Consider the following 115,343-nt stretch of genomic DNA (forward strand, 5'->3'; position numbering starts at 1 on the left):
GAACGAGGACATAATGGACATGGATATGCTATCATCTCTTGGATATCACCAAGCCTATAACGTGCTTGCTATCATCTTTCGGGATGTCCTCGAGATTTGTTCGGGATAAACATATATAGAAATAGGCTATATCTGCGAATTTGTTGATATAGCCTATTATATTATTGTGGTAGTTGCTGCCAAGTTATTATACAGTATCCATTACCTTCATGACCTGTCTCTGTACCTCCACTTGGACTAGGCATTGCAGAACCACCATCTATCATTACAGGATTAAGAAATACTTTACCACTATAATGATTAGGTTGATTTGTATGAATAATGTTTCCCTCTGTTGAAGATTCTGCAATAGCATCACATCCAGAATAGCCTGAGATAAAGGAAGAACCGCCAGATCCAGAACCAACTATAAACCGGTTAACGCCTCCTCCGCCACCTCCGTAATAACCACTTCCACCTCCGCTTCCCCAAGAATTTCCTCCAGAGAGGGAAACATTACCATTTCCGCCAATTCCAAATGTACCATCTGGACTGGAATTTTCACCTATTCCACCTTTACCACCTGAGGTTTGTGTGGCACCTATAGATACAGTATATGGATCGTGGGAATAATCTGGGTTCGACGAATAGAATCCATTTTGCCCAATTAAGCCACCAGCATATCCTCCATTACTTCCTGTATGAAAATGTTGTGCGCCTCCGCCTCCGGCTGCTACTATAATTCTTGATTTTAAGGATTTAAAGTCGTTCCAATCTCCGTCTATTAGTCGGATATCTGTAGCTCCTCCACCACTAAAAGCATTACAATCAATGCCAGCAGTACCTCCACCATTAAAGGTTTGTTCTCGAATTTCTTCTCCACTTTGACCGACATAAACAAAAACACTTTGATTATAAGGGAAAATAATCTTTCCTGAACAATATCCTCCTTTGCCACCATATACGGTATTTGTGTGACCTGTGGGTCCAATAACACTCATTCCATAATAGCTATTTCCTCCACTAGCTCCCCAGCATTGTATTCTATAACTGGTGCTTATAGGTGCCGTAAAAGTCTGCACACTTCCCGTGTGTTTGTACTACAGTAGCTACCATAAAGAAAATATTTAACAGCAGGAGAGAATATAATAAGAGTGTGTCAATAATCAAGTAGATATTGACACACTATTTATTATAGGCTTGGTGATATCCAACTGATTATTGCATATCCATGATCACGATGTCCTTGTTCTGTTCCACCTCCTGGCCTTGGAAATGTTTTACCGCCATCTATTGTTGTAGCATTGGTTAATCCACCGATGTATCCAGATCCACCACCGCCATGTGTCATGGTAGAGACTCCACCTTCACCAGAGCCATTTCCCCCATACCAACCACCACCCCCACAACCACCACCTTCATAACTATTTCCACCAAATCCAAATCCTCCTTGTATTCCGTCTGGTCCACAGCCTGTTTGAGTTCCTCCTGTATCACCTTTAGTTGTGGACATGGCTGCCTCTCCATTTTCATCCCAATACCAATAATGTGTTGGACTTCCTAATCCAACTTCACCGCCTCCGGATTGAAATTTTGAAAGATTAAAATCTGCCCATCCTCCATTAGAACCTCCACCTCCTGCAACACATATAACAGAAACTTTATTGTCTATAAGTTCTCTTAGTAGGCCTGTTGCTGTAGCTATATGGGTAGCTCCGCCACCACCTGCATTTGAGTCTTCATTTATGCCTCCTCCATTATAAGAGGTCCCGTCATCATAATAATTTTGATCTATACCTTTTCCGCCACAAACTATATATAATATCTGGTCTTTAGATATGTTTCTCCATCCACTTGTGTATCCCCCAGGAGCATTTTCATGGCCGCCCCAGCCACCTCCTTGAGCTCCCCAAACTTCCAGCTTATAATCTCCACTTATAGGCGCTGTAAATTCCTGCACACTTCCCGTGTGTCTGTACTACTAACGTGCTTAAAAAGAAAAGATTCAACAATAGGAGTGGAATAACGAACAAGGAGTGTATCAAAATCTATATGATGATTGATACATTATTTATATATCACACGTTCTTCTGTTGTTAATTATTTTCCACTTTGTAATATTCCCAGTACAAACACACGGGAAGTGTGCAGACTTTTACGGCGCCCTTGAATACCAATTATAAGATAGAATGCTGGGGAGCTAGTGGAGGAACAGGTAGGCCTGCAGCTTATACAAAAGGATATATTGATATATCTGAGAATTTCATACTATATGTTTATGTTGGTGAAAAGGGTAATCATCGTTTATCTAACTACGACCAACCTGTTAGTGGTACATTTAATGGAGGCGGTGGATTTTTATGTCCCTATCCTGATCTTAACAATGCCACAGGAGGCGGTGCAACAGATATTCGACTACAAAGCGGGAATTGGGATGATTTTAGTTCATTGAAATCTAGAATAATGGTTGCTGCTGGAGGAGGAGCTTTTATTAATGGAAGAATTCAAAGTTATGGTGGTACATTATCCAGCCTCGGTGAGGCTGAAAATCATTACCTAGATGGGCTTCATACTACTATATCACAAGGCGCTTCGCAGACATCTGGTTATAAGTTTGGAATAGGTCAAGATGGCGGTCGCGCAGGAGGAGGCGGTGGATATTATGGAGGATGTGCACATGGTAATGAAGGGGGATTGGTTGGCCTACGCGGTTCTGGCGGTTCTTCCTTCATTTCCGGGTATTCGGGTTGTGATGCCATTGCAGAATCTTCAACAGAGGATAACATAATTCATACTGGTCAACCTAACCATTATAGTGGTAAGGTATTTACTAATTCAGTAATGATAGATGGTGGCTCTACAATGCCAAAACCTGGAGGTGGTACAGAAACAGGGCATAGTGGTAATGGTTATTGCATAATCTCTTGGATATCACCAAGTCTATAACACACTTTCTTTTTCAATATCATTCTTCGGGATGCCTTCGGGATTCGTTCAGAACATACATATATAGAAATTGGCTATATCAGCGAATTTGTTGATATAGCCTATTATAATTATGGTAGTTGTTGCCAAGTTATGATTGCATATCCATCTCCACTATGTCCTGTTTCCGTTCCACCGTTTGGGCTTGGGAATGTTTGGTTGCCTGCAATAGTTGCCCCATTTGTTACGTCACCTACATATCCTGAGCCGCCAGTACCTGCACAATTAGAGTTCACCCCCTCTAATTGACTCGCATGACCGCCATATAATCCACCACCTCCACCACCATTTCCTTCGGCACCTGAACCTGCAGCTACACTTTTTGTTTTTCCATCTTGTCCTTGTCCAAATGCATATCCTGAAATTTGTGTTGCGCCTTCTATAGTGGTTCCCCCATCGGAGGTAGCATTTCCACCGCTTTCCCCTCCACCAACACCTGGAGTATTTAGTAATCCTCCTCCGCCACCAGCAACTAAAAGAAGTTCTAATTCGTAAAAGTCTTTGTAGTTTTTCAAGACTCCACGGTCTGTCGTTGCAATATGCGTTGCACCACCACCTCCTCCACCACCAACAATGGTATAAGTATAATCTCCTTGACATCCATTACCTCCTTTACCGCCGCCGTTATATCCACCATTTCCTCCAGTGTTACCTAAAATATCACCACCTTTTGACCCAACACATACATATAACTTATTTGATGTACTTAGACTCTTGTATCCGATAGAATATCCACCTAGTCCGCCATAATTATTCCATCCACCTCCTTGTGCTCCCCAAACTTCCAGCTTATAATCTCCACTTATGGGTGCCGTAAAAGTTTGTACACTTCCCGTGTGTCTGTACCTTTGAAGCTTATCGAAAGAAAATATTGGACAATATAATAAACCAAGAGTGTATCAATCATATAGACTATTGATACACTCTTTTTATTGTCATAGACTTGGTGATATCCACGAGATGATGCAATATCCATTACCCGAGTGTCCCGTTTCTGTTCCACCACTAGGGCTTGGGAATGTTTGGTCGCCGGCTATGGTAGCCCCATTTGTAATCAATGTTGTATTGATATGACCAGAGCCCCCTCCACCTGTACCAGTGAAAGGTGTTCCTCCGCCGCCATACCAGCCGCCACCACCTCCGCCGCCATAATCCATGTATCCTTCTGTGTATTCGATATATGCCCGGCCACCTTGTCCGAAACTTCCACTAATTATAATTACTGGGGAATCACCAACACTCATAACTCCAGAATAAGTTCCACCCGAATTTTGTGTTCCACCTGATGCTCCTTTAATTGTAGAAGTCAGATAAGTAACTTGCTCACCAGAACCTCCGCTCAATCCTCCGCCTACGCCAGCTCTTCCAATATCATTAGCTCCACCGCCACCACCAGCTACAAGCAGAACTTCAGATTGATAACTCTCATAGTTCTTTAATTCCCCACGATCTGACGTTGCAATATGTGTTGCTCCGCCACCACATTGTCCATTTACACCTCCCATACCGCCATTGTAGGCACTATAATAATCACCTTGTCTTCCTACACATACATATAGATTTCCTCCGCCATTATAATTGCCATAAGAATAACCTCCTTTTCCACCTATACCACTGTAATTTCTCATACCTTGTCCTCCCCAAACTTCCAGCTTATAATTTCCCGTTACAGGCGCTATAAAAGTTTGCACACTTCCCGTGTGTTTGTACTCCAGCAGCTACCAAAAAGAAAATATTTAACAGCATTCCTAGAGTAGGGGAGGAGGGCGTGTGCTCTTTTCCGCGAATTTATGCGTTTTATGCTGAAAGACAAAAAATAACATATCAAACTCATATCGTATAATATGAGAAAAAATATCGTTTTCCCCCTTCTCCTGAGAAAAGTGATATAATTGGGATATGAAATATTTCTTTACATCTGAATTAATTGAAATGTTTTGTTTATAGTGACAAACGAATAAATTTTGTTACTCGTTTGTTACCCGTTGCAGCCCCTGTATATCGGCAAAGTAGACCTATAATGGGAATGCCTTTGTTACCTGTTTGTTACTTTCTGAAGGCTTTATCGATACGATTCATCGCATTTTCCTTCTTCTTGTCTATGACCTTTGTGTATGTTTGCGTGGTAGTTATACTCCTGTGTCCCAGTAGTTTAGACACGGTGTAAAGGTCTACTCCTAAACTTAGTTCTAAGGTGGCAAAGGTGTGGCGGGCAACGTGAAATGTAACGATCTTGTTTTTGATGCCTGCCTTTTTGGCCCATCTTTTCACGTTGATGGATAGACTCGTTGATGGCATCTGTGGAAAAACGTAGGAATCTCTCTTCTCCCGATGTTTCGGTAGCCATTCTCTGGCTTCTTCTGAAAGCGGAATGGTGAGCCATCGTTGTGTCTTCTTTATTTTCTTGCGAATAATCCATTTGCGGTTCTCGTATAGTACATTACACCATTTCAGTTCGAGAACGTCACTTTTGCGTAGTCCCGTGAAACAGCTGAACATGAAGGCTTCTTTCAGTTTAGAATAGTCGCAGGGGGTATTGATAAGTTTCTTTAATTCCTTCTTGGTGAGATAGCATCGTGTGCTGTCTGGACGATGGGGCAGTTGCGAAGACTGAAGTTTAAGGATTGGATTTTCCTTGATAAGGCCTTGCCGATGTGCTTCTTTGATGACTGTACGGAAGATGCTGTATTTGAGATAAGCTGTTCCCGATGAAATTTGTCGCTCCTCCTTGATGTTTGGACGCAAATCCTTGGCCGTTTCCAAGTATTGGATGAATTGAAGACAGAAATCCTTGTCGATTTCGCATAGAGGCAGATCCTTGGCTCCAAAGATTTCAAGATGTGGAATAAGAGTGAGAATGGTTTGATACCTGCTCATGTCTCGATGGCCGGCATTGCGATAGCTCTCCGCATATTGCTGAATGAAATCGGATAACTTTACGGGGAGATGAGGCTTTTCGTGAGGTTTCATTGGGACGCCTCCATAAATCTCCATCATGCGTTGAGCCTGAATGTTCAGGGCTTGTCTTAGTACCTGTTGATTGTGTTTCTTACAATTCTCATCGACTTCCGGTACAAGATAGAGTCGCAGAAACTCATATTTCCTGATACCATTGAGGTAGATGTCTAGATATAAACTCTTGTTGTTTTTCTTTAAAGTCTTGTAACGTAGTTTTACAGGCTGCTTGATGATCGCATTGCGATAAGATATATTTCTTATGTAAATCATTTGATTGATTAATTTTAGTCACCCAAAAGTAGAATCTTTTTGATAAATAATAGTCACAAAAAGTATAATGGTTATTAAAAACGGCATTTTCTTGAGTTGTTTCTACTCTCGATAAAGGAAAATATATAATAAATAGGTTGTAACACCACTTTTTGAGGATAGTGTCGTAACAAACGGAATGTAAAGTTGATGTGTTTGAAATATCTCGTAATGTGGTTGCTATGCTTGTTGATTTCCTGAATGGTGGGGTCGAATTGTCCAAAGTTGCCCGCCCGCATGATCTCCTCCATCAGGAATCTACCTTCTTTCTCGTCCGGACTGACAAGGAGATGTTTTTCGTTGAGCCCTAACACTTGATTGACAATCCACGATAATGCACGGGCAAATTTATAATAGCCCAAAGACTTGATTGTGTGAATGGTTTCTTCTCGATCAACTTGCCAGATGCCAGAAACGGACGAATCATTTGAACTCCAGTCGACATTCTTCAGCAGGTAGTAATAATCGATGACCTGTCGAAGTCCAATGCCAGTTGAGAAAAGATGCTTGAAGATATGAAGAAGTTGGAACACAAGACAGAAGTCGGCTGTTGGCACATGGATGCTCCCGGCATCATCCATCAATTCTATCGCATGGTGGCATTCTCGGTCTGCCACCTTATTATAATATAGTTGCAAACGTCGGTTCTCAAAGAATCCCGGTAAATCGGAAGGGGTGAAATGTGCCTCTATGTCAACATCTCCATCATGGAAACCGATATGATAAGAGGTGAGGGAATCGATACGATACCGCTGTCGGAAATAATCGATAAAGAAATTCTTCCTTTTGGCGAGCGGCATATATTCCGGCGTCATCACCCAAATGTCGATATCTCCCGGTGTACGAGCTAAAGGATAAGGATAGTATGCTGCATTCGCCTGTCCTTTCAGAATACAAGTGCGGAAACCGTCAGCCTCGAGTTTTCTACTCACCTCGACAGCTTTCATGTTCATCTTCGTGTTGCGACTTTTGTATCTCATATAAGCACCCATCCATTTCTTAATCTGCAAGAAAGATAATTTGTTGCCCATCCATCCTATCTCTTCGAGAGCCTGATTATCCTCCAGAATCGTGTGTGCATAAATGCCGATAATCGTCTGTTTGAGCGCGAACGTGTAGAGACCATCCCAGTCGATATGGGCGACACATGAAGGTATCTCCTTGGTGGTGTCGAGACAGTAACCTAAGAAAGTGATGTATGCTTTATCGTTTTCCATGTTGTAAGTATTGTAGGGTTGTGTTTGACAAAGATAAAAAAAATAAATAAGACTGCAAAAGAAAAGACATGAAATTGCAATGAGCAATTCATGTCTTTGTCACGTAAATAAAAAGGTTGGCAAGTATTATAGCTATCTTCTGTCGATGATTTTATGTTCTAACACTTCATAGTCAGGACTGTCCAACAGCCAAGCTCGTTCATGTTTTACATTCAGCACCTCGAAATCGTATTGATCCGGTTGGTTAGGAGTTTGTACGAATATCAAAACGATTTACCCATATAGAGTTATCATCCTTATCATGGAACATCTTGGCAAAAGTGAAACAGAAATTATGAGAATTATGTGTATCTGTCTCACCTCTATTCGTTCTATTCGCTCAAGGATCAGACAAAAAGCACGCGGTAAGAACAAGATCTTCAAGAAGAGGATGCTTAGTCTCTTCTGAAGATATCTCTGGTATATACTTTATCCTCTACATCATCCAGACAACTGTCGTAACGGTTGGCGATGATGGCATGAGCCTGTGTCTTGAAAGCCTTGAGGTCGTTCACCACCTTACTACCGAAGAATGTAGTGCCATCTTCAAGAGTTGGTTCGTAGATGATGACCTTGGCACCTTTAGCCTTGATACGTTTCATCACTCCCTGAATGGAACTTTGACGAAAGTTGTCGCTATTACTCTTCATCGTAAGTCGGTAAACACCGATTGTTACAGCCTTCTCCTCCTCAGCTTTATAGTCGTTATCCTCGGAATAGCTATAATACCCAGCCATCTTCAGCACCTGGTCAGCGATGAAATCTTTTCGTGTACGATTGCTTTCTACGATAGCCTGAATCAGATTCTCCGGTACATCGGCATAATTGGCAAGAAGTTGCTTGGTATCTTTCGGTAGACAGTAGCCACCATATCCAAACGAAGGATTATTATAATGTGTACCGATTCTTGGATCCAAACATACGCCATCGATGATAGCCTGAGTGTTGAGGCCCTTCACCTCAGCATAGGTATCCAACTCGTTAAAGTAGCTCACGCGCAGAGCCAAATAGGTGTTGGCAAAAAGTTTTACGGCCTCAGCCTCCTTCGTACCCATAAATAAGGTGTCAATGTCTTCTTTGATGGCACCCTCTTTCAAAAGTTCAGCAAACAAATGTGCCTGATGCTTCAGATATTCAGCATCCGTGATCTTTTGGATAGCCTCTGTAAATACCTTCTCACAGTTTTCCATCTTTGGGTATCCTACGATGATTCTACTAGGGTAGAGGTTATCGTAAAGGGCCTTGCTTTCGCGCAGGAACTCAGGAGCAAAGAGAAGATTCATCTTCTTTATCCCCTTCTGAGCATATTGAACATATAGACTACGTGTATATCCCACAGGGATAGTCGACTTGATCACCATGGTAGCTTCCGGATTAACCTCCAGTACCAAGTCGATGACCTCTTCTACGTGACGTGTATCAAAGTAATTCTTTACCGGATCATAATTGGTTGGTGTCGCAATTACCACGAAGTCGGCATCCTTGTAAGCTTCGCGTCCATCGACAGTAGCCTTCAGGTTGAGATTCTTTTCGGCCAGATACTTCTCGATATAATCATCTTGGATAGGCGACTTATGTTGGTTCAGCATCTCCACCTTCTTAGGAATCACATCTACGGCAGTAACCTGATGATGCTGACTGAGTAATGTGGCAATAGACAGTCCCACATATCCTGTACCTGCCACAGCTATTTTAATATCATTTGTTTTCATCAATGTCTGATTTTTCAAACTCTATGCTTTTAATCTAAATGCAAATATACAATAAAAAATTAGGAAAACAACGATATGTTATCAAAAATGCTGTTGACGGTATAAGCCAGAGCAAAAGACTCAGTTTTTGGGTGCAAAGAACTCCGTGGGCCTACACAGAGGACGGGGCTACAATAAAAAACGAAAATTTCTAAAAAAACATCATATTTTTTTCTTTATTTGATATAAAAATTATATATTTGCTATATAAAACACGAAATATCGGATTAAACATCGCTTTGGATTGAAAAAACACAGCGAAAATTAAAACTTGGCAATCTTACGTTGCCAGACCACATGAAAAAGAACTACTGGATATCAGGGATCTAATATCATGACAATCGATACTAAGGGAAAAAATATATCATTCGTATTCATTTTATATCCATCTTATCACATGATGAGGTGACCCCGAGAAATGGGATAATTGTTGTTGATTTGTTGAGCGATGAGACTATTTCCTGTTCCAAGTGTTCTAGGAAGAATAGTTCGAACTACGAGAAGCCATGCATTTTTAGAGGTTGTAACAAACTTTATTTTAGGTGGATTCTGTTAGATAAATGGAAAAATAGTTTTAATATATGATTCAAGTGATAGAAAAGGCAAAATGCTGTGGTTGCAATGCGTGTGGAGATGCTTGCTCGAAACAAGCAATATCATTTAAGATAGATATAGAGGGCTTTTGGTATCCTGAAGTTGATAAAGATAAATGTATAAACTGCGGGATGTGTGAAAAAGTGTGTCCAATAATTAATATAGAGGAACTAAAGAAAAATGACCTGCCAAGGTCTGAGTGTTATGCAGCAGAACATAAAAACTTAGAAGTTATTTTTGACAGTACATCAGGTGGACTTTTCTCTGCTTTGGCCGATATTATGTATAAAACTGGTGGCTATGTCGGTGGAGCTGTTTTTAATGATGACTTTACTGTTAGACAATACATTTCGAACAATAAGAGTGATTTGCAGCGTTTGAGAAGTTCTAAGTACTTACAAAGTAATTCTGTGGGATTTTATCGACAGGTAAAGCAGCTCTTGGCTTCTGGTGAAAAGGTTCTTGTATGTGGAACTCCTTGTCAGATGGTAGCACTAAGAGCGTTCCTCCATAAGGATTATGAAAATCTCATAATTGCAGATTTTATTTGTCGAGGGATTAATTCGCCCAAGGTGTGGCTAAAATATATAAAGTCGTTTGAAGAACGTTATGGTTCACCTGTAGTGTATGTCAAAGCAAAATCTAAGGAATATGGATGGCGCAATCTAACACAAAAAGTAATACTTGCAGATGGTAGACATATTTATGAGACGAGGGAACAAAGTAATTTTACCAAAGGATATCTACAGACAAATGCTTATTGTCGACCATCGTGCTATGATTGTAAATTTAAAGGATTTCCTCGTATATCTGATATATCAGCTAATGTGAACTTCCACATAACAGCCTGATACTGAGTGTAAAACGAAACCACCGTTTCCAGAGTTATCAGACATTCATCAGACATCCGGGAAATTGAGCCTTTTCCGCTCATTTCTATATAAAATTACCACTTTTTACCCGAATATGCAAGAGCGTTAAGATTTCTTATCCCTTTAGAGTGAAGAAATGTTAATTTGAAGATGGCTGGTTGAGGTGATTGAAAAGGTGTTTGAAGGGAAAATGAGAGAAAATCGAGCAAAATCAGGGCTCGGACTGTTCTGAGAAAATCCGAGAGAAGTTGAAAAGCCTGTTGTTTGATGAGAAAACAAAAATACACAATAAAAAAACATTGTTTAACAAAAACAGAGGAAAAATGACAGAAGCTTGGCTTCTGACTAATGACTTGAAATAATATCTGATTGCACAGGTGGTCGTGAAACGATGCAGTTCGATACTGCCAGTCAGAACGAATAATCAGTTTTTATTATGAAGAAAGTAATGTTAGTTTTTGGTACTCGCCCAGAGGCTATAAAGATGTGTCCTTTGGTAAAAGAGTTCCAGAAACATACAGATGAATTTAAGACCATTGTTTGTGTAACAGGCCAGCATCGTGAAATGCTGGACCAAGTACTCACAATATTTGATGTTAAGCCAGATTACGACTTAAATATTATGAAGCAAGGTCAAGATCTCTATGATGTTACAGCTCGTGTGCTTACAGGTATGCGTGATGTATTTAAAGAATGCAAGCCCGATGTAGTGTTGGTTCATGGCGATACAACCACCAGCACAGCAGCAGCTCTTGCAGCTTTCTATCAGCAGATTCCTGTTGGTCATGTAGAGGCAGGTCTTCGCACACATAACATTTACAGTCCTTGGCCTGAGGAAATGAACCGCCAGATAACAGGTCGTATCGCTACCTATAATTTCTCTCCGACACCACTTTCCGAGAGCAATCTAAAAGAGGAAAAAGCCCAGGGGCAAATCTTTGTAACAGGAAATACAGTTATCGATGCCCTTCACATGGTGGTTGAGAAACTCAAGAACGATATAGCTCTTGCTGACGAGCAGATCAAGGTTCTGAAAGATGCAGGCTATGACGTAAGCCGCCTTGACGGAGGTAAGAAACTCGTACTGATTACCGGTCATCGTCGCGAGAACTTTGGTGAGGGATTTATTTCTATGGTTACTGCAATGAAGGATCTTTCTGAGAAATATCCTGATGTTGATTTTGTTTATCCTATGCATCTAAACCCAAATGTACGTAAACCAATTCACGAAGTGTTTGGAGAGGACTTGACACGTTCAAACTTCTTCTTTATTGAGCCACTTCAGTACCTGGAATTTGTTTATCTTATGGAGAAAAGTACTGTTGTTCTTACAGACTCAGGTGGTATTCAGGAAGAGGCTCCAGGCCTTGGCAAACCCGTTCTTGTCATGCGTGATACTACAGAGCGCCCAGAGGCTTTGAAGAGTGGTACGGTACATCTCGTTGGCACTAATCACGACCTGATTGTTAATGAGGTTAGCACCTTGCTTGACGATGCAGTGGCATACGAGAAGATGAGTAAGGCGGTGAACCCCTACGGCGACGGTAAGGCTTGCTCACGTATTGTACGTGCGCTCAATGGCGAAGCTGTCGACCGTTACGAAGTGAAATAGGTCCTTATTTAATTTAGAGGTTTCCCAGTTTTGATGTGAGGATTATTTACAGTTTTGTTTTTTAATAATATGATATGATGAAATGAATGTTGCTCAATCAGACAACAAACGTGTTGCAAAGAATACGATTCTTCTATATGGACGTATGTTTTTGCTCTTAGCTGTATCTTTGTATACAAGTAGGGTGGTGTTGTCTGCCCTCGGTTTTGAGAATTACGGCATTTATAATGTAGTTGGTGGAATTGTTGCGATGTTTAGTTTCATCAATATGGCATTGGCAAACTCAACCTCTCGTTTTATAACGTTTTCATTAGGGAAAGATGATCTTGATGACTCGAGACAGGTATTCAACGCTTGTTTCATTGTTCACATTATAATAGCACTTGTTATAATCCTATTATCAGAAACGGTTGGACTATGGTTTTTATACAATAAGATGGTTATTCCTGAAAGTCGAATGTATGCGGCTTTATGGGTATATCAATTTTCGGTTATTGCTTGTATCGCTTCAATCCTTTATGCTCCATTTAATGCAACCATAATTGCACATGAAAAAATGAGTGCTTTTGCATTAATATCAATTTTGGATGCATTCTTAAAGCTGCTTATAGCCTATTTAATTTCAGTGTTTAGGGACGATAGGCTAATATTATACGCTTTTCTTTTATTATGTGTTAGTATTACCGATATTATTATTTACTTAATATATTGTAAGCGAAAGTTTCCAGAAGTCAAATTCGAGAGAATAAAAAATAAGAATAATCCTGAAGAAATAATGGGTTTTGCAGGATGGAGTATGATTGGAAATTTGGCTTTTGTTGGATATACCCAGGGATTAAACATTTTGTTAAATTTATTTTTTGGACCTATTGTTAATGCGGCACGAGGAGTTGCTACACAATTACAAAGCGCTGTTATGGGCTTTGTAACAAATTTCCAGATGGCAGTAAACCCTCAGATTACCAAATCATATGCACAAGGAGATTTTAATCGTTTGCATACTTTAGTATATGCAAGTTCAAAATTCTCATTTTTCTTGTTGTATTGTATTATTCTACCATTATCAATAGAATCTAAATCAATACTTTCTATCTGGCTTGTTGATGTGCCGGATTATGCTGTACAATTTACTGTTTTGACTTTATTTGCTCGACTTATAGACACATTATCAAATCCAATAGGAATATCTAATAACGCAACAGGAACTATAAAAACTTATCAGATATTTGAGGGCGGATCACTATTGTTGATAGTTCCTATTGCATATTTGGTACTTAAATTGGGTGGCAATCCTACCTCTGTATTTTGGGTTCAATTGATTATAATGTATGCCGTCCAAATTTTGCGACTATTTCTTGTATGTGGCAAAATTAATATGTCAAAGAAAGAATATTGCAAAAAGGTATTATTAAGAATTATTCCTGTAGCAGTTGTGTCCGCAATAATTCCTCTGATGCTTCATCAACTCTTACCTTCTAGCATTGTATCAAGTATAGTTGTCGTTCTTATCTCAATAGGTTCAGTTCTTTTGTTTTCTTATTTGATTGGACTAGAGTATAACGAGCGTCTAATGCTACAAAAGAAGGCTATTGAAATAAAGAATAGATTAATAAGTCAAGAATAAACAGTGTTTTTTAAATGAGAAAAGTATATATTATAACTCAAAATGATTTGGTTTACTATCCCCCTATGCAGACATTAATTAATTTAATGCTGAAGATGGAGATAGAAGTGACTTTTGTTGGAACATTTTCTGACGAAAAATCAAGGAAAGAATTTGAAAAACTTGGAGTGTCTTTTGAAGATATTACATTGGATGAAACTGGGAATGCATTACAGAAGATAATCCGCAAGAAATACTATACAAAACAAATAAAAGAATTTCTGAATAAATCACGTATAAAAGATGAAGATTTGATTTGGTACGTATATTCTGGTGCAACAGTTTGTAGTTTGTATAAATTATTGAGGAATTATCATTATATTGTCCATTTCTATGAATTTTTCAAATCTATACATAGTTGGCGATATAAACTATTGTACCCATCGTATGACCTTGGTGCTTTCTTGTCAAAAGCTAAAGCAGTCGTTCATTGTGAATACAATAGAGCTCAAATATGCAGGGCGCTGTATGGTTTGAAACAGATGCCGTATGTAATACCTAATAAACCTTATGTTGAGATTGATAAGTTAAATAATATACCTACCGATATAAATGTACAATTAAATGACTTTAAGCAGAATATAGTAGGTAAAAGGCTTATAATATATCAGGGATATTTCAATGCAAAAGAAAGGCGTTTAGAAGAGTTCTGTCAATCCATTAATTTATTGCCAAATGAGTATGTTTTGGTGATCATGGGGAGGGGAAGTTCATATTTCGATGCACTAAAGGAAAGATACGAGTCTAATAGAATAATATTTATACCATTTATTCGCCCTCCATATCATCTTCTTTTTACTCAAAATGCATCTTATGGTATTTTAACATATTATCCACAGCAAAAAACATACCCTGGTGTAATTAATCCTTTGTACTGTGCTCCAAACAAAATATACGAATATGGTATGTTTGGAATACCTATGTTAGGAAATGATATCCCAGGCCTTAAATATCCCTTTAAGGAGTTTAATTGTGGTGAAGTTCTTACGTATCCTATTACACCCCAAAAAATTGCTGATTGTATTATGTTGATGGAAAATGAATATCAAAAATATTCGGAGGGTGCAAAGGCATTAAACGAATCAGTTAATATTGAAAGTGTTATTTCTGAGATACTTAATTCGATATAGGATAATATGTGATATTAATCTTGAATAACATGCTACAATTCTTATTCATAGGCTGGTTGTTATTTTTAATATTTGCCTCGTATGTGTCAAAGAAAAAGTTTGGTTTTATAACCAACCATTATTTCTTGACAAATGTATACTGGGCAATATGTTTGTATATTTCAATCTTTCATAATTATTATGTTCATCCCGTATCTAATGAGATATACTATATTTTCTTTATAGGCAGTTTTTTCTTTAACTTAACTCTTTTTACAACCAAAATCAAAAAGATACCTCAAACATTCGAATGTGTTAGTTATTCTGTAAAAAAAAGAAGACTTCTTGAAATAATTGCTGTGTCAGTTGTAATTCCCATGGCATATACTAACCTTGAGGCAATTATTTCAGGAGGTGAACTATGGAGAATGTACGAGGAGTATTGGATTCAAAAAGAAGAAAATGGATACTTGGAGGAGTTCCTGAAACAAAACATTATAACCCCAGTATCATTCGTTCTAATGGCGACTTGTTTTTTTGTTGACTATAGAGACAGGAAAAAAAATAGTGTAATAATTACGATTTCTATTGCTGTTCTACTTGCACTATTAAATATGTTGATGACAGCTGGCGGGCGTACAGGTCTTATGCAATTTATGTTTTTTATCTTCCTCTCTTATGTGGCTAGCTTTTATGTGGGGAATTCGGATGTGGTCTATAAAATAAGTAGAATAAATATAACAATTATAGCTCTGATTGGTGTTGGTGCTTTTTCTTTAGCGACGATTGGTAGAGGTGACGAGAATGTGTTTGATATTGTTGCTGAAAGAATTTCTTTATTCCCTGCGGTCTTTGAGGCTCATTATAAAACGACGAACGAGTGTCAAGGTTATGCTCTAGGATTGTCAATGTTTGAACAACCAATTTCTTTTATTTTATATCCATTTAAGCTTCTTGGAATGGATGTGAGTTTCGAGCGTATTAGTACAATAGTTGCTCAAGATATATGGACACCTGCAACAGAATGTCTCCATAATGCAGCTGCATCAGCCTACACTTTTTATATGAGAGACTTTGGCGTATTTGGTGTTGTAATTGGTCCATATATTGTCGGAAAGATATATAATTTGTTATGGCGTTTTTGTCGCAATGACAGATTCTTAATAGTTTTCTATTTTAGTGGTGTTTGTGCGACATGTTTTGATTCCACATATCCCTTCGCTCGTTGCTACTTCTTTGCGATGTTATTTGCTTTCTTTGTGCGTAATTTTTTGAAAATTAAATATAATGCAACAAACAAAAGATTTGTCGATAATCATACCAGTTTATAATGTGCAGGATTACATTGAACGCTGTGTGCGTTCATGTGAGGAACAGAACATTGACAGAAGTAGGTATGAGCTGATATGTGTAAATGATGGTTCTAAGGATAATAGTTTGGTGGCCTTAGAAAAATTATCTGATGAATATGATAATATTACCGTAATCAGTCAACCTAATGGTGGACTCTCATCTGCCAGGAATACGGGTATGCGAAATGCCAAGGGGAAATATTATATGTTTGTTGATGCAGATGATTGGATTGCGCCAAATTGTCTATATAGCATTATTGACAAATTATATAAAGAAAAACCTGACGCATTTGCAATATGTGCGGCAAACGTATTTGGCGATAAAATTGTGAGAAGAATGTCTTACAAAAATGAAACCCCTCTTGATGGGCCTTTGTTTTTAGAACATCTTAAATCCCCATGTGCACCATTTTCTATTTGGTCATCTTCATTCTTAAAAGAGAATAATTTATTATTTTATGAAGGTATCCTGCATGAGGATTCTGAGTTCACACCGCGTGCATATTATTTGGCAAATACGATATCTCGTACGAATGAATTAGTTTATTACGTTTACCAGAATCCAAATTCAATAACACGTACAATTAATCCAAAGAAATCTTATGATTTGGTGGAGATTGTGTGTGAGCATCTCTCAGATTTTTGTGAAAAGTCAGTGGCAGCTGAACATCAAATTATCTTCCACAAGATGATATCAATGTATATTAATAATGCTCTAGCGAATATCCTCAAATCAAACAAAGATGAACAACGTCTGTTAAACAAATGCCTATATAATCATAGGCACCTTTTTATACATTTGCGTGAGTCACCTCTTCTGAAGAATAGAATAGAAGGAGTACTGTTTTCGCTATTCACAAAACAATACGTATTTATTTATAAATTAATGAAATCAATTTAAGCAATGAAGCTCTGTTTGATTTATAATTATGCGCAGCACTATCGCACAAGTATATTTCGTTTAATAGACCAAGAATATAAATGTGATTTCTTCTTTGGTGATAGCTATCTAAATGTTAAGAAAATGGATTACTCATTGCTTAATGGTAAAGTAACAGAAATGCCAACTAAGCATATATTTGGCTGGTTATATCGCCCTGGGATACAGAAGTTATTGTGGAAAAGATATGATGCTTTTATTTTGCTGGGAGAATCACGTTCGCTTAGCACTTGGCTCTTTTGCTTAAGAGCAAGATTATTTCACCCACAAAAAAAGGTGTATTTTTGGTCGCATGGGTGGTATGGTAAGGAAACTAAGGTAGAAAGAATTGCAAAAAAGATACTGTTTAAACTACCCAACGGTGGCACTTTCCTTTATGGTAACTATTCCAGAGAGTTGATGATTAAAGAAGGGTTCAATCCTGATAAGCTATATGTAATCCACAATTCTCTGGCATATGATGAACAAGTGGCGATACGAAAACAGTTGACTGCATCTCCGATATATAAGGTACAATTTGGAAATGATAATCCCAATTTGATGTTTGTCGGGCGTCTAACTCATATTAAGAAACTGGATCAAATCCTTCATGCAATGGCAATGCTCAAAGAAAAAGGGCAAAATTATAATATGACGTTTATTGGAGGCGGTGAAACACTGGAAGACCTACAAAAACTAGCTTCAGAATTGGACTTAGAGAACGAAGTCTGGTTCTATGGCCCTTGTTATGATGAAAAGGAATTGAGTGGGTTGATTTATAATGCAGACTTATGCGTTTCGCCAGGTAATGTTGGCTTGACAGCCATGCATACCATGGTGTTTGGAACTCCAGTATTGACTCATGATGATTTTTCTCATCAGATGCCGGAGTTTGAAGCTATACATGAAGGCGAGACAGGCTCTTTCTTTAAGATTAATGACGTTGAATCACTAGCAGAAAGTATTTCCAGATGGTTTGCAGAGAAAAACGATAAACGTGAAGAAGTTCGCAAAGCATGTATGAAGGAGATTGATGAAAACTGGACTCCACAATTCCAGATTGGTGTTATTCAGAGTGTAATCAGGTAATGAGAAGATTATTATTATATGCAATAGGGAAGGTATATAGCCTTTTCTCGAGGTCAATTTCTTTTTTTTCTCAAGTGGAATTCTCGGAAATTAGTAAAAAAGCCAAAATATGGAGAAATTGTAAGGTTTATTATTCGTCAATTGGTGACTATTCTTATATTGGCGGTCATTGCAGGATAATACATGCCCATATTGGAAAATTCTGTTCAATAGCGGGTGATTATTCTCAAATCGGGATGGGTAAGCACTCTCTTGATTATATGTCAACGTCATCCCTTTTTACAGCAAGAATAAATGGGACTGGTAGAAAGTGGACCAGAAAACATGCATTTGAAGAATATGAGGATATTATTATAGGGAATGATGTTTGGATAGGGTCGTCTGTAAAAATTATGCCAGGTGTTCATGTCGGGAATGGGGCTGTTATTGGTGCCGGTGCTATCGTTACTAAAGATGTGCCTGCATATGCCATTGTTGGTGGTGTTCCTGCTAGAGTAATAAAGTATAGATTCTCAGAAGATGTAATAAAAATATTAGAAGAATCTCAATGGTGGTCTTTACCTGACGAGGTGTTGAAAGATAATATCGATTGCTTTCAGAATCCTCTTAATGAAGATCATTTGAGAAGAATTGTTGAAATCTCATATTTACAATCACATGTTTAGAGGTCTAGTGCTACGCCTTTCTTTTTTGAAGGCTTTGATCACGTATAGAAGAGTAGACTTTAGGGGATGGTGTATAGTGTTCTCATTCCCTAGAAGTTCGATAAAAATTGGGGGGGGCACTTCTGTTTTTTCCAGTTTCAGTAGTAATATGCTTGGGTTATACCAACGTTGTATTATTGTTGCTAGATATGGTGGGAAAATAGAAATCGGTGAGAATTGTGGAATCAGTGGAAGCACGATATATGCATGGGATAGCATTAAGATAGGCAACCACACAAGAGTGGGGGCGAATTGTAAAATAATAGACAATGATTTTCATCCTATAGAATTAGAATATAGGCACAAAGGGCTTAATGAACAACATACTCGCAGGGCTCCTATTGTTATAGGTGACGATTGTTTTATTGGAATGAACTCCATTATACTGAAAGGTACAACACTTGGAAATAATGTTATTGTAGGCGCAGGTAGTGTCGTTCATGGAACATTTCCTGATAATTGTATAATAGCCGGCAACCCAGCGAAAATTATAAAAAAACTCAATGAATAAAAAGAAGATATTAGTAGTGTCTGCAGTGTTTCCTCCGGAACCAGTAACGTCTGCTACGCTTAATTATGATTTGACCTTAGCATTGTCAAAGGAGTTTGATGTTACGGTAATTAATCCGCGGCCTTCGAGACCGAAGGGTTTTGATTTTAAAAATACACCTGCGGTAGACACAAACACTTTTCATCAGATTGTCACTGACACGTATGTTCAGCCCAAATCGTCATTTTGGGGAAGGATGCGGGAAAGTATAAGTTTCGGGAATGCTTCTGTAAAATATATAAAGAAACATCATGATGAAATATCTTTCATTTACAATGATGGTTGGCATTTGTTCGGTCTTTATCAAGTTGCTAAAACCTGTGTAAAATATCGTATTCCATACATTGTCCCGATTCAAGATATTTACCCAGAGTCTTTGCTCACCAAACTTCCTAACAGATTAGGAATTCATCGTTTAGTAAAAGCTTTGTTGGGATGGATTGACAGGTATTATATACGGCATGCTGCCGCTGTTAGAACAATTAGTGAAAGCATGGCGGATTACTTGTCCAAAACAAGAGGTGTGTCAAGAGACAAGTTCCTTGTTATTGCCAATTGGCAGAAGGATGAGGATTTTATCGATTGGAAAACAACATATAGAAAAAACGGTAAAACAGTCTTTATGTTTGTTGGCAACAACAATAGACAGGCTAACGTCGAGTTGATGATTCGCTCGTACCATAAAGCAGACTTGCGAAATGCAGAATATAGAATAATGGGTGGTGGAAACGAAAAGTTAGCCTGTCAGAAACTGGTAAAGGAATTGGGACATACTGATATTGTTTTTGGTGATGTTCCTGTTGGTGCCGTGGCAAAAGTGCAAAAAGAAGCGGATGTTATGGTGTTGGCTTTAAAAACAGGTACTGGGACACAAGGAGTACCATCAAAATTAACTGCCTATATGATGTCGGGGAAGCCGGTAATAGCGAGTATGGAATCTGAGGCTGATGCTGCAAAAATGATTATAAAAGCTGAGGCAGGGCTTGTAACCCCCGCTGATGATGAGACTGCTTTGGCAGAATCATTTAGAAAGATGGCACTGCTGAACGTGAATACTTTGTTATCGATGGGCAATAATAGTAGAAAATATGCAGAGATGCATTTATCACGCGAGTCTAATTTACAGTTGTTGACAACAAAAATAAAAGATATAATACGGCAATGACAGAAACACAAATGCACGGCTTTAGGGCAAGACTAGACTATGCTCTAAAGCATAATTATTTCATCAATAAGACATTCCGAAAGTCCATGAGCGCGTTTATGCGAGTGTGGGGATGTTTTGTGCCTATGGATGATAAGATGATTATCTTTAGCGGTCATACACGTAAGTATAATGATAGTCCTCGTGCTATCTATGAATATATGATAGCACACCCAGAGTTTAAAGACTATAAGTTTATATGGGCGTTGGAGGACCCGGAGCATGTGGATGTGCCTGGTCCAGCTATTAAGGTTAAGGCAGATACACCAGAGTACTTCAAATGCACGCTTAAGGCCAAGTATTGGATTACTTGTGTGAATATTGAACGTAGTCTGCATTACAAGAAGAAAAAATGTGTTTATCTGAATACTTGGCATGGAGTAGCGTTCAACTGTATAGGCAATGCTGCTGGTGGAAGAAAGGACTATGACTTTAGTCATATTGATCTCTTCTGCTATGAGAGTGAGTACCAGAAGACGATTTTCAAACGTGACTTTAATGTGAGAGAGGACGCGTTGATACCTTCAGGTCTTCCCCGTAATGACGGTCTATACCATGTGACAAATGATGAGGTCGTTGCTATCAAGAAAAAGTTAGGTTTACCTTTGGATAAGAAAATCTTGATGTATGCCCCTACTTGGCGTGACAGTTACGACAAGGGAGCATCATACGCCATCAAACCGCCAATGGATTTACAGAAGTGGGAGGAGAAGCTTAAAGATAAGTATGTCCTTCTCTTCAGAACTCATGCTTATACTACCAAACTACTAGGAGTAGAATTTGATGATTTCTGCTTGGATTATACTTCCTATCCAGTCATCAACGACTTGTTCAAGGTAGCAGACATTCTTATTTCTGACTATTCTGCTTGCATTGCGGACTACTCTATTCTGGAACGTCCTGTTATCTGCTTTGCGTACGACTACGATGACTATAAGTCAACCCGTGGCTTATATATTGACTTTGCTAAGGAAATGCCCAATGGCATACTTGATACAGAGGACAAAGTGATAGAACACATACTGACAATGGACTATCAGAAAGAGTGTGAGAAAACAAGAGATATGGTGAAAAACAAGTTCACATACCTTGGCGGTCATGCAACTGAAATGTGTGTTAAAAAATGTTTAAATAAAAATACGATATAATGATCAATTTTACAGTTGGCCCAGTACAGTCAAGTAATGCAGTCCGGGCTATAGGTGCAGAGCAAGTGCCTTATTTCAGAACAGCAGAGTTTTCTGACTTGATGCTTGAGAATGAGCAACTGCTAAAGAAGTTTGCAAATGCTACAGAGGATAGTAAGGCTGTCTTTATGACTTGTTCTGGTTCTGGTGGCATGGAAACAGCCATCATGAACTGCTTGACTAAGGATGATAAAGCTCTTGTTATTAATGGCGGTAGTTTTGGTGAGCGTTTTGTAGAACTTCTGACACTCCATGAGATTCCTTTCACGGAGATTAAGTTGGAACATGGCAAAGCATTGAAACTAGAGCACCTTGCCCCTTACGAGGGTAAAGGATATACTGCATTCCTGTTGCAAAAGCACGAGACTTCAACAGGTGTCCATTATGACATCAATCTGGTAAGTGACTTTTGCAAACGCAATGGCTGCTTTATGATAGTTGACACTATCAGTACTTTCCTGTGTGACCCCTTTGATATGGCAGCTCTTGATGCTGGTGTGATGATTACCGGCAGTCAGAAGGCATTGGCTTGTCCTCCGGGCATAGCATTGATGATATTGGCTCCTTCTGCGTTATCACGTATTGAAAAGACCAAATGCTGCTGTCAGTATCTGGATTTAAAGTTGGCATTGAAGAACCAGGAAAGAGGACAGACACCATGGACACCAGCGGTAGGTGTATTGCGCCAGATTAATGTCCGCCTAAAGGAGATTGATGCTATGGGTGGTGCTGAGGCTGAGATTAAGCGCACAGCAGGCTTAGCAAGCTACTTCCGTAATAAACTAAAGGAATATAACCTGCCATTTGAGATTATTAGTGAAAGCCTGAGTAATGCTGTAACACCGCTGCATCCCACTACACAGTCAGCCTACGAGATTTTCCTCAAAATTAAGGATGAGTATGGTATGTGGATTTGCCCGAATGGTGGTGATATGAAAGATACCGTATTCCGTGTTGGACATATTGGATGCTTGACAGAGGTGGACTATGATAAATTGATTGATGCATTCCTTGATTTAAGGGAAAAGAAATTCATATAATGAAGAAGGTTATCACATACGGCACATACGATCTATTCCATCAGGGGCACTATAACCTCTTGAAACGGGCAAAGAATCTGGGTGACTACCTCATTGTGGGCGTCACTACGGATAACTTTGACCTGGAGCGAGGCAAGATGAATACCTGCAACAATGTGATGGAGCGTATTGAGGCGGTAAAAGCCACAGGTCTTGCAGACCAGATTGTTATTGAGGAATACCGTGGACAGAAAATTGATGACATCCAGAAATATGGTGTTGACATATTCGCTATAGGTTCAGATTGGGAAGGGTATTTTGATTATTTGAATGAGTTCTGCAAGGTGGTCTATCTGCCCAGAACAGAAGGAATATCCTCAACCCAATTACGCAAAGAGCGCCCTACCGTCAATATAGGTGTTATTGGTACGGGTAGCATTGCTTCGCGTTTTGTTCCTGAATCAGACAATGTGAATAGTGCTATTATTACAGCTGCATACAATCCAAATTTGACAGAGAATACAGCCTTTTGCGAACAGTTCAAGGTGCCTGTTACTGCTCATAGTTTGGATGAGTTGTATAAAAACTGTAATGCGGTATATATTGCATCTCCTCATTACACTCACTACGAGTATGCCAAATCTTCGTTGATGGCCGGTAAACATGTCCTATGTGAAACCCCCTTTGTGTTTTCTAAAGATCAGGCAGAAGAGTTGTACCAGATTGCAGAAGAGAAGAGCCTGGTGTTAATGGTGGCATTAAAGACGGCTTATACGCCTGCATTTGGTCATTTGTTCTCTCTATTGAAATCGCGTGTTATTGGCGATATTGTTGAGGTGAATGCATCTGTCACCACGTTGACAGATGAGAAATCAGAGAAACTTGACAGTACAAGGATAGGTGGAAGTATGAGTGAAAATGCATGTTTCCCGCTTCTTCCGATTTTTAAGTTCTTGGGAACAGATTTCCGTAATATCAACTTCTATAGTAAAATGAAGAATAATGTGGATATGTTCACCAAGGCTGTCTTCCGTTATGACCATGCCGTTGCATCTTTCCAAGTTGGGCTTGGTGTGAAAACGGAAGGTTCGATGACAATAGCTGGTACGAGGGGGTACGTCTATGTTCCAGCCCCCTGGTGGAAAACAGATTATTTTGAGGTTAGATATGAAGACCAGAATCAGAATAAGAAGTATTTCTATCCTTTTGTTGGGGAAGGCCTTCGTTATGAAATAAAGGACTTCGTTGCCTCTATTTTGTCCAACGGTTCATGTTTCAGCAAAGTGTCCAAAAATGAGAATGTGAAGATGGCGGAAGTACAAGAAATGTACATAAAAGGAAATAATTTGTTTAAAATCTGATGAAGAAACTTCTTTTTACGGGGGCCTCTGGATTCTTGGGGTACAATATACGCCCCATATTGGAAAGATCGTATGATGTGCACACTATCGGATTGACTGATGATGATGACATCAAGATAAATATTGCTAAAGAGGTACCACCTATTAATACCCACTATGATGTGGTATTGCATGCAGCGGGAAAGGCTCACGTAGTTCCTAAGACAGAGGCAGAGAAACAGGTGTTCTTTGATGTAAACTATCAGGGAACGGTGAATTTGTGTTCTGCACTTGAAATGGCTGGAAAACCTAAGTGTTTGGTCTTTATCAGCACAGTGGCGGTATATGGATGTGAGTTTGGAGAAATGATAGATGAGTCGCACCCCTTGAATGGAGATTCGCCATACGCCAAGAGTAAAATTATGGCAGAGGAGTATCTGACACAGTGGTGTTTAGACCATCAGGTAAGATTGGCTATTCTCCGTCCCTCTCTTCTTGCCGGAAAGAATGCCCCTGGCAATCTGGGCGCGATGGTGAACGGTATCAAGAAAGGATTTTATATGAATATTGCCGGCGGCAAAGTTAGAAAGAGTGTGTTGATGGCAGAAGACATAGCCCGCTTGCTTCCTTTGTTGGAAGAAAAGGGTGGTATCTATAATGTCTGTGATACCAGACAACCTACTTTTGGTGAGATTTCCATGTCGGTAGCCAAGCAGTTGGGGAAGCGAAGGCCTATCAATATTCCGTATTGGATGGCGTGGTGTATGGCCAAGGTAGGTGATTTGCTTGGTAACAAAGCTCCTATCAACACCTATAAGTTGGAGAAGATGACCAAGAGTCTTACTTTCTCTAATGAAAAGGCTCGCAGGGGTCTAGGTTGGGAGCCGTTGGATGTGCTGACAAACTACAAGATTTAGTGAGGAACCATTATATGAAAGAGAAGGACATATTTTTCAATCTTATCAAGTTGGGTATAGGACATAATGCGGAACCCATTCTTGATGAGGTGGATTGGACCACAATAGAAGCTCTTGCGGCAAAGCATGGGCTTTCAGCCATTATACTTGATGGCATCAATTGTTTATCTGAAATTGCCAGACCTCCAAAAGAGGTGTTGTTACAATGGATAGGGTGCACCCTTCAAAGCTATGAATATCGATATACATCATATCAGAAAGCCATAGCAGAATTGGCTGGCTGGTATAACGCCCGCGAGTATAAAATGATGGTGTTGAAAGGGTATGCCTGTAGTATTGACTGGCCTAAGCCTGAGCACCGGCCTTGTGGAGATATAGATATCTGGCTGTTTGGAAAACAGAAGGAAGCTGATGCATTATTGGTAAAGGATAAAGGCGTTATTGTAGATACGTCTCATCACCACCATACTGTATTTGACTGGGGTGGTTTTATGGTGGAGAACCATTTTGACTTTATTAATGTGCATCATCATAAATCTAATGCAGCATTTGAATCTTTATTGAAAGAGCAAGGTCAAGATGATTCCTATTATGTTGAGGTGGAAGGTGAGAAGGTATATCTGCCATCACCCAACCTGCACGCACTTTTCTTGCTTAAACATGCTTGTATAGAGTTTGCTGCATCAGGGTTAAACTTGAGGCAGTTGCTAGATTGGGCATTCTTTGTAAAGGCGCATGGCCGCAAAGTTGAATGGGCATGGTTGGAAAATATCCTAGAACAATTTGGTATGAAACGTCTTTATAATGTTTTTAATGCCATCTGTGTAGGTGATTTGGGCTTTGATGTATCTTTGTTTCCTGAAGTACAATTCGATCCAGATTTGAAAGATAAGGTGCTAAAAGAAATATTATCCCCAGCCATTGCTAATGATAAACCGAGAAAACTGTTTCCAAGGATTATTTGGAAATGGCATCGCTGGAGGGCTAACGAATGGAAGCATAAGTTGGTATATAAAGAGAGTATGTGGAGTGCCTTCTGGAGTGGCGTGTGGGGACATTTGTTGAAACCGAAATCAATATGAGTGAGATAGAAGAACGTTTAAAAGAATTTATGGAGCAGGAAGTAAAATCGTGCACAATGGATTTTGGAGGCATTACACCACTATACGTTTACAGGATGTGGGGAGGAGCAGTGACAGTCAATTATTATATGGCAACGGGTCTTAAAGAGTTGTAATCTATGATTTATGAATGTATAAAAGATTTAATATATGTGGAGAACGTATTTAATTATAGTGATTGTTTTATTTGCAGCAGAGCTGATTTATTTCCGCATTGCTGATAAATATAATATCATCGACAAACCTAATGAGAGGTCGAGCCATTCGAGTATTGTACTTCGTGGCGGTGGCATCATATTCATGATGGTGTTGTGGATATGGACTGCATTCTATGGATTCACTTATCCGTGGTTTGTTTTGGCGGTAACAGTAATAGCTGGTATTAGCTTTATTGATGATATTCGGTCACTTTCTGATAAGGTTCGATTAGTAGGGCAGTTCGCTGCTATGCTATTGATGTTCTATCAGTTGGGTATGCTACATTGGAACATGTGGTGGGTGGTTTTACTTGCACTTATTGTATGTGTAGGCGCATCTAATATCATCAACTTTATGGATGGAATAAATGGAATTACTGGTGCTTATGCTTTTGCATCATTGATACCATTGTATCTGTTGAACGAACACATGAATTTTGTTGATTCATCGTTAATTATTGCAGTTGGATTAGCTGATTTGGTATTTTGTTTATTCAATTTCCGTCCAAAAGGTAAGGCTAAATGCTTTGCAGGTGATGTGGGATCTATAGGAATTGCTTATATCCTTCTGTTCTTGATAGGTGCATTGATTATGAAGACAAAAGATGTAACATATTTGATTTTCTTGCTTGTATATGGAGTAGATGGTTGTTTAACAATATGTCATCGCATCATATTGCATGAGAATTTAGGAATGGCACATCGTAAGCATGCGTATCAGATTATGGCTAATGAATTGAAAATAGGGCATATGAAGATCTCATTGCTGTATATGGGGATGCAATTGGTCGTTAGTTTGGGCTTTATTTATTGTTGCCCTAATACGGTGTTGGCACATTGGATATATTTGATATGTGCTGCATTGCTTTTGGCTTTGGGGTATGTGATGTTTATGAAGAAATATTATCACTTGCATGAGGAATATTTGAAAGAAATTAGGAAAAATGAATGATGTGCGCATATCGCTCAATTCTTCTACAAAGGTATCTTTATAAGATAGTTTTTACAATATTTAAACCTTATCCGAGAATTGTTAAAAGAAAAAGTGCCCACCTTTTTGCTCTATCTAGAACATCTGGGAAGCATGATGCCCTGGAAAACATGGAAAACACCTCCTCAAAAAGGTCGACTTTTTGAATGAAGTTAACTTCATCGGCTTACGAAGTTAACTTCGTAAGCTTACGTGAATAGGTATGTTGCCTTGTGTAGTTAACTGAAAAAGCCGATTTTTCAGTATTTTTCGAGGATAAAACAAGATGTAGAATTGCAACCTATTGATAACTAGGTGGTTACGTTTTGCTCATATTTTTAATATTCGTAATCACTACATCATTAATTCTGAATTCGCAAATTATGAGCATCTTTTGTCGATTGTAGATTAAGAAATAAAAAATAATTTTAACGTTTGAGGTGCTTCTGTTATGAACCGTGCATTTCTACAGAAAAAATTCTGTAAAAGTATTGAAGCGCTGATACAAAATTAATTGATCTTTGGGAGACTTCGGTCTCCCTTTTTTAATTTATTGTGTTGTTGATTGAAAGTTCAATATTTTGTATATCATCTATTAAATTCTTTTGTGCTTTCAAGTGTAGATTATATAGTAGAATTCTTATCTCCAAATGCGTTTTTATCTTGAAAAAAGCTTAGGATCCTGCAAACTTATTTGGTTGTATTAAAATATTCGAAAAAAATAACATAAAATAGTTGGAACTTAAGAAAATAATATATAGATTTGCCATATAGCATTACTTATCATTCGATTTAAACATTTAATTACTTAAAACACATGGGACTGAATCACTTAATATGCTGGTACTTTAAGAAAAACTCTTTGCCATATTGGTGTATTTTATTGCTCGATATGTCAATTGTTATGGCATCGGGAATTATCATGTTTTATCTTTTCCGACATGGTATGCAAACGGCTACACATTTTTGGGAACTTGTGCATTCTATGTTTATCTATACGATACTTGCAATGATTGGATTTAGACGTTTCCATACTTATTCTGGTATCTTTAGGTATTCTTCGTTTGTTGATTTGAAGAGAGTCGGGTATGCCAACTTGATGAATCTGGTAATTGCTCTTGTGCTTCATTATCCGTTATATAGGTTGCCAACGAGTTTTTTTTCTAATCTGAATGGTCGTGAAATTATTGGATTGTATTTCATTGCTACTGTAGCGATGTGGGCTGTACGTGTGCTGGTAAAAGAACTTTACGATCTGGCCTTCCAAGATGAAAAAACCATGCGGGCATTGATATATGGCGTGTTGGATGGTGGTGTGATGCTGGCTAAATCGATAAGAACAGAGAAGCCTAAGAGGTTTGATTTGAAAGGATTTATCTCGAATCAAGAGACTTTGATTCATCATAATCTAATGGGGGTAAGAGTGTTTGATGCAGATGACTCTTTGAAAAAGGTGATAGAACAATTGGGGATAGAGGCTTTGCTGGTAGCGCCACAAAGGAATCAACAATTTCGTAAGGATGAAAAACTGCAGAATTTCTTTATCGATGCTGGTGTGAAGATCTTTATGATCGATGAGGCTAAGGAATGGGTAGCTGGGTCGATGACACAGGGACAAGCACTACAAGAGGTGAGTGTCGAGGATTTATTGCCTAGGAGTGAAATAAAAGTAGATATGGAGAGTGTTGCTCGTGAACTTACGGGGAAGCGCATTATGATAACGGGTGCTGCCGGCTCGATAGGTTCGGAGATTGTTCGTCAGGTGGCACTCTTTAAACCGGCTGGCATGATGTTGATTGATCAGGCTGAAACACCGGAACATGATGTGAGATTGATGATGGAAAAACAGTTTCCGGAAATCCCTGCAAAAACTGTGGTGACATCGATTACGAAAATGGATAGGATGGACCGGATTTTCCAAGACTTCCGCCCAGACTACGTATTTCATGCAGCTGCATATAAGCATGTGCCAATGATGGAAGATAACCCTTGTGAGGCTGTGCAAAATAATGTTTTAGGTACGAAAGTCATTGCAGATCTGAGTGTGAAATATGGTGTCAAGAAGTTTGTGATGGTGAGTACGGATAAGGCCGTGAATCCAACGAATGTGATGGGATGTTCGAAACGTATCTGTGAGATTTATGTGCAGAGTTTGAACAAGGAAATTCGTGATAATGGCAAGGATGGTGTCCTGACGCAGTTTGTTACCACTCGTTTTGGTAATGTGTTGGGAAGTAATGGTTCGGTAATTCCGCTGTTCAGGGAACAACTGAAACGAGGTGAACCACTTACTGTAACACATCCTGATATCATTCGTTTCTTTATGTTGATACCGGAGGCATGTAAGTTGGTACTAGAAGCAGGAACGAAGGGTAATGGTGGCGAAATCTTTGTCTTTGACATGGGAAAACCTGTAAGAATTGCAGATTTGGCAGAGCGCATGATAAAACTGAGTGGCGCAACGGATGTAGAGATAAAGTATACTGGTTTGCGTCCTGGTGAAAAGTTGTATGAGGAAGTACTCAATGAGTTAGAAGGTACGAAACCTAGTTTTCATGAAAAGATTCGCATTGCTTCGGTTCGCGAATATGATTACCAAGAGGTGAATCGAGAAATCCAGCAGTTGATAGATGTAAGTTGGCAGTTTGATGATATGGAAACTGTCAAGATCATGAAACGGATAGTACCAGAATTTAAGAGTAATAATTCTGTGTATGATGTATTGGATAAATGAAGGAAGCCTTGCGAAGAGCAAGGCTTTTTTCTTTATGTTTATGTGTGGTTTTATTTTTTTTTGTATCTTTGCCGGTAAATAATTTGTAAAATGGAAAATACGAATATATTACCATTACTATTTGAACCAAATCTACATGAGACCGTTTGGGGCGGTGATAAACTATGCCAATGGAAAGGCCTTGATGCACATAGTCTGCCGGTAGGAGAGTCTTGGGAGGTTTCGGCCGTTCCTTCAAGTATCAATATTATAACTAATGGACCGTTTGCTGGTCGCGATCTTGTTTCACTTATAGAGGAATATCCTATAGAGATTCTCGGTGCCTCTGTAGCCGAAAAATACAATAATAAGTTGCCATTATTGGTGAAGTTTATTGATGCTCATAGAGATTTATCTATTCAGGTGCACCCTAATGATGAAATGGCGAAAAGAGTGCATGGCAAATTTGGTAAAAGTGAGATGTGGTATGTGATAGACGCAGAACCTGGAGCTTATCTGTATGCCGGATTTAGTCATGAAATTAATCAGGACGAATATCGAAGGAGAATTGCTGACGGAACCATTACAGAGGTGTTGGCAAAGCATGAGGTGAAAGCCGGTGATGTGTTCTATTTGCCAGCGGGCAGGGTGCATGCCATCTGTAGTGGCATCCTATTGGCTGAGGTACAGCAGAGTAGTGACCTTACCTATCGTATCTTTGATTATAATCGTCCTGGTATGGATGGTAAACCTCGGGAATTGCATACTGATCTAGCAGCAGAGGCTTTGGATTTTCATGTAGAGGATGATTATCGTACTCGTTATGTGGAGGTTGATAATCGTGCAAACTCGGTATTGTCGACACCTTACTTTAGTGTACGGGTTGTTGACACAGAAGAACCTTTCCATCGAGATTTGATAAAATATGATAGCTTTATTATTTCGATGTGTCTGAAGGGTAGTTGTAAAATTCGTATACGGAGTAATGGTCAAGAGGTGGAATTAAAAGAAGGCTATAGCTGCCTGATACCTGCAGTTATAGCCGACTATGATATTCTTCCTGTTGGGAATTGTAAACTTCTAGATGCATATATCGATAACAAACAGCGCGATCTTGGTAGTGCTATCAGTAGATTTTTGCATCTTTCGAAGAAATGATTTGTGATACAATTGGTTGGGGTGCCTTAAGGGTATCCCCCCAAGCGGTATCTATTTCCATGTTGCTGTTATCGGCATCTTTTATTACAATACCTCTATATAGGGTGGTATGGTCTGTTTCTAAAGGTAGGTCTGAGAATGTACATGTACTAACGACCTCTCCTTCTTTATCTTTGAACTCTAACTTTATGTTGGCATGAGTGATATTCCCATCTGTTGTTGGAAGGAAAAAGTTTAAAAAGATATTCATTTCCTTGTGTTTGTCAGGAGTTAAAGGAATATCACGAGTTATTGTTTCTGGGGATATACCGATATTGTTAATCATGTCGAAACTTTTACATACTCCATCCGCAGTAAGGGTAATTGTTGTGACATCGTCAGGAATAGGGCATGTGTTGATGATGTTGAATCGTGCAATACAGTGTTTTAAGGTACATGTCCTAGTATTATTTTTTACTGATTTGATCCTCACGTTAGCACTATAGCTATACGCTTCCTGTACCTTTCCACTAGTATAATTGATGACCTCATCGTTATTTGTTACAGGAACACTGTCTTTGGTAGCAAAGATTACTAGACGGTAATTGCCAGGATTACAATTAATAGAAAGTTTTCCAAAAACTGAATCTTTAGTTGTTTCCCTTCCGGAGTATGCGATCTTGTTGTCGGAAGTGACTAAGGCCCAAAAGATGTTTTTGATTCCGACATCCTGTGCCGTGGCGTTAGCTCTTGTTGCAAAGTCAATGAATTTGTTATCCAACTTGCATTTAACTGTAAGATTTACTAATTTCTCGTTTTTTGTTTGTTCTAGATCTTCGGGATCTAGGTTTTCGCAAGACGCAAAAAAACTCAGTACTAATGATGCCATTAGTACTGTGAATAAAATTTTTCTCATATTATATTCCTTTCGTTAAAGTTCGAACGGTGTTTCGAAGTCTTTGAGCAAAGGATGTTTTGTGTCTTTTTCGCTTAATATGGCTTCTTTCACTGGGATCTTCCAGTCAATACCAAGACTTTCGTCGGTAATGGAAATTCCACCATCTGCTTCTGGGTGATAGAAATTATCACATTTATACTGGAATACTGCGGTTTCGCTTAGAACTGCAAAACCATGTGCAAATCCTTTCGGGATAAAGAACTGACGATGATTGTCTTCTGTAAGTTCTACTGCTACATGTTGTCCGTAGGTCTTACTGCCTTTTCGTATGTCGACGGCTACGTCGAGTACACGACCGCGAACACATCTTACTAATTTAGACTGGGTGAAAGGTGGACGCTGGAAGTGCAGACCGCGCATTACACCATAGCTTGATTTACTTTCATTGTCTTGTACGAATTCGATGTTACCAACCTTTTCCTCGAATTCTCTTTTTGACCAACTTTCAAAGAAGTAACCACGTTCGTCCTTAAAGAGACGAGGCTCTATAATCAATACTCCATCGATGTTGGTTTTTATTATTTCCATTATTTAATTTATTTTAATTGAGTGCAAAGATATAAAAAAACAGTTGAAGAAATTAGTTCTTTAACCGATTTAACGTGATTTAAATGAAGCTTATGTGATTTCTTTGTTGATATTGTCCTATATAAAAAAAATAATGTATATTTGCAACTTAAAACTAATATAGCTGATTCTATGAAACAATGGTTCCCGATGCGAGTAACTTATTCTCGGCAGATGAATGTGAAGGCGTATCTCGACGAGCATGATATACGTTCGTTTGTACCTATGCAGTATACAAATTATGTAGAGAATAAGCGTGTAAAGCGTAAACTGGTGCCGGCCGTGAATAATCTGATCTTTATCTTTAGTGATCAGAAGACGATAACAAGACTGAAACAGCAAACGGTAGAATGTGAACCATTGCGCTATATGATACAACGCTCTGTTGTTTCGGATAAACCTGATACGATAATGACGGTGCCTACGCGACAAATGGAGAATTTCATCCATGCTACGGAGGTGAATATGGATGAGGTGGTGTATCTTTCTGCTGATGACTTAAAAGGTAAGGTTAATGCGCATGTTACTATTACAAGTGGTCCTTTCGAGGGCGTGGAAGGGGTTGTGCGTCGCGTGAAGGGCAACAAGCATGTTGTTGTCGAACTGGAAGGGTTCGGTGGATATGTTATCAATTTTATTCCGAATGCTTTTATTTTGAAGAAGTAATAAACTTATGTCCTGATTGTAGGATGATACCTTGATAATCTGATGTTATACGTTGACCATTTATATTGTACATTGGGCGTTGCGGATCGAGTCGACTGCCATTCTTTGTCGATGGGAAGTTGATAATTCCTGTAGATTTATTTTCAAGATAATCGAAAGTGATATTACCATCCGATTCCTTAATATTATATATAGGCTTGTCTATTATCGTGCCATTGATATCGATAGATAGAATGAAATCAAGTTGTGTGATGCCTGGATAAGGGTCACCTGCCAAATCTGTCCAATAATCCGTGTTGGTGATATAGTCTGGATTCGTTTGGGCCTTTTCGTCATCAACGAGATACGAGGATGTAATCTTACCATCGGCAGGAAGTAAGGTGACGTCAGGGAATCCTTTATTATTGTTGATACCGGAACTCATGTAGATAGTTCCATCATAAGCTATGCGGTAAACGAGAAGACCATGTCCTGGCATCTTGCTATACCAACCTTCTTGTTGGATATTCTGGAGTATGGCATATTTATTGGTGTTGCTACTTGGAATTTTATATGATTCTGTATGTTGTAAGGTAATCGTGGATGCCTGTTCTGGGATGGAAATCATCTTATCCCATCCAAGTGCTTCTGTTTCCCAAGGAGTAAGTGGGGTAGGACAGTAGCCTTCGCCAGTATATTCCCCACCATCCATCAAATCCCAATACTCCATGGATTGGTCGTTATAGTTTTTGTAGTCGGAGAAATCGATAGTTGGATAAATATCAGGGAGTCCCATCGTATGGCAGAATTCATGACAGAATAGTCCGATGCCATTGAACATAATATATTTATCGGTAGGTCGCCCATTGAGTTCATTGTTGATGCCAAATCGATTCACGATGACGCCTTGATCTTTCGTTGTGATTTTAGAAGAACCTAGGGTTCCGGATTTTGGCCATAGATAGTCACTACCAGCGCGGTTACTTTCTGAATAACCTGCATATATGATATATACGAGGTCGACATTCCCATCACTATCAGAGTCGTAATCTTTGAAGTTGACAGAGGGATCAACGAGTTCTACAGCTTCTTTTATCATCTGTGTATAGTGGGAATCAGAACCGGCACTGTTGCTGCCATAGTAGTCATAATTTTTACTTACTGTTACAGGACCAACGATATCAAAGATGGGTGTAAATTTGCCCTTGGAGATGTCTTTGAAATATTGGGCTACAGACCCATAGTTGTCATATTCGTTGTAAGTATTGTTATAATAATTGTAGGCATAGGCAGGATGTGGGCCATTGTCATTTATGTGGTTCAGGTAGATATTGAAATCATTCTTAGGGTCATTGCTCTTGAAATGCAAATCTTTAAAATTCACGAGTATCACTAGAGCGTGAGGTGAACCGGTGTGTGGAAAATAAGAAGGAGTGGTGCTGCCTACGCTTACACGTGTGGTAGGATTTTGTTCTACGATAGCTTGTGAGCCTAAGCAATGTACCATTGAATTTTTGGGATAACCGAAAGATGTTATCGTCAGTTGGTTGTTGCGAATGATACCTTGAAATACTCTTCCTGAAAAATCGGTGAACCAGTTGCATGATTCATTGCCATGCATCACAAGGGTGATTAGGTTTCCATCTGGTCCGATTACGGTGAATGGCGTAGAATTGGCCTTGACTGCATACAGATGTATGGGCAGAAGGATGAAGACAAATGATATAATGTAGTTTCTCAAGTTCATATTGATTATAAATGTGGTAATTGTTTCATGTTTTTATAAATACATGACAAAGATAATGGAAAAAATAAAAGATTGCAAATTTTAAGGCATAAAAAAAGGCGACCAAATCTTGGCGCGCCTAATGAAAGGAGGAGTGGTACCTCTTGGAGTTGAACCAAGGACACATGGATTTTCAGTCCATTGCTCTACCACCTGAGCTAAGGTACCGTCTTTTACTCGTTTGCGGGTGCAAAGGTATGAAAAGTTTTCGATATACCAAAATTTTTTCTTCACTTTTTTTGTTTTTATGTCAGAATCATTACAGTATATCCCTTTTATAGGAGTAAGAAGTCACAAAGTGATTCATCGTTTCATACGATATTGTTGTGGAGTAATGCCGATATTTTTTTTGAATATACGGTTGAAATACGAGTTGTCGATATATCCCAGTGTCTCAGCAATGAATTTTATCGGTTGATTGGTGGTGACTAAGAGTAGTTCCGCTTTTTCAATTTTCTTGCGTGTGATATATACATTAGGTGTAGTACCCATATATTGTTTGAAGAGGCGGATGAAGTGATCTTTCGACATACAGGCTCGTTGGGCCAAGGCATCGATTTCTATGGCTTGGTCGAGATGACGTCGGATGTATCGCAGAGTATTGGCAATGCGATCGTCTTGGATGTCAACCTGTTGATGAGCATATTTGAAAAAGTGTGACATAAGAATATAGATGATGCCACGTGCTTCTATATTGTCACACATACAGCAACGACTGTTGAGTTGGAGATTGTTGACCAAAGTTTGATAATTGTTGTAGCTCTTTGGGTTGGATTCGGGAAGTTTAAGGAAAGGATAGATCGTGCAGAGACGTTTCATGAATTCTTCATCGGATGCTTGTGATTCAATTTCTACGGGAAAGGTGAAATCCTCGATGAAACTTTCTTCGTTGTCATTGTTTTCATAGATATGCAGATAGTAGTGGCAAAAATGACATGTACAAGTATAACTGTGTCGTGTGTAGGCGGGAATAAAATATAGATGTCCTGGTGTGAGAGTATAATTTTGGTTTCCGATATCGATGGAAGCGCAGCCTTCTGTAACGAGGAATAGTCGTGCAAATGGGCTTCGTACGTTTTTCCAGTTCCAGTCGGCATTATGACAGGCATAGCCTACATTTAATGTAAGTAGATGTAATTGGTCTATTGAGTAATTCATTTGCTTTATGGTTAATTATCAGATTATTTTCATTTGTACAAAATTAATGAAAATAGTGCTATCTTATGTCGATAAAGTACTTTTTTCTCGTTACAAATTCTTTATGATTTGTTACATTATCGATATTCTTCTATTATTTTTCGATATCGTCATATAGTTTCTTTGGATGACAGAAATATATTTGCAGTCGAATTACTTAATAATTATATTATGAAAATCAGTTAACCATGAAGAAAGTTTTTGTGTTTTTATCTGTTGCTCTCCTGTTGGCATGTGAGAGCAAGGAAGACATCGAACTGTATCCAAAGGTTATCAACACGTATGATGCGAGTAAATCAGTATCGCTTACGTCTATTGATCCACCTTATGGCGGTATCAATACACCGTTTATCGTGAATGGTAACTTCGGTGACAGTTTGAGCCAAATGAAAGTGTATTTCGGAAAGAAACCTGCAGTACTGGTGCGGACTAATGGTAGTTCGATACTGGGATTGGTACCTAAGTTAAATGCAGGAAAGCAGCAGATTTCCGTTGTATGCGGTAAGGACAGTGTAGTGGGGGAGAATGTCTTGTTTAAGTATGAACAGACAAAATCGCTCAAGACATTGGCAGGTTCCTTTGGTGATGAGAAGAATCAAGATGGAGATTTAAATTCTGCCCGATTCAAAGAGGTATCGAATATTGCTACCGTAAAGGGTAACAATTCAGACAATGTTATTGCCGTGGAGTCATGGTGGAATTCTCGTGTAAGTTTGGTGTCACCGGAAGATAATCAGGTAGTTACGCTTTCTACATCACATTGCTTTGGAACACCGGCTGTCGATAATACGCGAGAGAAATTCTATCTCGTTCAACATTGGGCGGATGACCGTACAATCTATTCTTACTCTCGTAAGGAAAACTATGCGGAGAAGAATACCAACATCACGATTTCGAAGAATGATATGCCTGGACAAATCTGGTCGGGTGCTTTCCGAGAGAATGACAATGATCACCTATATTATCTAGATACGAATTGTAACTTTTGTGAGGTAGATCTGCCGAATTTGACATATCGTATGATCAAGTTGGAAGGAGATAAACCTTTTGATTTCCGCGACCGTTGTCAGATGATTTATAGTAAATTCCACCATTGCTTCTTTGCCTCTTTTTATCAGATGGCCGGTATTTACAAAATCTATGAAAACCAGGATGGAACTTGGCATATAGAGAAATATGCAGGATTCAATGGTAATGGTTCTAATACGGGACATAGACTGAAGGATGCCCAATTTATAGAACCTTATGGTATGACAGTAACTTCTGACGGAGATATCTATGTGGTGAACCGTGCAGGTAGTTTTATCAACAAGATTTCTGGTGATCAGGTAGAAATTGTGGCAGGATCCCCAGGACAAAGTGGTCAGGTAAATTCCGATACCGAACCACTGGATGCTCGTTTTAATTCGCCTCAGGATATTGCAGTCGATAGTGAAGATAACTTCTATATTGCTGGCGGATGGGATAGAACAATCAGAAAACTTAGTATAGAATAGCATAAACCTAAAAAATAAAATGAAACATACAATAATTATCATTTTAGTGGCTCTGCTATGCCCTTTCCTTGGAGTGCATGCTCAGAATGAACTGGATGCTTCGGGATTGGTGATGACGGAACAGGGTGAAGAAATCATCGGTGCTACGGTGAGTGTAAAGGAGGTTCCGGGCAAGGGCGTAATCACGGATATGGACGGACGGTTCAAGTTGACCGGTATAAAACCGGGACAGACAATCGTGGTGTCGTATATCGGATATAAAAAGTATGAACAGAAACTAAATAAGAGTGATGCTCGTATGCGTATTGTACTCCATGAGGCTGTGGACAATATGGATGAGGTCGTCGTTGTCGGACAGGGTACCCAGCGTAAGATTTCTGTGACAGGTGCTATCACGAATGTGGAAGCTAAAGAACTTCACGTGCCTGCTACATCAGTATCTAATATGTTGGGTTCTCGTGTTCCTGGTATTATCTCTGTGACGAGAAGTGGTGAACCGGGTAAGGACTATTCACAATTCTGGATTCGTGGTATCAGTACTTTTGGTGCTAACTCAAGTGCGCTGGTGTTGATTGACGGTATAGAAGGTGACTTAAATAAACTTGATCCAGAGGATATTGAGAGTTTTTCTATTCTAAAAGATGCATCGGCAACAGCCGTCTATGGTACTCGTGGTGCTAATGGCGTAGTACTGGTAACGACACGTAGAGGTAAGGCTGGTAAATTACGCATTGATGGTAAGATTAACGTGAACTATTCGTACTCTCCACGAATGCCAGAATATGTGAATGCCTATGAATATGCTTCGTTAGCCAATGAGGCTGCAGTTTCACGTGGGCTTGACCCAATCTTCAATAATGTAGATATGGCCCTCTTCAAGAATGGTATGGATCCAGATTTACATCCTAATGTAGATTGGCATGATGTGATTTTGCGTAACCATACATGGTATCAGCAAGCTCACTTCAGTGCATCTGGTGGTGGTCAGGTGGCTCGTTATTATCTAAGTTTGGGTATGCTCAATAAGGATGGTATCTTCAAGCAGGATTCCAAACTTCAAGACCAAGATTCTAATGTTAAGTTCCGTCAGTATAACTTCCGTGCTAATGTGGATGTAAACCTAACACGTACTTCTACATTGACCTTAGGATTGGAAACGACGATACAGGATCGTAACTATCCGGGATATGGTGATAGTTCTGATGCTTTGTGGCAAGCTTGTTCTACGTTGACTCCTATCACGGTACCATTGGTCTATTCATCGGGGGAATATCCTGCTTATGGAGCTGACAACAATAAGATCAGTCCATATGTTTTGTTGAATATGACTGGTTATCGCCAATATTATGGTAACAACACTAAATTGAATTTGGCCTATAATAAGGACTTGAGTTGTATTACGAAGGGTTTGTCGGCTACATTGCTTTTCAACTTTGATTCTAACTCATCTCTTTCTGAAAGTCGTAGTAAATGGCCTGCTCTTTATTACACTACAAAGCGTAAACGTGATGGAGAACTTGATCTCATCAAGGTGCGTGATTATCAGAGTCAACAATATGCGAATGACAGATTTGTGGATCGCAAGTACTATTTCGAAGCTCATTTAAATTATGACCGTATCTTCAATAAAGATCATCGTGTTGGTGGTTTGGTACACTATTATCTCTCTGATTACAAATCATCTGGTAATACAACATTGCTTACGGCTATTCCAAAACGATATATTGGTTTATCAAGTAGGTTGACCTATTCTTATAAAGATACCTATTTCGTAGAAGGTAACTTAGGTTATACTGGGTCAGAAGCTTTTGAAAAAGGTCATAAGTTTGGATTGTTCCCAGCCGTTTCCGGGGGATGGATCCCTACACAATATAAGGCTGTACGCCAGTTGTTGCCTTGGATGAGTTATCTGAAGTTCCGTTTGTCGTATGGTGAGGTAGGTAATGATCAGATTTCGGGTAGTCGATTCCCTTATCTTTCTCTGATGGGTTCAGGAAGTTCTGGTCCTTGGAATTCTGGTTCTGGTATTACCGAGACACAGGTAGGTTCGAACAATCTAAGATGGGAGAAGGCCGTAAAGCAGAATCTCGGTATTGATATGAAACTATTTGGTGAACATATCGACCTGTCCGTAGATTTCTATAAGGATGTCCGTTCTGGTATTTATCAGCAGCGAGCAAGTATTCCTGCCGAAATGGGTCTAGCATCCATGCCATATGCTAATGTCGGAAAGATGAAGAGTTGGGGTGTGGATGGGCATATCTCTTACTTCCAACCTTTGGGTAAGGATGCAGGACTTACATTACGTGCTAACTTGACACAATCGAAGAATAAAGTATTGGAGTTTGAGGAGTCGATAAAGAGTTATCCATATCAGTATACAACGGGTTATACATGGGGTATACAGCGTGGACTTGTCGCACTCGGACTTTTCAAGGATGAGGATGAAATCAGAAATTCTCCTCGACAGACCTTTGCTAGTGATGTGTTGCCTGGTGATATTAAATACAAGGATGTGAATGGTGACGGTGTAGTAAACTGGGATGACCAGATACCATTGAAATATAGTAATGTGCCGGAGATACAATATGGTTTCGCTACAGAGGTGTATTGGAAGAACTGGACATTGAGTGTACTCTTTGGTGGTGTTTCTCATGTACAGTATTATGCCGGTGGCTCCGGTTATGTACCATTTGAAAATAAAGAGACTGGTAATATCCTGAAGATAGTAGCCGACCAGAACAACCGTTGGACATCAGCAGCTTTCTCTGGTGACCCTTCTACAGAAAGAGCTGATGCTAAGTTCCCTCGTCTCTCATATGGTTCTAATGCTAATTCACAGGTATATTCTACATTCTGGTTGCGCAATGGTGCATATCTCCGACTGAAGAATGTACAACTTACTTACAATCTAGACAAGTCTTTAGTGAAAAAACTCTATATGACGAATGCTTCTATCAGTCTGATCGGTGAAAACCTGGCTCTCTGGGATCATGGTGACAAGATCTTCGATCCTTCACAGGCCAGTGGTAATGGTGCTGCTTACCCATTGCAGCGTGTGTTCACTTTACAGATTAACGTATCATTCTAATCAAGAAAAATGATGATGAAATTATCTTTAGCCAAGTTTGGCAAGCTGGCGCTGCCTATGATTGCTGGCGCTGCTATATTTTCACTCAGTTCGTGTGGAGAGTCGTTCCTTGATATTGATAGCTATATTAATGACCAGGTGACTATCGACTCCGTCTTTACCTCCAAGACCCGCGTACTGCAATATATCAATGGTGCAGCTTCGTTTCTGCCCGATGAATCAAAAATCATTTCAGGAGGTTCTTATTCACCAAGTGGTTTGGCGGCTGATGAGGCTATTGTGCCTTGGGCTGATTGGAATCACCGTGGTTCCTATCTGATGATAGATGAGGTATCTGTAAACGATGTAAAGGGCTATGACATTTGGGAAAATATGTTCAAGGGTATCCGTAAGGCAAATATTTTGATACAGCGCATACCTGAATGTACAGAACTTACAGACCTTGAGCAGCGCGACTATATGGGACGTGCTTATTTTCTCAGGGCTTATTTCTATTATAGTTTGATGCGCCTTTATGGACCGGTGCCTATCTTGCCAGATACACCTTTTGCCAGTGATACACAGGCAGATGTAGCTTCGTATGAACGGTCGAGTTATGACGATTGTGTGGAGTATGTCTGCAAGAATTTCGAGAAGGCAGCCGAACTGTTGCCTGTACAGCGCGAAAAGGCATTCCTTTATTTGCCGACTCGTGGCGCAGCTCTTTCGTTTGCAGCACGATTAAGACTATACGATGCTTCTCCATTGTTTAATGGTAATACCTATTATGCAGATTGGAAACGCACTGATGGTACGCCATTTATAGCACAGACCGAGGACAATACGAAATGGGGAAAGGCTGCTGCTCTCTATAAGCGTATCATCGATATGGGACGTTATCAGTTGAATACTGTAGAGAAGATTCAAACCACTTCTCGTGTGGCTGGTACTTTGCCATTACCATCAACAGTATCGAACAAACCATTTCCGAATGGTGCTGGGGATATCGACCCATATAAGAGTTATAAGTCAATCTTTGATGGAAGTATCGAACCAGAACATAATAAGGAGTTGATATACTTCTGTCCACGAAGTGATGCTGATGACTGGACATTCTATCCAAACCCATTAGGCGGTATCAATGGTTATTCTGTTACGATAGATATGGTAGATTCTTATCGTATGGCTGATGGTCGACAGTATAGTGAAGCTACGGATGAAGAGAAATCGTGGAAAGCTGTAGGTGAAGGTAAGACTTTCTCGGAAGATTACGTGTTGGCTCCGGAGCGTGCGCATAGAGATGACAACCGTGAACCGAGATATTATGCGAGCATCGGTTTCAACTACTGTGTATGGCCTTGTACATCTTATACAGGTACAGAAGCGAAGAAAAACTTTGTGGCAACCTATTATAAAGATGGTAACAGTCAGCCTACAGGTACGGTAAAGGTAGACTATAACCGACTGGGATATACTTGTAAGAAGTATGTCAATCAGGAAGATATTATGAACTGGCAAGGTTCACGTAAGGCAAAAACATATCCAATGATGAGATATGCAGAAATCTTGTTAGGATATGTGGAGGCCATGAATGAGATGAAATCGCCTTATACCGACGAGGAAAACCATGTTACCGTGAGCCGTGATGTAGAACAGATGGTGTATTATTTTAATATGATACGTTATCGTGCAGGTCTTCCGGGTATCACTACTGCTGACGCTTCTGACTATGAAAAAATGAAGAGGTTGATAAAACAGGAATGGAAGGTGGAATTTGCTTTCGAGGATCATCGCTATTATGACCTGCGTAGATGGAAAGATGCTCCAGAGGCAATGAACAAACCTGTTATGGGACTTGATGTAAGTGCCAAGTCTGCTGAACGTCAGCGATTCTATACCGTACGTGTATGGAATACAGAGAAAACCATGAAACGCTTGTTTAAGAACAAAATGTATTTCTATCCAATTCCTAAAGTAATTCTGCAGCGTAATGCTCGTTTGTGCCAGAATCCAGGTTGGACTGATTAAAGAATAATAGTATGAAGATGAAAAAAATACTTTCAATATCTCTTGCGGCAGTAGCTGGTCTAATGATGGCCAGTTGCTCCGATGAGGCTCCGATGGATACCGATTTGTATCCTCAGACTGTATATATTGTGGGAGCACACAACCGTATCATAGATGCAAACTTAGATCTAAGATATCCTGTAGATACCGTGAATTTATCGGTCTCAGTGAGTGGTAACCGTATTCTCGACAGAGATGTTAAGGTGACATTGGCAGAATGTCCTGAAGCAATTCAATATTATAATGAACGTGAGGTCTCTGCTCAGGCTCGACAATTCCGTCATCTTGGTGATACGGTGTATAGCATTCCTTCTAATGAGGTTATGGTACAGGCAGGTGAGGTGTACCACACATTCCCAATTTACGTAAATCCACAGTCGCTGAAGTGTGATTCTTTGTATATGTTGGCTTTTAAGATTGCCGGGACATCAGAGTTTAAGGCAACAAAGACAGATACTGTCGCACTTGTGAATCTGCATCTTAGCAATCCATATTCCGGACAATATTACATGAATGGTGTCATCAAGGCCGTTGATAATCCGAATGATTCTCTAGTGTATGTGATGCCTAGAAAACTTGTTGCTACAGATGATGGACAGACAGTACGTATGTTCCATTATAATAATGAATGGCAAGAAGGAGCGATGAATGATTATCGTCCGACAAGTACTTTTAAGATTACAGTGAATCCTGATCAGACGTTGAAACTGACATCGTGGGATAAATTTGACTTACAAGATGGCGGTGGTAAATATTATCCTGAGATGAAAGCTTATGCTCTTTGGTATACCTATCGTGAAAGAGGAAAACTTTGGAAGACTGTAGGATTCCTATATAAAGAACGTAAGAATAATACCCAACAGCATGAAATCAATGATTGGATGGAGGATATGAGAGCAAGTGGCTGGCAATAAAGGTTATCGTGTTATTATTAGTTTACAGGAGAGAGGGGCACATCACATTGATGTGCCCCCTGTTATTTTTATATGTGGTGATTTATATATAATCCAGTAAACATGTGCTGTTTACAAAGGAAGGACAATGACGGTGTCATCGACAACCTTAAAGTGAATATCTTCACTCTTGAAAGGCATGCCATAGATTCTTTCCGGGTCATTCTGGTATTGAGGCCTAGGATCCTCGGCGAGAACCTCTTTCAAACTCTCGATGTCAGTATCGGTAAAGGCATGCTGCTGTCGCAAAGTTTCTTCGATGTCATTGCTCAGTTCCACCTTTAATTTGTTCCATTGCCTCTGGTCGACAAATCCACTTCGGGCCTCCTGATGGCTATCGGCATAAGTGATGTATGGTTTGATGTCGAATATCGGAGTGTCATCCATGAGGTCGGCTCCGGAAACATAAATGCGGGGAGCATCCTTGGCATCATAGTCGATATGGTGGATACGGACACTGGAAAGACCCAGACTGTTGGGCCGGAATGGAGAACGACTGGCAAAAACACCTACCTTCTCGTTGCCACCGAGACGTGGTGGACGTACAAGAAGACTGTTGGCTGCATGCTTGTTGGCAGAAAACTGCCAGATAAGCCAAAGGTAATCGAATCCCTCGATGCCACGAATTGCATCAGAATTTCGATAAGTAGGTTCCAATGTAATATATCCCATGAGATTTTCGGCAATTCCTGATTGCTTCGGGATACCAAACTTTGATTTTAGAGGGGAATGAAAAGTCGCTATCTGTTCGATATTCATATTCAAGTTTTCTATTCTTATATCAACCTATAGTTTCTTTATTTTATCTGCTATAATTTCCGCAATCTTCTTTGCTCCTTCTGATGTAGGATGTACTCCGTCGTCCTGTACCAATTGGGAATCTGTAAACAAAGTATGTAAATCCAGATACTGGCATTTGTTCTTTTGGGCAAGTTTCCGGATGATAGGCATCTGTTCTTTTGAAATGATATTGTCATTGAGTCCCCAACTCGGTTTGAACACAGGAATAGCACTACAAAGAATGATCTTCGGATGATGAGGAAGATGCTTGATTTCGTTAATCAATTGTTGATAGTCATTCTTGAAGTCTGCCTTGTGTACCCAGTTGTGAGACTTTGTGTCGTTAGTGCCCAATTTGATGATGACAATATCAGGATTGAAGGCCTTTGCATCGTCATAGATACTTTCGCGCATATAAGGTAAGTCACCCTTGTTCATGAGTGTACGAGCGCTGATACCAAAATTTTTGACTTGGTAATCGTTGCCGAGAATATGTTGAAGATGAGCAGGGTATCCCTCAAGAGCAGGTAACTCGATACCCATACCTTCGGTGATGCTATTTCCGATGCAAGCCACTTTCACAGCATCAAGTTTTGGAGAAGGATGCGCATTGAGCCATGCATCTAAATCATTGAGTAATTGGTTGTGGAAAGGAAAAGAGTTCAGAAAACCAAAGCCGTGGTCACCGAAAGGATATATCAACAGAGAACAATCGTTGCCAACTTTGCGCATGGCTGTGTAGTAGGCGACAGCATTCTCTACCGGACGTACGACATGGTCATCGCTTGCCAGCAAGATGATGGCAGGTGGAGTCTGGTGAACACGTACTTGCTTCTCATTGGAATAAGTATCTTTAAGCGAATCGCTTGGTTGTTCGCCGAGCAAAAACTGGCGAGACCAGAAGTGGGTTCCTTCCTGCATGGTGATAACAGGATAAAATAATATGGAGAAGTTGGGACGATGTGCGTAATCGGCATGAGTAGATATGGTAGAAGCTAAATGGCCTCCAGCAGAAAATCCCATGATCCCTATATCCTCGGGATTGATATGCCAAGCGAGAGCAGAGTCGCGAACCGTTTTCATCGCATTCATCGCATCACCGATAGGAATGTTACGGTCGCCATGCGGCATACGATATTTTACAACAAAATAACTGATTCCTCGTTCGTTGAACCATGGCGCCCATTGATGCCCTTCATGGTCGCCAGCCCACATAGAATAGCCTCCTCCAGGACAATCGACGACGGCTCTCCCTGTGGGATTAGAGGCTAAATAACAATAGAGAATGGCTCCACTGTCTTCCGAGAGGTAAATCGCTTTAGGCTTTGCTTCTCCGTATGTCGAGAGAGCGATAAAAGCCAAAGATAGAGAAAAGAAACTTCGCAAAATGTTCTTCATTGTGTCTTGATTTTTATGTAGTTTGCGCAAATATACAACTTTTTTATAATAAAAAGAGGTATGTTTGAGATTTTTTTATTACCTTTGCCTATTATGAAAGAGTTTTTTAAATACATGCTTGCAACGATGGCCGGAATTTTCTGTTTCGGAATCGTTATGGGATTACTCGGGTTGATATCAATCGTGGGTATGATCTCGTCTGCTAATACTAAGACTGTCATCGGTGACAATTCGGTGATGGTTATTAACCTACAAGGTACAATCTCAGAACAAGGACAAGATAATTTCCTAAGTGAATTGACAGGAAATCAGATTAATCAGATGGGACTTAATGTGCTGAGGTCGGCCATTAAAAAAGCTAAGTCAGAACCTAAAATCAAGGGTATCTATCTGCAAGCTGGTGTACTGAGTACAGACTATGCGACATTGCAGGAATTGAGAGGAGACCTTGAAGATTTTAAGAAGTCGGGTAAATTTATCATCGCTTATGGTGACCAATATACACAGGGTGCTTATTATCTGGCTTCTGTGGCTAATCGACTGTATATTAATCCGGAAGGACGATTAGACTGGCATGGTATAGCTTCGCAGTTGGAATTCTATAAAGGACTTTATGAAAAACTTGGTGTGAAGTTCCAAGTGTTCAAGGTTGGTAAGTTTAAGAGCTATACCGAAACTTATGTAGAAGACAAAATGAGCGATGCCAATCGTGAACAGATCAACAAATATATCAATGGTATTTGGGATACGTTGGTAAGTGATGTCTCAAAGAGTAGAAATATCAAAGAGGCAGATCTTAGAAAATATGCCGACCAGATAACAATGCTTCAGGGCACGGATGTACTGAAGAAAGAAAAACTGGTTGATGGCACTTTGTATTATGATCAGATTCGTTCTTTGGTCAAGAAAACTATGGGACTGAGTGATGATGATGTAATATCACAGGTAAGCCCTGAGGAAGTGAATGATGCCGTATTAGAAAAAGAGAACGGAGACGAAATCGCAGTATATTATTGTGAAGGTGATATCGTGCAGATGAGTTCTGATTATGACTTCGGAGGTAACAACGAAATCTTCGCTCCGGATGTAATTAAGGATTTGGATGCCCTTGCCAACGATGATGACGTGAAAGCTGTAGTGTTGCGAATCAATTCCGGTGGCGGTGATGCTTATGCCAGTGAGCAACTTTGGCATGCTGTGAGCCAGCTTAATAAGAAGAAACCTGTTGTCGTCTCTATGGGTGGCATGGCCGCATCGGGTGCTTACTATATGAGTATGGGCGCTCGATGGTTGGTAGCAGAGCCAACTACCTTGACGGGTTCTATTGGCATCTTTGCTTGTATACCTGATGTGACAAATCTGTTGGGCGATAAGTTAGGTATCAAGTTTGATGAGGCAAAGACCAATGAAAATGCCGGATTCTCGATGAGCGGAGGTATGATACCTATGGCAAGGCCATATTCAGCAGTTGAGGCTCAGGCCCTGCAGGGATATGTAGAAAGAGGATATAAACTCTTTACTTCGAGAGTGGCACAAGGCAGAAAGATGCCTATCGCAGAGGTAGAGAAAAATGCGCAGGGTAGAGTATGGCTCGGAAAAGACGCTATTGGCATAAAATTGGTTGACCAACTAGGCTCTTTGGATGATGCTATCGCGTGTGCAGCAAAATATAGTAATATCAAGACATATTATGTGACAGAGCAGCCTAGAGTACCAGACTTCATGGCTCAACTGCTTAAAAATCTATCCGGCAGTCATGGTACATACCTTGATGAACAATTACGTCTGACGCTAGGTAGCTATTATGAGCCATTCATGAAATTGAGGAATATCAATAAGCGAGAGGCTCTTCAGGCTAGAATCCCTTTTGAAATAAAGGCATACTAATTTATATGGTGAAACAAAGAGTAGAAGGAGACTTTATAAAAATCAATGAATGGCTACGACCGTTGAGTTGGCTTTACGGGGTAGTAGTGAGAATACGAAACTGGTGCTTTGATGTAGGAATATTGAAAAGCAAGAGTTTCGCTATCCCTGTGATATCCGTTGGTAATATTACCGTAGGAGGATCGGGAAAGACTCCACACGTAGAGTATCTCATCCGATTGCTTCAAGACCGTGTAAGGGTGGCAGTTCTTTCGCGTGGATATAAACGAAAATCGCATGGCTATGTTTTGGCTCAGGAAAATACCAGTATGCCTAAAATTGGTGATGAGCCATTTCAGATGCATAGTAAGTTTCCGAATGTTTATGTTGCTGTATGCAAAAAACGATGTGAGGGAATAATGCGCCTGCAGGAAGATGAAGAAACAAAGGATGTGCAGGTCATATTACTAGATGATGCCTTTCAACATCGATATGTCAAGCCAGGAGTAAATATCCTTCTTGTGGATTATCATCGGTTGATCATCTATGATGAATTGCTTCCGGCAGGACGACTGAGAGAACCTTTGTCGGGTAAGAATCGTGCGGATATCGTCATCGTTACCAAGTGTCCGAAAGACTTGAAACCTATGGAATTCCGCGTGCTTACCAAGGCCATGAGTCTATATCCTTATCAGCATCTCTATTTTACGACATTAGAGTATGATGGTGTTGAGGCCATGTATGGAGAAAAAGAGAAGTATCCTTTGGATTTCTTGCGTGGCAAACAGATACTGCTTCTTACCGGTATTGCTTCCCCAGAACAAATCATGGTAGATTTGCAGAGCTATAGCTCAAGTATTATCCCTATGATATTTGCGGATCACCATAACTATAAAAGTTGTGACATCGATGCGATAAAAGAGCGTCTTGAGCAACTTGGTGACTCTTGTATCATCCTTACGACAGAAAAGGATGCAGCCCGATTGAGAAGTATCGAGGAGCTACCTCAGAAGTTGAAAGATAATTTGTATATCCTGCCAATACGTGTGAAATTCCTTTTAAATCAAGAACAGAGATTTAACAATAGGATAATTCAATATATACGCAAAAATCAAAAAATATCGTTATAGTTTAACGAAAATGACGATATCTCATTAGAATGAATAACAATATAAAGGTAGCTTGAAATAAAGTATCTTTCCCTTCTCGACATATGCGAAGTTTAATGAACCTTTAATTGTTAAATTTTCAATTGAAGAAGGCGCTCATAATTCGCGGATTCAGAATTGATGACGGGGTAATTATGAATATTAAAAATATGAGCAATATGTAACTGTTTGATTATCAGGTTGTTAATTTTAACAACCTGATATAATCTCAGAATATACAGGAAATATAAGCTTATACAGTTAACTACGTAAGCCGATGAAGTTAACTTCATTCGAAAATTCAACTTGTTGAGGGATGTTTCTTATACTTTTAAGAGCTTTAGAGTCTCCCGGTATGTTCTAGATGAAACCAAATTTGGTACACTTTTTGTTTTAACATTTTCGTGAGCAAAGTTTAAACTTTATAAAAATATTCCCATCGGTATGCTTTCGGGATCCGTTCGGGAAAATACATTTATTTGTTGAATTTATGATAATGATGTTATTAACATTTTTTTGAATACCTTTTTAGTTATATTAAAATAAAAACAATACTTTTGCCAATAACATTGATGACTGGCACAATTTGGATTACTGAATTGTTACTCCATGGCAATCAAAACAACATAAATAATAATGAATCATACTAATATTAAATAGCTGAATACTATGTACGAAAGAATTCTAGAAACAGCATCTTGGCTTAAAGAAAGAATGACAACAAAGCCGGAAACAGCAATTATCCTGGGTACAGGTCTCGGACAATTGGCCTCAGAGATAACAGATAGTTATGAATTCTCATACCAAGATATACCAAATTTCCCAGTGTCTACCGTAGAAGGACATGCCGGAAAACTGATTTTCGGTAAGTTGGGTGGAAAAGATATTATGGCAATGGAAGGTAGATTCCATTACTATGAGGGCTATAATATGAAAGAGGTGACATTCCCAGAGCGTGTCATGTACGAACTCGGCATAAAAACTCTCTTCGTAAGTAATGCTTCTGGTGGTATGAATCCTCAGTTTCATATCGGTGACTTGATGATCATTGATGACCATATCAACTTCTTCCCGGAGCATCCTTTGCGTGGTAAGAATTTCCCTACAGGACCGAGATTCCCTGATATGCACGAAGCGTATGATAAAGGACTGCGTGATTTGGCTGATCAGATAGCTGAAGAAAAAGGTATTAAGGTTCAGCATGGCGTCTATGTCGGTGTACAGGGACCTACATTTGAAACTCCGGCAGAGTATATAATGTACAGAACTTTTGGTGGTGATGCCGTTGGTATGAGTACTGTCCCTGAGGTTATCGTGGCTCGCCATTGCGGAATCAAAGTGTTTGGTATCTCTGTGATTACCGATCTTGGCGGATTTGATGTACCTGTAGAGGTAAGCCATGAAGAAGTGCAGGAAGCTGCCAATGCCGCACAACCACGTATGACAGAAATATTCAGAGAAATAATAAAGCGATCATAAATTCATGGAAATTAAGGAATTAGGTGAATTCGGACTTATCGACCGAATGACTAGTGATATTGAAATCAAAAATGAGTCAACACTGAAAGGTGTTGGCGATGATTGTGCGGTACTGCATTATCCTGATAAGGAGGTCTTGGTGACGAGTGATATGCTAATGGAAGGTGTACACTTTGATTTGACCTATATCGATATGCAGCACTTAGGTTATAAGTCGGCTATAGTGAATCTTTCGGATATTTTCGCTATGGGTGGAATACCTAAACAACTCATCGTGAATCTTGCTATCGGTAAGCGCTTCAAGGTAGAAGATATTGATAATTTCTATGCTGGTATGCGACTTGCTTGTAATAAGTGGAATGTTGACATCGTTGGTGGTGACACAACTTCTTCATATACAGGATTAGCTATCAGTATCACAGCTATTGGTGAGGCCAAGAAGGAAGATATCATCTATCGTAATGGTGCTCACGAGACCGATCTGATCTGTGTCACGGGTGATCTGGGCGCTGCTTATATGGGCTTGCAACTTCTGGAGCGTGAGAAACGCATTTATTATTCACAGATTGAAGATATGAATAAGAAAATCCGTGATGCTAAAGCTGCAGGAGATGAGAAACGTGTACAGGCTCTTCAGAAGGATGCCGAGAAACTAAAAGATTTCCAGCCAGACTTTGCAGGAAAGGAATATCTGTTGCAGAGACAGTTGCAGCCTGAAGCTCAGGGGAATATCATACAGAAACTCCGTGAGGCAGGAATACGTCCTACAGCGATGATGGATATCAGTGACGGATTGAGTAGTGAACTACACCATATCTGCAAACAAAGTAAATGTGGTTGCAGAATCTATGAGAATCAGTTGCCTATCGACTATCAGACAGCGGTGATGGCTGAAGAATTGAATATGAATGTTACTACTTGTGCATTGAACGGTGGTGATGATTATGAACTGCTGTTTACGGTTCCTATCGGTGATCATGCCAAGATTTCAGAGATGCAGGGAGTAAAGCAGATCGGGTATATTACCAAGGAAAGTCTGGGAATGATGCTGATCACTCGCGACAACCAAGAATTTGATTTGCCTGCGCAAGGTTGGAATCCATTGAAATAGAAATGTAGAAATATAAATCCGCATCTTTAAAGAATGCGGATTTTTTTTATTCATATTTTATCCGAGAAAAGGGCAATTACAACGAATAATTTTTGTACCTTTGCAGCGTTTTCAGATATATTGACTAAAAATTCGCTTACAAATAGTTATGAAAGAGGTAGTAGACCTTAACAATTCAGAGAGTATATTGAGACGTAAACTGGACTTGCTTTTACGCACAGGGCAGATCCTTATGGAGAGTTCGGCTGATACATCGCGTATCAAACGCAATATGGAGCGAACGGCAGCTTATCTGGGATTGCCAGATGCAAATCTCCATATCAAAATCGATTATAATATGCTCTATGTGAATCTGAGTGATGAAAATCATTCGTTCTCTAAAATGCAGCGTTGTGACAAGCATGGTATTAACTTCACGGCCATCTCTGCAGTTTCAAAGTTGACTTGGAAGGCTATCCAAGAAGATTATTCTTTGGACGATTTTGAAAGAGAATTGGAACATATAGAAACCACACCTCGTGTTTATAATGATTGGATGGTGGCTATCAGTGCCGGATTCGCCTGTGGCGGTTTCTGTATTCAGTTCGGTTGTGACTGGCCCGCATTCTTTTATGCGTCAATAGCGGCAATCTTAGGTAATCGTTTCCGTATGTTCTTGAACCATCATGGAAGTAATATCTATTTTAATATCGCTGTAGCCGCTTTCATTTCTACACTCTTGGCTTGGGCATCTGCCTATATCTCTACTCCTGCTGTGATGGCAGTGTTGCCAGAATGGTTGCGCCCAATATTATTCTCTGTGACACCTTGGCATCCATTGATGGCTTGTGCTCTATTTATCGTTCCAGGAGTGCCATTGATCAACTTTGTTAGTGATATGCTCGATAACCATATAGAAACGGGATTGGTGAGAGCTACTAATACCTTACTTATGGTTCTGGCTATGAGTTTTGGTATAGCCTTGGCTATCAAGGTCTGTGGTATCGATAACTTCGTGAAAGATCTGAGTATGATTCCACACCATACCTTTGGGGAATATGCTTTGGCAGCAGCGGTTTCGGCAATGGGATTTGCTACGATCTTTAATACGCCAAAGCGCTTGATGCCTTGGGTTGCTGTCGGTGGTATCATCGCAGTATGCTCTCGTAACTTTATAAACTTAGGTGCAAGTAATGGCAATGTAGGCCTGGACTTTGGACCTGTTGTAGGAACATTGTGCGGTAGTGCATTGATTTCTATTATTAATATTAAGGTGGTACACATGCTCCATACCCCTCATCAGGTAATTTCTATTCCAGCAGTAATTCCAATGGTTCCAGGAGTATTGATGTATCGTGCTCTGTATGGTGTCATTGAGATGCAAGGTGTTGTTGGAGAAGTTACCGCGTTCACTCATTTCGCAATTAATGGTAGTTTGCTGATTATCATGATTGCTGTTGGTGTAGATATCCCTAATATATTCTTTAGAAAATGGATAGCACCACATCGTAAACAAAAGTTGAAGCAGATGATAGAAGAACGTAAAGCAAGAGGTAAGTTTATTGATTTGGAAGAAATCTAATAAAAACAGCCTTTGAAGATTTAAATATATACTGCCATATTTGTCACATCATGACAAATATGGCAGTTCTTTTGTCAGCGTATGGTATTTGGCACAGTTTTCGTTATTACAATAATGGATATATAATCCAAATAACATTTCGTCTAAACAAATAAAATATAAGTATTATGACAATTAAACCATTAGCAGACAGAGTGCTGGTACAGCCAGCAGCAGCTGAAGAAAAAGTAGGTGGAATCATTATTCCTGATACAGCTAAGGAAAAACCACAGCGTGGTAAAGTTGTAGCAGTTGGTCAGGGCACAAAGGATGACGCAATGATTTTGAAAGCAGGCGACGAAGTCCTTTATGGTAAATATGCAGGTACTGAAATTGAAAACAACGGTGAGAAGTTTCTGATGATGCGTCAGAGTGATGTTCTCGCAGTCGTTGAAGATTAATTTTATTCCAATTTGTTAATAATATAAGAATTCATTAGAAATACAATTATGGCTAAAGATATTAAATATGATGTAGATGCTCGCGACCTCATGAAGAGAGGCGTTGATCAGTTGGCTAACGCAGTAAAGGTGACACTTGGTCCTAAGGGTCGTAATGTCGTTATCGAGAAGAAGTTCGGTGCTCCTCAGATCACAAAGGACGGTGTAACTGTTGCTAAGGAAGTTGAACTTGAGGATAAGTTCGAGAATACTGGCGCACAGTTGGTAAAGAGTGTTGCAAGTAAGACTGGTGACGACGCTGGTGATGGTACAACAACAGCTACTATCCTTACTCAGGCTATCGTAACAGAAGGTCTGAAGAACGTAACAGCAGGTGCAAATCCAATGGATTTGAAGCGTGGTATCGATAAGGCTGTTAGTGCTGTAGTAGACTATATCAAGAACAATGCTGAGCAAGTTGGCGACAACTATGATAAGATAGAGCAGGTTGCTACAGTTTCTGCAAACAATGATCCAGAAATTGGTAAATTGTTGGCTGATGCAATGCGCAAGGTTTCTAAGGATGGTGTAATTACTATCGAGGAGAGCAAGAGCCGCGATACACATATTGATGTCGTAGAGGGTATGCAGTTCGATCGTGGCTACTTGTCTGGCTATTTCGTAACAGATGCAGAGAAGATGGAGTGCGTTATGGACAATCCATACATCTTGCTTTACGATAAGAAGATCAGCAACCTGAAAGAATTCTTGCCAATCCTACAACCTGCAGCAGAAAGTGGCCGCCCATTGATGGTTATCGCTGAGGATGTAGATTCTGAGGCTCTTACCACATTGGTAGTTAACCGTCTGCGTGGTGGTTTGAAGATCTGTGCAGTAAAGGCTCCTGGTTTCGGCGATCGTCGTAAGGCAATGCTCGAAGATATCGCTGTATTGACAGGTGGTGTCGTTATCAGTGAGGAGAAAGGTTTGAAGTTGGAGCAGGCTACACTTGAGATGTTAGGATCTGCAGAGAAAGTAACTGTAAGCAAGGATAATACAACTATCGTAAACGGTGCTGGTGAGAAAGCTAATATCGCTGACCGTGTTGCTCAGATTAAGAATGAGATCGCAAATACAACAAGTTCTTACGATAAAGAGAAACTTCAGGAGCGTCTTGCAAAACTTTCTGGTGGTGTTGCAGTACTTTATGTTGGTGCAAACTCAGAAGTTGAGATGAAGGAGAAGAAGGACCGTGTAGATGATGCACTTTGTGCAACACGTGCAGCTATCGAGGAAGGTGTTGTTGTAGGTGGCGGTACCACTTATATCCGCGCACTCGCAGGTTTGAAAGACTTGAAGGGTGATAATGCTGATGAGCAGACTGGTATCGAGATCGTTAAACGTGCAATTACAGCTCCTCTTCGTCAGATTGTTTCTAATGCAGGTGGCGAGGGTAGTGTCGTTGTAAATAAAGTAGCAGAAGGCGAGGGTGATTACGGTTACAATGCTCGTAAGGAAATCTATGAGGACCTTCGCAAGGCTGGTATCGTAGACCCTGCTAAGGTTGAGCGTGTAGCATTGGAAAATGCAGCCTCTGTAGCTGGTATGATTTTGACTACAGAATGTGTCATGATAAACAAACCAGAAGCAGCTCCTGCAGTTCCTGCAGCACCAGCTCCAGGTATGATGTAATTCATGAAAATGAAATAGAATTACGTTTGTAATCAATTAATAATGAAGAAGGATGGATCTTATGGGTCCATCCTTTTTTGTTGAAAAATACATGCCAAAATGTAAAATTTAGATAAAATGTTTTGAAGTTATTTTGAAAATATATATATTTGCAAAAGGACATAAGAAAAGTATCAGTTTAAAACTGAGAAAGATATTTTTTTGATTTGTTTTAGTAGATTAGTTTTTAAGTAGTTTGTTTTTGAAAATCGGTTGTCGAGATGACACCCGATTTTTTGTTTTTACGGATAATATTGTATTTTTCTAAAAATTTTCTTTTCTCCAAATATTTTAGTAACTTTGTCGGCATGAAACAGAAATTGAATATCGACTGGATAAAGGCATTGATCTTTTTTATTGTATGTGGTGGTCTATATTATATTATGGATCATTTATTACATCTTGCGCATCCTTCTCTAATGACATTGGGTGTTTTACTACTTTTGTTTGTTGGTGATCATTTTGCCGCAGAAATAGATTATCGTCGTAGTCTTAAGAAGCGTAAGGAAGATAAAGAATAAAAAAACTGAATCTGTGAAAAAACTTATAGATCTATATACTGATTGGGCAGGAGAGACTCCTGCTCATGTGGAGAAATTGGCAGGACAAGGTAGCAACCGCGAATATTATAGAATGACGGATAATAATGGTCATGCTGTAATCGGCGTTATCGGTACATCTCGTGATGAAGATCATGCTTTCGTCTATTTGGATAAACACTTTCTGAAGCGTCAGTTGCCAGTGCCACAGGTGTTGGCTGTTAGTGAAGATGAACTTCGCTATATTCAGACCGATCTGGGAAATATGTCATTGTTTGATGCTATAAAAGGCGGTCGTGATGCTGGTGGTCGATATAATCAAGCCGAGAAAGCACTGTTGGTGAAGACAATTCGTGAATTGCCGAACTTGCAGATTCGTGGAGCACGCGAATTGGATTGGAGTAATTGTTATCCACAACCGGAATTCGATATTAATAGTGTGCTCTTCGATTTGAATTATTTCAAATACTGTTTCTTGAAGCCGACTGAGTTAGACTTTCATGAGTTGAAACTCGAAGCTAACTTTAGACTCTTTGCAAAGGATCTGACTTCAGAAGCTATGGATTCATTCCTATATCGTGATTTTCAAGCTCGTAACATTATGCTAGATGCTAAAGGAAATCCATACTTCATTGATTTCCAGGGCGGCAGAAAAGGTCCGTTCTATTACGATCTTGCTTCATTCTTGTGGCAGGCTTCTGCACATTATTCCTTTAAGTTGCGCCGTGAGTTGATATGGGAATACTATGATTCCTTGAAGAATTATACAGAGGTGCCTTCAGTTAGACATTTTGCTCGTCGCCTAGCGTTGTTTGTACTCTTCAGAACCCTTCAGGTACTTGGTGCCTATGGATTCCGTGGATATTTTGAGCGTAAGAAGCATTTTATCGACTCTATACCGCCAGCTATACAGAACTTACGAGATATCTTGGATCTTGATCCGAAGATATTCCCATATCCATATATGATGGATATGCTTCGTAGATTGACAGAATTGCCACAATTCGCAAAAATCGAAGAGACAGCACGTAATCGTGCTGATGGATATAAAATAGCAGAGAAAGATATCTATACTGCGCATCCGCAAGATGGTCCAGCTACTTTCTCTAAATATGATGGTAAAGGTCCTTTGGTTGTACATGTGTATAGTTTCTCGTATCGAAAAGGTATTCCTGAAGACCCATCAGGAAATGGAGGGGGGTATGTCTTTGACTGTCGTAGCACGCATAATCCTGGTAGATACGAACCTTATAAGAAAATTACAGGTCTTGACGAACCTGTTATCCGATTCCTTGAAGATGATGGCGAGATCTTGGATTTCCTCAAACCTGTATATCAACTTGCCGATCATCATGTGCGTCGATATATGCAGAGAGGATTTACGAGTTTGATGTTCTGCTTCGGATGTACAGGAGGACAGCACCGTTCTGTATATAGTGCTCAGCATTTGGCAGAACATATTCATGACAAATTCGGTATAGAGGTAGAGATCACACATCGTGAGCAGGGAATACATACCGTATTGCCTGCAAAAAAGGCGAAGGAAAATGCAGGATGATTTGGTAGGGTCGAAAAAAATGATTACCTTTGCAGCACGATGAAACAGGCTATGATATTTGCAGCCGGGTTGGGTACCCGATTAAAGCCACTTACCGACCACATGCCGAAGGCATTGGTAAGTGTAGGGGGAGAACCGCTGCTCAAAAGGGTAATCTTTCGATTGAAAGATGCTGGCATCGAGAGAATCGTTATCAATGTACATCATTTTTCAGAAATGATTCTTGATTATCTTAAGGAAAATCATAATTTTGATATGGATATCCGAATCAGTGATGAGAGCAGTATGCTTCTCGAAACTGGTGGTGGCATCAAAAAGGCTGCTCCTCTGTTTGACAAGGAACAGCCTGTTTTAATTCATAACTGTGACATATTAAGTAATGTGGACTTAGCTCAATTCTATGACTTCCATGGAACGGCTGCAGCAACACTGCTCGTCAGTGAACGGAAAACTAAACGCTATTTAGTCTTTGACAAAGATATGAAGCTTGTTGGTTGGACCAATATCGAGACTGGAGATGTGAAAAGTCCATATACTGAGGTGAAAGAAGAACTTGCCAAGGGAGTAGAAATGGTAGGCGCTCATCTTTCGACACCTAATTATCAACTATATGCCTTTTCGGGTATACATTCTTTCTCGCCGAAACTCTTTCCGTTGATGGAGAGCTATCCTAAAAAATTCCCAATCATGGATTTCTATTTGCAAAACTGTGGTAAAGTAGAAATCAAAGGATATTTGAAAAAGGATTTGAAGTTGATGGATGTGGGTAAGCAAGAAACACTTGCAGAGGCAGAAAAATTCTTATCAGAACTATAATATAACACCTAAATTATAAAAAAGACAAATGCAACAGAAGATTATTATCCTCGATTTCGGATCACAGACGACACAGTTGATAGGTCGTCGTGTGAGAGAGCTTGACACCTTCTGCGAGATTTTGCCTTATAACAAATTTCCTCAGAACGACCCTTCTATTATTGGTGTCATCCTGAGCGGAAGTCCTTATTCAGTACATGATAAGGAGGCTTTCAAGGTAGACTTGAGCCAGTTTGTGGGCAAATATCCTGTTCTCGGCATCTGCTATGGTGCCCAGTTTATATCTTACGCTAATGGCGGAAAGGTAGAGCAGACAGGAACTCGTGAGTATGGACGCGCTAACTTGCAACAGTTTGATGTCGAGAATCCTCTTTTCAAAGGATTTGAACCCAATTCTCAGGTTTGGATGAGTCATGGAGATACTATTACTGCTATTCCTGAGGACTGCCGCGTTATTGCTTCTACTGCCGATGTGAAATTTGCTGCTTATGCCAGCACAAAGAATCCATTGTGGGCAGTACAGTTCCATCCTGAAGTATTCCATACATCAGATGGTAAGAAGTTGCTTAAGAATTTTGTCGTAGATATCTGTGGAAGTCGTCAGGAATGGAGCCCTGCATCGTTCGTGGAATCTACTGTGAAGGAAATTCGTGAACAGGTAGGTAACGATCGTGTAATCCTTGGATTGTCAGGTGGCGTAGACTCTTCTGTATGTGCAACCCTTTTGAATAAAGCTATTGGAAAGAACCTTACCTGTATCTTCGTAGATCATGGTATGCTTCGCAAGAATGAGTTCAATAAAGTGATGGAAGCATACAAGGGACTTGGCTTGAATGTTATTGGCGTTGATGCCAGTGAAAAATTCTTTAAGGACCTAGAAGGAGTTACCGATCCAGAAAAGAAACGTAAGATTATCGGTCGCGATTTCGTAGAAGTTTTCAATGCTGAGGCCAAAAAGATTACCGATGCCAAATGGTTAGCTCAGGGTACGATCTATCCAGACCGTATCGAGAGTTTGAGTATTACAGGTATGGTTATAAAGAGCCATCATAATGTAGGAGGCCTTCCAAAAGATATGCATCTCCAACTCTGTGAGCCATTGAAGTGGTTGTTCAAGGATGAAGTGCGTCGTGTCGGTTATCAGTTGGAAATGCCAGAACGACTGATCAAGCGCCATCCATTCCCAGGTCCAGGTCTTGCCGTAAGAATATTGGGGGACATTACTCGTGAGAAAGTTCGTATCCTTCAGGATGCCGATGACATCTATATTGAGGAGATGCACAATTACACAATGCCTGATGGTACATCTCTATACGATCACATCTGGCAAGCCGGAACAGTGTTGTTGTCAACAATTCGTTCTGTCGGAGTAATGGGCGACGAGCGTACCTATGAACATCCTGTAGCTTTGCGTGCAGTGACCAGTACAGACGCCATGACTGCCGACTGGGCACATCTTCCTTATGATTTTATGGCTAAGGTAAGTAATGAAATCATCAATAAGGTGAAAGGCGTTAATCGCGTTTGCTATGATATCTCTTCAAAACCACCTTCGACAATCGAGTGGGAATAAAAAATAAAGAAACTGGAACATTCTTGTTCCAGTTTCTCTTTTTTAATGCAGTTAACGATATCTTTTTACGTCGTTATTACGTAAAATAACGTAGCGCAATACATTATTTGTTCTGTTCTTTTAGTAGATCACGAATCTCAGTAAGTAACTTCTCTTCTTTAGAAGGCTCTGGAGGAGTAGGCGTAGCAGGTTTCTCTGCCTTTTTGCGAGCAATCTTATTGATACCTTTGATGAGCATGAAAACACAAAAGGCAACAATGAAGAAATCGAAAAGGCACTGGATAAAGTTTCCGTAATTGATGGTAGCCTCCTGGATTTTCAACCCATCAGTGATTTGCTCCGCAGGCAATGTTAATTTTAGGTCTGTGAAGTTGACACCACCAATCAACCATCCGATAGGAGGCATGATGATGTCATCAACGATAGAAGTAACGATCTTTCCGAAGGCAGCACCGATGATGACACCGACAGCCATATCGACGGCATTTCCCTTAACAGCGAATTCTTTAAACTCTTGAATTAATTTTCCCATAATTTTTAGATTTAGAATATGTTTAAAATACATTTTGCTATATCGACTTGTCAGTCTTTATACAATCACTGTGAATGAAGCGCTATAGAGTGCCTAAAGGTAGATTTTTAAATAATTTAATACACCTTTTGGATGCAAATATAGAAATATTTTTGTATCTTTGCGCTTGAAAAAACGAAAATGTGCTGATATAGCGTTATCTTTAGAATGTTTTGACATATTTTTAGAAAGGCGCAGAAGGCAGAAAGATTAAAGACTAGGTAATTATTTAACCCTTTAAATAAAAATTTTAGAAAAATGGTAAATGTAGCTATTAACGGTTTCGGCCGTATTGGTCGTCTGGCTTTCCGTCAGATGTTTGAAGCTGAAGGTTATGAGGTTGTTGCTATCAACGACTTGACAAGCCCTAAGATGTTGGCTCACCTTTTGAAGTACGATACTGCTCAGGGTGGTTTCGCTGGTAAGTACGGTGAGGGTAAGCACACTGTAGAGGCAACAGAGAATTCTATCATCGTTGATGGTAAGGAGATTAAGATCTCTGCAGAGAAGGACGCTGCTAACTGCCCATGGGCTGCTAACAAGGTAGACGTTGTTCTTGAGTGCACAGGTTTCTATACATCTAAGGAGAAGGCTTCAGCTCACCTTAAGGCTGGTGCTAAGAAGGTAGTTATCTCTGCTCCTGCAGGTAACGATCTTCCTACAATCGTTTACAACACAAACCACAAGACTTTGACAGCTGACGATAAGATCATCTCTGCTGCTTCTTGTACAACAAACTGCTTGGCTCCTATGGCTGCAGCTTTGAACGCATATGCTCCTATCGAGAGCGGTATCATGTCTACAATCCACGCTTATACAGGTGACCAGATGATTCTTGACGGTCCTCAGCGTAAGGGTGACCTCCGTCGTTCACGTGCAGGTGCTTGCAACATCGTTCCTAACACAACAGGTGCTGCTAAGGCTATCGGTCTTGTAATTCCTGAGTTGAACGGTAAGTTGATCGGTTCTGCACAGCGCGTTCCAACTCCAACAGGTTCTACTACTATCCTTATCGCTGTTGTTAAGGGCAAGGACGTAACTGTTGAGGGTATCAACGCTGCAATGAAGGCTGCTCAGACTGAGAGCTTCGGTTACAACGAGGATCTTATCGTTTCTTCTGATATCGTTGGTATGCGTTTCGGTTCACTCTTCGACGCTACTCAGACTATGGTATCTAAGATCGATGATGATACATACCAGGTTCAGGTTGTTTCTTGGTACGACAATGAGAACTCTTATACTTCTCAGATGGTTCGTACTATCAAGTACTTCGCTGAGTTGGCTTAATAGAATTTACTTATCCAAGTATAATTCAGCCGCACGGTTTTTCCGTGCGGCTTTTTTTATTATCATGTAAAGTAAGCTTACTATCTTTTTCACCCTTTTCTTGCAAAAGTGGTATTTTTTGATTATTTTTGTGGTCGATGAATAAAATGATTACGATATTAGGACCTACTGCCTCTGGCAAAACAGATTTGGCTGCCCATCTTGCAGCAAGGATTCATGCTGAAATCATCAGTGCCGATTCTCGTCAAGTATATCGTGGGATGGATATTGGTACAGGCAAAGATCTTGCTGATTATACAGTGGAAGGTGAGCAGATACCTTATCATCTGATAGATATCTGTGAGCCAGGTACCAAGTACAATCTCTTTCAATATCAGAAAGATTTCCTGAAAGCATATGAAGATATTGTTGATAGGGGAGTGATGCCAATTCTTTGTGGGGGTACAGGACTATATATTGAATCAGTTCTTGGGGGATATCATCTATCACCAGTTCCTCAGAATCAAGCATTACGTGATAGCCTTGCAGAGAAAACACTCGAAGAACTTACCGAAATGCTTCGACAACTTAAGTCAAAGACTGGTAGCAATATGCACAATAAGACAGATGTGGACAGTTGCCAGCGAGCTATACGTGCAATAGAGATAGAAACCTATAATCTCGAGCATCCTACTCCCGAAAGAGAATTCCCTAAGATAGATAGTCTCATCATCGGTGTTGATATCGAGCGTGATGCACGTAGAGCAAAGATATCAGAGCGATTGAAAAAGCGACTGGATGGAGGAATGGTAGATGAAATCAAAGGACTACTCGATAGAGGAATACCTGCAGATAATCTGATCTATTATGGATTGGAATATAAATATGTGACGGAGTATATCATTGGCAAAACCACCTATAAAGAAATGTACCGTAAATTGGAAATAGCGATCCACCAGTTTGCCAAGCGACAAATGACCTGGTTTAGAGGAATGGAGAGAAGAGGATACAAGATACATTGGATAGATGCTCTTCTGCCAATGGAAACTAAAGTTGATGAGATCATGAAACTCATAGAAAATCAGAATAATACATGTTTAGACTATGATAAACGAGAATAAATGGGGCATCTTGTATTGTCCGAAGAATGGTTTTGGAAGTAGGAAATACTGGGAGAAAATCCAGAAGTGTCTGTGTGAATTTGAAATAGACTTCGACTTTGTACAGAGCGAAAACTCGGGAAGCGTAGAGCGACTCGTAAACATGTTAATCAGCAATGGATACAAAACCATTGTTATTGTTGGTGGTGACTCGGCTTTAAATGATGCGGTGAACTGTCTGATGAATGTGGAGAAAGATTTACGAGATCAGATAACACTTGGTGTGATACCTCATGGTATCATGAATGATTTTTCTCATTTCTGGGGATTTGAAGAAGATGATTTTGTCAAGACGATAGGTTGGCTTAAGAAACATCGTGTTCGGAAAATCGACTTAGGATGTATCCGTTATACGAATAAACACGGTGATCGTTGTCATCGTTATTTTCTGAATTGTATCAATATAGGTTTGATAGCCTCTATTATGAACCTTCGTCGTAAGACCCGTCATTTCTTTGGTTCCCGTACAATATCTTTCCTGATTTCATTCTTTTTGATGATCTTCCAGAGAATGGATTATAAGATGAAGCTGAAAATCAATAGTGAGAATATAGAGCGTAAGGTGATGACACTTTGCATTGGCAATTCTACAGGTTACGGTCAGACCCCTAATGCAGTTCCTTATAACGGCATGCTAGATATATCACTTGTTAAGAATACTCAGATAACCCAGTTGTTTGAAGGATTCTATCTTTTTGTGAAAGGAAAGATACTAAACCATCGTAGTGTATTGCCTTATCGCACCCAAGAGGTAGAAATAGAAAATATAGACCATGCCCTTGTTGGAATAGATGGACGTTTGATGAAGACACCAGTAGGAAAGTTCCGAGTAAATGTAGAACAGGAAGTATTAAACTTCTTGATTCCAGAATAAAAAAATAACGATCGGATGGGGGGAATAACCTTTATCCGATATTTGAAATTCTACGTAATTCCTCGTCATTGATGATTTTAATTTTTCTACCATCAATGGCGATTATTTTTTCATTAGCAAAAGCAGATAAAGTTCTGATAGCATTACTTGTGGTCATATTTGATAGGCTTGCCATATCTTCTCTGCTCAAGTATATGCTTAGCGTATAACCATCTTCTTCTATACCATAGCTATCTTTCAAGAAAAGTAATGCTTCTGCCAGTCGACCGCGGATATGTTTTTGAGTAAGATTTACCGTACGATCATCAGAAATACCCAACTCACGCGATAGCATATAAATAAAATACTTGTTAATCATGAAATTCTGAGACATTAACTGCACAAGTATTTCAATAGGGAAGGACGCTATATAGCAAACCTCAAAGGCCGTAGCAGCCGTTTTATATTTTTCCTGAGCAAAGAAAGCTCGGTAGCCGAAGAACTGGCCGTCACGTATGACGCGTACAATTTGGTTACGTCCAATGCCATCTTTGAAGATTTTCACTTTACCATGAATCAAATATAAAGCAAGGTTTGGTGATTCGAAATCCCGATAGATATAATCATTTTTCTTATATCTGCGAATCGTAATATTGCGCAAAAGAAGATTGTATTGTTCATCAGTAAGATCTCCCCACTGCTGTACAATTTGCTGTGCGATTTGATTTTTAGTGTAATCTAATTTTGCTGCCATATCCTAAATTCTATCCTTAACCTTATATTGAGTTCTTATTGCTAGAATGATATTTCATCATCCTCTACACTTGCAAAATTACATATTTTTGTTGAAATCGACATTTTTTTTGGCGAATTTTATATTATAAAATAAAAAAAATAAAATTTTCGCATAAATGTATTGACTTTCATTTTGTCGTGCAAGAAAAAATCCCTACCTTTGAAGTCATAAAACTAAGAATTGAGAAATCGCATTAAGAAATACAGAGACTCATTCTGAAATCGACAAAACATTTAAACCTTAATACACATCTATGAGTTATTTAAAATTCGAACATGCTCTGATGACCAATTTACAAGAGTCATTACCGAAAGAGTTGCTACGCACCAACCGTTCGGGAGCTTATTCGTGCTCTACGATTGTAGACTGTAACACGCGAAAATATCATGGTTTGCTCGTCGTTCCAGTTCCCGAACTTGATGATGATAATCATGTGCTTTTATCCTCGTTGGATTGTACAGTTGTTCAGCATGGCGCTGAGTTCAATCTGGGCTTGCATAAGTATCAGAGCAATCACTTTAGTCCTAACGGTCACAAATATATTCGAGAATTTGACTGTGACCGTGTTCCGACAACTTTATATCGTGTAGGAGGTGTAATCCTTAAAAAAGAAGTTGTCTTTCAGCATTACGAAGATCGAATACTGATTCGATATACCCTTGTTGATTGCCATTCTGCAACGACATTGAGGTTCCGTCCGTTCCTGGCTTTTAGAAGTGTGCGCCAATTTACGCATGAGAATGGAGCTGCCAGTCGCGATTATACTACCGTGGACAATGGCATCAAGACTTGTATGTATGCCGGTTATCCTGATCTATATATGCAGTTTTCCAAGAAAAACGAGTTCCATTTCGTGCCCGATTGGTATCGTGGCGTAGAATATCCGAAGGAGCAGGAGAGAGGATATGCTTCTAATGAAGATCTTTATGTTCCAGGATATTTTGAATTCCCTATCCGTAAGGGAGAGACTGTCGTGTTTGCAGCATCCATCAGTGAGATAGATACACGAAAACTGAAGACATTGTTTGATAAAGAAGTTGATGCCCGTACGCCCCGCAACAATTTCTTTCATTGTCTGATTAATGCAGCACACCAGTTTCATATTCATGAAAAGAACGATGATCGATATATTCTTGCAGGCTATCCATGGTTCAAGTGTCGCGCCCGTGACACCTTTATCTCCCTTCCAGGTCTCACCCTTTCTATCGAGGAAGATGATTACTTTGAATTAGTGATGAAGACGGCAGAGCGGGCTATCCGAGAGTTTATAGAAGGAAAGGAAAATACGACAAAGATTGCCGAGATGGATCAGCCTGACGTCTTGTTATGGGCTATTTGGGCCATGCAGCAGTATTCTCGTAAAAAAGGCAAAGAGTACACCTTGAAGAAATACGGTGAACTCATGAAGCGTATGATGCTTTTCATAGAGAATAACCAGCATCCTAATGTTCAAGTCAAAGATAATGGACTGCTCTGGATTGATGGAAAAGACAAAGCCATGACATGGATGAACTCCACGGTCAATGGCAAACCTGTAGTCCCTCGCACTGGATATGTTGTAGAAATCAATGCGTTATGGTATAATGCTCTGATGTATTGTGCCACATTAGCAGAAGAGGACAAAAATGAACAGGATGCAGAACATCTTCGCAATTTCGCAGATAAGGTAAAGCATAGTTTTGTCGACACTTTCTTGAATGAGTATGGTTATCTCTATGACTATGTCGGAGGAAATATGATGGATTGGAGTGTACGTCCGAATATGATTTTTGCTGCAGCATTTGATTACTCCCCACTAGATCAAAATCAGAAAAAGAAAGTGCTGGATATCTGTACACGCGAACTACTTACACCTAAAGGTTTGCGAAGCCTTTCTCCAAAGAGTGGTGGATATAATCCAGTATATGTTGGCCCACAGTTGCAACGCGATTACGCATATCATCAAGGTACCGCATGGCCATGGCTTGCAGGTTTTTATATGGAAGCCAGTTTAAAACTTTACAAGCGCACCCGTTTGAGCTTCATAGAGCGTATGATGGTAGGTTATGAGGACGAGATGAACAGCCACTGCCTTGGCACCATAAGTGAACTCTTTGATGGCAATCCACCGTTTACCGGTCGTGGTGCCATATCATTTGCCATGAACGTGGCCGAAATATTACGAGCACTTGAACTACTAGAGAAATATCAATATTAATAAGGAGGGGCCGAAATGAAAGTATTAATGTTTGGTTGGGAGTATCCTCCTCATGTATATGGTGGACTCGCCACAGCGAATTTTGGAATATCAGAAGGTCTCCATGCCCAGGGTGACATAGAGACGATACTCTGTTTGCCACATCCTTTTGGAGATGAAGATCATACCTTCGCCCATATTGTGGCTATGAACTGCGTGCCTATAGCATGGCGTGATGTTGATTACAATTACGTGCAGCAGCGCATTGGCAATGTCATGGATCCTAATCTCTACTATCGTCTGCGTGAACATATTTATGCCGATTTCAACTATATGCACGTAAACGATTTGGGATGTATGGAGTTTGCAGGAGGATATCCTTCTAACCTCAACGAAGAAATCAACAACTATAGCATTATCGCCGGTGTGGTTGCGCGCTCTTATGATTTTGATATCATCCATGCCCATGACTGGCTTACCTATCCCGCAGGTATCCATGCCAAGGAGGTCAGTGGCAAACCACTGTGTATCCATGTGCATGCAACAGATTATGATCGTAGTCGTGGCCATGTAAATCCTACAGTTTATGGTATTGAGAAAGATGGTATGGATCATGCCGATTGTATCATGTGTGTGAGTGAGCTTACCCGTCAGACCGTCATTAATCAATATCATCAGGATCCACGGAAGGTGTTTACCGTGCATAATGCCGTATATCCATTAAAACCAGAGATTGCAGCACTTCTTCGTCCTGACCATAAAGGCAAGGAGAAGATAGTTACCTTCCTAGGGCGTCTTACGATGCAGAAAGGTCCGGAATATTTTGTAGAAGCAGCCAATATGGTGCTGCATCGTACCCGACATGTGCGTTTTTGTATGGCCGGTTCTGGAGATATGATGGATGCGATGATACAGTTAGCGGCAGAGCGTGGTATTGCCGATCGCTTCCATTTCCCAGGATTTATGCGAGGTAACCAAGTGTATGAATGTCTGAAGGCCAGTGATGTATATGTCATGCCGTCAGTGAGCGAACCTTTCGGTATCTCTCCTCTTGAAGCTATGCAGTGTGGAACTCCTACCATCATCTCAAAACAGAGTGGATGTGCCGAGATTTTGAATAATTGTATCAAAGTAGATTACTGGGATATACATGCTCTTGCAGATGCTATCTATTCGATATGTCATAATGAGAGTCTGTTCAACTATCTTTCAGAAGAAGGAAAGAAAGAAGTCGACCAGATAACTTGGGAAAAGGTAGGAGCTTGGATACGTGAGCTCTACCTACGCACTCTACGGTGGAAATAAACACCCACGATGATATATCAATAAATTTAAATTATAAAGTTCAAAGATTAAAGTATGAAAACGATTTGTTTATATTTCGAGATACATCAAATAACCCATTTGAAGCGTTATCGCTTCTTCGATATTGGTACCGATCACTATTACTATGATGATTTTGAGAACGAACGTAGCATCAGTGATATTTCGGAGCGAAGTTATATGCCGGCCCTTAACACCATGCTTGATATGATTAAGCAGAATAAGGGGATGTTCAAGGTTGCTTTTTCGCTCTCAGGTGTAGGTATAGAGCAACTTGAACTGCATGCTCCTCAAGTGATCGATAAATTACAGGAACTTAATGAGACAGGTTGCGTAGAATTCCTTGCGGAGCCTTATTCTCATGGCTTATCTTCACTCGCCAATGAGGAAACCTTCCGAATGGATGTGAAGAAGCAGATGGAAAAGATCAAGGAGTATTTCGGTAAAGAACCAACAGTACTTCGCAACTCCTCACTGATCTATAGTGATGATATTGGCATGCAGGCCAGTGAAATGGGATTCAAGGGTATGCTCACAGAAGGTGCCAAGCATGTGCTGGGATGGAAATCTCCGCATTATGTATATCATTGTGCTCAGGCTCCAAAACTTAAGTTATTGCTGAGAGATGTCAATTTGAGTGATGATATTTCTCTTCGTTTCAATAACAGCGAATGGGAAGGCTATCCACTTTTTGCTGACACATATATCAATGAAATTGCGTCGCTGCCAGAAGAAGAACAGGTGATAAATATCTTTATGGAACTTACGGCTCTTGGTATTGCACAGCCTTTATCTAGTAACATACTGGAATTCCTGCGTGCGTTGCCAGCATGTGCTAAGGCTAAAGGTATTACTTTCTCAACCCCTTCAGAGATCTTTATGAAGATGAAGAGTGTCAGCGAACTTAACGTGCCTGATACACTCAGTTGGGTAGATGAAGAGCGTGATGTCTCCACTTGGCTTGGTAATCCGATGCAGCGCGAAGCCTTCAATAAGTTGTATAGTGTTGCCGATCGTGTACGTATAGCGAATGACCCACGTATCAATATGGATTGGGACTATTTGCAGGCTAGCAACAACTTCCGATTTATGACGACTAAACCGAGTAATGTAGGACTTGAACGCGGTATCTATAGTAGTGCTTTCGATGCATTCACGAATTATATGAATATCTTGGGTGACTTTATCACCCGTGTCAACAACCTATATTCCGATGACATCGATAATGATCAGTTGGAAAGTCTTCTTACGACGATCAAAAATCAGGGTGATGAAATCGAGATGAAGGATAAGGAGATAGCCCGATTACAGGCGAAGATCGAAAAAATGGAAGGCGAAGAGTCTGCAAAAGAGGAAGTTATAGAAAAGAAGAAAACATCTAAAGTTACAAAAGCTAAAAAGAAGGTGAAGAAATAAATTGTGCTCGTTTACAATGTTAAAAAAGTAAATAAAGATAAAAAATACTTGCAACATAATGAGTTAGCGCTTATATTTGCAATATATTTTTAGTATTTCGCATTTATTTTAGCGAAATAATTTCGAGGTTGGAACATCCTGTTTCAACCTCTTTTTATGATACAAGTTTTTAGTTTCTAACTATTGATACTTTAAAAAAAATTGTACCTTTGCACCCATGAGTCAGTATATAGGAGAAATTATTTCAATAGGAGTTGCTTTTTCGTGGACGATTACAGCTTTATTGAGTGAATATGCGAGTAAGAAATTAGGGAGTATTACTTTTAATTTCTATCGTATGGTGTTTTCATTAGCATTCTCATTAGTTTTGTTTTTAGTAGTCCTTGGTAGTCCTTTTCCTGTATCTGGATCAATAAAAGCATATTCTTGGATGTTGCTGTCAGGGGTTGTCGGATTTGTGATATGTGATTATTGTCTGATGAAATGCTATACGATTATAGGTTCTCGTTTCGGTCAACTCTTTATGACATTTGCCCCATTGTCAGCAGCTTTGACAGCTTGGATACTTTTAGGGCAGTCACTAAGTATCATGTCGATAATTGCCATGATCGTTACACTCTTTGGTATTATGCTTAGTATTTTAGGTCGTGGAGAGAAACATCTACTCACCTTAAAGTTACCGGCTAATGGGGTCTTCTATGCTTCTGTTGCAGCTATCTGTCAAGGAATAGGACTGGTGATCAGTAAGATAGGACTGGATTACTATCAAGAGTCAATGCCTAAAACCGTTTTAGAGAATGCAGGATGGATACTTCCTTTCTGTGCCAATTTCTATCGTTGTATAGCTGGTCTTATAGGTTTTGGGGTCTTTGTATTATTTAATCACAATATGCAAGCTCTCCGTGAAGGAATAACCCATCCTAAGATTACCATGTCAATGGTTTCCGCCACAATATTTGGTCCTTTTGTAGGTGTCGCATTTTCATTAATGGCTGTTCAATACACAGCTGCGGGTATAGCAAGTACACTGATGGCTCTTACTCCAATAATCATACTTGTTCCTGCACATTTCTGGTTAGGACAGAAAGTAACCTATAAAGGGTTATTGGGAGCTATTGTTTCTGTGCTTGGTGTTGCTTTGTTTTTCATGGCATAATAAGGGGAAGTTGCAGTTGTCAGTTGAATTCGCCAAAGTTTAATGAGTCTTAAATTCCTTAATTTTCATTCTAAACATAGTGCTCATAATTTGCGAATTCAGAATTAATGATGTAGTGATTATGAATATTAAAGATATGAGCGAGATGTAATCTTCTGTCTATCAATGAATTGCGGTTTCGTGTTTTGCTCTATCCACGAAAAATACTGGATTTGTTCCCTTTTTCAGTTAACTGCGTAAGGCTACATACCTATTCGTGTAACTTTACGAAGTTAACTTCGTAAGCCGATGAAGTTAACTTCATTCGCAAAAGCAGTCTTCTAACATGGATTTTTCATGCTTTTTTAGGGCGTTGATGCTTTATGTATGATCTAGATGGAACAGAACAGAGGAAACTTTTTCCTTTAACATTAGAGTGTGCAAGGCTTAAATATACTAAATTTTAGCATGAGCTATAACATTACTAATGTCAACCTTGTCAGTTGAAATCCTTGATATGAATCCCTGATAAATAATCGTTATATTGTCATATTTGCGTGCAGAGGTGATATTTTCTGTATGTTCTATTTTTTTAGGAACAAAAAGGCACATGAAATATTTGGAACTTTTATGATTATGTTGTAAATTTGCTGGAAATAATCTTGAATGTAATATGGAATCGGTTGTCAAAAATGCAAATCCATGGATTGCGGTAAAATGCTTCTCTCTGAAAATCTACGAGATACGGGATTTTTTGATGAAAAAAGGACTAAACGTATTCCTTCCGGAACAATATGTAGAGGTAGAAGATGTAAATTCGCATCATGTTAAACAGGTGTTGAAACCAGTTACGCATAACTTGATCTTTGTGGAGGAACCGATTCATCTGAAAGAGTTTGCTACAGATCTTACTAAGTGTCCTTATAAGATGAGTGTTGTTCGACCATATCCCACTGCTGACACTTATGCTAGAATATCTGCTCGCGAGATGAAGGAATTTGAGGAAATGTGTAATCCTGAGCTTACAATGAAATATTTTCTAAGTGAGGATGAGGCTAAACTAAAATCCGGCGGAACGGTACAAGTAACGCATGGCCCTTTGAAGGGTATGAGTGGAAGACTTGTCAGGAAGTCGAAGAAATATTTCCTTCTGAAAGATATGCCAGGCATTAGTGTGATGATTAAGGTGAGTAGATGGTGTTGTAAACCAATAGAACAGAATAATATAGAAAATAATAACTAACATTTCTCTGATCATAAAAAAAATAGGATAAGGTAAAAAGCAAAAGCGGGCGTCTCTCACGAGTCGTCCGCTTTCTGATTGCCCTCGCTTCTCACGTCTAGAGCAAGTGGCATACATATATATATGCTAAGTTAAGAATTTCTTCTCTTAGAATTCACTGGTGAAGTGGAATTTGATATGTTCAAAATCTTGCTGCGCCATACTCAGTACATAGCTGCTGTCGGCAAGGAATACATCTCGTCCTTCGGTATCGACAGCCATATATTGATATTTACGCTTCTTAAAGTTTTCCAGTTCAACCTCATCGTCTGCCTCTATCCAACATGCTTTGTAGAGATGAACAGGTTCCCAACGACATTTGGCATTATATTCGTGCTCGAGGCGATATTGGATGACTTCGAACTGTAACTGTCCTACAGTACCGATAATCTTTCGGTTGTTGAATGTATTGGTAAACAACTGTGCGACACCTTCGTTCATCAACTGATCGACACCCTTTTGGAATTGTTTTGATTTCATAGGGTCGTCGTTCTCAATATACTTAAAGAGGAGTGGTGAGAAACTTGGTAGTCCACGGAAGTGTAGGTCTTCGCCTTCTGTAAGTGTATCGCCAATTTTGAATACACCGGCATTATCTGGTAAACCTACGATGTCGCCTGGCCATGCTTCATCGACAGTACTCTTGCGCTGCGCCATGAATTGGGTAGGGGATGAAAAGCGCATGGTCTTGCCATTACGTACATGCAGGTAAGGTTGATTGCGCTGGAATTTTCCACTACATACTTTGCAGAAAGCTATACATGAGCGGTGGTTAGGGTCGATGTTTGCTGTGATCTTGAAGATAAAACCAGTAAATTTTGGTTCTGCAGGCTCAACCATTCTTTCCTCTGCCTTGGTAGGTTTTGGACTAGGAGCTATCTCAACGAAACAGTTGAGCAACTCTTGTACACCGAAGTTGTTCAAAGCACTTCCAAAGAATACAGGTGCAACCTCGGCACTACGATATGTGTTGACGTCAAATTCTGGATAAACACCGTCTACAAGTTCCAAATCGTCTCTCAGTCTAGCTGCTTCCTGTTCACCAACATGAGCCTCAAGGTCTTTGCTCTGAATATCAACAGCAACCTTTTCGGTTACACGCTGCTTGTTTGGTGTGAACAAGTTAAGCTGTTGCTCGTAGATATTGTATACGCCCTTGAACTTCATTCCTTGTCCGATAGGCCAAGAAAGAGGACGTACATGTATTTGAAGTTCTTGTTCTAACTCATCGAGCAAGTCGAAAGGATCACGACCTTCACGGTCCATCTTATTGATGAAAATGATAACCGGAGTGTTGCGCATACGACAAACCTCCATCAATTTACGAGTTTGAGCCTCAACACCTTTGGCTCCGTCAACAACAATGATAGCGCTATCAACAGCGGTAAGTGTACGGTAGGTGTCTTCTGCGAAATCCTGGTGACCAGGGGTATCGAGGATGTTTACCTTATACGGCTCACCTTCCTGGCCTTCCGGCAGGTAGTCGAATTCCATAACAGAGGTACTTACAGAAATACCACGCTGTTTCTCAATATCCATCCAGTCGGATGTTGCGGTTTTGCGAATCTTGTTGTTCTTTACAGCACCAGCTACCTGAATCTGACCACCGAAAAGCAAGAACTTTTCAGTCAATGTGGTTTTACCGGCATCCGGGTGGGAGATGATCGCAAACGTTCTTCTTCTTTCTATCTCGTTCATAGAACTTAAAACTTTAATCCTTGTTGATTTATAATAATAAGGAATACCTATTGAATATATGAATGGGTTATATCAGAGTAATCCTTTCATGCATTCTTTCAAAGAATCCGTCCAATATGGTATCTTGATGCCGAAGGTTTCTTTTATCTTCGTCTTGTCAAGTACGCTATATGAAGGGCGCTTTACAGGACTTGGGAATTCGTCACTGTGGCATGGTTCGATATCGCATTGGGTGTTGCCCGCAATTTCAGCAATTTTTTTTGTAAAGTCGTACCAACTGCATACTCCTTCGTTGCTGAAATGGTAGATTCCTGTATTTCCTTTGTATTTCCCGTTTTCGATGATATCGAAAATCACGTTAGCTAAGTCTTTGGCATAGGTAGGGGTTCCACATTGGTCGAAGACTACCTTAAGCTGTGGCTTTGTTGCGGTAAGGTTGAGCATAGTTTTTACGAAATTGTGCCCAAACTCACTGTAGAGCCATGCTGTGCGAATGATGATATGTTCTACTCCTGTCGCAGCGATTTTCTGTTCACCATGTAGTTTTGCTAAACCGTATACACCAGTTGGGGTGCCTTTCTGATCTTCGCGACATGGGGTGTTGTAAGGATCACCACCAAATACATAATCTGTAGAAATATGTATGAGTAAGCCATCAACTTCTTTCATCGCACGGGCAAGATTCTCAGGTGCTGTAGCATTCAATGTTTCTACGATATCGCCTGCAGTTTCGGCTTTGTCGACATTTGTCCAAGCAGCACAATTTATGATGCATTTGATGTCATTAGCTTTTACCATTGCTCGGATTGCCTCAATATCTGTGATGTCGAGATGTGTGTAGCCATCGCATACATCAGTGAAGATGTAGTGGTTAGTACTTTGCTTGCTAACAATCTGTATCTCGTTGCCGAGTTGTCCGTTAGCACCTGTTACTAAAATATTCATATCGTTTGTATATCTATTAATCGTTGTCTCCGAAATCCAAACCTTCTGTGTTGTCTTTGATATAATAATCGCTGAGCATCCCGATGAAGGTTGTTATTTCCTTCATGGCATTGGTGGTTTCTGGAGTGATTTCCTTCTTCTGTAGTCTGAGCATCATCATTCCGTATAGTGCATTCAGACAAGTTTCTATTTCACTTTCGTTTTCCGTATTGCTATTTAGCAAACTCAGTTGCTCATTATCTGCGGTTCCGTCCTCCATAGCTTGACGGGCCATATCTTCGGCACGTTTGTTCTTGCTGCGAAGTTCTACAATAAAAGGTAATACCTTATAATATTCACCATTGTAGAAAGGAAATTTATCAGATTGAAGAAGACGATTGTGGAGATCTACCAAATCCTGAACAAGAATCTTATTGATATTCAGATGACCTCCTTCGCGCTTTCCTTCTTCATTCATCATGCGGATAAGGTTGCCAAACCAGTCAGCTTCCTGTTCGCGCTGTTCTTCTGTATAGTTAGTGAATTGTGAAATATATCCGCGACGGATAACAGGTAATGAACATCCCATAGCACGGATGATGTCCTCTATCTGCCACATATAAAGCAGGTATTCTGCTATTGATTTTTTACGTAATTCTTGTGCAATGAACATGTCTAATACTCTGGAATAAGATAAATGTTGAAAAGTGTACCCATCAAGGCTATTAAAGAGAAGATGACAACCACACTGCCTATGATACGATTGATGATGATCACGCCTGTTTCGTCAAACTTGTTGCGAATGGTATCGATAAGCCATGTCAGTCCATACCACCATAATAGTGCTCCGAAAAGAATGCTTACATAGCCGAGCGCCATAAGCCAAGGATGGTCTGTGATGACGAATGCAAACTGTGCATAAAGGGCCATGAATAGGAGTATGATCAGTGGGTTGCTTGCTGTTATCAGGAATCCTGTGATACCGTTATGGGCAAGACTACCGCGATTCTGCTGTCCTTTATCCTTCGCATTCTTTAGTGGGTTGTTGAAGAAACTATACAGCCCAAAAGCCATCAGCATGATACCACCGGCCAACTGTATGTAGAATTTGTATGCGGGATTGTTGATAAAGTCGAGAATGAAACTGATACCAATTCCTGTTATCAGTGCATATATAAAGTCGCTGATAGCAGCTCCTACGCCTGTAACGAAGCCATACCATCTGCCTTTGCGCTGTGTACGATGAACACAGAGTATACCAACTGGACCCATCGGAGCAGAGGCGCAAATGCCTATGATAATGCCCTTGAAGATGATTTCCAGAATGTTAATCTGAAAAGGGAATAATGTATTCATATCAGCGTGCAAAGGTAAGAAAAAAAAAGCAGATTGCCAAGGCAATCTGCTTAAATATGTGATTTTTAAATATTTCGTTTGTAGATTATAGTTCCCAACCTACAGCACTGGCTCCTAAAACAGCTGCTGATGAGCCGTCAAGGGTGCTGACAAGGAATTTCGCTTTGCCTCTGAAAATCGGAAGAACATGGTCGTTGTAAGCTTTCTCTATTGGCTTCATCAGTAAGTCGCCTGCCTTGGTAAGACCACCGAAGAAGACAAAAGCTTCTGGACTGCAGAATGCTGCAAAGTCTGCACATGCCTCACCTAACATTTTTCCTGTGAATTCATATACTCGGTTGGCGAGGGCATCACCTTTACTTGCTGCGATACTTACATCGAGTGATGTGATTTCTTCTGGCTTCATTGAGCGCAATAAACTGTCTTCTTCGCTCTTCTCCAAGAATTCTCTTGCTGTACGAGCTACACCTGTTGCTGAACAATATGCTTCGAGACAACCTGTACGGCCACATCCGCATTTGCGTCCTTCTTCGCCGCGTACCATTGTCACGTGACCTAACTCACCTGCGAATCCGTCTACTCCGTAAACCATCTGGCCGTTGATAACGATACCAGAGCCGACACCTGTACCTAGGGTGATGTCGATGAAATTCTTCATGCCTCGAGCTGCGCCATAAGTCATTTCGCCAAGAGCTGCAGCGTTGGCATCATTGGTAAGTGCTACTGGGATGTTGTTAAGACGCTTGCTGAAAAGATCTGCCAATGGAACGACACCATTATGTGCCCATGTCAAGTTTGGAGCAAATTCTATGGTTCCTGTATAGTGGTTTCCATTAGGTGCACCAATACCCATGGCTTTGATCTGGTCGAGACCACCAACTGTATCAATAATAGGAAGTAAAGCTGTGATGCTTGCATCTACGTATTCTTCTACTGTGTTGTAACCTTGTGTTTTGATGGCTGTGGTTGCTTTGATGTCACCACGACTATCTACAATTCCGAATACAGAATTAGTACCGCCCAGGTCTAAGCCTATTACGTACGGTTTCAGATTGTTTTCTACCATGTTCTTCTTTATTTTTTTCTATTAACTATGTCTATGTCTTTATGATAAAACTGTGGGGACAAAGATACAAAAAAAATGTCAAATCGTTATTGCTGACTGCTTTTTTTTGTGTATTGGGTATCTTTTTCTAATCAGAACTCAAGTCGGATATCACTTGGCGGTATACTGTATACATTCTTGTACGAGAGATGTATCCGATTAATCGCATGTCGACATCAACAACAGGTAATTGCGCTGCATCTGTCTTTTCGAATTTCTGCATTACGTCGGTCATCGGCTCGTTCTCTAGAAGTGTGGATGATGGCGTGCGCATGAGTTGCTTTACCGTGAACTTCTGATATAGTTCCGTGCGGAAAATGATATGTCTAATGCGTGTGATATCGATGACTCCTAACAGATGGTGACCTTCGTCAAGTACAGGCAGGAAGTTGTTGTTGCTTCTGCTGATCTCACTTACCAGTTGCTGCATAAGCATATCTGGTCCTACAGGATGATAGTCTTTCTCTATGATGTCTTTCATAGACATCAAGGTGAGAGCTGCTCGGTCGGTATGGTGTGTGAGTAATTTGCCTTCTCGTGCAAGTCGAAGGGCATAGATACTGTTGTGCTCAAAGATATTTGTTGTCAGATAACTGGAGATACATACGATCATCAATGGCATGAATAAAGCGTATCCGCCCGTAAGTTCTGCAATAAGGAAGATTCCTGTAAGTGGTGCGTGCATAACACCTGTCATGACGCCGGCCATTCCTAGAAGTGTAAAATTCTGTTCGGGTATATAAACTCCTATTTCGTATTCGTTCCAAAAACGAGAGAAAAAGAATCCTCCAAAACCTCCGATGAAAAGTGATGGGGCGAACGTTCCACCACAACCGCCACTTCCGTTGGTCGCTGAGGTTGCAAATGTCTTTGTCAGTAATACTAAACCGATATATACAATGAGTAGGTTCTCTTTGCCTGCAAAAATGGAGCCGTTCATCACTTGACTCCAGTCTGCTATTGTCTTACCGGTGAGCAATGTGTTGAGAGTGCTATATCCTTCTCCGTAAAGTGATGGGAAGAAGAAAATCAAACCGCTAAGGATGAGACCGCCACAAATGAGTTTGATGTATCTGTGGTTGGATAGTTTTGCAAACATTCCTTCGCAGATGCTCATGGAACGCATGAAGTAGAGACTGGAAAAACCGCAGAATATGCCAAGTAAAATGCAGGCTGGGGTTCTTCCAATGTTCCACGCACTATATAATGTAAAGTCGAAAAGTGAGTTATCGCCTGAGAAAATATAAGAGAATACCGTGGCTGTTACGCAACTGATAAGAATCGGAAGAAGTGAGGCCATGGTAAGGTCGACCATAAGAATTTCCAGTGTGAAGACGAGTCCTGCAATTGGAGCTTTGAAGATGCCGGCAATGGCGGCTGAGGCTCCACAGCCAACGAGGACCATCAGTTTCTTATTGTCAAGGTGGAATAATTGTCCTAGGTTACTGCCAATGGCACTTCCTGTGAGCACAATAGGAGCCTCGGCTCCAACACTTCCTCCGAAGCCGATGGTGATACTGGATGCTATGACGGATGACCAACAATTATGTCCTTTTAGTTTTGATCTCTTTGTCGCTAGGGCATACAGAACCCTTGTGATACCATGTGAAATGTTATCGCGTACAATATATTTTATGAAGAGTGATGTCAGGTATATACCTATGATAGGGAAGATCAGATAAAGCCAGTTGGATCGACTTGTCTCAAATCCCGTGGTAAGTAGTATTTGTATTTGATGGATGATAGTATGTAGTACCCATGCTGCTACCGATGCAAAGAAACCAATGAGTAATGACAACAATAGCATCATCTGTCGGTCGGAAAGGTATCCTTTCAACCTGACTGTGATACTGTGTCGCTTCTTAGGATTATCTATGTTGATTTCTGACATCTTTTTTTTAATGTTTAGCAATGAAACTGATCAATATCGTGATTGCCATTGAGGAAATCACGTGCTTCCATTCTCTTCTTTCCAGAAATTTGTACGGTTTCCAATTGCAGCCATTCATCAGCGCAAGCAATCTGAAGATTCTTACCTTCGATGCGAATGCTTCCTGGTTCAGATGTTGTTGCTGCACCGGTTTTGCTTGTACGGAATATCTTTAATGTTTTATGATTTGATAATTCTGTCCATGCTCCAGGATATGGACTTAATCCACGTATGAAATCATATACTTGTTTTGCTTTCTGATTCCAATTGATTTGACAGGTCTCCTTGAAGATCTTTGGTGCTGTATGGAGATCGTCAATTTCCGGTTGTGGCATGGAGTCTACCTTTCCGTCACCTTGCAATACAAGGTCTATGGTTTCTATGGCAATTTCTGCACCAAGATTCATCAGACCATCATATACGTATTCCACATCAGCATCGTCTGGAATTGGGAAATGTTTTTGTAGAATGATGCGACCAGTGTCAATATCATGATCAAGGAAAAATGTTGTAACGCCAGTTTCTGTTTCTCCGTTAATTACAGCCCAGTTGATTGGAGCTGCACCACGATATTGTGGAAGTAATGCGGCGTGTACGTTGAAGGTACCAAATCGAGGCATACCCCATACGACTTCGGGAAGCATTCGGAATGCAACGACAACCTGAAGGTCTGCTTTATAGCTGGCCAGTTGTTCGATGAAGGCAGGATCTTTCATCTTTACCGGTTGAAGGACAGGAAGATTGTGTGCAAGAGCATACTGCTTAACCTGAGAAGGTTGAAGTTGGTCTTGATGTCGTCCTACTGGTTTATCGGGTTGGGTTACTACAGCTACTACATTGTAGCCGCCCTCAATCAGTCGCTGGAGTGTACCAACGGCAAATTCAGGTGTACCCATAAATATGATTCTTAAATCTTTCTTTTCCATAATCATTGCAAAAGTAATAAAAAGATTTGGAAATCCATAAAAAATGTGTAATTTTGCCGAAAATATTTTTATTGGATATGAAACAAGAAGAAGATATTAAAAATGCAGTAGAATGTATGCGTAAAGGAGGCGTAATCCTTTATCCTACAGATACTGTTTGGGGTATTGGATGTGATGCAACGAATGCTGAGGCTGTAGCTAAAGTTTATGCTATTAAGCATCGCGACGATCATAAAGCTTTGATTTGTTTGGTTGACGATCAGAATCGTCTTGCAAGATATTTTAGAAATGTTCCAGAAGTGGCTTGGCAGTTGTTTGATAGTATTGCTGAGGGGGGTAAACCTACTACTGTCATTCTTGATGACGCTGTTAATCTTGCGCCAAATCTAATTGGGGATGACGGAAGTCAGGCTATGCGTATCACCCAGGAACCTTTTAGTAAGGAACTTTGTTATCGTTTCCAGAAACCTATTGTTAGTACGAGTGCGAATATTAGTGGTAATCCTGCTGCTGCTAACTATGGCGATATAGACCCGCAATTACTTGAAGCTGTTGATTATGTTTGTTGGAGTCGTCGTCAGGAGCATAAGCCACATACTCCAAGTAGTATTGTGAAACTTGATAAGTCTGGTCACATAACGATTATTAGAAAGTGAGATTATCTATATCAATATAAAATTGAAGAGCACTGATTTTTAGTTCAGTGCTCTTTTCATATTAAATTACTCTCTTAGATTTGTTTTCCTTCTGCAAGTTCTAGAAGGTATTTTCCATAATTGTTCTTTAACATCGGTTGCGCGAGGGCCTTCAGTTGTTCTGAATTTATCCAACCTTTTTTGAATGCAATCTCTTCAAGACATGCTACTTTTAGTCCCTGTCGTTTTTCGATAACCTCTATGAAGGTGGATGCCTCGCTGAGACTATCGTGTGTTCCAGTGTCGAGCCATGCGAATCCGCGTTGTAGAGTGCGGACCATCAGATTTTTCTGAGCCAAATATTCTTGGTTTACTGATGTTATTTCAAGCTCTCCGCGAGCACTTGGCTTAATCTGTTTGGCTATTTCGACAACGCTGTTAGGGTAGAAGTATAGTCCGACAACGGCATAGTTGCTCTTTGGCTTCGTAGGCTTTTCTTCAATGCTCAGGCAATTACCTTCTTTGTCAAATTCTGCCACACCGTAGCGTTCAGGGTCGTTTACGTAATATCCAAAGACACTGGCCTTCCCCTCGTTGCATGCTTTTACACTCTCTTTTAGTAGACCGGTAAATCCGGCACCATAGAAAATATTGTCACCTAGTACTAAACAGACATCATCGTTACCGATGAATCTTTCTCCGATAATGAAGGCTTGTGCTAATCCGTCAGGAGATGGTTGCTCAGCATATTCAAAGTTTACCCCTAAGTCTTTGCCATCGCCAAGAAGACGACGGAATCCTGGTAAGTCATCTGGTGTTGAGATGATTAATATGTCGCGAATACCAGCAAGCATCAATACCGAGATAGGGTAATATATCATCGGTTTGTCGAAAATAGGAATCAACTGCTTACTAATTCCTTTGGTAATGGGGTAGAGGCGTGTGCCAGACCCTCCAGCTAATACGATACCTTTCATAATTAATATGCGTGTTTGTCTGGGATAATAATACTCTTTGCTGTTAAAATGATAATTCTAATATCTAGCCATGGAGTCCAATTCTCAATATACCAAATATCTCTTTTGATACGTTCCTCCATCTGCCATACTTCCTTGGTTTCTCCACGACAACCTGTTACCTGAGCCCATCCTGTGATACCAGGTTTGCAGAAGTGTCTTACCATGTATTTGTCAATGAGCTGACTATATGTCGTGGTGTGATAGATCATGTGTGGTCGTGGACCGACAATACTCATGTCGCCTAATAGTACATTAATGAATTGGGGAAATTCATCAATGTTGGTTTTACGCATGAAATCACCGAAAGAGAATTTTCGTGGGTCGTTCTTTGTTGCCTGTTTTTTATCTGCGTCTGAACTGATATGCATGGAGCGGAATTTCATCATGTTGAAATTGGCGCCGTTAAGACCTGTTCGCTCTTGAAAAAAGAATATCGGTCCTGCACTCTGTAAATGAATCATGAATGAAATGATAGGAACGAATGGAGTAATGACGGCAATAGCTAAAAGACTGAGGAGGATATCGAAAGATCGTTTGATGAAACGATTCCCCATGCTCTGTAATGGTTCTATGTGATTGGTAAATAAATCCATTTCGCCTACACGCTCAGGGGTGAGATTGAGTTTGTAGCTACCGAATAAACGTGGTACATAATAGAAATGGATGATATTTTTGTCACAGAACCTCATTAATGTTACGATTTCGTCTGTGTAATCGTGTGAAAGAGATACGAACATTTCATCACAATTCGGAAGGATGATGGTATCTTTTGTTGCGTTATTATTGGAAATCGCATTGCCTGATTTCGCAGTATAATCCATATAGTGACGTACTCTTTCTATTAGGTCGTGACGAGTGCCGAGATGCTTGAATCCTGCGGGGGCTCCTTTTAATTCCTTGTTGCTAAAATATCCTGCTACGCGATAACCTATGGAGGGATCGCTTATCATATAGTTATAAAGTTCAAGGATGGCAGGGTCACAACCTACAAAAAGTACACGACGTGTGTTTCGTCCTAAGGCACGATAATGTTTTAGTACGTCTTTCTCTACATATCTAGAGCACATGATCGCAAAGAAATAGATGCAAAAGAATATGATGGAGAATGCCAAAAATGATTCTGACGGACATAAGAACTGTAGAAATGTAAATGTCAGAATCAGTTGCGTAATAGAAAGTTTTAGAACTCTGTGTAGAACCTGATCAAATTGAATTTGACGGAAGTGGATGATGGTACAAAAGAAATATTGGGCAATTCCGAATGCCATATTTGCTGCGAGTACAGATATTTTTGTGGCTGCAGTAAAGTAATATGGTGTAATACTAGGAATATAATTGATAAATATTCCCAATAATGTATTGAGGATAATCCAATCACTTAGCATTACAGAAGTGCGTATAATATTTGTTCCACTTGTTGCTTGTCTCATGGTTGTAAGTTATAATGATGTAAACTTAGTTTGAGTTTTAAACTTTGCAAAAGTACAAATTTTAATTGATAGGAAAGTGCTTTTTCTGAAAAAACATTCCACAACTTTTGTTTTTTTCATGAATTTAAGCTACCTTTGTACAATCAAAATAGTGTTTAATTTATAATAAAATAAGATTTTTTTTTACGATGGGAATACTAAATAAACTCTTCGGAAAGAAGGGAGAAGAAAAGAAAATTGGTGGTATGGAAGATTATATGACCTTGGTAAGGGTCTATTTTCAAGCTGCGTTGGCGGAGAAGATGGGTATCACCAATTTGGCTATGGTTCCTGATCTTCGAATCTTTAAGGTAACTTTCAAGATTCCTACTCAAAATAATAAGTTAGGCGTTGGAGAGAAAGCTGCTGTTAAAAAGATGATGAAAAATATGTATAAAGTTGATGACGCTTGGTTCAAAGAAATTGATGCAAGTATTCGCAAAAACTGTCATAAAATACAGGATGTGAATACTTATCTTATTCAATTTCAGGGTTTGACTCAAGAGTTGATGATGCTTATTGGTAATCTGATGAAGTTCAAACTTCGTCTGCCTAGTATTTTCAAGAAAGCTCTGTATGGTCTTACCCAACAGCAGGTAGAAGATATATTCAATAAAAATGATTGGAAAGATCCATCTGTTGTAAAGAGCATTATGAGTGTCCGTCAGTTGGATCATCGTTTGGGATTCAGTCATAAATGGATTACAGACTTTGTGTTCCAGGTAGTAATGCTTGCTAAAAAGGAACCTAAGCCTAGTGAAGAGCAGGTAGAAGCTGCAAAGGCAAAAATGAAATAGTTAAAGAAAAACTTGAAGCAAAATTTGCATAATTCAATAATTTGGATTATCTTTGCGACAAATTATAATCAAAATGAACGCAACTGAGAAGACTATAAATACTTTTACGACCCGTGTAAGGCAGATGATTCTCCGTTTCAATGAAATAAAGACGGAAAATAGCGAGCTGTATGCTATGGTCGATGAGCGCGATCAGAAAATAAAAGAACTGGAAGCGAAGTTGACCCAGGCGAATGCTGATTATGAGAGCCTCAAGATGGCCAAGATGCTTGAAGTGACCGATGGTGATTTGGAGGGAGCTAAAAAGAAAGTGGCCAAGCTCATTAGAGACGTGAATAAATGTATCACGCTAATTAATGATAAATAATTCGAGATGGCAGAACAAGAGAAATTACATATCAAATTGAACGTTTACGATACAGAGCTTTCTGTAAATGTACCTCGATCAGAAGAGGAATATTATCGTAAGTCGGCCAAGTTGATTACTGATATTGTGAATTCCTACTCTCAGATCTTTAAAGGCAAGAAGAGTGATAAGGAAATCCTATATATGGCGCTTATAGATATTGCCTTACGTTATGAGAAAAACGAAGGCAAGAACGATACTGCGCCATATAATGATATTCTCCATAAGCTTACCTCGGAGATTGAAGAGGCGCTGAAGTAGAATATCTAACACCTAATAATTATAAAAGTATGGTTATAATAATAATAACGGCTGTTGTGGCACTGCTTTTGGGCGGTGGCATCGGCTATGCTATTTTCCGTTATGTATTAACAGGAAAATATAATGAGATGTTGGCCCTTGCAAAGAAGGATGCTGATGTCATCAAAGAGAAAAAACTACTCGAAGTTAAAGAAAAATTCCTCAATAAGAAGAGTGAATTGGAGAATGAGGTGCGTCAGCGCAATCAGAAGATTCAGCAAGGTGAGAATCGATTGAAACAGCGTGAGATTTCCTTGAATCAGCGTCAAGAGGAACTTGGACGTCGTAAGATGGAAGTTGACCAAAGTCAGCAGCGTATTGATAATGAGAAAAAATTGTTGGCTGTAAAACAGACTGAACTTGAGAAAATGCAGAAGCAGGAACAAGCCAAACTTGAAGAACTTTCAGGTTTGAGCGCTGAAGAAGCTAAGACTCGTTTGGTTGAAAGTTTGAGAGATCAAGCCAAGCTCGATGCTGCTAGCTATGTGAATGAAATCATGGATGAGGCTAAGTTGAATGCAAATCAGCAGGCAAAGAAGATTGTCATCCAGACCATTCAGCGTGTTGCAACAGAAACGGCGATTGAAAATTCTGTAAGTGTATTCCATATTGACAATGATGAAGTGAAGGGACGAATTATTGGTCGTGAGGGTCGAAATATTCGTGCTCTGGAGGCTGCTACAGGTGTTGAGATTGTCGTAGATGATACTCCTGATGCTGTTGTCATTTCTGCTTTTGATCCAATTCGTCGTGAGATTTGTCGTTTGGCTTTGCACCAGTTGGTAGCTGATGGACGAATTCATCCTGCCCGTATTGAGGAAGTTGTTACAAAGGTGAAGAAGCAGTTGGAGAATGAAATTATTGAGACTGGTAAGCGTACTGCTATCGATCTTGGTATTCATGGTTTACATCCAGAGCTTATTCGCATTGTAGGAAAGATGAAATATCGTTCTTCTTATGGTCAGAATCTTTTGCAGCATGCTCGTGAGACAGCCAATCTTTGTGCTGTGATGGCAAGTGAGTTAGGGCTGAATCCAAAGAAAGCTAAGCGTGCTGGTCTGCTTCATGATATTGGTAAGGTGCCAGATGAGGAGAGTGAATTGCCACATGCTCTGTATGGTGCTAAGATTGCAGAGAAGTTTAAGGAGAAACCAGATATTGTAAATGCAATTGCAGCCCATCATGATGAAGTAGAGATGACGAGTCTTCTTGCGCCAATCGTTCAGGTATGTGATGCTATTTCTGGTGCTCGCCCAGGTGCTCGTCGTGAGATTGTTGAAGCTTATATCAAGCGTTTGAACGATCTTGAGGCTATTGCTATGAGCTATCCTGGTGTAACAAAGACTTATGCAATTCAGGCTGGTCGTGAACTTCGTGTTATCGTTGGAGCTGATAAGATGAACGATGATGAGAGCATTAAGTTGAGTGATGAGATTGCTACAAAGATTCAGAATGAGATGACATATCCTGGTCAGGTGAAGATTACAGTTATCCGAGAAACTCGTTCTGTAGCTTATGCTAAGTAAATATTTTAGTGGATACAATAAAAAGCCTTTCCAAATTTGATGGGAAGGCTTTTGTTGTTTTATATTTTATTGATATCTACATAGCCGTGCATCACGGCGTAGATGGTGAGAGCGCTTACACTTTTTATTCCCAGTTTCTCCTGAATATTTTTACGATGTGATATGACTGTGGTGAGTGAAATGTTGAGTTGATCAGCGATTTCCTTATTGATTTTTCCTTGTGCAACTAGTGACAGTACCTCAATCTCGCGGTCAGAAAGTATCTTACCTTTTAGGGCTTTAGGCAAATCTGGGAGGTTCTTCCCATGTGGGTGTCCATATTGTTCCAAAGCTAATAGGGCTTTTACAAGATGATCTTCAGGCATATTTACGCAGAGACATTTAAACTCTGATAAATGAGTGGTAGGGTCGTTTGACGTGGTGAGGACAATTGTCTTGCGAGCAATATCGTGGAAGAAACTACGCGATTCTACCACGACATTCATGGCTGCGAAATAGTGGAAATAGTTTTCTATGCCAGCCACTTTCAGTTCTTCTACTGACGCAAAGGAATCTACCGTCATGATGGGCAGGATATTCTGTAGCATTCCCTTCAGGCCAATTACGGCAAACGTATTAGGGTCGATAATAGCTATTTTAGGTCTTCCCCCCTTCATCATTTTATGATTCATATTTTCCATAAATCTATTCAGAGAATTTATTATAAGAATGGAGAAAGTAAGTTTGCCCACCAGCCGATATGTCGCTGAGTAGGTGTTCTCCATTTCCGCCACGACTCCTCTGTAAGTAAGAAGCTATCTTTTTTATCTTTTTCGAAGAGGTCGGTTAACTGCTGGGTAGTATAAGGGTCTATGATTACAGCATTTTCCTCATAATCCCATCTCAAAGAGCGAGAATTCAAATTTGCCGATCCTACAGTACAGAACTTATCATCTACCATGATGATCTTTGTGTGATGGAATCCTGGAGTATACATCCATACAGAGCATCCTGCCTGCATTAGATTATGGGCATTAAAGAAGCCACAGTCAGGTGTTAAAGGAATATCACTCTTGGTAGAAAGCATGATTTCTACCTTTACGCCACGTTTTACAGCCTTTTTCAATGCCTTTTTAAGTTTCCTACTCAACGTGAAATAAGGGTTTATCAGTTTGATACTCTTTTTAGCATCATTGATGGCATTCACATAAAAGGTACGGATAATATCATTCGAAGTGTGTGGCTCTCGATTGATGATTCCCACCATCTTCTTGTATCTTGTTGGCGTATTGTCAGCCTTTAGCCCTTTGAAGTATTTGGCAGGGAATTCACCATAAAAATATTTTGGACCACGGATATCCTTGTTTGTCACTTTTTTCCACATTCTGATGAAGATACGCTGTAGCGTGTTCACCTCATCTCCCTCGATGCGACAATGCATATCATTCCAGGTACCTATAGCTTTCTTACCTTTGATATAATAGTCTGCCACATTCATGCCTCCTGTGTAAGCTATCTTTCCGTCGATTACAACAATCTTGCGATGATCACGATTAAAGATATCATCAAACCAAGGAAACTCTACAGGGTTGAACTCATAGATCTCGATACCTTTAGCCCTGATAGCCTTGAGATCCTTCTTTCGCATTGGTCTGTTATTCGACGAATTGCCGAAACCGTCAAAGAGTAGTCTTACCTCCACGCCCTCTTTCACTTTAGGTTCTAGATGCTTGATGAGTTCGTGATTGATAGAATCGTTACGGAAGTTAAAATACTCCATGTGGATGCTGCTATGCGCCTGGTCGATGGCCTTGAACAGATCTGCGAATTTCTGTTGACCATCCATGAGAAGTGTCACCGAATTGTTGTGCGAAAAGCTCACGCCCTTGCTGCGCAATTGGTTTACGATTAGTGAGTCACTCGTTTGTGCATTCACTAATGAACAGATAAGCAATCCGCAACCTAATAAAATATATTTAGTTTTCACAATAACTTATTCTCGATATTATCCCATACTAATCCCGAAGCAATTACATTGCCGATGCTGCATAACTATCTACAATACCTAGGAGCCGTCTTTCTTTATCTGTAACTAGAACAGAATGAATCTTATGCTGATGCATGATACGTTGAATTTCCGACAACTTTGTCTTTGCCGATACCATCTTAGGCTCTCGTGTCATAATGTCGCTTACACTGTGATTAAAGAACTCTGCCTGCCATTTTTCCATAGCTCTACGAATATCTCCATCAGTGATTAGTCCCATTACTTTATGATTATCATCCAGAGAGACACCCAAACCAAGCTTGCCTTTGCTCACGTGTATGATAGCTTTTCCTAAACTCATATCGCTTGGGATGATAGGTAAATCTTCTGTACGCATCACATCTTCAGCTGTTGTGAGCAAGCGTTTGCCGAGTTCTCCTCCTGGATGGAACTGAGCGAAGTCGCGAGGCTTAAAGTTGCGTATTGTCATCAGAGCGATGGCCAAAGCATCACCCATAGCTAATGCCGCAGTAGTACTACTTGTTGGAGCCAGATTCAGAGGACAAGCCTCTTTTTCTACATGTACTAAAATGTGTGCATTGCTATATTTTGCCAATAGAGATTCACTATTGCCCGTCATAGAGATGATAGGTACATTCATATGGAGTACCATAGGGATAAATCTTAGTAACTCATCCGTCTGACCACTGTTTGACAGAGCCAGTACCACATCATCAGATGTCATTACACCTAGGTCGCCATGATATACATCCAATGGGTTGATAAAGAAAGCTGGAGTACCTGTAGAGGCTAGGGTAGCAGCAATCTTTGCTCCCACATTACCACTCTTACCAACACCAGTCACAATGATCTTACCATGACAGTGGAACATCATATCTACAGCCTTCTCGAAATTCCTATCCATCTGTGGAATCAGATCGAGGATGGCCTGAGCTTCGTCGCGCAGAGCCTGCTGACCATACTCAATAGTAGTTTTCAATCTATCTTCTATGTTATTGTTTGCCATTTGCTTAGTCTATTAATTTCTTTACCAGTCCTTCAAGTTTATCTAATTCCAGCATGTTGGCAGCATCACTTTTGCCATTATCAGGATCTGGGTGAACCTCAAAGAAATAGCCAGTAGCGCCAAAAGCCTTAGCGGCCATCGCCATACTAGGTACGAATTTTCTGTCGCCAACGGTTTTGCCATCGCCAGCACTAGGACGCTGCACACTATGTGTACAATCCATGAGTACCGTAGGGACAATTTCCAGCATGTCAGGGATATTACGGAAATCGACTACTAGATTATTATATCCAAATGAGTTGCCACGCTCTGTGAGCCATACTTCAGCGGCACCACTTTCCTGTGCTTTCTGTACAGGATATCTCATGTCTCTTCCACTTAGGAACTGCGCTTTCTTGATATTTACGATAGCTCCTGTTTTGGCCGCAGCAACAAGTAAATCCGTCTGCCGGCAGAGGAATGCTGGTATCTGTAGCACATCGCACACCTGTCCAGCCTCTTTAGCTTGCCAACTTTCGTGGATATCAGTAATGATGCGTAGTGCATATTTTTCTTTGATATCGCTGAGCATTTGTAGTCCCTTCTCAAGGCCAGGACCGCGGAATGAATGTAAAGATGTACGGTTGGCCTTATCGAAAGACGCTTTAAAGATGATATTAGTACCCAGATGCTTGTTGATTCCAACAAGTCGCTGAGCTACTGTGTCGAGCAGTTCCGCCGATTCTATCACGCACGGTCCTGCGATAATTACTGGTTTCATATTTTGCAAAGATATAAAAAAATACTTGTTCCGCCAAATCTATTGGTCATTGGAGGAGTTCTTTGTTATTTTCGATATGTCAGGAGATGCCTGTTTGATTGTTATTTCGCGCTGAGGGAATGGAATCTCAATACCATTCTTATTGAACACATTATATATACATTCCATGACTTCTGCATCAGCAATTGCCTGATTGAGCACGTTTACCCAAACAAGGATGCGTAGGGTGATGCAACTATCATCGAAACTCTTCAGTAACACCTTTACCCCCTTCGTATGGTTGATACTTTTGAGTTTGCTCACATTTTCGATGATAATTTTTTTCACATTCTCAATGTTAGTTCCATAGGCCACACCAACTTCTAGGATATCCAGCTCATAGCCATGGTTCTTGGTCATGTTACGATAGTTCTTTGTGAAGAGTTGTGAGTTTTGGAATGCCATTACCGAGCCATCCAATGCTTCAAGCATTGTTGATGTATAAGTGATACTGCTCACGCGTCCACGTACTCCATCACATACAATGTAGTCGCCTATCTTGATACGTCCTGCCATTAGCGAGATGCCATAATAGATGTTTTCGAGGATATCCTTCATGGCAAAACCGATACCTGTTGATAGACCACCTGAGATGACAACAAACCATGTGTAAGACACGTTACAGATAGCTACGCTAATGAGGAGCCATGTACCCCAAGTGAGTACTTGTAGTACATTCTTTGTCATAGTGTACCTACTGTCGCTTGTTGTCGGATCTATCATTTCAAAATGCAACTTCATAAATGCATCTGCCGTGTGGTTGATGTATCTGAAAATATAGAATAGCACCACTACTGTGAGCAAGTTCCAGAGATTAAATGAAATCTGTTTGAAGTTTACGTATTTGTGATCGAGAATTCCCCATACAGCATCGCTCAGGTTGAATACCTCTGCAGCCCAATAGATAGAAAGTACGATAGTGCCCAGTGCGGCTATAGGCAACAGAAGATGTAATAGCAGATTGAAGAACCATTTATGTCGAATGTCTTTTTCTTCTAGTTTATGACGAGAAGCAAATGCCATAAGCCATCCTCTGAAGAAAGTGATTGTGAGGATACATGTGAGTTGCATCACCCACCAGATAACGATGATTACACTAAAGAAAGTCCATCCCATCCATCCTGATAAGGTAGAACCGATGATGACGATGAGCGATACCCACGTATAATACATATCCGTTTTAGGCACATTTTTTTTCTGTCGGCAAATTACGCTCCATTGCCATAATGAGCAGAGTAGTAGGATAGGAGGGAAAATAAGATTGATAAGTGTGTTTGGAATCAGTACGATTCTAAATACGATGACAATGAATCCTATCACGAGTAGCGGACTGTAGATTCGGAATGCACTCATGATTTGTTTTGCCTTTACACGGAGCAACAGCGAGAGTAGAATCATTCCCAGCAACCAAGTGTATTGTACGAGCAGACCGCACGCCATGATTATGAAATTCTGTTGTACGGTAGCGCGGATTATTCCTAGAATAATGGCAAATGTAATCACCGTCATTGCCATGATGATGCATCGGCGGCGTATCATAAATTCTTCCTTGATATGTGAAAATCTCTCGCTTTTCAGAATTCGCGTAAGAATTACCTTGATGACTACAATGTTCAGAATGATAGACACCAGTGCATAAAATATGATGATTGTAAATAGCATGAAGATGATTCTCACATCCCATTGCGACACCATGTGTCCAACACTTCCTATCGGTTTATATTTGGTCGTTACATCTTCGCTGGTTTGTTTCCATTGTCTTCCCAACGAAGCCAACGTCTGCAAATAGTTACCGTCGGCGTTTGAAAATATACTGTTTTGGATGTCTGCATATCTGCGCACAGCATAATCGTTGAGATATTTTAAACGTTTTTCCGTGAGTTCATAATAATGTTGATAGTCCATTAATTGCTGTCCGTTTTCGGCCAGCGTTCTCCTGATATTGATAGCAAGTGCAAGACAACAAGCCCTATCGGTTTTCGTCTTTTCCGACATATAATCTACCTGCATTGTGCGCAGATTTTCGATGAGAGAATCGAGGCGTCCCACCTCAATCCTGTTTTTTCGCAGAATCTTTTGGAAAGGAATGGTCTTTTTCTTAAACTTGCGATAAGCCTCTGTAGCTTGATGGCAAGCATAAGTCAACTCAAACACATATCCACTCTTTTGTGAATACAGCATCATCGTATTCTGGTCGGCCTGATTCATCACTTCGATCAGTTCCTTTACCATCTGTTGATTATACTGTTTGATGTTTTTGCTTCGTTTTTCTAAGTCGATATGATAGTTTGACAGTTCGTTGCGAAGCACGAATAAAGTGGTGTCGAGATTGCCCTCTTTCAGCACTGCATGGCTTGGAAGAGCTAAGGCAATGACCATTAGAAATAGTAAAAAGATTCTTTTCTTCATAATCTGCACATTATAGTGTGCAAAGATACTTAATTTTTATGGCAGATAGTGCTCTTTAAAGCAGAAATTTAGTTATTTTTGCAGCGACTAAGCAAAAATGATGTATAATAATATGGAAATTCTAATAGCTGATAGTGGAAGCACCAAGACCGATTGGGCATTAGTTTCTCATGATGGTACCTATCGCCTTGCTCATACTCAAGGTATCAATCCTATTCACCAGTCGCGTGAAGAGATAGAACATATCTTGCGTGATGAACTCTGTCCTCAATTTAGTTTTGAGCAACTTTCTGGTGTATATTTTTATGGTAGTGGATGTGCCCCTACTCAACAGCCTTTGGTGTGCGAAGTTCTTGCTACAGTATTTCCAGAAGCTTCTACCATCAAGGCATATGGAGATTTGCTCGGTGCCGCTCGTGCCGTATGTAATAATCATGAAGGTATAGCTTGTATTCTGGGTACAGGAGCTAATAGTTGTCTTTATGATGGAACCACGATAGTAAAGAATACTCCACCGCTTGGTTATATTCTTGGTGATGAGGGAAGTGGTGCTGTACTGGGGCGGAACTTTCTCAATGCAATCTTTAAGGGATTTCTTTCAGAATCGTTGCGTGATGAATATCTCGTTTGGTCAAATCTTACTTATGGTGACATTATCCAGAAAGTTTATCGACAGCCAATGGGTAACCGCTTTCTGGCTTCAATAGCTCCATTTATAGCCGAACATCTTGATGATGCCCAACTTCAGCAACTTGTAGCTAATAACTTCCGTGATTTCTTCGACCGCAATCTTGTGCAATATTCAGGCACACAGAAGGTGGGATTTGTTGGCAGTATCGCTTATCATTTTGCCAATATTCTTCGTTCTGTAGCCAAAGAGAAAGGTTATGAGATTACGGTCATCGAACGTTCTCCTATTTTGCGACTCGTCCGTTATCATAGTCGGATTGATTTTGGTATATCAGAGTAACCTTCCGATTTACGTCACTTCTAAAGGTTGTATGTGTGCAAACTCGTTGCCTGAGCAGTTGGAAGGTAATTGATGCCCCACCAGCACATCTGCAACAGTATGAAACAGAAAATGAGCAGCAAACATGCCCATTTAGGATTTCCAGATTTACCGATGCGCAAGTGTATATACATGAGATAGCCCAGCCATGTGGTAGCTGCCCATGTCTCCTTAGGATCCCAGTTCCAATAGTGTCCCCAAGCCTCTTTTGCCCAAAGTGCTCCCATCAGCATTCCAAGTGTCATTAATGCCAGTCCTGCGTTTACCAGATTGTCGGTAATATAGAGTTGTCTTAGAGTGGGGCTTTTGCGTAACATTAGTACTATAGCTATTGCCGTTGCAACTCCCAGCATGGTATAGGCGACTATATAAGCTGCTATGTGTGGCGCAAACCATCGACTTTGTAGTGCAGGCATCAGATGTTCTTGTTGCAGTGTCTCCATACTAAAAGTAGCTATGCCAAATCCAACAATGGCTATAGTTGGCAGCCAATGCTGCCACGTTTCTCCTTTCATGTTGAAGAGCATCAGCAGTGCGCCCGCCATCAGCAGAAAAAAGCCCACATATACGGCCGAAAGCCAAGGGTCGCTTATCGCCTCGAAGACACTTAGAAATTTTCCATTGCCAATAGTCTCGTAACTATACTGATACAGTAGCCAGCCATCCACCTTACATGGATGGTTCACCTCGATAGCTTCTTGTCGATCAGGATTATTCTCAGAAGTAATCGTCAGGTGTGAACGATATTGCCGTGGTGTATGTTCCGGCAGATATTCCTCTAATTCAAATCTGTTTAATTTTATACCGAAAGGCATCATCATCACCCGATTACTGTCATCTAAGGCCTGCCATGTGGTCTGTCCCTCAGCGCAGTATATTTTTACCCGCTTTATATAATTTTGACCTATAAAGGCGCTTGTTAGCACGAGTAACAATCCGAGATGACTCAGCGTTGCACCCATTTTCTTCCATCTCCAATGCTTAAATTGCTTCACAAGAGTCTCGGTAATAATCAAGCCCATCCATAGATATGCAACCACGAACAACCATCCGCAGTTCATATTTGTTAGACCCTTTATGAGGGTCATCAGCGTTGCCGCCGTTATAGCTAGTACTGCTGTACTATATTTTTTCCGCATAGGATCCGGTATTATATAACATTGGTATGTTGATGAAATTAACTACGTATGCAGATTTATTTTCTGATAGTTACTTGTATTCTGTCTTTTTTCAATTGTCGTTGTGCTTCTCTTACATCAAATTCTACTTTTGTTTTCGTAAAATCAGGCACATTATAAGCCTTAAAGAGCTTATGATAATATTCCCATGGATTTTTCTGAGGAAGCAAGAAGGGTTTGGTGGCATGCCCTTTGTCATCGATGCTCGAGAAATATAGTTTGGTGTATACCCCATCGCCTCGTTTGCTAGAGAAGACAAACCATCGGCTGTTACTATTCCAGTTGTGATAACTTTCAGAACATCGGCTGTTCACGGTTATAAGTGGCCAACTCTGTCGCGTCTTGAGATTCATGATCCAAAGATCTGCATCAGGTTGCACGATGGAGAAATTACTTCTGCTGCATTTTGTGAACATCAACCATTTACCATCGTAGGACGGGCGTGCATGGAGATAACTGGAATTCGTTTTCTGACCATTCAGCAGAGTGTCCACTTTGGATCCAAAAGTTCCGGTCTTTGCGTTGAAAGGAATGGCGACCAGACTGCATTTCACTTTCAGATATTCAGTAGGGACATCACAGGCTTTCGATGTACTGTAATACATTGTTTTTCCGTCTGCCGAGAAAGCTGGGAATATTTCAAGCCAGTCAGGTGTCTGTAGTTTATCGTCGAGAATAAGTTCTCCAGTTTTTGTGTCAAATAATATGATATTTCCGAAATTGTGGAATACCTCTATAGGTTGATGCCTGCCTACAAAGAAACTCTGTCGTACATCATTGGTAGAGTAGGCGATATATCTTCCTTCTGGATGCCAGTAAGCATAACTGCCAGCCGCTTTTGTAGAGTCAGTCTTGGTGTTGTACCATTTTTGTACGCCATCAATCTGTACAAGTGTACCACCATGTTCACTTCGCATCTGACTGGTGAACATTTTCGGGTCCGTATGATTGGGTGTGTGGCAGTTGATGCAATTTCCCGGTACAGCTTTCTCTTCAAGAATAGCGGTCTCGTCGAAATTGTGTATGTTTCGCTGGTAGATACCTATTTCTCCACCGACCTCATAACCAGGCGGAATTAGACGATAGGTCACTCCATAATCATCGAGTCGGTAAGGACTTACATGTAAAAAGAAATCCTTATATTGAGTCCATTTCCCATTTCTTTCTACACATACCGTCACGCGGATGCTGCTTCCGGCATTAAGTTGTGTAAGTTGATGCCACTCATCAATATCGAAATCAGCATAGTCACCATTCGAATGAATCTCGCCTCCTTTTTCCCCTTTCAGTACGACATCCACAGCGTCTGTTCTGCCCACGATGTTGAAGTTGAGTGGCGCAATATCTACAGGAATCGTGACGTCCGTGTAGTCTGGAAAAATGACAGGCAGACGGTTTACTGTTGTAACATTCTCTGGCAAGTTGGTACAAGCCGTGAACCCATAGAATGCTAGTAATACGAAAAAGAAATATATATATCGTTTCATACTATTATACTTAATTGTTCTTACTCATCATTTGCCTTACGTAAATGCCATAGCGCGATGACGAATCCATGCCTTGACTTTGAATGAATCTTATGGCATCCTGATATCCCATCGGCATCGACATATATCCTCCGTAACTCTCTACAAATCGCATATAGTTCATGAAGCCATCGTAATCACCTTTTAGTAACATCCCACCCATGAAGTAATCCAGTGCCAATTTGTTGTCGGTATGGTCGGCAAACAATTGCCCGAACATCTTTTCTATCTCTGGATAACTATATAGATAGTCTTTCTTGAAGTGGAATTTTCGCATCTGTCCCCACACGGGATGATTAGCAATCATCGTCTCATGGTTCAGATAGTCCTCAGCCTCTTGTGCCCATGAACGATAGAATAGCGACTGTTTCAATAAGTCGATATGTTTTTGAGCTATTAGATAACGACCATTGACAATATAACATTCTGTGATTCTCTGTTCGAGTCTACCACTCTTCCGAGCATTAAGGATAGACTCCTGTAAGTCGGAAAAGTATCGCAAGGCTGAATTGACCATACCAAGACGGAAGAAAGTCTCGGCCGAAATCATGTTGGAGAAATTATCGCGTACAGGAGGCATAATCATCGCATCGGTGCCCGACTGGTAAAAGTCGAACATGCGGTCTGCTAATTGTCGGGTCATACCTAAAGCCAGATTAATACTCTCACTGCTGAAGGCACAATGAGGTTGATAGTTTTCGGCTCTTGAGATGATCTCTTCCCATTTCTCTTGTCGTACTAGCATATCGTCTTTAAGTAGTTCATAATTGTCTTTATCGAATCCTGTGAAAATGGCAAGGAGAAGTATGATGAATGCCCCCAACATCGATGTTGCGTGTACGATTCTACTATTCAGCCTGTTGGTATATTGTGAAAATACGATGACGAGAAATGCAACGATGGCAACTAAATATAAGAGTAAAGGAGCGAGCGTCTCGTCTCTGTAGTAGTTGATCCCGAAGTGTACACGCTGCAAAGGCCATTGACGTAATATCGTGATATATGCTCCTAGCTGTATACCTATTATATATAAACAATACAACCATGACCATCTGCTGCGACTCTTGAAACATCGTATGGCAACGTATATCCACACCAAGGCACCCATAGCCCAGAATAATAGGGGAATGAGTATCAAGTCAGCAAGAATATGAAGGTGGCGGAAATAATATGCTGCATAGAGAATTATGATAAGGGCGACAAAGAATGAGAACAAGACGTTTTGATTACCTAAGGCCCATATCGAAAGAAGGGAAGGTAGGAAACTCAAGATTAGAAGACGTTTGTCACTCAGTAAGAATACAGCATGCTGGAGCGATAGAAGAAGTAAACCAATGATAAGACTTCCAAGCCATGAGTAATAAAAAAATTGTACGAGAAATTCAGATATGTAGTCAGCCAATCCGCCTGCAATAGCTATTCTGCTATATAAATAATCAGAGGAAAAAAGAAACAACTGATTTTGCTCATGATAATTTAAATATTCAGGATGGCATATATCCCAAAAGAGAAATACGAATGCTAAAAATAATACCCTGATGAGTATTCCCCTATGTTTAACAAAGAGAGTTTTCATTGGTAGGTTTCTATATTAAGTTAATTTGAGTGCAAAGATACACTTTTATCTTGTAATAACGGCGAAAAGTTAAAAAATATATTAGTTATATTCTAAAGTTCTTACAAAGAATTGTAGGAATATAAAATAAAATAAAGATTCTAACGTTTCTATATAGATAGACTTGTAGAAACTATATAAATAATAAGAATGGCAAAAATAAAATTGATTGAGAAAATCGGCTATGCAATGGGTGATGCAGCCGCAGGTGGCATCACATGGAAAATCATGTCGATAGCATTTCCTCTGTTTTTCACCAATGTTTTCGGCTTGACCGTTGCTGATGCTGCTGCATTGATGCTTGTGGCTCGTATGTTTGATGTTGTTACCGATCCTCTGATGGGTAGTCTGGCCGACCGTACACAATCTAAATGGGGAACCTATCGTCCTTGGTTGATATTTGGTGCAATACCTTTCGGACTGGTCTTTGCTTTATTGCTTTATACTCCTGATTTTGGTCCTGTAGGCAAACGAGTATATGCCTATACTCTATATCTGTTGATGATGGCAATTTATACTGCAGTAAATGTACCTTACGGTTCGTTGCTTGGTGTGATGACCGATGATGATAATGAGAAAAATCAGTTTTCTTCATTCCGTATGGTAGGAGCCTATGCCATGGGTTTTGCCACTCTTCTCTCATTTCCTTATCTGCAGAAGATGGTAGGAGGTACAGAAGCTCATCAGTATGCTGTGCTTGGTGCTGGATTCGGTGTTGTTGCCGCAGCGATGACTTTGGGCTGTGGTCTTCTTACGAAAGAACGAATGAAACCGGTTCGTGCAGAAAAATTTAGTTTGAAACCGTTTGATGACCTGTTTAAAAATAAACCATGGATTTATCTTACATTGATAGGTATCTGTACAAACTTCTTTAATGGTTTCCGCTATGCCGTAGCAGGTTATCTGCTCACGTACTGTCTTGGTGGTGATATCACAATTAACGGACTGATCATCAACTATACCGTGTTTATGACATTCGGAGAAGTAACTTGTATGATTTTTGGAGGCCTTTCACCTAAGTTTACCCAGTGGATGGGTTCTAAGAAAAAAGCCTTTACCGTGGCAGCTGTTATCTGTGCTGTGTTCTCTGTCGGCTTCTTTTTTATTCCAATGGACCCAGTTTATATCTGGGTGATGATTTGTGTTGTCGTATTGACATCAATAGGTGTAGGTCTGTATTCCCCACTTCTCTGGTCTATGTATGCAGACGTAGCCGATTATGCAACCGAGAAGAACGGAATATCATCAACAGGACTGATATTTTCTTCAGGAACAATGGCACAGAAGTTTGGTACAGCTATTTCAGGTTCATTGGTAGCCTTGTTACTTGGTCTTGCAGGTTTCGTTTCCGGTACTGATCCTGTGACAGGTCAAACCGTAGTAAATATTACAAATTACGGAGCTGTAAAAGACATGATTTGGGCATTGTTCTCGTTGTTTCCAGCGCTTATTGTCGTGATTATGCTTCTATTGCTGTATAAATATCCTATCAAGAAATAAAAGAAAAATAATATCAAATATCTCTTGATGAAGAAGAGATATTCTAGATAATAAGAAGAATAGAGCGCATCGACTTGCGCTCTATTCTTTTTGTTGTAAACTATATTTTTTTACCTCCTCTACACTTTTTCAAGAATTTCTATTCGCGTTAACAAAATAATTTGTAACTTTGCAGTCGCTTGCGATGGATTAGCTACCCATTGTATTTACGAGCAAATTATTTAAAATAACGTTATAAAAATTTTATGAATTTCACTTTGTTAATTACCGTTTTGTTAACGGCTGTAACCTTGGTGTTGGCGGCTTACGTCATAGCTAAGCTTATCGGTCCACGTTCTTACAATCCGGTTAAGGGTGAACCTTTTGAGTGTGGTATCCCGACCAGAGGGTCTTCATGGTTACCCAGCCATATTGGTTACTATCTCTTCGCCATCCTTTTCCTGATGTTCGATATTGAGACCGTTTTCCTATACCCATGGGCAGTCGTAGTAAAGCAGTTTGGATCAATGGCCCTTGTTAGCATTGGTTTCTTCCTGTTGGTATTAGTATTTGGCCTTGCTTATGCTTGGCGGAAAGGAGCATTGGAATGGAAGTAAAGAAAAGAGCCTCTATCAAGAGTATTCCTTATGAAGAGTTTAAGGACAATAGCTCCCTTGAAGAAATTGCTCAGCAATTGAACGAGGGCGGTGCAAATGTAATTCTTGGCTCTCTCGATGCTGCAATCAACTGGGGACGTTCTAACTCTCCTTGGTCACTTACTTTTGGTACCTCTTGCTGTGGTATTGAATTCATGGCCGTAGGTTGTGCTCGTTACGATTTTTCTCGATTTGGTTTTGAGGTAACCCGTAACTCTCCACGTCAGGCCGACCTTATTATGTGTGCTGGTACAATTACAAATAAAATGGCTCCTGTATTTAAGCGTTTGTACGATGAAATGGCAGAGCCTAAGTATGTTGTTGCTGTAGGTGGTTGTACTATCAGTGGTGGTCCTTTTAAGAAGAGCTATAATGTAGTTCGTGGTATTGACGAGTTGGTACCTGTTGATGTCTTTATCCCAGGTTGCCCTCCACGTCCAGAAGCAATCCTTTATGGTATGATGCAGTTGCAGCGTAAGATAAAGGTAGAGAAATTCTTCGGTGGTGCTAATCATAAGATGAGCAAAGAAGAAAAGGAACTCTCAATGAGTAAGGGTGGCCTTCACGGATTGAGTAATGAGAATCTTAGCGATAATCAGAAACTCGGTCATAAGGAACCTATCATCGTAACAAATGTTCCTGAAGATTTTGATCCACAGAAAGGTCTAACTGATTAATGAGGTAATAAGAATATGAAACTTAATAATATTGAACTCACTTTCGATAACTTTGCTGATGAAATGGCGAAGTTGAAGAACGAGAAACATTTCGACTACCTTGTTACCATTATTGGTGAAGACTTTGGTGAGGAAGGTCTCGGATGTATCTACATTCTTGAAAATACAGAGAGCCATGAGCGTTGCTCTACAAAGGTGATTGCTAAGCAGATAGGGGAGGAATATGTTATCCCTTCTGTGTTAAAACTTTGGAATGCAGCCAACCTTCTTGAGCGTGAGGTGTTCGATTTCCTTGGTATCAAGTTCTTGGGTCATCCAGATATGCGTCGCCTATTCTTGCGCAACGATTTCGTTGGATATCCTTTGCGTAAGGATTTCGATATGAGTCCTGAGAATAATAAATTCCCAGAAACCGATGAACCAGAAAGCGATTTCACATCAGAGTGGAATCTCGATGCGCATGGTAATCTTGTAGAAACCAAGCATCGTCTCTTTGAGGAAGACGAATTTGTTGTAAACCTCGGTCCAAACCATCCATCTACTCACGGTGTGCTCCGTTTGCAGACGGTTCTAGATGGTGAGACTATCAAGCATGTTTATCCACACTTAGGATATATCCATCGCGGTATGGAGAAGATGATGGAGAGTATGACATATCCACAGACTCTGGCTCTTACCGATCGTTTGAACTATCTTTGCGCTATGCATCATCGTCATGCACTCGTTGGTGTCATCGAAGAAGCTATGGGCATTGAACTTTCAGAACGTATCAAGTATATCCGTACAATTATGGATGAGCTCCAGCGTATCGACAACCACTTGTTGTTCCTTGGTACAGCTGCTCAGGATATGGGTGCACTTACAGCATTCCTCTATTGTATGCGTGATCGTGAGCACGTGCTCAACGTGATGGAGGAAACAACGGGTGGCCGCTTGATTCAGAACTATTATAGAATAGGTGGCGTTCAGGATGATATCGATCCTAACTTCGTAGAAAATACGAAGAAGCTCTGTAAGTACCTTCGCCCAATGGTTCAGGAATACCTCGATGTATTCGGTGATAATGTGATTACACACAACCGTTTCGAAGGGGTTGGTCCTATGGGTCTTGAGGATTGTATCAATTATGCTGTTACTGGTCCTGCAGGTCGTGCAGCTGGTTGGCACAACGATGTTCGTAAGAATCATCCATACGACTTATATGATAAGGTAGAGTGGAAGGAGATCACCCTTACAGGTGCAGACTCAATGGATCGTTATATGGTTCATATCCACGAAATCTATCAGAGTCTTGATATTATCGAACAACTTATCGATAATATTCCAGAGGGAGAATATTATATCAAGCAGAAACCTATCATCAAGGTTCCAGAAGGTCAGTGGTTCTTCTCTGTAGAAGGTGGCGCAGGCGAATTTGGTGTATATCTGGATAGTAGAGGCGACAAGAGCCCATATCGTTTGAAGATGCGTCCAATGGGACTTACCCTTACCGGTGCATTCGATAAGATGCTTAAGGGTCAGAAGATTGCCGACTTGGTAACAACAGGTGCTACCATTGACTTCGTAATCCCTGACTTAGATAGATAATACTAAAATTAATAAAGAATAATAGAAAATAAAGATATGTTTGATTTTAGTATCGTTACAAAATGGTTCGACGCATTACTTACACAGACATTAGGTCTGAGTTCGTTCTGGTCGATTTTAATAGAGTGCGTAGTAGTTGGCGTGCTGATTCTTACAGCTTATGCCCTGATTGCTATTGCCCTGATTTTCATGGAGCGTAAAGTCTGCGCCTATTTCCAGTGCCGTCTTGGCCCTATGCGTGTCGGTCCTTGGGGTATCTTTCAGGTGTTCGCAGACGTTGTCAAGATGTTGATCAAGGAGATATTTACAGTTGATAAGGCTGATAAATTACTCTATTGTATCGCTCCGTTCCTTGTAATTGTTGCTTCAGTAGGTACCTTCTCATTCCTTCCATGGAACAAAGGTGCCCATATACTCGACTTCAACGTAGGTGTATTCATGATCACCGCAATTTCTTCGATTGGTGTTCTTGGCGTATTCCTCGCAGGTTGGGGTAGTAACAATAAGTATTCTGTAATTTCTGCTATGCGTGGTGCCGTGATGATGATTTCTTATGAGATGTCTCTCGGATTATGCCTCATTTCTTCGGTAGTTGTTACAGGAACCATGCAGGTAAGTGGAATAGTAGAAGCACAGAACAGTGCATGGCTTATCTTCCAGAATCCTTTCGTATGGATTGCTTTCCTTATCTTCCTAATCTCAGGTAATGCAGAGGCCAACCGTGGTCCTTTCGACTTGGCAGAGGCAGAGAGTGAGTTGACAGCAGGTTATCATACAGAGTATTCAGGTATGGGCTTCGGTTTCTACTATTTGGCAGAGTATCTGAATCTCTTCGTAATCTCAGGAATTGCAGCAACTGTATTCTTGGGAGGATGGATGCCTCTTCATATCAGTGGTCTAGACTCATTCAACAATGTTATGGATCTTATTCCAGGTGTTGTATGGTTCTTCGGCAAAGCCTTCTTTGTAGTTTGGTTACTGATGTGGGTGAAGTGGACATATCCACGTCTCCGTATCGACCAGATTTTGAAGTTGGAGTGGAAGTATCTCATGCCACTCATGCTGCTCGTGCTGGTACTTATTACCACTTTCGAGGCATTGGTATAATCGATAAAGGAATTAAGAAATAAAAATGGAAAATAAAGATAAATCATATTTTCAAGGTATTGCCGATGGTATGAAAACTCTTGCCACAGGATTGAAGATTACTCTCAAGGAGTACTTCACGCCAAAGAGTACCGAGCAATATCCAGAGAATCGAAAGACTACGCTCCACGTGAGCAAGCGCCATCGTGGTCGTCTCGTGTTTAAGCGCGTGACAGAGCAGGATCTAGCTGATTCAAAGATTCAGGCTCGTGGCCTTCAACTTGGCGATTACAAGTGTACAGCTTGTACCATGTGCGAGAAGTCTTGTCCTAATGATACCATTAAGATTACATCTCACATGGAAGAGAATCCAGAGACCGGTCGTAAGAAGAAAGTACTCGATGATTATCAGTATGATCTGGGCGACTGCATGTTCTGTCAGCTTTGTGTAAATGCATGTAATTTTGATGCTATCGAATTTACTAACGATTTTGAGAATGCAGTTTTCGATCGTAGTAAGTTAGTGCTTCATCTTGATAAGGAAGTTTATAAAGGCGGAAGTCTTCCTAACCTCATCGATGGTGGCGCTCCATTAGAGATCGGTAAGTTTAACACTAAAACCAAGTAAATAGATTATGGCAAATTTAGTAATGTTTTGCATCCTGGCTGTAGTCATTCTTGGTTCAGCCTTCATGTGTGTAATGACCAAGAGCATTATGCGTGCAGCTACATTCTTGCTGTTTGTGCTCTTCGGTGTGGCAGGAATTTACTTCCTACTCGACTACACCTTCCTTGGTGCTGCGCAAATCTCTGTTTATGCAGGTGGTATCACAATGATGTATATCTTTGCTATTCAGTTGGTTAGTAAGCGCACCCTTCAGAATTTAGTAGAACGTTTCCGTGGCAGCCGTGTTTGTCAGGGACTTTTGATTTCTGTTGTTGGTTTGGTTACCGTAGCCGTTGTACTTATCAAGAATCAGTTTATTAATCAAGCTCTTACCGTAGCCGATGTCGAGGTTCCAATGAACCAGATTGGTGCAGCACTTGTAGGTAGCGAGAAGTACGGATATGTACTCCCATTCGAGTTCATCTCACTCTTCCTTCTTGCATGTATTGTTGGAGCTATAATGATTGCAAGAAAGGAGGATAAGAAATGATTCCAGTTAGCGCATTTCTCGTATTGAGCACACTGTTGTTCTTCTTAGGAGTATTTGGTTTCGTTACCCGTCGTAACTTGGTAGCAATGCTTATCTCCGTAGAATTGGTTTTGAATGCAGCCGATATGAATTTCGCTGTTTTCAATCGCATTCTATTCCCAGGTCAGATGGAGGGAATGTTCTTCACACTCTTCTCTATTGGCATCAGTGCTGCCGAAACAGCCGTAGCTCTTGCTATTATTATTAATGTTTACCGCAACTACCACAGTGATCAGGTGAACAGTATTGAAAACATGAAATTCTAAAAACAATGGAATATAGTTATTCATTTTTAATACTACTTCTGCCGTTCCTGAGCTTTTTAGTTTTAGGTCTTTGCGGTATGAAGATGAAGGAGAAAGTTGCCTTCGGCATCGGTACTACAGTACTGGGTGTGCTTTGGTGTCTTTCCCTCTACACAGCCTATGAGTATTTCTTTGCAGTAGGAAGAGATGCAGCAGGTTTGTATCCTACTGTTACTGCATTTAATCTTACATGGCTCGACTTTGGTAAGGCTCCTTTGTTCGGTACCGAACTTATTTTCAACATCGGTTTCCGTCTTACCCCTATCAGCGTGATGATGCTTGTTGTTATCACGACAGTCAGCTTCATGGTACACATCTATTCATTAGGTTATATGGCAGAACGCGATGAAGAGTATCGTGTCGAAGGTTACGAGAAGGGCTTTCAGCGCTTCTATGCATTCCTTTCACTCTTCACCATGTCAATGCTCGGCCTCGTTGTTGCCACCAACATTTTCCAGATGTACCTTTTCTGGGAGCTTGTAGGTGTCTGCTCATATTTGCTTATTGGATTCTATTATCCAAAGCATGCAGCAGTTCATGCTTCAAAGAAAGCATTTATCGTAACACGTTTTGCCGACTTGTTCTTCCTTATTGGTATCTTGTTCTATAGCTATTACGTAGGAACATTTAATTTCGATTTGAATGCCGACCCTACTATCGCCAACCGTTTGCCAATGGCTGTAAATATTCTTCCAGTAGCACTCTTCCTGATGTTTATTGGTGGTGCTGGTAAGTCAGCCATGTTCCCATTGCATATTTGGTTGCCAGATGCTATGGAAGGTCCAACCCCAGTGTCAGCACTTATCCATGCTGCAACCATGGTTGTTGCAGGTGTGTTCCAGGTAGCTTCTTTGATGCCTATATGGTTGAAGTATGCACCTAACACATTACACTATGTTGCCTACATAGCAGCATTCACAGCATTCTATGCAGCAGCTGTAGCATGTACCCAGCGCGATATCAAGCGAGGTCTAGCATTCTCTACCATTTCTCAGATCGCCTATATGCTTGTAGCATTAGGTGTATGTAGTGCAGTAGAAGGCGAGGGTAGTGTAGGATATATGGCAAGTATGTTCCATTTGTTCACACACGCCATGTTCAAGGCTCTCTTGTTCCTCTGCTCTGGTGCGATCATTGTCATCATCGGCAGCAACTTCAAGGATTATATGGGTGGCCTTCACAAATATATGCCAATCACCAACTGGTGCTTCTTCTTTGCATGCCTTTGTATTTCAGGAATTCCCCCATTCTCAGGATTCTTCTCAAAGGATGAAATTGTAGCAGCCTGCTTCCATTTCAGTCCATTCCTTGGTTGGTTTATGACCTTGGTATCAGGTATGACAGCATTCTATATGTTCCGTCTTTACTATGTGATTTTCTGGGGCAAGTCTTACTATGAGGCAGATCCAGAGAATCGTCGCAAGCCACAGGAAGTTCCTGCTATCATGTGGGGTCCATTAGTATTCCTTTGCATTGTAGGTTGTCTTTGCGGTCTTATCCCATTTGGTCATTTCGTATCTCTTGACGGACATGCCGAGGATATTGCCATCCAGACATTTGCTATTTGGACTTGGCCTTCAGTAGCATGGGTTTCTATCGTAGTAGCAATCATCGGTATCGGTCTGGCAACATGGATGTACAAGAGTGGTGAGAACCCTGTTCCAGATATGCTTAAGCGTCGCATGCCGAAACTTCATGAAGCAGCTCTTCAGCGCTTCTATATTGATGACGCATGGCAGTTCTTCACTCATAAGATTGTCTTTGGATTGTTCTCTAAGCCAATCGCATGGTTCGACCGTCGAGTTATTGATGGCACATTCAACTTCCTCGCTTGGGGAACACAGACAGCCGGCGAAACTATTCGCCCATGGCAGAGTGGTGATGTACGTCAATATGCAGCATGGTTTATCACCGGAACCGTAGCACTTACATTGGTATTACTTTGCATCCTTTAATTTTGAAGAAATAAGAAAATGAGTATATTAACATTATTCGTAATAATTCCGCTCCTGATGCTGTTAGGTCTATGGTTCGCAAAGAACGATAATCAGGTACGCGGCGTAATGGTAGTAGGAGCCAGTGCCATCCTCGGTCTGGCTATCTGGCTTACCGTTGCTTTTGTTCAGATGCGTAATGCAGGCAATACCGATTTGATGCTGTTCACTTACAGCGTGCCTTGGTTTGCTCCACTCAACATCTGTTATAGTGTTGGTGTCGATGGCATTTCTGTGGTAATGATTCTGCTTTCTGCTGTTATCGTTTTCACAGGAACCTTCGCCAGTTGGCAGTTGGAACCGATGAAGAAAGAATATTTCCTTTGGTTCGTACTTTTGAGTATTGGTGTATTTGGATTCTTCATTTCCACCGATATGTTCACTATGTTCATGTTCTACGAGGTAGCCTTGATTCCAATGTATTTGTTGATTGGTGTATGGGGTACTGGTGCTAAGGAATATTCAGCAATGAAACTTACCTTGATGTTGATGGGTGGTTCTGCCCTTCTGATCATCGGTATTCTTGCCATCTATTATTTCAGTGGTGCAACCACAATGGAAGTAAACGAGATTGCAGCATTGCACAATATCCCTGTTCATATCCAGAAGATCTTCTTCCCATTCATCTTCATTGGTTTCGGCGTTCTTGGAGCTTTGTTCCCATTCCATACATGGTCTCCTGACGGTCATGCCTCAGCCCCTACAGCAGTATCAATGTTGCATGCCGGTGTATTGATGAAACTTGGAGGTTACGGTTGTTTCCGCATTGCCATGTATCTATTGCCAGATGCAGCTCAGCAGTTGTCATGGGTCTTCCTGATTCTTACAACCTGCTCTGTAGTATATGGTGCGCTCTCAGCATGTGTACAGACCGACTTGAAGTACATCAATGCCTATTCATCAGTATCTCACTGTGGTATGGTACTTTTTGCACTTCTCATGCTTACACGTACCGCCATTACAGGAGCTGTTCTTCAGATGCTTTCTCATGGTTTGATGACAGCATTGTTCTTCGCATGTATCGGTATGATTTATCACCGTGCCGGCACTCGTGATGTTCGTTATCTTGGTGGTTTGATGAAGATCATTCCATTCCTCTCAGTATCTTATGTTGTTGCGGGTTTGGCTAACCTCGGTTTGCCAGGTTTCTCGGGATTCGTAGCTGAGATGACCATCTTCGTAGGATCATTCGAGAATGGAGACACTTTCCATCGCGTCTGCACGATTATAGCATGTACATCAATTGTAGTAACAGCTGTTTATATCCTTCGTGTTGTAGGTAAGATCCTCTATCAGAAGGTTCCTAATCCAGAGTTCTACAAACTTCATGATGCTACATGGGATGAGCGATTGGCTATTGGTGGTCTGATTTTCTGTGTAGCAGGTCTGGGTATGTTCCCACTCTTCTTCCAGAACATCATTTCAGAAGCCGTAGCTCCATTGATTGGACATATTTTGAATGCAGCCCCAATAGCTGCTCTGTAATGAAACATTTAAGAATATAAGAAAATGAATATAGATTATAGTCAGTTTTTAAATATGATACCAGAGGTGACCCTTACAGCCCTCTTGGTTATCGTCTTCATTGCAGACTTCTGTACAGCTCGTAAGCCAGGTGATGAGCCACGTAAATGGTTCAACCCATTGGTCTGCATCCTGATGACCGCTCATCTGTTGTTCAACATGAGTACAACAGAGACAGCCACCGCCTTTAGCGGTATGTATTATACCAATGCTACAGTAGGTGTCATCAAGACCATTCTTGCTTTCGGAACATTAATTGTTCTTATTCAGAGTCGAGAGTGGATGAATCGTCTAGACACCACCTTCAAGGAAGGCGAGTTCTATATGCTAGTAGTTTCTACTTTGTTAGGTATGAATATGATGGTAAGTGCTAACCACTTCCTATTGTTCTTCCTTGGTCTTGAAATGGCATCAGTGCCAATGGCATGTCTTGTAGGTCTTGACAAGTACCGCCATCAGAGTGCCGAAGCAGCAGCTAAGTTTATTCTTACCGCCACATTCTCAAGTGGTGTAATGCTTTTCGGTATCAGTTTCATCTATGGTGCTACAGGTACATTATATTTCGACGATATCGTATCTAAGATTTCAGCCACACCGATGATCATCATGGGTATGGTATTCTTCTTCAGTGGATTAGGTTTCAAGATTTCCCTTGTACCATTCCATTTCTGGACAGCCGATACTTATCAGGGTGCTCCGACCACCGTTACAGGTTATCTGAGTGTCGTATCTAAGGGTGCAGCAGCATTTGCTCTTGCAGCCATCCTGATGAAAGTTTTCGCACCAGTCGTTATGTATTGGCAGAATCTACTCTTCATCGTTGTTGTATTGTCTATTACCGTAGCCAACCTGTTTGCCATCCGTCAGAGCGATTTGAAGCGCTTCATGGCATTCAGTTCTATTTCACAGGCCGGTTATATCGTATTGTCAATTGTAGGCAACAACAGCATGAGTGTTACCGCGTTGAGCTTCTACGTATTGATCTATGTAGTAGCCAATATGGCAGTATTCACCGTGATTAGCAGTATCGAAGAGCACAACAATGGTGTTGTCGATATGGAAAGTTATAACGGACTGTATACAACTAATCCTAAGTTGGCATTCCTGATGACTCTTGCATTGTTCTCACTGGGTGGTATTCCACCATTTGCCGGAATGTTCAGTAAGTTCTTTGTATTCATGGCAGCAGTTAAAGGAATGAGCGTTGATACACAGATTGGAGCAATGGCTTACGGTGTTGTATTCATTGCATTGATAAATACGGTTATCTCACTTTATTACTATCTGTTGATAGTTAAAGCTATGTATATCAAGCACAACGACAAACCATTGCCTACATTCACCAGTGCAGTAAGCACCAAGTTGGCGTTAGCCATTTGTACATTAGGTGTTGTAGCATTCGGTCTTTGCAGTTTCGTTTACGGTTGGATTAACGCAGCTGCAGCCTAATCTTTAGGATAAGATATCTTAAAATAAAAGGGTATATAGTATAAAAAGCTATATACCCTTATTTTTTTATATTAAGTAAATACTTGTATTACGATTCAGATAGAACTATTAATAGTTCTCAGCTTTAATTTCAAAATAGCTCTTAGGGTGATTACAAGTAGGACAAACCTCCGGAGCAACTTTTCCGATAACGATATGACCACAGTTACGGCATATCCATATTCTGTCATCATCGCGTGAGAAAACGATCCCCTTCTCAATATTATCCAATAACTTCTTATACCTCTCCTCATGATGCTTCTCTATGGCAGCAACCAGTCGGAATCTATCAGCAATCTCAGTAAATCCCTCCTCTTCAGCCTCCTCAGCCATTCGGGCATACATATCAGTCCATTCGTAGTTTTCGCCCATAGCAGCATCTTTCAGATTACTGATGGTATCTTTCACAGCACCCCCTTCGAGATATTTAAACCACAGTTTAGCATGCTCCTTTTCATTGGCAGCCGTTTCCTCAAAGATTGCAGCGATTTGCTCATAGCCATCCTTCTTCGCCTTACTGGCAAAGTAAGTATACTTGTTGCGAGCCATACTTTCACCGGCAAAAGCCTCTTGTAGATTCTTTTCTGTTTTTGTACCTTTTAAGTCTTTCATATCTTTTGTTTTTTAGGATGAATAAATAAATGATGTTATCACACGATGCAACAAAACCCATATCGGTTAAGTCTTAGGCTACAAATATACTATTTAGTTTGAAAGAAACAAATAATAAGTTATTAATTATGAGTAAATTATCGAATTATTTTCTAGAGCACCAATCCATCCGACCTCAATGATATTAAAGTGAATACTTTTGAAACATAAAAAAAGAAAAACTCAGAAATTATTGTTAACTTTGTTGCCGAAAACATCAACCGACAAGATATTAATCTAATAACCCAATAAAAATGAAGAAACTGATATTATCATTTATGCTGTTGGCGATGACCATTGCCGACTATGCCCAGGCACCGGGAACTATGCCTTTTGCTATGCCCCAGACCAATCCAGATTTTAAAGATGTAAATTATGCTGGTGATACGCTCGAAGCACATTGCCTTGACATATACCTACCTAAAGAAGGTAAGGCTCCATATAAAGTAATTGTTGCTATCTATGGTAGTGCATGGTTTGCCAACAATATGAAACCCTTTGCTTATATGAGTTTGGGTAAAGCACTTACCGATGCAGGCTATGCCGTGGTAAGTATCAACCACCGTTCCAGTGCCGACGCAAAATATCCGGCACAAATCAATGACGTTAAAGCTGCTATCCGCTTCATCCGTGCTCATGCTAAAGCGTACCAGTTAGATACATCTTTCATCGGTATCACAGGATTCTCTTCAGGTGGTCATCTGTCTTCTATGGCCGGTGTTACCAACAATCTACCGAAAAAAGACATTCATGGTGTGTCTATAGATATTGAAGGTAAAGTAGGCGACTGTCTAAACGAGAGCAGTAGGGTAGATGCCGTCGTTGATTGGTTTGGACCGGTAGATATGGCCCACATGAATAAATGTACCACTACCAACGACGATAAATCTCCGGAGGCAGCACTGATAGGAGGCGATCCACGCAAGATGAGCGAGATGGTATCTCTTATCAGTCCTATTGATTATGTGGCTGAAGCACCGGATTGTCCACGCTTCCTCGTCATCCATGGCGATTCAGACACCGTAGTACCTCATTGTCAGAGCGAGAATTTTGCGGCAGTCTTAAAGAAAGCAGGGAAGTTAGTAGATTTCATTACAGTTCCAAAAGGTCAGCATGGTCCAATAACCTTTAATGAGAACACCTTAAAGAAAATGGTAGAATTCTTTAAGGCTGAGGAGAAAAAGTAATCTCCCCAGTCCTAAATGACGTCTTTAAGAAAAGGTTTTGATGATTATAAACTGTCAAGGTTGACCGGTATTTGACGTGCCGTCACTTTGACAGTTTTTCTTTCCCATTTTTTAGCTTTAGCTTCAGAAGTCGGTGATAGCTTTCCCGTGAGATATTGTTCCATGATGAGCGAAGCCATAGGAGCACTTAAGTCAGCACCGAAGCCACCGTTTTCCACGTATACACTTACGGCAATTTTCGGATCCTGCATTGGAGCAAATCCGATGAATACAGAGTGATCGTCACCACGATTTTCGGCCGTTCCCGTCTTACCACAAATTTTATAGTGAGGAGTATTGATGCTTGCAGCCGTTCCGCCTGTTATACAGGCACGCATTCCTTCGATGACGATATCATAAGCCTCCTGAGAAGGACGACTGTACCTCTTCTCTGTATATTTTTCAGCCAGATGGTGAGTTTTGGTCGCAGCGTGGATATGTGGAGTGATGTACCAGCCACGGTTAGCAATGATAGCCGCTAGATTACAGAGTTGCAGAGGCGTACAACGTATCTCGCCCTGTCCCATTCCAACCCACATGATCGTGGTTCCGTTCCATCTACCCTTTGTCGTCTTCTCCAGATAAGCAGCGTCAGGCACTCTTCCGCCAATTTCCCCCGGGATATCCACTCCCAGAGGATGGCCCAGTCCCATACTATACATATAAGCAGCCCATTTGTTGATGGCATCAATTTTAGTAGGATATTTTTTACGATCATCCATCATCTTGCTGAAAGCCTTGCAGAAATAAGAGTTGCACGACTGTCCGATGGCCTGAACCAGTTTAAGAGGAGAACGATGCTCGTGACATCCAATGTGTATATTCTTCTGCCAGAACCCCTTATGACAACTAAAGCTCGTATCCCTGCCCAGTTCCCGTTCCGTAATCATAGTGAGAGCCTGCGCTGTTTTGAATGTAGAGCCAGGAGAATAATCCTTAGAAATCGCACGATTGATGTTATCGACGATACGTTCATGTGAAACCAAGCACAGGATACGTCCCGTCGAAGGTTCTATGGCGATGATACTTCCTTGCTTATTGTTTAGTAGGCGAGTAGCCAATGATTGTAATTTCTCGTTGATGGTGAGCGGTCCATCCGTAGGCAACTGCTGTGCCCCCGCATTGATGGCAGACATCATCATCCATGCCACCATCATAGATTTTAATATTCGCATTTATCCTTTAATTCTAATATCTATTTTCCGATTACGTTGTATAGAAAGCCTATTTCTCCAATACCTGTTTCAGGAACTTCGGAGTATATCCCTTTGTACTCTTAGCGACCTCTTCCGGAGTACCGGTTGTCAGAATCGTACCACCGTTTCTGCCACCTTCCGGTCCGACGTCGATGATATAGTCAGCCAGTTTGATGACATCCAGATTATGCTCGATGATAATCACCGTGTTACCCCTGTCGACAAGTTTCTGAAGAACATCCATCAGAATTCTGATATCTTCGAAATGCAATCCCGTGGTAGGCTCATCGAGGATATAAAGCGTCTTACCCGTATCCTTCTTGGCCAATTCCGTAGCCAGTTTCACACGCTGACTCTCACCACCGGATAGCGTCGTAGAACTCTGTCCAAGCTTCAGATATCCCAGTCCCACGTCCTGCAAAGCCTTGATCTTCGGCAAAATCTGTGGCACATTCTCGAAGAATTCCACCGCCATGTTCACCGTCATATCGAGAACATCAGCAATACTCTTTCCCTTGAATCTAACCTCCAGCGTCTCCCTGTTGTACCTCTTGCCATGGCACACCTCACAAGGCACCATCACATCAGGCAAGAAATTCATCTCGATGGTCTTATATCCATTTCCGCCACAAGCCTCGCATCGTCCACCTTTTACATTAAAAGAGAAACGTCCAGGTTTATATCCGCGAATCTTCGCTTCCGGAAGTCCAACGAATAGCGTTCTAATATCACTGAACACCCCTGTATATGTAGCAGGATTACTACGTGGTGTACGTCCAATAGGACTCTGGTCTACATTTACGATCTTGTCGATATTGTCAATGCCCTCAATCTTGTCGAATGGCATAGGCTTCTTTACAGCGCGATAGAAATGATGTGAGAGGATAGGTTGCAAAGTCTCGTTGATGAGTGTAGACTTTCCGGAACCAGACACACCCGTCACCACGATGAGATCACCTAAAGGAAACTCCACGTCTATATTCTTCAGGTTATTGCCCCGACAACCATAGAGCTTGATACTCTTCCCGTTGCCCTTTCGGCGTTCCGCAGGGATTGTTATCTTCTGTTCACCATTCAGATACTGAGCAGTAATAGTATGTCCCTTCAGCATCTCCTGAGGTGTACCCTGGAACACCACTTCACCGCCCTTTCTTCCAGCTTTAGGACCAATGTCAACGATCCAGTCAGCGGCACGCATCATATCCTCATCATGTTCCACCACGATTACCGTGTTTCCCAAGTCTCTCAACTCCTTCAACGACCTGATGAGTCTTTCGTTATCGCGCTGATGCAATCCGATACTAGGTTCATCGAGAATATAGAGAACATTCACCAGTTGACTACCAATCTGAGTAGCCAAACGAATGCGCTGACTCTCACCACCAGACAATGTTGCACTCTGACGGTTGAGTGACAAATAATCAAGTCCCACATCGAGCAAGAAGTTTACTCGCGAAATCAATTCTTTGATTACCTCATGAGCAATCTTTTTCTGCTTTGTTTCCAGATGTTCTTCAGCGTGTTCCAACCATTCTTTCAAGTCAGCGATGTCGAGGTTAGCCACCTCCGAGATATTCTTATCCCAGATCTTGTAAGCCAGCGATTCCCTTTTCAGTCGCATACCCTTACATTTCGGGCATTCCACCTGAGCCATGAACTGGTCAGCCCATTTCTTACCCTTAGAACTATCATCACTCTCCATGACATCCTTCAGATACTTCACGATACCCTCGAACGACATGAAATAATCACTTGACGTATGAACCTTCTCCTTTGGGATTTTGATTCTCTCCAGTGAACCATACAGAATTTCCTGCATCGCATCCTCCGAAATCTCCTCGACAGGAGTCTTTAGCGTATTATCATATTTGTTGAGGATAGCCTCTATTTGCCAGAAGATCATCTGGTTCTTATATTTACCCAATGGCACGATAGCACCATCGTGGATATTCATCTTTTTATCAGGGATAACCTTATTCAAGTCAATCTCATAGATCGTACCCAGTCCCTTACAATGTGGGCACGCACCTTCCGGAGAGTTGAAAGAGAACATATTAGGAGCAGGGTCCTTGTAAGCCAGTCCCGTTACAGGGTCCATCAGACGTTTACTATAATTTCTGATTTCTCCCGAATCCTTATCGAGGATCATGATCATACCATCCCCCTGGCGCATAGCAGTCTCCACACTTTTGCGCAGACGTTCATCGTCTTGTTCTCTTACGGCGAGTTTATCGATGACAACCTCAATATTATGATTCTTATAACGATCCACCTTCATTCCCCGCACGATTTCCTGAATCTCACCGTCCACACGCATATAGAGATACCCCTTGCGTCGCATACTCTCGAAGAGTTCACGATAATGACCCTTTCGCTGTCGTACCACCGGCGACAAGATAAAGATACGTTTACCCTCATAATCATGTAGAATCATATCGATCACCTGCTCCTCGGT

97 protein-coding genes, 1 tRNA gene and 1 pseudogene (1 of these 99 running past the window's edge) are annotated in these 115,343 nt (G+C 40.5%); 62 read left to right on the plus strand and 37 right to left on the minus strand.

Translation table 11 applies throughout. From position 1 onward, the window contains the following. Nucleotides 1-161 precede the first annotated feature (161 nt). Nucleotides 162-1,061, minus strand: a complete 900-nt coding sequence (locus K333_RS0109840) for a glycine rich domain-containing protein (protein WP_027452645.1) — start codon at nucleotides 1,059-1,061, stop codon at nucleotides 162-164. A gap of 110 nt (nucleotides 1,062-1,171) precedes the next feature. After that, nucleotides 1,172-1,939 carry a glycine-rich protein gene (locus K333_RS12750; protein WP_051230954.1) on the minus strand — a complete coding sequence of 256 codons (768 nt, stop codon included), beginning with the start codon at nucleotides 1,937-1,939 and terminating at the stop codon, nucleotides 1,172-1,174. Nucleotides 1,940-2,124: 185 nt separating this feature from the next. On the opposite strand from K333_RS12750, the gene K333_RS0109850 reads away from it, so the two are divergent. After that, nucleotides 2,125-2,925 carry a glycine rich domain-containing protein gene (locus K333_RS0109850; RefSeq protein ID WP_027452646.1) on the plus strand — a complete coding sequence of 267 codons (801 nt, stop codon included), beginning with the start codon at nucleotides 2,125-2,127 and terminating at the stop codon, nucleotides 2,923-2,925. Nucleotides 2,926-3,035: 110 nt separating this feature from the next. Here the strand turns inward: K333_RS0109850 and K333_RS13000 are convergent, their stop codons facing one another. From K333_RS13000 to K333_RS0109885, 6 genes are all read right to left on the minus strand, one after another. Further along, entirely contained in the window at nucleotides 3,036-3,836 is an 801-nt protein-coding gene (locus K333_RS13000; protein WP_081657254.1) for a glycine rich domain-containing protein, read from the minus strand. A gap of 63 nt (nucleotides 3,837-3,899) precedes the next feature. Then, on the minus strand, nucleotides 3,900-4,655 hold the full coding sequence (locus tag K333_RS12420; protein ID WP_051230956.1) for a glycine-rich protein: 756 nt from the start codon (nucleotides 4,653-4,655) through the stop codon (nucleotides 3,900-3,902). A gap of 355 nt (nucleotides 4,656-5,010) precedes the next feature. Beyond that, complete coding sequence (locus tag K333_RS12425) at nucleotides 5,011-6,192, minus strand: site-specific integrase (protein WP_024990025.1); 1,182 nt, start codon at nucleotides 6,190-6,192, stop codon at nucleotides 5,011-5,013. Between the two features lie 74 nt (nucleotides 6,193-6,266). Beyond that, nucleotides 6,267-7,448, minus strand: coding sequence for a nucleotidyltransferase family protein (locus tag K333_RS0109875; RefSeq protein ID WP_024990024.1), 1,182 nt, complete (start codon nucleotides 7,446-7,448; stop codon nucleotides 6,267-6,269). 132 nt (nucleotides 7,449-7,580) lie between these two features. Then, nucleotides 7,581-7,715, minus strand: coding sequence for a hypothetical protein (locus tag K333_RS13585; RefSeq protein WP_262498695.1), 135 nt, complete (start codon nucleotides 7,713-7,715; stop codon nucleotides 7,581-7,583). Between the two features lie 167 nt (nucleotides 7,716-7,882). Further along, nucleotides 7,883-9,199: a nucleotide sugar dehydrogenase gene (locus tag K333_RS0109885; protein WP_024990023.1), complete on the minus strand. Its 1,317-nt coding sequence runs from the start codon at nucleotides 9,197-9,199 to the stop codon at nucleotides 7,883-7,885. Nucleotides 9,200-9,819: 620 nt separating this feature from the next. Here K333_RS0109885 and K333_RS12430 point away from each other — a divergent pair. The 19 genes and pseudogenes from K333_RS12430 to K333_RS12450 form a co-directional block, all read left to right on the plus strand. Next, a pseudogene (locus K333_RS12430) lies at nucleotides 9,820-10,653 on the plus strand (Coenzyme F420 hydrogenase/dehydrogenase, beta subunit C-terminal domain); the annotation flags it as partial. A gap of 487 nt (nucleotides 10,654-11,140) precedes the next feature. Further along, nucleotides 11,141-12,316 (plus strand): non-hydrolyzing UDP-N-acetylglucosamine 2-epimerase, encoded by a 1,176-nt coding sequence (gene wecB, locus K333_RS12435; RefSeq protein ID WP_024990021.1) that lies wholly within the window; start codon nucleotides 11,141-11,143, stop codon nucleotides 12,314-12,316. Nucleotides 12,317-12,398: 82 nt separating this feature from the next. Further along, nucleotides 12,399-13,940: an MATE family efflux transporter gene (locus tag K333_RS0109905; protein ID WP_024990020.1), complete on the plus strand. Its 1,542-nt coding sequence runs from the start codon at nucleotides 12,399-12,401 to the stop codon at nucleotides 13,938-13,940. Nucleotides 13,941-13,954: 14 nt separating this feature from the next. Next, complete coding sequence (locus tag K333_RS0109910; protein WP_024990019.1) at nucleotides 13,955-15,109, plus strand: glycosyltransferase family protein; 1,155 nt, start codon at nucleotides 13,955-13,957, stop codon at nucleotides 15,107-15,109. A gap of 83 nt (nucleotides 15,110-15,192) precedes the next feature. After that, a complete protein-coding gene (locus K333_RS0109915; protein ID WP_024990018.1) occupies nucleotides 15,193-16,419 on the plus strand; it encodes an O-antigen polymerase in 1,227 nt (408 codons plus the stop codon). Beyond that, entirely contained in the window at nucleotides 16,376-17,341 is a 966-nt protein-coding gene (locus K333_RS12755) for a glycosyltransferase family 2 protein (RefSeq protein WP_024990017.1), read from the plus strand. Before K333_RS0109915 ends, K333_RS12755 begins: the two co-directional genes overlap by 44 nt. A 123-nt stretch (nucleotides 17,342-17,464) precedes the next feature. Next, nucleotides 17,465-18,448, plus strand: coding sequence for a glycosyltransferase (locus K333_RS0109925; RefSeq protein WP_238314401.1), 984 nt, complete (start codon nucleotides 17,465-17,467; stop codon nucleotides 18,446-18,448). After that, the gene (locus tag K333_RS12445) at nucleotides 18,448-19,113 is read left to right on the plus strand and encodes a CatB-related O-acetyltransferase (protein WP_036886243.1); all 666 of its coding nucleotides are present in this window, start codon (nucleotides 18,448-18,450) and stop codon (nucleotides 19,111-19,113) included. Before K333_RS0109925 ends, K333_RS12445 begins: the two co-directional genes overlap by 1 nt. A 148-nt stretch (nucleotides 19,114-19,261) precedes the next feature. Further along, the gene (locus tag K333_RS13635) at nucleotides 19,262-19,663 is read left to right on the plus strand and encodes an acyltransferase (RefSeq protein WP_316928819.1); all 402 of its coding nucleotides are present in this window, start codon (nucleotides 19,262-19,264) and stop codon (nucleotides 19,661-19,663) included. Continuing rightward, nucleotides 19,656-20,867 (plus strand): glycosyltransferase family 4 protein, encoded by a 1,212-nt coding sequence (locus tag K333_RS0109940; protein ID WP_027452651.1) that lies wholly within the window; start codon nucleotides 19,656-19,658, stop codon nucleotides 20,865-20,867. The genes K333_RS13635 and K333_RS0109940 overlap by 8 nt, the downstream gene beginning before the upstream one ends. After that, the gene (locus tag K333_RS0109945; protein ID WP_024990012.1) at nucleotides 20,864-22,054 is read left to right on the plus strand and encodes a CDP-glycerol glycerophosphotransferase family protein; all 1,191 of its coding nucleotides are present in this window, start codon (nucleotides 20,864-20,866) and stop codon (nucleotides 22,052-22,054) included. The genes K333_RS0109940 and K333_RS0109945 overlap by 4 nt, the downstream gene beginning before the upstream one ends. After that, nucleotides 22,054-23,133, plus strand: coding sequence for a pyridoxal-phosphate-dependent aminotransferase family protein (locus tag K333_RS0109950; RefSeq protein ID WP_024990011.1), 1,080 nt, complete (start codon nucleotides 22,054-22,056; stop codon nucleotides 23,131-23,133). The genes K333_RS0109945 and K333_RS0109950 overlap by 1 nt, the downstream gene beginning before the upstream one ends. Further along, the gene (locus K333_RS0109955; RefSeq protein WP_024990010.1) at nucleotides 23,133-24,473 is read left to right on the plus strand and encodes a Gfo/Idh/MocA family oxidoreductase; all 1,341 of its coding nucleotides are present in this window, start codon (nucleotides 23,133-23,135) and stop codon (nucleotides 24,471-24,473) included. Before K333_RS0109950 ends, K333_RS0109955 begins: the two co-directional genes overlap by 1 nt. Next, nucleotides 24,473-25,369: an NAD-dependent epimerase/dehydratase family protein gene (locus K333_RS0109960; RefSeq protein WP_024990009.1), complete on the plus strand. Its 897-nt coding sequence runs from the start codon at nucleotides 24,473-24,475 to the stop codon at nucleotides 25,367-25,369. Before K333_RS0109955 ends, K333_RS0109960 begins: the two co-directional genes overlap by 1 nt. A gap of 14 nt (nucleotides 25,370-25,383) precedes the next feature. Beyond that, nucleotides 25,384-26,451, plus strand: a complete 1,068-nt coding sequence (locus K333_RS0109965) for a nucleotidyltransferase domain-containing protein (protein ID WP_024990008.1) — start codon at nucleotides 25,384-25,386, stop codon at nucleotides 26,449-26,451. Further along, nucleotides 26,448-26,606 carry a hypothetical protein gene (locus K333_RS13235; RefSeq protein ID WP_154653041.1) on the plus strand — a complete coding sequence of 53 codons (159 nt, stop codon included), beginning with the start codon at nucleotides 26,448-26,450 and terminating at the stop codon, nucleotides 26,604-26,606. Before K333_RS0109965 ends, K333_RS13235 begins: the two co-directional genes overlap by 4 nt. A gap of 34 nt (nucleotides 26,607-26,640) precedes the next feature. Further along, complete coding sequence (locus tag K333_RS0109975; RefSeq protein ID WP_024990007.1) at nucleotides 26,641-27,639, plus strand: MraY family glycosyltransferase; 999 nt, start codon at nucleotides 26,641-26,643, stop codon at nucleotides 27,637-27,639. 835 nt (nucleotides 27,640-28,474) lie between these two features. Beyond that, nucleotides 28,475-30,391, plus strand: a complete 1,917-nt coding sequence (locus K333_RS0109980; protein ID WP_027452653.1) for a polysaccharide biosynthesis protein — start codon at nucleotides 28,475-28,477, stop codon at nucleotides 30,389-30,391. A 90-nt stretch (nucleotides 30,392-30,481) separates the two neighbouring features. Continuing rightward, entirely contained in the window at nucleotides 30,482-31,528 is a 1,047-nt protein-coding gene (locus K333_RS12450) for a type I phosphomannose isomerase catalytic subunit (protein WP_024990006.1), read from the plus strand. Here K333_RS12450 and K333_RS0109990 read toward each other — a convergent pair. Together K333_RS0109990 and rfbC are read right to left on the minus strand one after the other, a co-directional pair. Then, on the minus strand, nucleotides 31,497-32,288 hold the full coding sequence (locus K333_RS0109990; protein WP_154653042.1) for a hypothetical protein: 792 nt from the start codon (nucleotides 32,286-32,288) through the stop codon (nucleotides 31,497-31,499). The genes K333_RS12450 and K333_RS0109990 overlap by 32 nt on opposite strands. Nucleotides 32,289-32,438: 150 nt before the next feature. Then, the gene (gene rfbC, locus K333_RS0109995; protein WP_024990004.1) at nucleotides 32,439-32,993 is read right to left on the minus strand and encodes a dTDP-4-dehydrorhamnose 3,5-epimerase; all 555 of its coding nucleotides are present in this window, start codon (nucleotides 32,991-32,993) and stop codon (nucleotides 32,439-32,441) included. A gap of 171 nt (nucleotides 32,994-33,164) precedes the next feature. On the opposite strand from rfbC, the gene K333_RS0110000 reads away from it, so the two are divergent. Next, complete coding sequence (locus K333_RS0110000) at nucleotides 33,165-33,698, plus strand: UpxY family transcription antiterminator (RefSeq protein WP_024990003.1); 534 nt, start codon at nucleotides 33,165-33,167, stop codon at nucleotides 33,696-33,698. Here K333_RS0110000 and K333_RS12455 read toward each other — a convergent pair. The 3 genes from K333_RS12455 to K333_RS0110015 all read right to left on the minus strand — a co-directional run bounded on the left by K333_RS12455 (nucleotide 33,682) and on the right by K333_RS0110015 (nucleotide 36,621). Next, on the minus strand, nucleotides 33,682-35,418 hold the full coding sequence (locus K333_RS12455; RefSeq protein ID WP_161624569.1) for a M6 family metalloprotease domain-containing protein: 1,737 nt from the start codon (nucleotides 35,416-35,418) through the stop codon (nucleotides 33,682-33,684). The two genes, K333_RS0110000 and K333_RS12455, sit on opposite strands and share 17 nt — an antisense overlap. 140 nt (nucleotides 35,419-35,558) lie before the next feature. Continuing rightward, nucleotides 35,559-35,631 (minus strand) — tRNA-Phe (locus K333_RS0110010). Between the two features lie 135 nt (nucleotides 35,632-35,766). After that, complete coding sequence (locus K333_RS0110015) at nucleotides 35,767-36,621, minus strand: AraC family transcriptional regulator (protein ID WP_024990001.1); 855 nt, start codon at nucleotides 36,619-36,621, stop codon at nucleotides 35,767-35,769. Nucleotides 36,622-36,848: 227 nt separating this feature from the next. Here K333_RS0110015 and K333_RS0110020 point away from each other — a divergent pair, with 227 nt between their 5' ends. From K333_RS0110020 to K333_RS0110035, 4 genes are read left to right on the plus strand one after another with little or no spacing between them, the layout of a single operon-like run. After that, complete coding sequence (locus K333_RS0110020; RefSeq protein ID WP_027452654.1) at nucleotides 36,849-38,156, plus strand: IPT/TIG domain-containing protein; 1,308 nt, start codon at nucleotides 36,849-36,851, stop codon at nucleotides 38,154-38,156. A 19-nt stretch (nucleotides 38,157-38,175) separates the two neighbouring features. Then, nucleotides 38,176-41,247 carry a SusC/RagA family TonB-linked outer membrane protein gene (locus tag K333_RS0110025; RefSeq protein ID WP_027452655.1) on the plus strand — a complete coding sequence of 1,024 codons (3,072 nt, stop codon included), beginning with the start codon at nucleotides 38,176-38,178 and terminating at the stop codon, nucleotides 41,245-41,247. A 9-nt stretch (nucleotides 41,248-41,256) separates the two neighbouring features. After that, on the plus strand, nucleotides 41,257-43,254 hold the full coding sequence (locus K333_RS0110030; protein WP_244870429.1) for a RagB/SusD family nutrient uptake outer membrane protein: 1,998 nt from the start codon (nucleotides 41,257-41,259) through the stop codon (nucleotides 43,252-43,254). A gap of 17 nt (nucleotides 43,255-43,271) precedes the next feature. After that, nucleotides 43,272-44,207, plus strand: a complete 936-nt coding sequence (locus K333_RS0110035) for a BT_3044 domain-containing protein (protein ID WP_027452657.1) — start codon at nucleotides 43,272-43,274, stop codon at nucleotides 44,205-44,207. Nucleotides 44,208-44,318: 111 nt separating this feature from the next. Here the strand turns inward: K333_RS0110035 and tsaA are convergent, their stop codons facing one another. After that, complete coding sequence (tsaA, locus tag K333_RS0110040) at nucleotides 44,319-45,005, minus strand: tRNA (N6-threonylcarbamoyladenosine(37)-N6)-methyltransferase TrmO (protein ID WP_024989998.1); 687 nt, start codon at nucleotides 45,003-45,005, stop codon at nucleotides 44,319-44,321. 27 nt (nucleotides 45,006-45,032) lie between these two features. Then, nucleotides 45,033-46,424 (minus strand): acetylxylan esterase AxeA1, encoded by a 1,392-nt coding sequence (gene axeA1, locus K333_RS0110045; protein ID WP_027452658.1) that lies wholly within the window; start codon nucleotides 46,422-46,424, stop codon nucleotides 45,033-45,035. Nucleotides 46,425-46,517: 93 nt separating this feature from the next. Between axeA1 and sppA the strand changes: the two genes are divergently transcribed. The 11 genes from sppA (at nucleotide 46,518) to guaA (ending at nucleotide 60,225) form a co-directional block, all read left to right on the plus strand. Then, a complete protein-coding gene (sppA, locus tag K333_RS0110050; protein WP_024989997.1) occupies nucleotides 46,518-48,311 on the plus strand; it encodes a signal peptide peptidase SppA in 1,794 nt (597 codons plus the stop codon). Nucleotides 48,312-48,316: 5 nt separating this feature from the next. Next, nucleotides 48,317-49,420: a tetraacyldisaccharide 4'-kinase gene (gene lpxK / locus K333_RS12460; RefSeq protein ID WP_036886232.1), complete on the plus strand. Its 1,104-nt coding sequence runs from the start codon at nucleotides 48,317-48,319 to the stop codon at nucleotides 49,418-49,420. Between the two features lie 687 nt (nucleotides 49,421-50,107). Continuing rightward, nucleotides 50,108-50,917 (plus strand): purine-nucleoside phosphorylase, encoded by an 810-nt coding sequence (locus K333_RS0110060; RefSeq protein ID WP_027452659.1) that lies wholly within the window; start codon nucleotides 50,108-50,110, stop codon nucleotides 50,915-50,917. A gap of 4 nt (nucleotides 50,918-50,921) precedes the next feature. Beyond that, nucleotides 50,922-52,028, plus strand: a complete 1,107-nt coding sequence (gene thiL, locus K333_RS0110065) for a thiamine-phosphate kinase (RefSeq protein ID WP_024989995.1) — start codon at nucleotides 50,922-50,924, stop codon at nucleotides 52,026-52,028. 148 nt (nucleotides 52,029-52,176) lie between these two features. Continuing rightward, complete coding sequence (locus tag K333_RS0110070) at nucleotides 52,177-53,589, plus strand: threonine/serine exporter family protein (RefSeq protein ID WP_036889192.1); 1,413 nt, start codon at nucleotides 52,177-52,179, stop codon at nucleotides 53,587-53,589. 167 nt (nucleotides 53,590-53,756) lie between these two features. Then, complete coding sequence (locus tag K333_RS0110075) at nucleotides 53,757-54,029, plus strand: co-chaperone GroES (RefSeq protein WP_024989994.1); 273 nt, start codon at nucleotides 53,757-53,759, stop codon at nucleotides 54,027-54,029. A 48-nt stretch (nucleotides 54,030-54,077) separates the two neighbouring features. After that, nucleotides 54,078-55,700: a chaperonin GroEL gene (groL, locus tag K333_RS0110080; RefSeq protein WP_024989993.1), complete on the plus strand. Its 1,623-nt coding sequence runs from the start codon at nucleotides 54,078-54,080 to the stop codon at nucleotides 55,698-55,700. A gap of 347 nt (nucleotides 55,701-56,047) precedes the next feature. After that, the gene (locus K333_RS0110085) at nucleotides 56,048-56,260 is read left to right on the plus strand and encodes a hypothetical protein (RefSeq protein WP_024989992.1); all 213 of its coding nucleotides are present in this window, start codon (nucleotides 56,048-56,050) and stop codon (nucleotides 56,258-56,260) included. A gap of 13 nt (nucleotides 56,261-56,273) precedes the next feature. Continuing rightward, nucleotides 56,274-57,836, plus strand: a complete 1,563-nt coding sequence (locus K333_RS0110090) for a RapZ C-terminal domain-containing protein (protein ID WP_024989991.1) — start codon at nucleotides 56,274-56,276, stop codon at nucleotides 57,834-57,836. Between the two features lie 39 nt (nucleotides 57,837-57,875). Next, the gene (locus tag K333_RS0110095) at nucleotides 57,876-58,652 is read left to right on the plus strand and encodes a nucleotidyltransferase family protein (RefSeq protein ID WP_024989990.1); all 777 of its coding nucleotides are present in this window, start codon (nucleotides 57,876-57,878) and stop codon (nucleotides 58,650-58,652) included. Nucleotides 58,653-58,680: 28 nt separating this feature from the next. Next, complete coding sequence (gene guaA, locus K333_RS0110100) at nucleotides 58,681-60,225, plus strand: glutamine-hydrolyzing GMP synthase (protein ID WP_024989989.1); 1,545 nt, start codon at nucleotides 58,681-58,683, stop codon at nucleotides 60,223-60,225. Nucleotides 60,226-60,328: 103 nt separating this feature from the next. Here guaA and mscL read toward each other — a convergent pair whose 3' ends face one another. Then, the gene (mscL, locus tag K333_RS0110105; RefSeq protein WP_024989988.1) at nucleotides 60,329-60,757 is read right to left on the minus strand and encodes a large-conductance mechanosensitive channel protein MscL; all 429 of its coding nucleotides are present in this window, start codon (nucleotides 60,755-60,757) and stop codon (nucleotides 60,329-60,331) included. Between the two features lie 297 nt (nucleotides 60,758-61,054). On the opposite strand from mscL, the gene gap reads away from it, so the two are divergent. The 3 genes from gap to K333_RS0110120 all read left to right on the plus strand — a co-directional run bounded on the left by gap (nucleotide 61,055) and on the right by K333_RS0110120 (nucleotide 64,096). Then, entirely contained in the window at nucleotides 61,055-62,083 is a 1,029-nt protein-coding gene (gene gap / locus K333_RS0110110; protein WP_024989987.1) for a type I glyceraldehyde-3-phosphate dehydrogenase, read from the plus strand. A gap of 146 nt (nucleotides 62,084-62,229) precedes the next feature. Next, nucleotides 62,230-63,183, plus strand: coding sequence for a tRNA (adenosine(37)-N6)-dimethylallyltransferase MiaA (miaA, locus tag K333_RS0110115; RefSeq protein ID WP_024989986.1), 954 nt, complete (start codon nucleotides 62,230-62,232; stop codon nucleotides 63,181-63,183). Beyond that, the gene (locus tag K333_RS0110120; RefSeq protein WP_024989985.1) at nucleotides 63,167-64,096 is read left to right on the plus strand and encodes a diacylglycerol/lipid kinase family protein; all 930 of its coding nucleotides are present in this window, start codon (nucleotides 63,167-63,169) and stop codon (nucleotides 64,094-64,096) included. Before miaA ends, K333_RS0110120 begins: the two co-directional genes overlap by 17 nt. 31 nt (nucleotides 64,097-64,127) lie before the next feature. Here the strand turns inward: K333_RS0110120 and K333_RS0110125 are convergent, their stop codons facing one another. Then, nucleotides 64,128-64,829: a Crp/Fnr family transcriptional regulator gene (locus K333_RS0110125; RefSeq protein WP_024989984.1), complete on the minus strand. Its 702-nt coding sequence runs from the start codon at nucleotides 64,827-64,829 to the stop codon at nucleotides 64,128-64,130. Nucleotides 64,830-65,124: 295 nt separating this feature from the next. On the opposite strand from K333_RS0110125, the gene K333_RS0110130 reads away from it, so the two are divergent. The 5 genes from K333_RS0110130 to K333_RS12470 all read left to right on the plus strand — a co-directional run bounded on the left by K333_RS0110130 (nucleotide 65,125) and on the right by K333_RS12470 (nucleotide 72,164). Next, a complete protein-coding gene (locus tag K333_RS0110130) occupies nucleotides 65,125-67,068 on the plus strand; it encodes a glycogen debranching enzyme N-terminal domain-containing protein (RefSeq protein ID WP_027452661.1) in 1,944 nt (647 codons plus the stop codon). A gap of 15 nt (nucleotides 67,069-67,083) precedes the next feature. Continuing rightward, the gene (locus K333_RS0110135; RefSeq protein ID WP_024989983.1) at nucleotides 67,084-68,352 is read left to right on the plus strand and encodes a glycosyltransferase family 4 protein; all 1,269 of its coding nucleotides are present in this window, start codon (nucleotides 67,084-67,086) and stop codon (nucleotides 68,350-68,352) included. A 54-nt stretch (nucleotides 68,353-68,406) separates the two neighbouring features. Further along, on the plus strand, nucleotides 68,407-69,786 hold the full coding sequence (locus K333_RS12465; RefSeq protein ID WP_024989982.1) for a glycoside hydrolase family 57 protein: 1,380 nt from the start codon (nucleotides 68,407-68,409) through the stop codon (nucleotides 69,784-69,786). Between the two features lie 217 nt (nucleotides 69,787-70,003). Continuing rightward, nucleotides 70,004-70,942 carry a DMT family transporter gene (locus tag K333_RS0110145; RefSeq protein WP_024989981.1) on the plus strand — a complete coding sequence of 313 codons (939 nt, stop codon included), beginning with the start codon at nucleotides 70,004-70,006 and terminating at the stop codon, nucleotides 70,940-70,942. Nucleotides 70,943-71,594: 652 nt separating this feature from the next. Beyond that, the gene (locus K333_RS12470) at nucleotides 71,595-72,164 is read left to right on the plus strand and encodes a UpxY family transcription antiterminator (protein ID WP_024989980.1); all 570 of its coding nucleotides are present in this window, start codon (nucleotides 71,595-71,597) and stop codon (nucleotides 72,162-72,164) included. 147 nt (nucleotides 72,165-72,311) lie between these two features. Here the strand turns inward: K333_RS12470 and K333_RS0110160 are convergent, their stop codons facing one another. The 7 genes from K333_RS0110160 to fmt all read right to left on the minus strand — a co-directional run bounded on the left by K333_RS0110160 (nucleotide 72,312) and on the right by fmt (nucleotide 80,142). After that, a complete protein-coding gene (locus tag K333_RS0110160; RefSeq protein WP_024989979.1) occupies nucleotides 72,312-73,901 on the minus strand; it encodes a peptide chain release factor 3 in 1,590 nt (529 codons plus the stop codon). 72 nt (nucleotides 73,902-73,973) lie between these two features. Further along, entirely contained in the window at nucleotides 73,974-74,846 is an 873-nt protein-coding gene (gene rfbD / locus K333_RS0110165; RefSeq protein ID WP_024989978.1) for a dTDP-4-dehydrorhamnose reductase, read from the minus strand. Between the two features lie 16 nt (nucleotides 74,847-74,862). After that, nucleotides 74,863-75,498, minus strand: a complete 636-nt coding sequence (locus tag K333_RS0110170; RefSeq protein ID WP_024989977.1) for a DUF4924 family protein — start codon at nucleotides 75,496-75,498, stop codon at nucleotides 74,863-74,865. A 2-nt stretch (nucleotides 75,499-75,500) separates the two neighbouring features. Next, entirely contained in the window at nucleotides 75,501-76,181 is a 681-nt protein-coding gene (locus K333_RS0110175; protein WP_024989976.1) for a LysE family translocator, read from the minus strand. Nucleotides 76,182-76,266: 85 nt separating this feature from the next. Continuing rightward, entirely contained in the window at nucleotides 76,267-77,247 is a 981-nt protein-coding gene (locus K333_RS0110180; protein ID WP_024989975.1) for an ROK family protein, read from the minus strand. A 127-nt stretch (nucleotides 77,248-77,374) separates the two neighbouring features. After that, nucleotides 77,375-79,096 carry a chloride channel protein gene (locus tag K333_RS0110185; RefSeq protein ID WP_036886252.1) on the minus strand — a complete coding sequence of 574 codons (1,722 nt, stop codon included), beginning with the start codon at nucleotides 79,094-79,096 and terminating at the stop codon, nucleotides 77,375-77,377. 95 nt (nucleotides 79,097-79,191) lie between these two features. Then, nucleotides 79,192-80,142, minus strand: coding sequence for a methionyl-tRNA formyltransferase (gene fmt / locus K333_RS0110190; RefSeq protein WP_024989973.1), 951 nt, complete (start codon nucleotides 80,140-80,142; stop codon nucleotides 79,192-79,194). A gap of 77 nt (nucleotides 80,143-80,219) precedes the next feature. Here fmt and K333_RS0110195 point away from each other — a divergent pair, with 77 nt between their 5' ends. Next, on the plus strand, nucleotides 80,220-80,798 hold the full coding sequence (locus K333_RS0110195; RefSeq protein ID WP_024989972.1) for an L-threonylcarbamoyladenylate synthase: 579 nt from the start codon (nucleotides 80,220-80,222) through the stop codon (nucleotides 80,796-80,798). 74 nt (nucleotides 80,799-80,872) lie between these two features. Here K333_RS0110195 and rfbA read toward each other — a convergent pair whose 3' ends face one another. Both rfbA and K333_RS0110205 read right to left on the minus strand, forming a co-directional pair. Then, nucleotides 80,873-81,754, minus strand: coding sequence for a glucose-1-phosphate thymidylyltransferase RfbA (gene rfbA / locus K333_RS0110200; protein ID WP_024989971.1), 882 nt, complete (start codon nucleotides 81,752-81,754; stop codon nucleotides 80,873-80,875). A gap of 2 nt (nucleotides 81,755-81,756) precedes the next feature. Continuing rightward, on the minus strand, nucleotides 81,757-83,226 hold the full coding sequence (locus K333_RS0110205) for an exopolysaccharide biosynthesis polyprenyl glycosylphosphotransferase (protein ID WP_024989970.1): 1,470 nt from the start codon (nucleotides 83,224-83,226) through the stop codon (nucleotides 81,757-81,759). A gap of 188 nt (nucleotides 83,227-83,414) precedes the next feature. On the opposite strand from K333_RS0110205, the gene K333_RS0110210 reads away from it, so the two are divergent. From K333_RS0110210 to rny, 4 genes are all read left to right on the plus strand, one after another. Then, nucleotides 83,415-84,062 carry a hypothetical protein gene (locus K333_RS0110210; protein WP_024989969.1) on the plus strand — a complete coding sequence of 216 codons (648 nt, stop codon included), beginning with the start codon at nucleotides 83,415-83,417 and terminating at the stop codon, nucleotides 84,060-84,062. A 73-nt stretch (nucleotides 84,063-84,135) separates the two neighbouring features. Next, nucleotides 84,136-84,429 carry a hypothetical protein gene (locus tag K333_RS0110215; protein WP_024989968.1) on the plus strand — a complete coding sequence of 98 codons (294 nt, stop codon included), beginning with the start codon at nucleotides 84,136-84,138 and terminating at the stop codon, nucleotides 84,427-84,429. A gap of 6 nt (nucleotides 84,430-84,435) precedes the next feature. Next, complete coding sequence (locus K333_RS0110220) at nucleotides 84,436-84,729, plus strand: cell division protein ZapA (RefSeq protein WP_024989967.1); 294 nt, start codon at nucleotides 84,436-84,438, stop codon at nucleotides 84,727-84,729. A gap of 29 nt (nucleotides 84,730-84,758) precedes the next feature. Further along, complete coding sequence (gene rny, locus K333_RS0110225; RefSeq protein WP_024989966.1) at nucleotides 84,759-86,294, plus strand: ribonuclease Y; 1,536 nt, start codon at nucleotides 84,759-84,761, stop codon at nucleotides 86,292-86,294. A gap of 59 nt (nucleotides 86,295-86,353) precedes the next feature. On the opposite strand, the gene K333_RS0110230 is transcribed toward rny, so the two are convergent. From K333_RS0110230 to K333_RS0110250, 5 genes are read right to left on the minus strand one after another with little or no spacing between them, the layout of a single operon-like run. After that, complete coding sequence (locus K333_RS0110230; RefSeq protein WP_027452664.1) at nucleotides 86,354-86,965, minus strand: response regulator transcription factor; 612 nt, start codon at nucleotides 86,963-86,965, stop codon at nucleotides 86,354-86,356. Between the two features lie 29 nt (nucleotides 86,966-86,994). Further along, complete coding sequence (cls, locus tag K333_RS0110235; RefSeq protein ID WP_316928822.1) at nucleotides 86,995-88,245, minus strand: cardiolipin synthase; 1,251 nt, start codon at nucleotides 88,243-88,245, stop codon at nucleotides 86,995-86,997. A 58-nt stretch (nucleotides 88,246-88,303) separates the two neighbouring features. Further along, nucleotides 88,304-89,287, minus strand: a complete 984-nt coding sequence (locus K333_RS0110240) for a KpsF/GutQ family sugar-phosphate isomerase (protein ID WP_027452666.1) — start codon at nucleotides 89,285-89,287, stop codon at nucleotides 88,304-88,306. Nucleotides 89,288-89,291: 4 nt separating this feature from the next. After that, the gene (gene kdsA, locus K333_RS0110245) at nucleotides 89,292-90,047 is read right to left on the minus strand and encodes a 3-deoxy-8-phosphooctulonate synthase (protein ID WP_024989965.1); all 756 of its coding nucleotides are present in this window, start codon (nucleotides 90,045-90,047) and stop codon (nucleotides 89,292-89,294) included. A gap of 39 nt (nucleotides 90,048-90,086) precedes the next feature. After that, nucleotides 90,087-92,495: a mechanosensitive ion channel family protein gene (locus tag K333_RS0110250; RefSeq protein WP_027452667.1), complete on the minus strand. Its 2,409-nt coding sequence runs from the start codon at nucleotides 92,493-92,495 to the stop codon at nucleotides 90,087-90,089. Between the two features lie 112 nt (nucleotides 92,496-92,607). On the opposite strand from K333_RS0110250, the gene K333_RS0110255 reads away from it, so the two are divergent. Beyond that, nucleotides 92,608-93,465 carry an ATPase gene (locus K333_RS0110255; RefSeq protein WP_036886250.1) on the plus strand — a complete coding sequence of 286 codons (858 nt, stop codon included), beginning with the start codon at nucleotides 92,608-92,610 and terminating at the stop codon, nucleotides 93,463-93,465. A gap of 20 nt (nucleotides 93,466-93,485) precedes the next feature. Here K333_RS0110255 and ccsA read toward each other — a convergent pair whose 3' ends face one another. Genes ccsA through K333_RS0110270 form a run of 3 tightly spaced genes read right to left on the minus strand, consistent with a single transcriptional unit; the run spans nucleotide 93,486 to nucleotide 97,784 of the window. Then, nucleotides 93,486-94,643, minus strand: coding sequence for a cytochrome c biogenesis protein (ccsA, locus tag K333_RS12760; RefSeq protein WP_051230961.1), 1,158 nt, complete (start codon nucleotides 94,641-94,643; stop codon nucleotides 93,486-93,488). 56 nt (nucleotides 94,644-94,699) lie between these two features. Next, a complete protein-coding gene (locus K333_RS0110265; RefSeq protein WP_024989962.1) occupies nucleotides 94,700-96,169 on the minus strand; it encodes a TolB family protein in 1,470 nt (489 codons plus the stop codon). A gap of 10 nt (nucleotides 96,170-96,179) precedes the next feature. Beyond that, nucleotides 96,180-97,784 carry a DUF6057 family protein gene (locus K333_RS0110270; RefSeq protein WP_024989961.1) on the minus strand — a complete coding sequence of 535 codons (1,605 nt, stop codon included), beginning with the start codon at nucleotides 97,782-97,784 and terminating at the stop codon, nucleotides 96,180-96,182. A gap of 189 nt (nucleotides 97,785-97,973) precedes the next feature. Here K333_RS0110270 and K333_RS0110275 point away from each other — a divergent pair, with 189 nt between their 5' ends. From K333_RS0110275 to K333_RS0110325, 11 genes are all read left to right on the plus strand, one after another. Then, the gene (locus K333_RS0110275) at nucleotides 97,974-99,323 is read left to right on the plus strand and encodes an MFS transporter (protein ID WP_024989960.1); all 1,350 of its coding nucleotides are present in this window, start codon (nucleotides 97,974-97,976) and stop codon (nucleotides 99,321-99,323) included. Nucleotides 99,324-99,568: 245 nt separating this feature from the next. Continuing rightward, nucleotides 99,569-99,919, plus strand: a complete 351-nt coding sequence (locus tag K333_RS0110280) for an NADH-quinone oxidoreductase subunit A (RefSeq protein WP_024989959.1) — start codon at nucleotides 99,569-99,571, stop codon at nucleotides 99,917-99,919. Further along, complete coding sequence (locus K333_RS0110285; RefSeq protein ID WP_024989958.1) at nucleotides 99,910-100,635, plus strand: NADH-quinone oxidoreductase subunit B; 726 nt, start codon at nucleotides 99,910-99,912, stop codon at nucleotides 100,633-100,635. Before K333_RS0110280 ends, K333_RS0110285 begins: the two co-directional genes overlap by 10 nt. Nucleotides 100,636-100,650: 15 nt before the next feature. Next, on the plus strand, nucleotides 100,651-102,222 hold the full coding sequence (locus K333_RS0110290; protein ID WP_024989957.1) for an NADH-quinone oxidoreductase subunit D-related protein: 1,572 nt from the start codon (nucleotides 100,651-100,653) through the stop codon (nucleotides 102,220-102,222). Between the two features lie 36 nt (nucleotides 102,223-102,258). Next, nucleotides 102,259-103,329 (plus strand): NADH-quinone oxidoreductase subunit NuoH, encoded by a 1,071-nt coding sequence (nuoH, locus tag K333_RS0110295; RefSeq protein ID WP_027452669.1) that lies wholly within the window; start codon nucleotides 102,259-102,261, stop codon nucleotides 103,327-103,329. A gap of 25 nt (nucleotides 103,330-103,354) precedes the next feature. Continuing rightward, the gene (locus K333_RS0110300) at nucleotides 103,355-103,936 is read left to right on the plus strand and encodes a 4Fe-4S dicluster domain-containing protein (RefSeq protein ID WP_024989956.1); all 582 of its coding nucleotides are present in this window, start codon (nucleotides 103,355-103,357) and stop codon (nucleotides 103,934-103,936) included. Nucleotides 103,937-103,943: 7 nt separating this feature from the next. Continuing rightward, the gene (locus tag K333_RS0110305; RefSeq protein WP_027452670.1) at nucleotides 103,944-104,465 is read left to right on the plus strand and encodes an NADH-quinone oxidoreductase subunit J family protein; all 522 of its coding nucleotides are present in this window, start codon (nucleotides 103,944-103,946) and stop codon (nucleotides 104,463-104,465) included. Next, complete coding sequence (nuoK, locus tag K333_RS0110310) at nucleotides 104,462-104,770, plus strand: NADH-quinone oxidoreductase subunit NuoK (RefSeq protein WP_024989955.1); 309 nt, start codon at nucleotides 104,462-104,464, stop codon at nucleotides 104,768-104,770. The genes K333_RS0110305 and nuoK overlap by 4 nt, the downstream gene beginning before the upstream one ends. Before the next feature lie 5 nt (nucleotides 104,771-104,775). After that, on the plus strand, nucleotides 104,776-106,764 hold the full coding sequence (locus tag K333_RS0110315) for an NADH-quinone oxidoreductase subunit 5 family protein (RefSeq protein WP_024989954.1): 1,989 nt from the start codon (nucleotides 104,776-104,778) through the stop codon (nucleotides 106,762-106,764). An 18-nt stretch (nucleotides 106,765-106,782) separates the two neighbouring features. After that, entirely contained in the window at nucleotides 106,783-108,288 is a 1,506-nt protein-coding gene (locus K333_RS0110320; protein WP_024989953.1) for a complex I subunit 4 family protein, read from the plus strand. Between the two features lie 24 nt (nucleotides 108,289-108,312). Then, nucleotides 108,313-109,776, plus strand: coding sequence for an NADH-quinone oxidoreductase subunit N (locus tag K333_RS0110325; protein ID WP_027452671.1), 1,464 nt, complete (start codon nucleotides 108,313-108,315; stop codon nucleotides 109,774-109,776). A 108-nt stretch (nucleotides 109,777-109,884) separates the two neighbouring features. Here the strand turns inward: K333_RS0110325 and rbr are convergent, their stop codons facing one another. Further along, a complete protein-coding gene (gene rbr / locus K333_RS0110330; protein WP_024989952.1) occupies nucleotides 109,885-110,427 on the minus strand; it encodes a rubrerythrin in 543 nt (180 codons plus the stop codon). A 293-nt stretch (nucleotides 110,428-110,720) separates the two neighbouring features. Between rbr and K333_RS0110335 the strand changes: the two genes are divergently transcribed. Beyond that, complete coding sequence (locus K333_RS0110335) at nucleotides 110,721-111,653, plus strand: alpha/beta hydrolase (protein WP_027452672.1); 933 nt, start codon at nucleotides 110,721-110,723, stop codon at nucleotides 111,651-111,653. A 44-nt stretch (nucleotides 111,654-111,697) separates the two neighbouring features. Here K333_RS0110335 and K333_RS0110340 read toward each other — a convergent pair whose 3' ends face one another. After that, complete coding sequence (locus K333_RS0110340) at nucleotides 111,698-112,867, minus strand: penicillin-binding transpeptidase domain-containing protein (protein ID WP_024989951.1); 1,170 nt, start codon at nucleotides 112,865-112,867, stop codon at nucleotides 111,698-111,700. Nucleotides 112,868-112,916: 49 nt separating this feature from the next. Then, nucleotides 112,917-115,343: the 3' portion of an excinuclease ABC subunit UvrA gene (gene uvrA, locus K333_RS0110345; protein WP_024989950.1), read on the minus strand. Its footprint extends 402 nt past the window's final position; 2,427 of the gene's 2,829 nt are visible here — the last part of the coding sequence; the start codon falls outside the window, past its right edge; its stop codon occupies nucleotides 112,917-112,919.

Origin of the sequence: Segatella albensis DSM 11370 = JCM 12258 (assembly GCF_000426565.1) — a bacterium.
Lineage (GTDB): Bacteria > Bacteroidota > Bacteroidia > Bacteroidales > Bacteroidaceae > Prevotella > Prevotella albensis.

What these genes read in the sequence shown, in the direction of transcription:
- K333_RS0110275 (WP_024989960.1), top strand. Translation starts at nt 97,974, where the DNA reads ATGGCAAAAATAAAATTGATTGAGAAAATCGGCTATGCAATGGGTGAT.
- K333_RS0110195 (WP_024989972.1), top strand. Translation starts at nt 80,220, where the DNA reads ATGAAACAAGAAGAAGATATTAAAAATGCAGTAGAATGTATGCGTAAA.
- K333_RS0110170 (WP_024989977.1), bottom strand. Translation starts at nt 75,498, where the DNA reads ATGTTCATTGCACAAGAATTACGTAAAAAATCAATAGCAGAATACCTG.
- K333_RS12470 (WP_024989980.1), top strand. Translation starts at nt 71,595, where the DNA reads ATGGAATCGGTTGTCAAAAATGCAAATCCATGGATTGCGGTAAAATGC.
- K333_RS0110265 (WP_024989962.1), bottom strand. Translation starts at nt 96,169, where the DNA reads ATGAAACGATATATATATTTCTTTTTCGTATTACTAGCATTCTATGGG.
- K333_RS0109955 (WP_024990010.1), top strand. Translation starts at nt 23,133, where the DNA reads ATGAAGAAGGTTATCACATACGGCACATACGATCTATTCCATCAGGGG.
- K333_RS12450 (WP_024990006.1), top strand. Translation starts at nt 30,482, where the DNA reads ATGGAAAATACGAATATATTACCATTACTATTTGAACCAAATCTACAT.
- lpxK (WP_036886232.1), top strand. Translation starts at nt 48,317, where the DNA reads ATGGTGAAACAAAGAGTAGAAGGAGACTTTATAAAAATCAATGAATGG.
- K333_RS0110000 (WP_024990003.1), top strand. Translation starts at nt 33,165, where the DNA reads ATGAAACAATGGTTCCCGATGCGAGTAACTTATTCTCGGCAGATGAAT.
- K333_RS13235 (WP_154653041.1), top strand. Translation starts at nt 26,448, where the DNA reads ATGAGTGAGATAGAAGAACGTTTAAAAGAATTTATGGAGCAGGAAGTA.
- K333_RS0110075 (WP_024989994.1), top strand. Translation starts at nt 53,757, where the DNA reads ATGACAATTAAACCATTAGCAGACAGAGTGCTGGTACAGCCAGCAGCA.
- K333_RS0110340 (WP_024989951.1), bottom strand. Translation starts at nt 112,867, where the DNA reads ATGCGAATATTAAAATCTATGATGGTGGCATGGATGATGATGTCTGCC.
- tsaA (WP_024989998.1), bottom strand. Translation starts at nt 45,005, where the DNA reads ATGAATATCGAACAGATAGCGACTTTTCATTCCCCTCTAAAATCAAAG.
- K333_RS0109925 (WP_238314401.1), top strand. Translation starts at nt 17,465, where the DNA reads ATGGATTACTCATTGCTTAATGGTAAAGTAACAGAAATGCCAACTAAG.
- K333_RS0110250 (WP_027452667.1), bottom strand. Translation starts at nt 92,495, where the DNA reads ATGAAGAAAAGAATCTTTTTACTATTTCTAATGGTCATTGCCTTAGCT.
- K333_RS0110060 (WP_027452659.1), top strand. Translation starts at nt 50,108, where the DNA reads ATGTACGAAAGAATTCTAGAAACAGCATCTTGGCTTAAAGAAAGAATG.
- rfbA (WP_024989971.1), bottom strand. Translation starts at nt 81,754, where the DNA reads ATGAAAGGTATCGTATTAGCTGGAGGGTCTGGCACACGCCTCTACCCC.
- K333_RS0109960 (WP_024990009.1), top strand. Translation starts at nt 24,473, where the DNA reads ATGAAGAAACTTCTTTTTACGGGGGCCTCTGGATTCTTGGGGTACAAT.
- K333_RS0110095 (WP_024989990.1), top strand. Translation starts at nt 57,876, where the DNA reads ATGAAACAGGCTATGATATTTGCAGCCGGGTTGGGTACCCGATTAAAG.
- K333_RS0110125 (WP_024989984.1), bottom strand. Translation starts at nt 64,829, where the DNA reads ATGGCAGCAAAATTAGATTACACTAAAAATCAAATCGCACAGCAAATT.
- K333_RS0110290 (WP_024989957.1), top strand. Translation starts at nt 100,651, where the DNA reads ATGAAACTTAATAATATTGAACTCACTTTCGATAACTTTGCTGATGAA.
- K333_RS0110270 (WP_024989961.1), bottom strand. Translation starts at nt 97,784, where the DNA reads ATGAAAACTCTCTTTGTTAAACATAGGGGAATACTCATCAGGGTATTA.
- K333_RS0110035 (WP_027452657.1), top strand. Translation starts at nt 43,272, where the DNA reads ATGAAAAAAATACTTTCAATATCTCTTGCGGCAGTAGCTGGTCTAATG.
- miaA (WP_024989986.1), top strand. Translation starts at nt 62,230, where the DNA reads ATGATTACGATATTAGGACCTACTGCCTCTGGCAAAACAGATTTGGCT.
- gap (WP_024989987.1), top strand. Translation starts at nt 61,055, where the DNA reads ATGGTAAATGTAGCTATTAACGGTTTCGGCCGTATTGGTCGTCTGGCT.
- K333_RS12755 (WP_024990017.1), top strand. Translation starts at nt 16,376, where the DNA reads ATGCAACAAACAAAAGATTTGTCGATAATCATACCAGTTTATAATGTG.
- K333_RS0110135 (WP_024989983.1), top strand. Translation starts at nt 67,084, where the DNA reads ATGAAAGTATTAATGTTTGGTTGGGAGTATCCTCCTCATGTATATGGT.
- K333_RS0110025 (WP_027452655.1), top strand. Translation starts at nt 38,176, where the DNA reads ATGAAACATACAATAATTATCATTTTAGTGGCTCTGCTATGCCCTTTC.
- K333_RS0110315 (WP_024989954.1), top strand. Translation starts at nt 104,776, where the DNA reads ATGGAATATAGTTATTCATTTTTAATACTACTTCTGCCGTTCCTGAGC.
- rbr (WP_024989952.1), bottom strand. Translation starts at nt 110,427, where the DNA reads ATGAAAGACTTAAAAGGTACAAAAACAGAAAAGAATCTACAAGAGGCT.
- K333_RS0110070 (WP_036889192.1), top strand. Translation starts at nt 52,177, where the DNA reads ATGAAAGAGGTAGTAGACCTTAACAATTCAGAGAGTATATTGAGACGT.
- kdsA (WP_024989965.1), bottom strand. Translation starts at nt 90,047, where the DNA reads ATGAAACCAGTAATTATCGCAGGACCGTGCGTGATAGAATCGGCGGAA.
- thiL (WP_024989995.1), top strand. Translation starts at nt 50,922, where the DNA reads ATGGAAATTAAGGAATTAGGTGAATTCGGACTTATCGACCGAATGACT.
- sppA (WP_024989997.1), top strand. Translation starts at nt 46,518, where the DNA reads ATGAAAGAGTTTTTTAAATACATGCTTGCAACGATGGCCGGAATTTTC.
- K333_RS0110320 (WP_024989953.1), top strand. Translation starts at nt 106,783, where the DNA reads ATGAGTATATTAACATTATTCGTAATAATTCCGCTCCTGATGCTGTTA.
- K333_RS0110230 (WP_027452664.1), bottom strand. Translation starts at nt 86,965, where the DNA reads ATGAATCATAAAATGATGAAGGGGGGAAGACCTAAAATAGCTATTATC.
- K333_RS0109975 (WP_024990007.1), top strand. Translation starts at nt 26,641, where the DNA reads ATGTGGAGAACGTATTTAATTATAGTGATTGTTTTATTTGCAGCAGAG.
- K333_RS0110325 (WP_027452671.1), top strand. Translation starts at nt 108,313, where the DNA reads ATGAATATAGATTATAGTCAGTTTTTAAATATGATACCAGAGGTGACC.
- groL (WP_024989993.1), top strand. Translation starts at nt 54,078, where the DNA reads ATGGCTAAAGATATTAAATATGATGTAGATGCTCGCGACCTCATGAAG.
- K333_RS0109910 (WP_024990019.1), top strand. Translation starts at nt 13,955, where the DNA reads ATGAGAAAAGTATATATTATAACTCAAAATGATTTGGTTTACTATCCC.
- K333_RS0110120 (WP_024989985.1), top strand. Translation starts at nt 63,167, where the DNA reads ATGATAAACGAGAATAAATGGGGCATCTTGTATTGTCCGAAGAATGGT.
- K333_RS0110030 (WP_244870429.1), top strand. Translation starts at nt 41,257, where the DNA reads ATGATGATGAAATTATCTTTAGCCAAGTTTGGCAAGCTGGCGCTGCCT.
- K333_RS0110145 (WP_024989981.1), top strand. Translation starts at nt 70,004, where the DNA reads ATGAGTCAGTATATAGGAGAAATTATTTCAATAGGAGTTGCTTTTTCG.
- K333_RS0109945 (WP_024990012.1), top strand. Translation starts at nt 20,864, where the DNA reads ATGACAGAAACACAAATGCACGGCTTTAGGGCAAGACTAGACTATGCT.
- K333_RS0110255 (WP_036886250.1), top strand. Translation starts at nt 92,608, where the DNA reads ATGGAAATTCTAATAGCTGATAGTGGAAGCACCAAGACCGATTGGGCA.
- K333_RS0110220 (WP_024989967.1), top strand. Translation starts at nt 84,436, where the DNA reads ATGGCAGAACAAGAGAAATTACATATCAAATTGAACGTTTACGATACA.
- K333_RS0109875 (WP_024990024.1), bottom strand. Translation starts at nt 7,448, where the DNA reads ATGGAAAACGATAAAGCATACATCACTTTCTTAGGTTACTGTCTCGAC.
- K333_RS0109950 (WP_024990011.1), top strand. Translation starts at nt 22,054, where the DNA reads ATGATCAATTTTACAGTTGGCCCAGTACAGTCAAGTAATGCAGTCCGG.
- K333_RS12425 (WP_024990025.1), bottom strand. Translation starts at nt 6,192, where the DNA reads ATGATTTACATAAGAAATATATCTTATCGCAATGCGATCATCAAGCAG.
- K333_RS0110285 (WP_024989958.1), top strand. Translation starts at nt 99,910, where the DNA reads ATGGAAGTAAAGAAAAGAGCCTCTATCAAGAGTATTCCTTATGAAGAG.
- K333_RS0110185 (WP_036886252.1), bottom strand. Translation starts at nt 79,096, where the DNA reads ATGATGCTATTGTTGTCATTACTCATTGGTTTCTTTGCATCGGTAGCA.
- K333_RS0109940 (WP_027452651.1), top strand. Translation starts at nt 19,656, where the DNA reads ATGAATAAAAAGAAGATATTAGTAGTGTCTGCAGTGTTTCCTCCGGAA.
- K333_RS0109965 (WP_024990008.1), top strand. Translation starts at nt 25,384, where the DNA reads ATGAAAGAGAAGGACATATTTTTCAATCTTATCAAGTTGGGTATAGGA.
- K333_RS0110020 (WP_027452654.1), top strand. Translation starts at nt 36,849, where the DNA reads ATGAAGAAAGTTTTTGTGTTTTTATCTGTTGCTCTCCTGTTGGCATGT.
- K333_RS0109885 (WP_024990023.1), bottom strand. Translation starts at nt 9,199, where the DNA reads ATGAAAACAAATGATATTAAAATAGCTGTGGCAGGTACAGGATATGTG.
- guaA (WP_024989989.1), top strand. Translation starts at nt 58,681, where the DNA reads ATGCAACAGAAGATTATTATCCTCGATTTCGGATCACAGACGACACAG.
- rny (WP_024989966.1), top strand. Translation starts at nt 84,759, where the DNA reads ATGGTTATAATAATAATAACGGCTGTTGTGGCACTGCTTTTGGGCGGT.
- K333_RS0110210 (WP_024989969.1), top strand. Translation starts at nt 83,415, where the DNA reads ATGGGAATACTAAATAAACTCTTCGGAAAGAAGGGAGAAGAAAAGAAA.
- K333_RS0110160 (WP_024989979.1), bottom strand. Translation starts at nt 73,901, where the DNA reads ATGAACGAGATAGAAAGAAGAAGAACGTTTGCGATCATCTCCCACCCG.
- K333_RS0110240 (WP_027452666.1), bottom strand. Translation starts at nt 89,287, where the DNA reads ATGGCAAACAATAACATAGAAGATAGATTGAAAACTACTATTGAGTAT.
- K333_RS13635 (WP_316928819.1), top strand. Translation starts at nt 19,262, where the DNA reads ATGCTTGGGTTATACCAACGTTGTATTATTGTTGCTAGATATGGTGGG.
- nuoH (WP_027452669.1), top strand. Translation starts at nt 102,259, where the DNA reads ATGTTTGATTTTAGTATCGTTACAAAATGGTTCGACGCATTACTTACA.
- K333_RS0110300 (WP_024989956.1), top strand. Translation starts at nt 103,355, where the DNA reads ATGGAAAATAAAGATAAATCATATTTTCAAGGTATTGCCGATGGTATG.
- K333_RS0110180 (WP_024989975.1), bottom strand. Translation starts at nt 77,247, where the DNA reads ATGGTAGAAAACAATCTGAAACCGTACGTAATAGGCTTAGACCTGGGC.
- K333_RS0110130 (WP_027452661.1), top strand. Translation starts at nt 65,125, where the DNA reads ATGAGTTATTTAAAATTCGAACATGCTCTGATGACCAATTTACAAGAG.
- K333_RS0109980 (WP_027452653.1), top strand. Translation starts at nt 28,475, where the DNA reads ATGGGACTGAATCACTTAATATGCTGGTACTTTAAGAAAAACTCTTTG.
- K333_RS0110305 (WP_027452670.1), top strand. Translation starts at nt 103,944, where the DNA reads ATGGCAAATTTAGTAATGTTTTGCATCCTGGCTGTAGTCATTCTTGGT.
- K333_RS0110335 (WP_027452672.1), top strand. Translation starts at nt 110,721, where the DNA reads ATGAAGAAACTGATATTATCATTTATGCTGTTGGCGATGACCATTGCC.
- ccsA (WP_051230961.1), bottom strand. Translation starts at nt 94,643, where the DNA reads ATGCGGAAAAAATATAGTACAGCAGTACTAGCTATAACGGCGGCAACG.
- axeA1 (WP_027452658.1), bottom strand. Translation starts at nt 46,424, where the DNA reads ATGAAGAACATTTTGCGAAGTTTCTTTTCTCTATCTTTGGCTTTTATC.
- K333_RS12465 (WP_024989982.1), top strand. Translation starts at nt 68,407, where the DNA reads ATGAAAACGATTTGTTTATATTTCGAGATACATCAAATAACCCATTTG.
- nuoK (WP_024989955.1), top strand. Translation starts at nt 104,462, where the DNA reads ATGATTCCAGTTAGCGCATTTCTCGTATTGAGCACACTGTTGTTCTTC.
- rfbD (WP_024989978.1), bottom strand. Translation starts at nt 74,846, where the DNA reads ATGAATATTTTAGTAACAGGTGCTAACGGACAACTCGGCAACGAGATA.
- rfbC (WP_024990004.1), bottom strand. Translation starts at nt 32,993, where the DNA reads ATGGAAATAATAAAAACCAACATCGATGGAGTATTGATTATAGAGCCT.
- fmt (WP_024989973.1), bottom strand. Translation starts at nt 80,142, where the DNA reads ATGGAAAAGAAAGATTTAAGAATCATATTTATGGGTACACCTGAATTT.
- K333_RS0110015 (WP_024990001.1), bottom strand. Translation starts at nt 36,621, where the DNA reads ATGAATTACTCAATAGACCAATTACATCTACTTACATTAAATGTAGGC.
- K333_RS0109905 (WP_024990020.1), top strand. Translation starts at nt 12,399, where the DNA reads ATGAATGTTGCTCAATCAGACAACAAACGTGTTGCAAAGAATACGATT.
- K333_RS0110280 (WP_024989959.1), top strand. Translation starts at nt 99,569, where the DNA reads ATGAATTTCACTTTGTTAATTACCGTTTTGTTAACGGCTGTAACCTTG.
- K333_RS12445 (WP_036886243.1), top strand. Translation starts at nt 18,448, where the DNA reads ATGAGAAGATTATTATTATATGCAATAGGGAAGGTATATAGCCTTTTC.
- K333_RS0110215 (WP_024989968.1), top strand. Translation starts at nt 84,136, where the DNA reads ATGAACGCAACTGAGAAGACTATAAATACTTTTACGACCCGTGTAAGG.
- wecB (WP_024990021.1), top strand. Translation starts at nt 11,141, where the DNA reads ATGAAGAAAGTAATGTTAGTTTTTGGTACTCGCCCAGAGGCTATAAAG.
- K333_RS0110205 (WP_024989970.1), bottom strand. Translation starts at nt 83,226, where the DNA reads ATGAGACAAGCAACAAGTGGAACAAATATTATACGCACTTCTGTAATG.
- K333_RS0110085 (WP_024989992.1), top strand. Translation starts at nt 56,048, where the DNA reads ATGAAACAGAAATTGAATATCGACTGGATAAAGGCATTGATCTTTTTT.
- mscL (WP_024989988.1), bottom strand. Translation starts at nt 60,757, where the DNA reads ATGGGAAAATTAATTCAAGAGTTTAAAGAATTCGCTGTTAAGGGAAAT.
- K333_RS0110175 (WP_024989976.1), bottom strand. Translation starts at nt 76,181, where the DNA reads ATGAATACATTATTCCCTTTTCAGATTAACATTCTGGAAATCATCTTC.